111 protein-coding genes and 3 tRNA genes (2 of these 114 running past the window's edge) are annotated in these 110,919 nt (G+C 65.0%); 42 read left to right on the top strand and 72 right to left on the bottom strand.

The window, feature by feature from the left end; genetic code table 11:
* The 5 genes from D4754_RS12940 to D4754_RS12960 all read right to left on the bottom strand — a co-directional run.
* Positions 1-348, bottom strand: the 5' portion of a protein-coding gene (locus D4754_RS12940; RefSeq protein ID WP_121064210.1) for a Ppx/GppA family phosphatase. The gene continues 1,260 nt to the left of window position 1, outside the view; only the first 348 of its 1,608 coding nucleotides appear in the window; it begins with the start codon at positions 346-348; the stop codon falls past the left edge of the window.
* A 182-nt stretch (positions 349-530) separates the two neighbouring features.
* Positions 531-1,208 carry a P-loop NTPase family protein gene (locus D4754_RS12945; protein ID WP_121064212.1) on the bottom strand — a complete coding sequence of 226 codons (678 nt, stop codon included), beginning with the start codon at positions 1,206-1,208 and terminating at the stop codon, positions 531-533.
* A gap of 1 nt (position 1,209) precedes the next feature.
* Positions 1,210-2,277 (bottom strand): AI-2E family transporter, encoded by a 1,068-nt coding sequence (locus D4754_RS12950; protein ID WP_121064214.1) that lies wholly within the window; start codon positions 2,275-2,277, stop codon positions 1,210-1,212.
* Between the two features lie 92 nt (positions 2,278-2,369).
* On the bottom strand, positions 2,370-3,365 hold the full coding sequence (locus D4754_RS12955; protein WP_121064216.1) for a hypothetical protein: 996 nt from the start codon (positions 3,363-3,365) through the stop codon (positions 2,370-2,372).
* A 332-nt stretch (positions 3,366-3,697) separates the two neighbouring features.
* Positions 3,698-4,123: an organic hydroperoxide resistance protein gene (locus D4754_RS12960; RefSeq protein WP_121064218.1), complete on the bottom strand. Its 426-nt coding sequence runs from the start codon at positions 4,121-4,123 to the stop codon at positions 3,698-3,700.
* A 231-nt stretch (positions 4,124-4,354) separates the two neighbouring features.
* Here D4754_RS12960 and proS point away from each other — a divergent pair, with 231 nt between their 5' ends.
* The 3 genes from proS to D4754_RS12975 all read left to right on the top strand — a co-directional run bounded on the left by proS (position 4,355) and on the right by D4754_RS12975 (position 7,988).
* On the top strand, positions 4,355-5,695 hold the full coding sequence (gene proS / locus D4754_RS12965) for a proline--tRNA ligase (RefSeq protein WP_121064220.1): 1,341 nt from the start codon (positions 4,355-4,357) through the stop codon (positions 5,693-5,695).
* 327 nt (positions 5,696-6,022) lie between these two features.
* Complete coding sequence (locus D4754_RS12970; RefSeq protein ID WP_121064222.1) at positions 6,023-7,309, top strand: lipoprotein-releasing ABC transporter permease subunit; 1,287 nt, start codon at positions 6,023-6,025, stop codon at positions 7,307-7,309.
* A complete protein-coding gene (locus D4754_RS12975) occupies positions 7,302-7,988 on the top strand; it encodes an ABC transporter ATP-binding protein (RefSeq protein ID WP_121064224.1) in 687 nt (228 codons plus the stop codon). The genes D4754_RS12970 and D4754_RS12975 overlap by 8 nt, the downstream gene beginning before the upstream one ends.
* 152 nt (positions 7,989-8,140) lie before the next feature.
* On the opposite strand, the gene D4754_RS12980 is transcribed toward D4754_RS12975, so the two are convergent.
* Both D4754_RS12980 and D4754_RS12985 read right to left on the bottom strand, forming a co-directional pair.
* On the bottom strand, positions 8,141-8,827 hold the full coding sequence (locus D4754_RS12980) for a hypothetical protein (RefSeq protein ID WP_420837211.1): 687 nt from the start codon (positions 8,825-8,827) through the stop codon (positions 8,141-8,143).
* 200 nt (positions 8,828-9,027) lie between these two features.
* Positions 9,028-9,432: a PaaI family thioesterase gene (locus D4754_RS12985; RefSeq protein WP_121064227.1), complete on the bottom strand. Its 405-nt coding sequence runs from the start codon at positions 9,430-9,432 to the stop codon at positions 9,028-9,030.
* A gap of 172 nt (positions 9,433-9,604) precedes the next feature.
* Between D4754_RS12985 and D4754_RS12990 the strand changes: the two genes are divergently transcribed.
* A complete protein-coding gene (locus D4754_RS12990; RefSeq protein WP_121064229.1) occupies positions 9,605-10,123 on the top strand; it encodes a DUF2478 domain-containing protein in 519 nt (172 codons plus the stop codon).
* Here the strand turns inward: D4754_RS12990 and D4754_RS12995 are convergent.
* The 3 genes from D4754_RS12995 to D4754_RS23980 all read right to left on the bottom strand — a co-directional run bounded on the left by D4754_RS12995 (position 10,120) and on the right by D4754_RS23980 (position 11,170).
* Positions 10,120-10,446, bottom strand: coding sequence for a polysaccharide deacetylase family protein (locus tag D4754_RS12995; protein WP_121064231.1), 327 nt, complete (start codon positions 10,444-10,446; stop codon positions 10,120-10,122). The genes D4754_RS12990 and D4754_RS12995 overlap by 4 nt on opposite strands.
* Positions 10,447-10,476: 30 nt before the next feature.
* Complete coding sequence (locus D4754_RS23975) at positions 10,477-10,983, bottom strand: polysaccharide deacetylase family protein (RefSeq protein ID WP_163025899.1); 507 nt, start codon at positions 10,981-10,983, stop codon at positions 10,477-10,479.
* Positions 10,984-11,086: 103 nt separating this feature from the next.
* Positions 11,087-11,170 (bottom strand) — tRNA-Tyr (locus tag D4754_RS23980).
* Between the two features lie 143 nt (positions 11,171-11,313).
* On the opposite strand from D4754_RS23980, the gene rlmB reads away from it, so the two are divergent.
* From rlmB to D4754_RS13015, 3 genes are all read left to right on the top strand, one after another.
* Complete coding sequence (gene rlmB / locus D4754_RS13005) at positions 11,314-12,087, top strand: 23S rRNA (guanosine(2251)-2'-O)-methyltransferase RlmB (RefSeq protein WP_121064777.1); 774 nt, start codon at positions 11,314-11,316, stop codon at positions 12,085-12,087.
* Between the two features lie 172 nt (positions 12,088-12,259).
* A complete protein-coding gene (locus D4754_RS13010) occupies positions 12,260-12,718 on the top strand; it encodes a YHS domain-containing (seleno)protein (protein WP_240453877.1) in 459 nt (152 codons plus the stop codon).
* A gap of 239 nt (positions 12,719-12,957) precedes the next feature.
* On the top strand, positions 12,958-13,431 hold the full coding sequence (locus D4754_RS13015) for a CoA-binding protein (RefSeq protein ID WP_121064780.1): 474 nt from the start codon (positions 12,958-12,960) through the stop codon (positions 13,429-13,431).
* A gap of 174 nt (positions 13,432-13,605) precedes the next feature.
* On the opposite strand, the gene D4754_RS13020 is transcribed toward D4754_RS13015, so the two are convergent.
* Genes D4754_RS13020 through hisB form a run of 6 tightly spaced genes read right to left on the bottom strand, consistent with a single transcriptional unit; the run spans position 13,606 to position 16,948 of the window.
* Entirely contained in the window at positions 13,606-13,917 is a 312-nt protein-coding gene (locus D4754_RS13020; protein ID WP_121064235.1) for a phosphoribosyl-ATP diphosphatase, read from the bottom strand.
* Positions 13,914-14,675 carry an imidazole glycerol phosphate synthase subunit HisF gene (gene hisF / locus D4754_RS13025; RefSeq protein ID WP_121064237.1) on the bottom strand — a complete coding sequence of 254 codons (762 nt, stop codon included), beginning with the start codon at positions 14,673-14,675 and terminating at the stop codon, positions 13,914-13,916. The genes D4754_RS13020 and hisF overlap by 4 nt, the downstream gene beginning before the upstream one ends.
* Positions 14,676-14,966 carry a hypothetical protein gene (locus D4754_RS13030; protein WP_240453878.1) on the bottom strand — a complete coding sequence of 97 codons (291 nt, stop codon included), beginning with the start codon at positions 14,964-14,966 and terminating at the stop codon, positions 14,676-14,678.
* Between the two features lie 3 nt (positions 14,967-14,969).
* The gene (hisA, locus tag D4754_RS13035; RefSeq protein ID WP_121064239.1) at positions 14,970-15,689 is read right to left on the bottom strand and encodes a 1-(5-phosphoribosyl)-5-[(5-phosphoribosylamino)methylideneamino]imidazole-4-carboxamide isomerase; all 720 of its coding nucleotides are present in this window, start codon (positions 15,687-15,689) and stop codon (positions 14,970-14,972) included.
* 27 nt (positions 15,690-15,716) lie between these two features.
* The gene (hisH, locus tag D4754_RS13040) at positions 15,717-16,355 is read right to left on the bottom strand and encodes an imidazole glycerol phosphate synthase subunit HisH (protein WP_121064241.1); all 639 of its coding nucleotides are present in this window, start codon (positions 16,353-16,355) and stop codon (positions 15,717-15,719) included.
* 5 nt (positions 16,356-16,360) lie between these two features.
* On the bottom strand, positions 16,361-16,948 hold the full coding sequence (hisB, locus tag D4754_RS13045) for an imidazoleglycerol-phosphate dehydratase HisB (RefSeq protein ID WP_121064243.1): 588 nt from the start codon (positions 16,946-16,948) through the stop codon (positions 16,361-16,363).
* A gap of 137 nt (positions 16,949-17,085) precedes the next feature.
* Between hisB and D4754_RS13050 the strand changes: the two genes are divergently transcribed.
* The 3 genes from D4754_RS13050 (at position 17,086) to D4754_RS13060 (ending at position 19,648) form a co-directional block, all read left to right on the top strand.
* Positions 17,086-17,325 carry an Lrp/AsnC family transcriptional regulator gene (locus tag D4754_RS13050; RefSeq protein WP_121064245.1) on the top strand — a complete coding sequence of 80 codons (240 nt, stop codon included), beginning with the start codon at positions 17,086-17,088 and terminating at the stop codon, positions 17,323-17,325.
* Between the two features lie 450 nt (positions 17,326-17,775).
* Complete coding sequence (locus D4754_RS13055) at positions 17,776-18,762, top strand: fatty acid desaturase (RefSeq protein WP_121064247.1); 987 nt, start codon at positions 17,776-17,778, stop codon at positions 18,760-18,762.
* A gap of 190 nt (positions 18,763-18,952) precedes the next feature.
* Entirely contained in the window at positions 18,953-19,648 is a 696-nt protein-coding gene (locus D4754_RS13060) for a helix-hairpin-helix domain-containing protein (protein ID WP_121064249.1), read from the top strand.
* Between the two features lie 34 nt (positions 19,649-19,682).
* Here D4754_RS13060 and serS read toward each other — a convergent pair whose 3' ends face one another.
* The 3 genes from serS to D4754_RS13075 all read right to left on the bottom strand — a co-directional run bounded on the left by serS (position 19,683) and on the right by D4754_RS13075 (position 23,034).
* Complete coding sequence (gene serS, locus D4754_RS13065) at positions 19,683-20,972, bottom strand: serine--tRNA ligase (protein ID WP_121064250.1); 1,290 nt, start codon at positions 20,970-20,972, stop codon at positions 19,683-19,685.
* A 74-nt stretch (positions 20,973-21,046) separates the two neighbouring features.
* A complete protein-coding gene (locus D4754_RS13070) occupies positions 21,047-21,691 on the bottom strand; it encodes a DUF4276 family protein (RefSeq protein ID WP_121064252.1) in 645 nt (214 codons plus the stop codon).
* The gene (locus tag D4754_RS13075; protein ID WP_121064254.1) at positions 21,691-23,034 is read right to left on the bottom strand and encodes an AAA family ATPase; all 1,344 of its coding nucleotides are present in this window, start codon (positions 23,032-23,034) and stop codon (positions 21,691-21,693) included. The genes D4754_RS13070 and D4754_RS13075 overlap by 1 nt, the downstream gene beginning before the upstream one ends.
* 271 nt (positions 23,035-23,305) lie before the next feature.
* Here D4754_RS13075 and yajC point away from each other — a divergent pair, with 271 nt between their 5' ends.
* The 9 genes from yajC to D4754_RS13120 all read left to right on the top strand — a co-directional run bounded on the left by yajC (position 23,306) and on the right by D4754_RS13120 (position 29,537).
* Positions 23,306-23,590: a preprotein translocase subunit YajC gene (yajC, locus tag D4754_RS13080; protein ID WP_121064256.1), complete on the top strand. Its 285-nt coding sequence runs from the start codon at positions 23,306-23,308 to the stop codon at positions 23,588-23,590.
* A gap of 26 nt (positions 23,591-23,616) precedes the next feature.
* The gene (secD, locus tag D4754_RS13085) at positions 23,617-25,278 is read left to right on the top strand and encodes a protein translocase subunit SecD (RefSeq protein ID WP_121064258.1); all 1,662 of its coding nucleotides are present in this window, start codon (positions 23,617-23,619) and stop codon (positions 25,276-25,278) included.
* A 1-nt stretch (position 25,279) separates the two neighbouring features.
* Positions 25,280-26,248, top strand: coding sequence for a protein translocase subunit SecF (gene secF / locus D4754_RS13090; protein ID WP_121064260.1), 969 nt, complete (start codon positions 25,280-25,282; stop codon positions 26,246-26,248).
* 1 nt (position 26,249) lies between these two features.
* A complete protein-coding gene (locus tag D4754_RS13095) occupies positions 26,250-26,603 on the top strand; it encodes an Mth938-like domain-containing protein (protein ID WP_121064262.1) in 354 nt (117 codons plus the stop codon).
* A 156-nt stretch (positions 26,604-26,759) separates the two neighbouring features.
* Complete coding sequence (gene ccmA, locus D4754_RS13100; protein WP_121064264.1) at positions 26,760-27,380, top strand: heme ABC exporter ATP-binding protein CcmA; 621 nt, start codon at positions 26,760-26,762, stop codon at positions 27,378-27,380.
* Positions 27,377-28,033, top strand: coding sequence for a heme exporter protein CcmB (gene ccmB / locus D4754_RS13105; protein ID WP_121064266.1), 657 nt, complete (start codon positions 27,377-27,379; stop codon positions 28,031-28,033). The genes ccmA and ccmB overlap by 4 nt, the downstream gene beginning before the upstream one ends.
* A gap of 43 nt (positions 28,034-28,076) precedes the next feature.
* Positions 28,077-28,808 (top strand): heme ABC transporter permease, encoded by a 732-nt coding sequence (locus D4754_RS13110; protein ID WP_121064268.1) that lies wholly within the window; start codon positions 28,077-28,079, stop codon positions 28,806-28,808.
* Positions 28,805-28,975 carry a heme exporter protein CcmD gene (ccmD, locus tag D4754_RS13115; RefSeq protein WP_121064270.1) on the top strand — a complete coding sequence of 57 codons (171 nt, stop codon included), beginning with the start codon at positions 28,805-28,807 and terminating at the stop codon, positions 28,973-28,975. The genes D4754_RS13110 and ccmD overlap by 4 nt, the downstream gene beginning before the upstream one ends.
* Positions 28,968-29,537, top strand: coding sequence for a DsbE family thiol:disulfide interchange protein (locus tag D4754_RS13120; RefSeq protein WP_121064272.1), 570 nt, complete (start codon positions 28,968-28,970; stop codon positions 29,535-29,537). Before ccmD ends, D4754_RS13120 begins: the two co-directional genes overlap by 8 nt.
* A gap of 223 nt (positions 29,538-29,760) precedes the next feature.
* On the opposite strand, the gene D4754_RS13125 is transcribed toward D4754_RS13120, so the two are convergent.
* The 3 genes from D4754_RS13125 to acnA all read right to left on the bottom strand — a co-directional run bounded on the left by D4754_RS13125 (position 29,761) and on the right by acnA (position 33,530).
* Positions 29,761-29,979 carry a tautomerase family protein gene (locus D4754_RS13125; protein WP_121064274.1) on the bottom strand — a complete coding sequence of 73 codons (219 nt, stop codon included), beginning with the start codon at positions 29,977-29,979 and terminating at the stop codon, positions 29,761-29,763.
* Positions 29,980-29,994: 15 nt separating this feature from the next.
* Entirely contained in the window at positions 29,995-30,687 is a 693-nt protein-coding gene (locus D4754_RS13130) for an SDR family NAD(P)-dependent oxidoreductase (protein ID WP_121064276.1), read from the bottom strand.
* A 68-nt stretch (positions 30,688-30,755) separates the two neighbouring features.
* The gene (gene acnA, locus D4754_RS13135) at positions 30,756-33,530 is read right to left on the bottom strand and encodes an aconitate hydratase AcnA (RefSeq protein ID WP_121064278.1); all 2,775 of its coding nucleotides are present in this window, start codon (positions 33,528-33,530) and stop codon (positions 30,756-30,758) included.
* A gap of 271 nt (positions 33,531-33,801) precedes the next feature.
* Between acnA and D4754_RS13140 the strand changes: the two genes are divergently transcribed.
* The gene (locus tag D4754_RS13140; RefSeq protein WP_121064280.1) at positions 33,802-34,533 is read left to right on the top strand and encodes a DUF1223 domain-containing protein; all 732 of its coding nucleotides are present in this window, start codon (positions 33,802-33,804) and stop codon (positions 34,531-34,533) included.
* Positions 34,534-34,650: 117 nt separating this feature from the next.
* On the opposite strand, the gene D4754_RS13145 is transcribed toward D4754_RS13140, so the two are convergent.
* The 6 genes from D4754_RS13145 to purB all read right to left on the bottom strand — a co-directional run bounded on the left by D4754_RS13145 (position 34,651) and on the right by purB (position 40,266).
* Positions 34,651-35,574, bottom strand: coding sequence for a lysophospholipid acyltransferase family protein (locus D4754_RS13145; protein WP_121064282.1), 924 nt, complete (start codon positions 35,572-35,574; stop codon positions 34,651-34,653).
* Positions 35,575-35,595: 21 nt separating this feature from the next.
* Positions 35,596-36,462, bottom strand: coding sequence for a DMT family transporter (locus tag D4754_RS13150; protein ID WP_121064284.1), 867 nt, complete (start codon positions 36,460-36,462; stop codon positions 35,596-35,598).
* A 138-nt stretch (positions 36,463-36,600) separates the two neighbouring features.
* Positions 36,601-37,818: a flagellar motor switch protein FliG gene (locus D4754_RS13155; RefSeq protein WP_240453879.1), complete on the bottom strand. Its 1,218-nt coding sequence runs from the start codon at positions 37,816-37,818 to the stop codon at positions 36,601-36,603.
* A gap of 130 nt (positions 37,819-37,948) precedes the next feature.
* A complete protein-coding gene (locus tag D4754_RS13160; RefSeq protein WP_121064286.1) occupies positions 37,949-38,476 on the bottom strand; it encodes a tetratricopeptide repeat protein in 528 nt (175 codons plus the stop codon).
* Between the two features lie 195 nt (positions 38,477-38,671).
* Positions 38,672-38,830, bottom strand: coding sequence for a chitin-binding domain-containing protein (locus tag D4754_RS13165; protein WP_121064288.1), 159 nt, complete (start codon positions 38,828-38,830; stop codon positions 38,672-38,674).
* Positions 38,831-38,961: 131 nt separating this feature from the next.
* Entirely contained in the window at positions 38,962-40,266 is a 1,305-nt protein-coding gene (gene purB, locus D4754_RS13170; protein WP_121064290.1) for an adenylosuccinate lyase, read from the bottom strand.
* 129 nt (positions 40,267-40,395) lie between these two features.
* Here purB and D4754_RS13175 point away from each other — a divergent pair, with 129 nt between their 5' ends.
* Entirely contained in the window at positions 40,396-40,812 is a 417-nt protein-coding gene (locus tag D4754_RS13175) for a DUF6314 family protein (protein WP_121064292.1), read from the top strand.
* 123 nt (positions 40,813-40,935) lie between these two features.
* On the opposite strand, the gene D4754_RS13180 is transcribed toward D4754_RS13175, so the two are convergent.
* Positions 40,936-42,159, bottom strand: a complete 1,224-nt coding sequence (locus D4754_RS13180) for a bifunctional alpha/beta hydrolase/OsmC family protein (RefSeq protein WP_121064294.1) — start codon at positions 42,157-42,159, stop codon at positions 40,936-40,938.
* Positions 42,160-42,330: 171 nt separating this feature from the next.
* On the opposite strand from D4754_RS13180, the gene D4754_RS13185 reads away from it, so the two are divergent.
* Positions 42,331-43,080, top strand: a complete 750-nt coding sequence (locus D4754_RS13185; protein WP_240453880.1) for a heme-dependent oxidative N-demethylase family protein — start codon at positions 42,331-42,333, stop codon at positions 43,078-43,080.
* A gap of 182 nt (positions 43,081-43,262) precedes the next feature.
* On the opposite strand, the gene D4754_RS13190 is transcribed toward D4754_RS13185, so the two are convergent.
* Together D4754_RS13190 and D4754_RS13195 are read right to left on the bottom strand one after the other, a co-directional pair.
* The gene (locus D4754_RS13190; RefSeq protein ID WP_121064296.1) at positions 43,263-43,811 is read right to left on the bottom strand and encodes a LemA family protein; all 549 of its coding nucleotides are present in this window, start codon (positions 43,809-43,811) and stop codon (positions 43,263-43,265) included.
* Positions 43,812-43,905: 94 nt separating this feature from the next.
* Positions 43,906-44,325, bottom strand: a complete 420-nt coding sequence (locus D4754_RS13195; RefSeq protein WP_121064298.1) for a VOC family protein — start codon at positions 44,323-44,325, stop codon at positions 43,906-43,908.
* A 756-nt stretch (positions 44,326-45,081) separates the two neighbouring features.
* Between D4754_RS13195 and D4754_RS13200 the strand changes: the two genes are divergently transcribed.
* Positions 45,082-46,209, top strand: a complete 1,128-nt coding sequence (locus tag D4754_RS13200) for a porin (protein WP_121064300.1) — start codon at positions 45,082-45,084, stop codon at positions 46,207-46,209.
* Positions 46,210-46,383: 174 nt separating this feature from the next.
* Positions 46,384-47,718 carry a trigger factor gene (tig, locus tag D4754_RS13205; RefSeq protein WP_121064302.1) on the top strand — a complete coding sequence of 445 codons (1,335 nt, stop codon included), beginning with the start codon at positions 46,384-46,386 and terminating at the stop codon, positions 47,716-47,718.
* Between the two features lie 133 nt (positions 47,719-47,851).
* Here the strand turns inward: tig and D4754_RS13210 are convergent, their stop codons facing one another.
* The 7 genes from D4754_RS13210 to D4754_RS13240 form a co-directional block, all read right to left on the bottom strand.
* Entirely contained in the window at positions 47,852-49,129 is a 1,278-nt protein-coding gene (locus tag D4754_RS13210; protein WP_121064304.1) for a c-type cytochrome, read from the bottom strand.
* A gap of 3 nt (positions 49,130-49,132) precedes the next feature.
* Positions 49,133-49,660 carry a (2Fe-2S)-binding protein gene (locus D4754_RS13215; RefSeq protein ID WP_121064306.1) on the bottom strand — a complete coding sequence of 176 codons (528 nt, stop codon included), beginning with the start codon at positions 49,658-49,660 and terminating at the stop codon, positions 49,133-49,135.
* A 1-nt stretch (position 49,661) separates the two neighbouring features.
* The gene (locus D4754_RS13220) at positions 49,662-52,442 is read right to left on the bottom strand and encodes a xanthine dehydrogenase family protein molybdopterin-binding subunit (RefSeq protein ID WP_205589631.1); all 2,781 of its coding nucleotides are present in this window, start codon (positions 52,440-52,442) and stop codon (positions 49,662-49,664) included.
* A gap of 496 nt (positions 52,443-52,938) precedes the next feature.
* Entirely contained in the window at positions 52,939-53,493 is a 555-nt protein-coding gene (locus D4754_RS13225; RefSeq protein WP_121064310.1) for a chemotaxis protein CheD, read from the bottom strand.
* Positions 53,494-53,695: 202 nt separating this feature from the next.
* On the bottom strand, positions 53,696-55,489 hold the full coding sequence (locus D4754_RS13230) for a methyl-accepting chemotaxis protein (protein ID WP_163025900.1): 1,794 nt from the start codon (positions 55,487-55,489) through the stop codon (positions 53,696-53,698).
* A gap of 83 nt (positions 55,490-55,572) precedes the next feature.
* Positions 55,573-56,160 (bottom strand): PDC sensor domain-containing protein, encoded by a 588-nt coding sequence (locus D4754_RS13235; RefSeq protein ID WP_121064314.1) that lies wholly within the window; start codon positions 56,158-56,160, stop codon positions 55,573-55,575.
* Positions 56,161-56,268: 108 nt separating this feature from the next.
* Positions 56,269-57,531 carry a PAS domain-containing protein gene (locus tag D4754_RS13240; RefSeq protein ID WP_121064316.1) on the bottom strand — a complete coding sequence of 421 codons (1,263 nt, stop codon included), beginning with the start codon at positions 57,529-57,531 and terminating at the stop codon, positions 56,269-56,271.
* Positions 57,532-57,696: 165 nt separating this feature from the next.
* On the opposite strand from D4754_RS13240, the gene D4754_RS13245 reads away from it, so the two are divergent.
* The gene (locus tag D4754_RS13245; protein ID WP_121064319.1) at positions 57,697-59,085 is read left to right on the top strand and encodes an amidase family protein; all 1,389 of its coding nucleotides are present in this window, start codon (positions 57,697-57,699) and stop codon (positions 59,083-59,085) included.
* A gap of 41 nt (positions 59,086-59,126) precedes the next feature.
* A complete protein-coding gene (locus D4754_RS13250; protein ID WP_121064321.1) occupies positions 59,127-60,290 on the top strand; it encodes a THUMP domain-containing class I SAM-dependent RNA methyltransferase in 1,164 nt (387 codons plus the stop codon).
* 3 nt (positions 60,291-60,293) lie between these two features.
* Here D4754_RS13250 and D4754_RS13255 read toward each other — a convergent pair whose 3' ends face one another.
* The 6 genes from D4754_RS13255 to D4754_RS13280 all read right to left on the bottom strand — a co-directional run bounded on the left by D4754_RS13255 (position 60,294) and on the right by D4754_RS13280 (position 65,862).
* Positions 60,294-61,268 carry a glucokinase gene (locus D4754_RS13255; RefSeq protein ID WP_163025901.1) on the bottom strand — a complete coding sequence of 325 codons (975 nt, stop codon included), beginning with the start codon at positions 61,266-61,268 and terminating at the stop codon, positions 60,294-60,296.
* A gap of 31 nt (positions 61,269-61,299) precedes the next feature.
* Positions 61,300-61,539: a di-heme oxidoredictase family protein gene (locus D4754_RS24565; protein ID WP_121064325.1), complete on the bottom strand. Its 240-nt coding sequence runs from the start codon at positions 61,537-61,539 to the stop codon at positions 61,300-61,302.
* A gap of 89 nt (positions 61,540-61,628) precedes the next feature.
* The gene (locus D4754_RS13265; RefSeq protein ID WP_121064788.1) at positions 61,629-62,477 is read right to left on the bottom strand and encodes a lytic murein transglycosylase; all 849 of its coding nucleotides are present in this window, start codon (positions 62,475-62,477) and stop codon (positions 61,629-61,631) included.
* A 512-nt stretch (positions 62,478-62,989) separates the two neighbouring features.
* Positions 62,990-63,880 (bottom strand): endonuclease/exonuclease/phosphatase family protein, encoded by an 891-nt coding sequence (locus D4754_RS13270; RefSeq protein WP_240453882.1) that lies wholly within the window; start codon positions 63,878-63,880, stop codon positions 62,990-62,992.
* Between the two features lie 184 nt (positions 63,881-64,064).
* On the bottom strand, positions 64,065-65,480 hold the full coding sequence (glnA, locus tag D4754_RS13275) for a type I glutamate--ammonia ligase (RefSeq protein WP_121064329.1): 1,416 nt from the start codon (positions 65,478-65,480) through the stop codon (positions 64,065-64,067).
* A gap of 43 nt (positions 65,481-65,523) precedes the next feature.
* A complete protein-coding gene (locus D4754_RS13280) occupies positions 65,524-65,862 on the bottom strand; it encodes a P-II family nitrogen regulator (protein WP_121064331.1) in 339 nt (112 codons plus the stop codon).
* Positions 65,863-66,038: 176 nt separating this feature from the next.
* Here D4754_RS13280 and D4754_RS13285 point away from each other — a divergent pair, with 176 nt between their 5' ends.
* Positions 66,039-67,739 carry an NAD(P)H-hydrate dehydratase gene (locus tag D4754_RS13285; protein WP_121064333.1) on the top strand — a complete coding sequence of 567 codons (1,701 nt, stop codon included), beginning with the start codon at positions 66,039-66,041 and terminating at the stop codon, positions 67,737-67,739.
* Positions 67,740-67,818: 79 nt separating this feature from the next.
* Positions 67,819-67,902: transfer RNA gene (locus D4754_RS13290), tRNA-Leu, on the top strand.
* 190 nt (positions 67,903-68,092) lie between these two features.
* On the opposite strand, the gene D4754_RS13295 is transcribed toward D4754_RS13290, so the two are convergent.
* The 3 genes from D4754_RS13295 to D4754_RS13305 form a co-directional block, all read right to left on the bottom strand.
* Positions 68,093-68,953: a TauD/TfdA dioxygenase family protein gene (locus D4754_RS13295; protein ID WP_121064335.1), complete on the bottom strand. Its 861-nt coding sequence runs from the start codon at positions 68,951-68,953 to the stop codon at positions 68,093-68,095.
* Between the two features lie 63 nt (positions 68,954-69,016).
* The gene (locus D4754_RS13300) at positions 69,017-70,105 is read right to left on the bottom strand and encodes a methylglyoxal synthase (protein ID WP_121064337.1); all 1,089 of its coding nucleotides are present in this window, start codon (positions 70,103-70,105) and stop codon (positions 69,017-69,019) included.
* Positions 70,106-70,108: 3 nt separating this feature from the next.
* A complete protein-coding gene (locus D4754_RS13305; RefSeq protein WP_163025902.1) occupies positions 70,109-70,927 on the bottom strand; it encodes a PfkB family carbohydrate kinase in 819 nt (272 codons plus the stop codon).
* Positions 70,928-71,146: 219 nt separating this feature from the next.
* Between D4754_RS13305 and D4754_RS13310 the strand changes: the two genes are divergently transcribed.
* Positions 71,147-71,220 (top strand) — tRNA-Gly (locus D4754_RS13310).
* Between the two features lie 71 nt (positions 71,221-71,291).
* Here D4754_RS13310 and D4754_RS13315 read toward each other — a convergent pair.
* Both D4754_RS13315 and D4754_RS13320 read right to left on the bottom strand, forming a co-directional pair.
* Positions 71,292-72,719 carry an amidase gene (locus D4754_RS13315; RefSeq protein WP_121064341.1) on the bottom strand — a complete coding sequence of 476 codons (1,428 nt, stop codon included), beginning with the start codon at positions 72,717-72,719 and terminating at the stop codon, positions 71,292-71,294.
* A 91-nt stretch (positions 72,720-72,810) separates the two neighbouring features.
* Complete coding sequence (locus tag D4754_RS13320) at positions 72,811-73,434, bottom strand: helix-turn-helix domain-containing protein (protein ID WP_121064343.1); 624 nt, start codon at positions 73,432-73,434, stop codon at positions 72,811-72,813.
* Positions 73,435-73,525: 91 nt separating this feature from the next.
* Between D4754_RS13320 and D4754_RS13325 the strand changes: the two genes are divergently transcribed.
* Genes D4754_RS13325 through D4754_RS13340 form a run of 4 tightly spaced genes read left to right on the top strand, consistent with a single transcriptional unit; the run spans position 73,526 to position 77,296 of the window.
* Entirely contained in the window at positions 73,526-74,845 is a 1,320-nt protein-coding gene (locus D4754_RS13325; RefSeq protein WP_121064345.1) for a TRAP transporter large permease, read from the top strand.
* Between the two features lie 23 nt (positions 74,846-74,868).
* Positions 74,869-75,861 (top strand): TRAP transporter substrate-binding protein, encoded by a 993-nt coding sequence (locus tag D4754_RS13330; protein WP_121064347.1) that lies wholly within the window; start codon positions 74,869-74,871, stop codon positions 75,859-75,861.
* Positions 75,858-76,367 (top strand): TRAP transporter small permease, encoded by a 510-nt coding sequence (locus D4754_RS13335; RefSeq protein ID WP_121064349.1) that lies wholly within the window; start codon positions 75,858-75,860, stop codon positions 76,365-76,367. Before D4754_RS13330 ends, D4754_RS13335 begins: the two co-directional genes overlap by 4 nt.
* Entirely contained in the window at positions 76,364-77,296 is a 933-nt protein-coding gene (locus tag D4754_RS13340; protein ID WP_121064351.1) for an ornithine cyclodeaminase family protein, read from the top strand. The genes D4754_RS13335 and D4754_RS13340 overlap by 4 nt, the downstream gene beginning before the upstream one ends.
* 53 nt (positions 77,297-77,349) lie before the next feature.
* On the opposite strand, the gene D4754_RS23985 is transcribed toward D4754_RS13340, so the two are convergent.
* The 9 genes from D4754_RS23985 to D4754_RS13380 all read right to left on the bottom strand — a co-directional run bounded on the left by D4754_RS23985 (position 77,350) and on the right by D4754_RS13380 (position 87,036).
* A complete protein-coding gene (locus D4754_RS23985; RefSeq protein ID WP_163025903.1) occupies positions 77,350-78,243 on the bottom strand; it encodes a DUF7946 domain-containing protein in 894 nt (297 codons plus the stop codon).
* Between the two features lie 360 nt (positions 78,244-78,603).
* Positions 78,604-79,005 (bottom strand): RidA family protein, encoded by a 402-nt coding sequence (locus tag D4754_RS13345; protein ID WP_121064353.1) that lies wholly within the window; start codon positions 79,003-79,005, stop codon positions 78,604-78,606.
* A gap of 44 nt (positions 79,006-79,049) precedes the next feature.
* A complete protein-coding gene (gene kynU / locus D4754_RS13350; protein ID WP_121064355.1) occupies positions 79,050-80,237 on the bottom strand; it encodes a kynureninase in 1,188 nt (395 codons plus the stop codon).
* Positions 80,234-81,070: a tryptophan 2,3-dioxygenase gene (locus D4754_RS13355; RefSeq protein ID WP_121064357.1), complete on the bottom strand. Its 837-nt coding sequence runs from the start codon at positions 81,068-81,070 to the stop codon at positions 80,234-80,236. Before D4754_RS13355 ends, kynU begins: the two co-directional genes overlap by 4 nt.
* On the bottom strand, positions 81,067-82,686 hold the full coding sequence (locus D4754_RS13360) for an AMP-binding protein (RefSeq protein ID WP_121064359.1): 1,620 nt from the start codon (positions 82,684-82,686) through the stop codon (positions 81,067-81,069). The genes D4754_RS13355 and D4754_RS13360 overlap by 4 nt, the downstream gene beginning before the upstream one ends.
* A 38-nt stretch (positions 82,687-82,724) precedes the next feature.
* Complete coding sequence (locus D4754_RS13365) at positions 82,725-83,522, bottom strand: enoyl-CoA hydratase family protein (protein WP_121064361.1); 798 nt, start codon at positions 83,520-83,522, stop codon at positions 82,725-82,727.
* Positions 83,523-83,525: 3 nt separating this feature from the next.
* The gene (locus tag D4754_RS13370; protein WP_121064363.1) at positions 83,526-84,005 is read right to left on the bottom strand and encodes a MarR family winged helix-turn-helix transcriptional regulator; all 480 of its coding nucleotides are present in this window, start codon (positions 84,003-84,005) and stop codon (positions 83,526-83,528) included.
* The gene (locus D4754_RS13375) at positions 84,002-84,745 is read right to left on the bottom strand and encodes an SDR family NAD(P)-dependent oxidoreductase (RefSeq protein ID WP_121064365.1); all 744 of its coding nucleotides are present in this window, start codon (positions 84,743-84,745) and stop codon (positions 84,002-84,004) included. The genes D4754_RS13370 and D4754_RS13375 overlap by 4 nt, the downstream gene beginning before the upstream one ends.
* Entirely contained in the window at positions 84,742-87,036 is a 2,295-nt protein-coding gene (locus D4754_RS13380; protein WP_121064367.1) for a bifunctional salicylyl-CoA 5-hydroxylase/oxidoreductase, read from the bottom strand. Before D4754_RS13380 ends, D4754_RS13375 begins: the two co-directional genes overlap by 4 nt.
* Before the next feature lie 304 nt (positions 87,037-87,340).
* On the opposite strand from D4754_RS13380, the gene D4754_RS13385 reads away from it, so the two are divergent.
* The 4 genes from D4754_RS13385 to D4754_RS13400 all read left to right on the top strand — a co-directional run bounded on the left by D4754_RS13385 (position 87,341) and on the right by D4754_RS13400 (position 92,901).
* Complete coding sequence (locus D4754_RS13385) at positions 87,341-89,158, top strand: ABC transporter transmembrane domain-containing protein (RefSeq protein ID WP_121064369.1); 1,818 nt, start codon at positions 87,341-87,343, stop codon at positions 89,156-89,158.
* Positions 89,159-89,432: 274 nt separating this feature from the next.
* Positions 89,433-91,355, top strand: a complete 1,923-nt coding sequence (locus D4754_RS13390) for an acyl-CoA synthetase (RefSeq protein WP_121064371.1) — start codon at positions 89,433-89,435, stop codon at positions 91,353-91,355.
* On the top strand, positions 91,356-92,294 hold the full coding sequence (locus tag D4754_RS13395; protein WP_121064373.1) for an alpha/beta hydrolase: 939 nt from the start codon (positions 91,356-91,358) through the stop codon (positions 92,292-92,294).
* Positions 92,295-92,541: 247 nt separating this feature from the next.
* Positions 92,542-92,901 carry a DUF4168 domain-containing protein gene (locus tag D4754_RS13400; RefSeq protein ID WP_121064375.1) on the top strand — a complete coding sequence of 120 codons (360 nt, stop codon included), beginning with the start codon at positions 92,542-92,544 and terminating at the stop codon, positions 92,899-92,901.
* A gap of 87 nt (positions 92,902-92,988) precedes the next feature.
* On the opposite strand, the gene D4754_RS13405 is transcribed toward D4754_RS13400, so the two are convergent.
* The 13 genes from D4754_RS13405 to D4754_RS13465 all read right to left on the bottom strand — a co-directional run bounded on the left by D4754_RS13405 (position 92,989) and on the right by D4754_RS13465 (position 106,695).
* Positions 92,989-93,321, bottom strand: a complete 333-nt coding sequence (locus D4754_RS13405; protein ID WP_121064378.1) for a hypothetical protein — start codon at positions 93,319-93,321, stop codon at positions 92,989-92,991.
* Positions 93,322-93,485: 164 nt separating this feature from the next.
* Complete coding sequence (locus D4754_RS13410) at positions 93,486-95,120, bottom strand: ABC transporter ATP-binding protein (protein WP_121064380.1); 1,635 nt, start codon at positions 95,118-95,120, stop codon at positions 93,486-93,488.
* Positions 95,117-95,932, bottom strand: a complete 816-nt coding sequence (locus tag D4754_RS13415) for an ABC transporter permease (protein ID WP_121064382.1) — start codon at positions 95,930-95,932, stop codon at positions 95,117-95,119. Before D4754_RS13415 ends, D4754_RS13410 begins: the two co-directional genes overlap by 4 nt.
* Positions 95,933-96,071: 139 nt before the next feature.
* A complete protein-coding gene (locus tag D4754_RS13420) occupies positions 96,072-97,028 on the bottom strand; it encodes an ABC transporter permease (protein WP_121064384.1) in 957 nt (318 codons plus the stop codon).
* Positions 97,029-98,612 (bottom strand): ABC transporter substrate-binding protein, encoded by a 1,584-nt coding sequence (locus D4754_RS13425; protein WP_121064386.1) that lies wholly within the window; start codon positions 98,610-98,612, stop codon positions 97,029-97,031.
* A gap of 158 nt (positions 98,613-98,770) precedes the next feature.
* Positions 98,771-99,214, bottom strand: coding sequence for a D-aminoacyl-tRNA deacylase (gene dtd / locus D4754_RS13430; RefSeq protein ID WP_121064388.1), 444 nt, complete (start codon positions 99,212-99,214; stop codon positions 98,771-98,773).
* A gap of 2 nt (positions 99,215-99,216) precedes the next feature.
* Entirely contained in the window at positions 99,217-99,891 is a 675-nt protein-coding gene (locus tag D4754_RS13435) for a nitroreductase (protein ID WP_121064390.1), read from the bottom strand.
* A 214-nt stretch (positions 99,892-100,105) separates the two neighbouring features.
* Positions 100,106-101,239 (bottom strand): TFIIB-type zinc ribbon-containing protein, encoded by a 1,134-nt coding sequence (locus D4754_RS13440; RefSeq protein ID WP_121064392.1) that lies wholly within the window; start codon positions 101,237-101,239, stop codon positions 100,106-100,108.
* Between the two features lie 85 nt (positions 101,240-101,324).
* Entirely contained in the window at positions 101,325-102,467 is a 1,143-nt protein-coding gene (locus tag D4754_RS13445) for an SPFH domain-containing protein (protein ID WP_121064394.1), read from the bottom strand.
* Between the two features lie 23 nt (positions 102,468-102,490).
* Positions 102,491-103,438, bottom strand: coding sequence for a DUF2927 domain-containing protein (locus D4754_RS13450; protein ID WP_240453883.1), 948 nt, complete (start codon positions 103,436-103,438; stop codon positions 102,491-102,493).
* Positions 103,439-103,458: 20 nt separating this feature from the next.
* Entirely contained in the window at positions 103,459-104,655 is a 1,197-nt protein-coding gene (locus D4754_RS13455; protein WP_121064396.1) for a toxic anion resistance protein, read from the bottom strand.
* Positions 104,656-104,681: 26 nt separating this feature from the next.
* Positions 104,682-105,569 (bottom strand): 5-bromo-4-chloroindolyl phosphate hydrolysis family protein, encoded by an 888-nt coding sequence (locus tag D4754_RS13460; protein WP_121064398.1) that lies wholly within the window; start codon positions 105,567-105,569, stop codon positions 104,682-104,684.
* A 199-nt stretch (positions 105,570-105,768) separates the two neighbouring features.
* Positions 105,769-106,695: a pseudouridine synthase gene (locus D4754_RS13465; protein ID WP_121064400.1), complete on the bottom strand. Its 927-nt coding sequence runs from the start codon at positions 106,693-106,695 to the stop codon at positions 105,769-105,771.
* Positions 106,696-106,756: 61 nt separating this feature from the next.
* On the opposite strand from D4754_RS13465, the gene D4754_RS13470 reads away from it, so the two are divergent.
* Complete coding sequence (locus D4754_RS13470) at positions 106,757-107,209, top strand: nucleoside deaminase (RefSeq protein ID WP_121064402.1); 453 nt, start codon at positions 106,757-106,759, stop codon at positions 107,207-107,209.
* Positions 107,210-107,426: 217 nt separating this feature from the next.
* Here D4754_RS13470 and D4754_RS13475 read toward each other — a convergent pair whose 3' ends face one another.
* Entirely contained in the window at positions 107,427-108,119 is a 693-nt protein-coding gene (locus D4754_RS13475; RefSeq protein ID WP_121064404.1) for a metal-dependent hydrolase, read from the bottom strand.
* A gap of 66 nt (positions 108,120-108,185) precedes the next feature.
* Here D4754_RS13475 and D4754_RS13480 point away from each other — a divergent pair, with 66 nt between their 5' ends.
* The 4 genes in view from D4754_RS13480 to D4754_RS13495 are tightly spaced (at most 41 nt apart) and all read left to right on the top strand, a layout consistent with a single transcriptional unit that may run on beyond the window.
* Positions 108,186-108,872: a ceramidase domain-containing protein gene (locus D4754_RS13480; protein WP_121064406.1), complete on the top strand. Its 687-nt coding sequence runs from the start codon at positions 108,186-108,188 to the stop codon at positions 108,870-108,872.
* Between the two features lie 39 nt (positions 108,873-108,911).
* The gene (gatC, locus tag D4754_RS13485) at positions 108,912-109,199 is read left to right on the top strand and encodes an Asp-tRNA(Asn)/Glu-tRNA(Gln) amidotransferase subunit GatC (RefSeq protein WP_121064408.1); all 288 of its coding nucleotides are present in this window, start codon (positions 108,912-108,914) and stop codon (positions 109,197-109,199) included.
* On the top strand, positions 109,199-110,686 hold the full coding sequence (gene gatA, locus D4754_RS13490) for an Asp-tRNA(Asn)/Glu-tRNA(Gln) amidotransferase subunit GatA (protein WP_121064410.1): 1,488 nt from the start codon (positions 109,199-109,201) through the stop codon (positions 110,684-110,686). The genes gatC and gatA overlap by 1 nt, the downstream gene beginning before the upstream one ends.
* A gap of 41 nt (positions 110,687-110,727) precedes the next feature.
* A protein-coding gene (locus tag D4754_RS13495) for a hypothetical protein (RefSeq protein WP_240453884.1) crosses the window boundary here: on the top strand, positions 110,728-110,919 show its beginning. Its footprint extends 486 nt past the window's final position; the window shows 192 of its 678 coding nt (coding positions 1-192); the start codon lies at positions 110,728-110,730; its stop codon lies off the right edge, out of view.

Below are 110,919 nucleotides of genomic sequence, written 5' to 3' on the forward strand. Positions count from 1 at the left end.
CTGCGCCAGCAACTGGAACCGCTGCAGCGCGGCCAGCGCGCGTTCGCGGCCAAGAGCGTTCAGGCGGCCGGTTTCGGCCATGCCGGCGCCAAGCGCGCACATGACCTTTTCATTGTAGAAATAGGCAGGCGACCGCGCCGCGCCGTCGAACACCACGAGCCGGACCGAGTTCGAGCCGATGTCCACGACGCCCACCCGCGACAGGTTCCGTGCGCGCGGGTCCTCGAACAGGGGACGGTCGAAAAAGGCGGGATCGCTTCCAGCCGCGCCCGGTCCGGCCGTGCCGTCCGCAGCGCTTGCATGTCTGGTCGGCAGTCGGCCGCCGGCTCCGCTCCGCGATGTCTCCATGGGTCTTCAACTCCCGCCATGGTGCCCGGTTCCTGAGCTCGGCCCAGCTATCTGCCAGTGCCTTGTGGGGTCAAGTTGTGCAGATGCGTCATATTGGGACAAGCCCCTGATTGGGGTCGGGGCGTTTCGGCGGCAAATCGCTTGGGGCGCCCGCCGGGGCGCTGGGGCGGCACCGGGAAAGCTCAGGCCGCGCCGTTCGCCTCCTCGGCCAGCACTTCCGAGGCCAGCTTCACCGTCACCCCGCGCGCCTTGTCCAGCGCGATCTGGTCCATCCGGGCGACGATGCGGGCGGCGGCCTCGAACGTGCGCTCCATATGGCGGACAAGATAGGGGATCACCGCGCCCTTCGGCATGATCTGGCGGTCGCGGAACAGCTTCTGCAGCACCGCCGCCAGCAGGGCATCGTCGGGCGGATCGAGGCTGGCGACCGTGGCGCCTTCGCAACGGCTTTGCAGATCCGGCAGGACCAGGGCCCAACGCCGCGGCACCGTGCGGCCGCTTATCAGCAGGCGGTTGCCGTTCGCGGCCAGCATGTTGTGCAGGTGGAAAAGCGCGGTCTCGTCGTCGCGGTGGCCTGCGATGCGGGGCACGTCCTCGACCGCGACGGGGCCTTCCGCCAGCGCGGGCAGATCCCGTTCGGCCAGACCACTGGCGGGAACGATCACGGCGCCGCTGTCGGCCGCCCAGACATGGGCAAGGTGGGTCTTTCCCGATCCCGCCGGGCCGATCAGCGCCAGCTTGCCATCGGGCCAGTCGCCATCCAGCGCGGTGACGGCCAGCGCATTGGCGGGAGACAGGAAGAAATCCTCCCGCCCCAGCGCCGTGCGCACGGGCAGATCGAAGCTGAGCTGTTCTTCCATGTCAGTCGACGTCCGGTCCCGACAAACCCGTGTAAAGCTTGCTTTGCAGATATTGCCGCACCCCGAAACGTGCAAGCACCCCCAGTGCCGCCGTGACCGGAACCGCGATCAAGAGACCCACGAAGCCGAACAGCGCCCCGAAGACGGACAGGGCCAGCAGGAGCCACACCGGATGCAGGCCCACGGAATTGCCCACCAGCCGTGGCGTCAGGAAATTGCCCTCGACCACCTGGCCCACGATGAAGATCCCGGCCACCAGCCCGACCTGTGTCCACTCGCCCCAGAACTGGAACAGCGCCAGCCCGATTGCCAGCACCCCGCCGATCAGCGCGCCGAGATAGGGAATGAAGGTGACCATGCCGGCCACGAAACCCACCACCAGGCCGAATTGCAGTCCCACCAGCATCAGCGCACCGGCATAGTAGATGCCAAGGATCAGGCAGACCGTGCCCATCCCGCGCACGAAGGAGGACAGCGTCCGGTCGATCTCGCTTGCCAGCTGGCGGACCACCGGGGCGTGGTCGCGCGGCAGAAGCTCGTCGATATTGGCGATCATCCGGTCCCAGTCGAGCAGCAGGTACACCGACACGACCGGCACGATCACCACCAGCATCAGCATGTTCACGAACGACATGGCCGATCCCAGCGCCGCCCCGGCGATAGTGGTGGCCGCGTTCTTCAACGTCTCGTCGACGGTGGCCAGCGCGTTGCGCAGGGTCGAATCGGGTTCCAGAAGATCCGGGTACCGCTCGGTCAGGAAATCGCGGGCATCGCGGAAGATCTGCGGGGCGATCTGGATCAGTTCGGTCGTCTGGGTGATCAGCGTCGGCACGACCAGCAGGAAGACGGTCACGAACAGAAGTATGCCCAGCACGGTGATCAGCGCCGTGGCAGCCGTGCGCGACAGGCCCCAGCGTTCCAGCCGGTCGGCGATGGGATCGATGAAATAGGCGATCGCGCCGCCGATCACGAAGGGCAGCAGCACGTTGCCCAGGTACCAGAACACGACGGCCAGCACCACCAGGGCGATGCCCCAGTAGCGAAACTGCGTACCTACCGGAAGTGCCATGCAAACCCTCGTTGACAGACGCCGCCGCAGCGGACCTCACCCGTGACCAGACATCGCGCAAAGCGGCCGGCGGCGCAACAGGCTCGCGGGACTTACCGCTTGATGTACCAGGTTATCGCGGTCGCGTATCCCGCGTCTTCCAGCAACCGCCGTTTCGACGTCCATGCCGCGGGACAGACAACGATGACAGCGTCGTTCTGCCGGTCCGCCAGCGCACCTTCGGCGGCGCCAAGCAGCGCCCGGGCCTCGTCCAGGCCGGGGCCGTCGCGCGCCGGATCGCGGGTTGCGACATGGTAGAAATCGTCGATGACCCCCGTCGCGCCGATGTCATGGGCGGGCGGGAAATGGAGCGGCGTGGCGGGTTGCGAGATCGCGTAACCTGTCAGCCCGCCTCCGCGGCCCGACACGAACATGTCCCGGTCGGTCAGTGTCAGGCTTTTGCCCATCCAGTTGCCGAAGCGGGTATCGGCCTCGGCATGGGGTTTCCAGAAGGTGTTCAGATCGAAAAGGATCTGCCGGTGTTCGGCGCTGAGCGTCACGATCCCGGGCAGGTCGTCAGTTCTAGCCTTGCGCACCGAAGCGTGCGACTCGGCGCGCGCCAGCCCGGATTTGGCAAGGTAGAGCGTAAGCGGATCGTAGGCATGATCGGCCACGACCGCCTCCCAAGCACCGCCAGTCGCCGAGGAGATCAGCAGGATCTCCGCACCTGCACCGATCAGGTCCTCCTCTGCCGCGGCGAGCAGCGCGGCGGCCGTGCCGTCGGGGGCGTCAGGCGCGACATGGCTGTCTTCCATGATCAGGCCTGGCGCACCCTGCTCCCCGGCATAGATCGGCGGCACAGGCAGCAGGATCGTATGCACCACGCCCACCGCTGCGCCGTCAGCCTCGGCCACCAGCCATTGCTGGCGGAACGGCGGTGCGGTGGCTTCGATGGCGGACCGGAGCGCTGTTTCGATCTTCTCGGCCGCATCGGCGTCGATCTTCCACAGAACTGGATCGGCCGATTGCCGGGCCGCTGCATCGCTCAGCAGAAGGCCGGTCAGAACCTCTACATCGTCCGGTGTTGCAGGTTGGATTGAGACAGGCATGGGGCAGCTCCCATAACGCTTGAGGTCAGCGCATGCCTATGCCCCTTCGCGGGACCGCGAAAGAGGATTCGAGGCACGTGCCCTGACAACCATGAAAGGTTCGGCTTCGCAGCCCCGACACTCTCGATCACGGACGGCGCCTGCCGTTCCTGCCGGATGCCTCCGGTGGGAGTATTTGGAGGAGAAGACGGCGCGCGTCCCCTTCTTCTTTTCCCCAAATACTCCGGGGGAGTCCTCGCCGCAGGCGAGGGCGGGGGCAGAGCCCCCGTGCAACAGATGCCATCCTTGACCGGGCGCATGCCCGGTCTGTCCGGCTTCCGTTGCCTCCGTCGTCACGTCGTGCTTACCTTGATGTCGACGTCGACATTGCCTTTGACGGCATTGGAGTACGGGCAGACCGAGTGCGCCGCCGCGACGATCTTTTCCGCCGTGGGCTGGTCCACACCAGTGATCGAAACATCCATGCCGACATTCAGCGCAAACCCGCCCGCATCGTTCTGGTTCATGCCGACGGTCGCCGTGACCTCGATATCCTTGTCGCGGACCTTGGTGTCCATCGAGCGGCTGACATGGATAACCGCGTTTTCGAAACAGGCCGCGTAGCCTGCCGCGAACAGTTGTTCGGGATTGGTTGCGCCGCCCTGGCCGCCCATTTCCTTCGGGATCGCAAGGCTCAGGTCCAGAAGCCCGTCCGAGGTTTTCACCGTGCCGTGGCGCCCGCCGATGGCGGTGGCCTGGGTGCTGTAGAGATCGCTCATGGTACTCTCCTTCAATTCGCTGCCGGACGGTGTCGTCCGCTCCCTATCTAAATAGGGAGCAATTAAATTGTGTCAAATATAATTGTGTGAACTTTATGTGCTGCGATCCCATCGCCATAGGGTGCGTGCTCTGCACGCACCCTACGCCATCTGCCGGTTTGCCGGATTGCTCTTGATCCGCCTATGGCCTACACCGCTCGCCGGAGCCTGACCCTGTCTGCGAGAGACCAAATGCGCCTGAGCCGCTATTTTCTGCCCGTCCTGAAGGAAACCCCTTCCGAAGCCGCCATCGTCAGCCACCGCCTGATGCTGCGGGCCGGCATGATCAAGCAGGAGCAGGCGGGGATCTATTCCTGGCTGCCGCTGGGCTACAAGGTGCTGCAGCGCCTGCAGCAGATCGTGCATGAAGAACAACAGCGCGCGGGCCATATCCCGCTTCTGATGCCCACGCTCCAACCGGCCGACCTGTGGCGCGAAAGCGGCCGCTACGATGCCTATGGCGAGGAGATGCTGCGCATCACCGACCGGCACGAGCGCGACATGCTCTACGGCCCCACGAACGAGGAGATGATCACCGACATCTTCCGCAAGAACGTCTCCAGCTACCGCGATCTGCCGCTGACGCTCTATCACATCCAGTGGAAGTTCCGGGACGAGGTCCGCCCCCGCTTCGGCGTGATGCGCGGGCGCGAGTTCCTGATGAAGGACGGCTACAATTTCGACGTCGACAAGGACGCGGCGCTTCACGCCTACAACCGCCATCTTGTGACCTACCTGCGCACCTACGAACGCATGGGCCTGCAGGCGATCCCGATGCGCGCCGATGGTGGTCCGATCGGCGGCGATTACACCCATGAATTCCTGGTGCTGGCCGACACGGGCGAATCCGAGGTCTTCTATGACAGCGCCATCACCGACCTGAAATTCGGCGACCGGGAGATCGACTACGACGATGTCGCGGAATGCCAGTCGGTGCTGGAAGAGTTCACCTCGCGCTATGCCCGCACGGACGAGACGCATGACGAGGCGTTGTTCAACGAGGTGCCCGAAGACCGCCGCCGCACGGCACGCGGGATCGAGGTGGGGCAGATTTTCTATTTCGGCACCAAGTATTCCGAAGCGATGGGCGCCACCGTCCAAAACGCCGATGGCGAGGCCGTGCCGGTTCACATGGGGTCGCACGGGATCGGCGTGTCGCGCCTGCTGGGCGCGATCATCGAGGCCAGCCACGACGACAACGGCATCATCTGGCCCGAGGGCGTGACGCCGTTCCATGCCGGCATCGTGAACTTGCGGCAGGGCGATGCGGAAACCGATGGCGCGTGCGACGGTCTCTACAAGGCTTTGAAAGCCAAGGGGCTGGATCCGCTGTATGACGACCGGGACGAAAGGGCCGGGGCGAAGTTCGCCACAATGGACCTGATCGGTCTGCCATGGCGGATCACGGTGGGCCCGCGCGGTCTGAAGAACGGTGTGGTCGAGCTGACCTCGCGCAAGACCGGCGAGAGTACCGAGATGACGCCCGAAGCGGCGGTGGACGAGATCGTGAAGATCTATCAGGGCGTTCTCTGAGCAGATCCGGGGAAATTGTGGCCGGGGATGGTGCGTGCGAAGCACGCACCCTACGGCTGTGTGAACCGGGGTGCCCTGTTGCCGTAGGGTGCGTGGTTTCCACGCACCGTTCCCGGGTACCGATTTTGATGGTGCGTGCAGAGCACGCATCCTACGGATCCGGCGGCGGTTTGGGCCCGGGCACTTTGGCCGGTTTGCGCTCCGGGGGCTGAGATCGGCTGCCAGTGCAGGCGGCCATCCCCCGCGCATCTTTGATCTTCCCCAGCTTGACGCGAGCAGGGCAAACGCACAGGGTCCGCCCGACCCTACCCAACCCGAGGTGCCTGCATGGCCGACGGACCGGCGCCTTTTGCCGCCTTCGAATGGATGATCGCCTGGCGCTACCTGCGCGCCCGCCGCGCCGAGGGCGGGGTGTCGGTGATGACATGGATCAGCCTGATCGGCATCACGCTGGCCGTGGCCGCGCTGATCGCCACGCTCGCCGTGCGGTCGGGCTTCCGCGCCGAATTCGTCGACACGATCCTTGGCGCCAATGCCCATGCCACGATCTATTCGGCCGGGCAGGTGAACGAGCAGGGAACAGTGGACCGCACCATCGCCGACTACGCCGACCTTGCCGAACGGCTGGGCGCCGTGCCCGGTGTCACCGGCGTTGCCCCCCTCGTGAAGGGGCAGGTCATGGCCACCAACCAGGGCTACAATGGCGGGGCCGAGGTATTCGGCATCTCGGCCAGTGATCTTGCGGCCATCCCCGGCATCGCCGAAAGCGAACGCACGCAAGGCGATCTCGCACGGTTCGACGAAGGCATCGCCATAGGCTCGGCGCTGGCGCGCGAACTGGGGGTGACGGCGGGGGACGGCATCCGCCTGATCTCGCCCGAAGGAGTGAAAACGGCCTTCGGCACCAGCCCCCGGGTCAAGGGGTACGAGGTCGTCTACGTCTTCTCGGCCGGGCGCTACGACATCGACCGCACCCGCATCTACATGCCCTTCGCCGAGGCGCAGAGCTATTTCAACCGCGAAGGCGTGGCCGACCAGGTCGAGGTCATGCTGGAAGACCCCGAACATGTGAAACGCATGACCCCGGCCTTGCTGCAGGCCGCGGGGCCCGCGGCGCTTGTCTGGACATGGCAGGACATGCAGGGCGGCTTCCTGCGCGCGCTGCAGATGGAAGACAACGTGATGTTCGTCATCCTCTCGATCCTCGTGCTGATCGCCACGATGAACATCGTGTCGGGCCTGATCATGCTGGTAAAGAACAAGGGCCGCGATATCGGTATCCTGCGAACGATGGGGCTGAGCGAAGGGTCGATCCTGCGCATCTTCTTCCTGTGCGGCTCGGCCACCGGCGTGGCGGGCACCGTGCTGGGCGTGACGCTGGGCTGTCTCTTCGCGATCTACATCGATCCGATCTTCGCGGCGGTGGACTTCATCGCCGGCGGCGGCGTCTGGGACCCGCAGATCCGCGGTATCTATGCGCTGCCCGCCGAACTGCACCTGGACGACGTGCTGTCGGCGGTGGGGCTGTCGATGGGCCTGTCCTTCCTTGTCACGATCTTCCCGGCCCGCCGCGCGGCCCGAATGAACCCGGTCGAGGCGCTGCGTTATGAGTGAGGGTGAAACGGTCCTGCGGCTGGCGGGTGTGACCAAGACCTACAATGCCGGTCTGCCGAACGAGGTCGCCGTCCTGCGGGGTACCGACCTGAACCTGCGCGCGGGAGAGGCGGTGGCGCTGGTGGCCCCCTCGGGCGCGGGCAAGTCGACGCTTCTGCATATCGCGGGGCTTCTGGACACGCCCGACGACGGCACCGTCGAAATCGGCGGCCAGGATCTGAGCGGCGCCCCGGATGCCGCGCGCACCGGCGTGCGGCGGCGCGACGTGGGATTCGTCTACCAGTTCCACCACCTGCTGCCGGAATTCTCGGCGGCCGAAAACGTGATCCTGCCCCAACTGGCCAATGGCATCGCGCGGGCCGCGGCGGGCGCCCGGGCCCGCGACCTTCTGGACAGTGTAGGCGTTGCCTCCCGCGCCGATCACCGGCCCGCGGCCCTGTCGGGCGGCGAACAGCAGCGCGTCGCCTTCTGCCGCGCGCTGGCCAACCGGCCGCGGATCCTGCTGGCGGACGAGCCGACGGGGAACCTCGATCCCGCCACGTCGGACCGCGTGTTCGAAGCGCTGATGGCACTGGTGCGTGGTGAGGGGCTGGCAGCACTGGTCGCGACCCATAACACGGACCTTGCCGCCCGGATGGACCGGGTGCTGCGGATGGAAGAGGGCCGCCTCGTCGGGTGATCTCCGGTTACCTGCCGGTTTGAACGCATCGACGATGGTCTGCCTCCGGCGGGAGTATTTGGGAAAAGAAGAAACAGGGGACCATCCTTGCTCCTCTGGTCTTCAAATACTTCAGGGGTGTGGGCACAGCGTCCCCACGCGACGGGGACGCGTCAGTCGCAGATGCCGTCGAGCTCGGCCCCGTCCCACGGCAGGAACACGTCGGACGTGCGCGATTGGGGCAGGGCGGCCACGTCGAAGACTTCCGCCAGCATGGCGTGCAGCCGCTTCGTGCGCGCGCCCTTGGGGGCCAGCGCGCGGCAGCAGACGAATTCCTCGACGATGGCGCCCTGCTGTTCATAGCCGAAGGACAGGAATTCGGCGTCCTTGTCGACGTCGAACAGGTAGGGGTCGTCCGACGCGGTGTGTTCCAGCGCGGCGCGCAGGGGGTGGTAGCCCGTCACGTCGCGGTTCTTCCATTGCCAGACATGGGTCATCTCGTGGCCCAGCAGCATCGCCTCGATCAGGTAGAGACGGTCGGGATAGCCGGGCAGGTAATCGGGCAGGTACCAGTCCTTGACGAAATAGACCTTGTTGAAGAGCGCCACCGCGGCCGGTTTCGTCGTCACGATCTCGTCCCTGGGCGGCGGCAGGATGCGTTCGCGGCAGGCGACGCGGGGGCGCGGCTGGCGGCGGAAGGTGACGCTGCCGACCGGCGCGCCTTCCACCACCCTTATGCGGGATTGCGCGAAGTCCGGCCCCTGAAGCGAGGAAACGAAGGCCTTCTCCGTCTCCGTCAGGGGACGGCCGCAGGCAGCAAGCGAGAGGGCGAGAAGCGCGAGCACGGTCGCGCGAAGGATCGTCATGGCGCGCACGCTAGCCCGGTTTTCTGCGGAGGGGTAGGGGCGCTCACCAGGCAGTTACAGGCCGCGCGCGGGGGGCCGCGGATCGCGGTCAGCGAGCGGCCGGACTGGTCCATCCAACTGTTGACTGCGCTGGGTGGCGTTCTCCCCGGGCGTCCCACGGACGTTGGCGGTTTGTTCACGCCCTCGAAACGGCCTCACGGCGCGAAGAATGTGGCCGTGGCGGTGGCGACCATCTTGCCGCTGTCCTCTTCCGTCATCTCGGCGCGGGCGAAGATCAGGGCCTTGCCTGCCCGCACCACCATTGCCCGGCACAGGATCGCCGTGCCGACGCCTGGGCGCAGGAACTGGGTGTGCAGGTCGGTGGTGGCTAGCGGTTTGAATACGCCGGCATGCGCGACGGCGGCCAGCACCATCGATGTATCGGCCAGCGCCGCCAGTGCCTGTCCCGAGACGATGCCGCCCACGCGGGACAGGTGCGGACCCAGCGGCATCCGCACCAGGACGTGATCCGGTTCGGCCTCGCGCACGTCGGGTTCCAGCGCGCGGACCCAGTCGGCGAAGTTGTCTTGCAGGATCGTCTGCAGGTCGTCCGGTGTCATGCGTGCCTCCCGCCTTCAGGGGCACGTTAGCGGGACGTTTCCGTGCCGTCGAGCGGGCAGATGTGTGGACGCAGTGCTTCGTTCGGGCGCCGTGTTGCTGTCCCGCGTACGCCGCTTGAAGCTCGACCCAGGATGCGCGAAGATCGCGCGGTCTTCAGGAAAGGCGGACACGATGAGTCTGGGCTATATCACGGGTGCAGGACGGGGGGCGGCAGATCGCTGCCTGGCGGCCTTTGCCGAGGAGGCGAAGGCGAAGGGCGTTCGGCTGGCCGGGATCGTGCAGGACAACGTCGAATGCGCCGACAGTGAGCTGTGCGACATGGACGCGGTGGTGCTGCCCGACGGGCCGGTGATCCGGATCTCGCAATCGCTGGGCGAAGGCTCGCGCGGGTGCCGGCTGGACCCTGAGGCGCTGGAAACATCCGTTGCGGCGGTGGAAGCGCGGCTGCGCCAGGCGCCACGTCCGGATCTTCTGATCGTCAACAAGTTCGGCAAGCATGAAGCGGGCGGCCGCGGCTATCGCCCCGTGATCGCCGAGGCGCTGGCGGCCGGCATCCCGGTGCTGACCGCCGTGAACCCCACCAACCACGATGCCTTTCTCGACTTCGCCGGTGATTTGGCCGAGCCCGTGGCGGCCCAACCCGACGCTCTGTGGCACTGGCTGCAGGCCGCGCGGGCCGATGCCGCCTAACCGCCTGCGCCCTTTGGCAGGCTCGGGGTCCGATGCTGTGTCCACGCGGCCGCGTAGTCCTGCAGCCTTACGAAGCGGACATCCGAATACGATTTGAAATGCCGGATCATCCGGTCGAGTGCGCGGATCCGGTGGCCGCGACCTATCACCTGCGGGTGCATTGTCAGCGTCATCAGGCCCGCGCCGACGTCCTCGCGCAGGTAGGCGAATTCCTCGGTCCAGATGAATTCCAGCCGCTCGGGGCTGGCATTGCCGGGCAGCACGCCGCCCTGCGCGTTGCGGACATATTCGAAGTACGGGAAATCGTCGAGATGCCAAGCCACGGGCAGTTCGACCAGTCCTGTCGGCTCTCCTCAGACATAGGGCCCGTCCTGCGTCCACCTGTCGCCCACCCGCGCCCAGTAGGGGGAAAAATCGTCTCCCATCAGGCTGCTGTCATACAGGAACCCGTGTTCGATCAGCAGGGGTATGGTCGCCGGGCTGATGTCCCACGCGGGGGAGCGGTAGCCGACAGGCCGCGTGCCGGTCGTTTCTTCCAGAACCGTCAGGCCCCTTTGCAGCACGTCACGCTCCTGTTCGGGCGTCAGGCGGACGGGGTTTTCGTGGACCCAGCCATGGTGCCCGATCTCGTGCCCGGCGGCGGCGATCTCGCGGCAGTGATCCGGGAAGGCCAGCGCGGTATGGCCGGGGACGAAGAACGTGCCGGGCAGGTCGTGGCGATCCAGCAGGTCGAGGATGCGCAGCAACCCGATGGGCCCGAATTCGCCCCGCGACACCATGCTGGGCGAAGTCGCGCCGTTGGCGATCCAGTTCGACATCCCGTCGAAATCGAAGGTGAGGGCTATGCAGATTTCCGACATGGGGCAAGTGTCCGCCAGCGCGGCGCGCTTGTCGATGCGGCATTGCCGTGGCAATCTGAAAGACAACGCTATGTCTTTGCTGACGTTCAACACGTGGGGGAGATGGTGGGCGACCCTGGAATCGAACCAGGCGTGCGTCTCCGCGAGGGAGTTACAGTCCCCTGCCACACCTTGCGGCCTGTCGCCCATCAGCCCTGCGAACGTTGCCGTTGCGCCGGACGTGGAGGCGTGATTACAAGCGCGCCAGATGAGCGTCAACAGGAAAATCCGGGCCGCGACATTGCCGGTTTCATACCGTGCACGGGGCCTGATCCGCAGCGGGGCAGAGCGATGAAAAAGCCGAAATGGGTCGTCGAAAAGGAACGCGCGCGCAAGACGTCGGCGTCCGAGACGGTGTGGCTGTTCGGTCTGCATGCCGTGCGGGACGCGCTGGAAAACCCGCGGCGCGAGAAACTGCAGCTGGTGGTGACCCGCAACGCCGCCGACAAGCTGACGGACGCCATCGCCGCCGCCGGCATCGAGCCCGAGATCGCCGATCCGCGGAAGTTTCCCGCACCGCTCGATCCCGGTTCGGTCCATCAGGGCGCGGCGATGGAAGTGCGGCCGCTGCAATGGGGATCCATCGAGGACGTTTGCATCGGGGCCGAGGCGCCGCGTGTGCTGTGCCTCGACCGGGTGACGGACCCGCATAACGTGGGGGCGATCCTGCGCACGGCCGAAGTGCTGGGCGCCAGCGCCGTCATCGCCCCGCGCCATCACGCGGCTCCCGAAACCGGCGCGCTGGCCAAGGCGGCCAGCGGGGCGCTGGAACGCCAACCCTACCTGCGGGTGCGCAATCTGGCCGAGGCCATCAGCACCCTGCGCGATCTGGGCTACCTGACGCTGGGGCTGGATGGTGAGGCGGATCTGACAGTCGAACAGGCGCTGGACGGCCGCCAAGGCGGCGCCGTGGCGCTGGTGCTGGGCGCGGAAGGCCCGGGCCTGCGCGAGAAGACGCGGGAAACCGTAGACCACCTGGTGCGAATCGTTCCGGCGGGGGCGTTCGGCTCCTTAAACGTGTCGAACGCTGCTGCGATCTCCCTTTACGCGTCCCGCCGCGGCTGAGCCTTGCGCCAAGCGCGGCGCATCGGTCACATCTGCGTGGTCAGGGGGGCGTAGACCGGTCACATCCCCGTCAGCCCCCTTTGCACGGGCGTCCGTCATGGGCAGTTTGGCACTCGGCGCAACGCTCGCGCCCCCTGCCCCTGTTCCAGATCCACGGACCCCGTCGCCAGGTATGACCAGCCGTCGCGCCTTTCTTTGTTCTGCCGCAGCACTTGCTGCGCTTGGCGTGGCGCGTCCGGCCCTGGCAGGGCACGCGTCAATCTACTACCTGGACGCCGGCGTGGCGATCGGGGGCTACGATCCGGTCGCCTACTTCACCCGCAAGCGTGCGGTGCCCGGATCGCCCGCCTATGCGCTGATGTGGAAAGGGGCGATCTGGCAGTTCGCCTCGCGCCGCAACCGCGATCTGTTCGAGGCCAATCCCTATGCCTTCGCGCCGCAATATGGCGGGCATTGTGCCTATGGGGTGGCTGTCGGCATGGTGGTCAGCGGCGATCCTACGGCCTGGGACATCCGCGACGGGCGGCTTTTCCTGACCCATTCGCAGGTGATCCACCGGGCCTGGAAGATGGATGCCGATGCCCATATCGAAGAAGCCGACGCGAACTGGCCGGCGGTTTTGCACCGATAGCTTTCGTTCAAGAGGGCCGTTTCGGCAGGACCTTGCCGTTTTCAGCCCGTCATGACGCTCACACCGATTTGCATGCTCTTTGCAAGGCGCGTTCCGTGGTTATCTGTAGGGAGAGCCGAACGCAGTGGAACCGCGTTCGGTGTTCACTGTCCCTCGTTCCGCACTGGCGCTCAAGGCATTATGCCTTGGGCGCTTTTTTCTGATGCGGGGGACAGGCGTTCGGTTCTATGCTGCGGCCCATGCCCGATTATTCCGATGCCCATCTGAAACAGATCCTGACCGGCACACGGTCGATTGCCGTGGTGGGCGTGTCCACCAATCCGGTGCGGCCGTCGAACTACGTCGCGCGCTACCTGGGCCTGAAGGGGTTCCGCGTGCACCCGGTGAACCCGGCATCGGCGGGCGACATGCTCTACGGCGCAAAGGTGGTGGGGTCGCTGGCCGATGTGAACGAGCCGGTCGACATGGTCGATATCTTCCGCCGCCCAGAATTCGTGCCTGCCATCGTGGACGAGGCGATTGACGTGTTCCCCGACCTGAAGGCGATCTGGATGCAGATCGGGATCGAGCACCCGGAGGCCGCGGCTAAGGCCGAGGCGCGGGGCATCACGGTGATCCAGAACCGCTGCCCGAAGATCGAGTACCAGCGTCTGTTCGGCGAGCTTCGGATGGGCGGGTTCGCGACCGGGGTGATTTCTTCGAAACTGAAGTGATCGTGTCTGGACGGGCAGGGGGCTCTGCCCCCGCCGCGCCTGCGGCGCGACTTCCCCGAGGTATTTGAAGACCAAAGAAGTCCAAGGCGATGGCGCCAAGGTTCCCACACCGGCGATCACCTTCCGACCGTCGGTAGGGTGCGTGGTCCCCACGCACCGCACCGCGCGCCGCGTTTACTCCCGGCTGGCCTTCTCAGCGATGCCGCTGGTGCCGGCGCGACGGTCGAGTTCGGCCAGGACATCACCCAAGCTCACATCGCGCGCGGCGAGCATCACAAGCAGGTGGTAGAGCACGTCGGCGGCTTCCGAGGTCAGGCGGTCACGGTCGCCCTTTACCGCTTCGATGATCGCCTCGATCGCTTCTTCCCCGAACTTCTCGGCGCACTTCTCGGGGCCCTTCGACAGCAGCTTTGCCGTCCAGCTGCTTTCGGGATCGGCGCCGCGGCGGGCTTCGATGGTCCGGGCCAGATCGTCGAGCGCGCTCATGTCAGCCTCATGGGAATGCCGGCATCGGCCATGTGGGCCTTGGCCTGCGAGATGGAATAGGTGCCGAAATGGAAGATCGACGCGGCCAGCACCGCCGAGGCGCCGCCCTCCGTCACCCCTTCGACCAGGTGGTCGAGCGTGCCGACCCCGCCCGAGGCGATCACCGGCACGTCTACCGCATCGGATATGGCGCGGGTCAGCGGCAGGTTGAACCCGGCGCGGGTGCCGTCGCGATCCATGGAGGTGAGCAGGATTTCCCCGGCGCCCTTCGCCGCCACGGTCTTCGCGAACTTTACCGCGTCGATACCGGTGGGTTTGCGGCCGCCATGGGTGAAGATCTCCCACCCGCCGCCTTCGACCGTCTTGGCATCGATGGCCACGACGATGCACTGGCTGCCGAACCGGTCGGCGGCGCGCGCCACGACATCGGGGTCGGCCACGGCGGCCGAATTGAAGGATACCTTGTCGGCGCCCGCCAGCAGCAGGTTTCTCACGTCGTCAAGCGTGCGGACGCCGCCGCCCACGGTCAGTGGGATGAAGCACTGTTCTGCCGTGCGGCGCACCAGATCGAACATCGTGCCGCGGTTTTCGTGGGTGGCGTGGATGTCGAGGAAACAGATCTCGTCCGCGCCGGCCGCGTCATAGGCCCGGGCGGCTTCGACGGGGTCGCCCGCATCGATCAGATCGACGAAATTCACGCCCTTGACCACGCGGCCGTCGGCGACGTCGAGGCAGGGGATCAGGCGGGTTTTCAGCATTCAGGCTCTCCGGCGGCGGATGGTGCGGATAATGCCCACAACGAGCCAGAGAAGGCCAGCGGGCGCGACGACAGGCATCAGGAAGAGCGGACCCCAGGCGGCGAACATTCCCAGGGCATAGGCGGTGTCGGCGATATCGCGGCCAAGGAACGGGCAGGGGTTGGCATAGCCTTCATGGATCGTGCAGCCTTGCACCTGGCCGAGATAGAGCGTGGCGGCGACGGCCCCGAGCCAGAGCGCGACCGGGGCCAGCGTCAGGATCGCCAGCAGGGTGGTCAGCCAGCGTCCCATGGATCAGGCCAGCGCCTCCAGCGCCGCGGCGAGGTCGAGCGCGCCGTCATAGAGCGCACGGCCCGAGATCGCGCCATCGAGATCCGCGCCGCAATCGCGCAGCGCGACGAGGTCGTCGAGCGACGAGACACCGCCCGAGGCGATGACCGGGATCGAGACAGCGCGGGCCAGCGCGGCGGTGGCGGGCACGTTCGGACCCTGCATGGCGCCGTCACGGTCGATGTCGGTGTAGATGATCGCCGCGACGCCTGCGTCCTCGAAGCTGCGGGCAAGGTCGGTGGCCATGACGTCCGTCTCTTCGGCCCAGCCCTTGGTGGCGACGCGGCCCTTGCGCGCATCGATGCCGACGGCGACCTTGCCGGGGAAGGCGCGGGCGGCCTCGCGCACGAGATCGGGGTTTTCCACCGCAACGGTGCCCAGGATTACCCGCGCGAGGCCCTTCGACAGCCACATCTCGATCGTGTCGAGATCGCGGATGCCACCGCCCAGCTGGGCGGGGACGGGGCAGGCCTTCAGGATCGCCTCGACCGGTGCGGCGTTGACCGGCTTGCCTTCGAAGGCGCCGTTCAGGTCGACAAGGTGAAGCCACTGGCACCCGGCCTCGACAAAGGCCTTGGCTTGCGCCGCGGGATCGGTGTTGAAGACGGTCGCCTTCTCCATGTCTCCGCGCAGGAGGCGGACGGCCTGGCCGTCCTTCAGGTCGATGGCGGGGTAGAGGATCATGGGAGGTGTCCTTGGTCGCGGGGCGCGTCAGGGCGCCCAGGTCAGGAAATTGGCGATCATGCGCAGGCCGGTGGACGCGCTCTTTTCCGGGTGGAATTGCAGGCCCAGCCGCGTGCCGTGGCCGACGACGGCGGTGACATCGCTGCCGTAATCGACATGGGCCATCAGGTCGGCCGGGTTGGCCGGGCGCAGGTGATAGGAATGCACGAAATAGACATGATCGCCCGTCGCGATCCCGTCGAACAGCGGGTGGGGCCGGTCGATCACCAGGTCGTTCCAGCCCATATGCGGGACCTTCAGCTTCGGGTCTTCGGGCGTGATCTTTACCACGTCGCCGTCGATCCAGCGCAGGCCTTCGGTCTCTTCATATTCGTGGCCGGTGGTGGCCATCAGCTGCATGCCGACGCAGATGCCCATGAAGGGGCGGGCCTTGATTTCGACGGCCTCGCGCAGTGCATCCATCAGGCCGGAGTGGCCCCGAAGTTCGGCGGCGCAATGCGGGAAAGCGCCATCGCCCGGCAGGACGACGCGGTCGGCCCGGGCCACGACATCTGGATCGGCCGTGACTACGGCCGTGCCCGCGCCAGTTTCGGCGGCCATGCGCTGGAACGCTTTTTCCGCGGAATGCAGGTTGCCGCTTTCGTAATCGATGATCGCCGTCAGCATCGCCGTTACAATGCGCCCTTGGTGGAAGGCACCGCGCCCGCGGCGCGCGGATCGGCCTCCAGCGCGTCGCGCAATGCGCGGGCGACGGATTTGAAGGCGGCCTCGGCAATGTGGTGGCTGTTCAGCCCGTGCAGCGCATCGACATGGAGCGTGATGCCGCCATGGGTCGAAAACGCCTGGAAGAATTCGCGCACCAGCTCGGTATCGAAAGTGCCGATCTTCTGCGTGGGCATGTCGACGTTCCACACCAGGTAGGGGCGACCCGACAGGTCCAGCGCACAGCGCACCAGCGCGTCGTCCATCGGCAACAGGCACGACCCGTAGCGCGTGATGCCCCGCTTGTCGCCCAGTGCCTGCGTCAGTGCCTGACCCAGCGCGATGCCCGTGTCCTCGACGGTGTGGTGATCGTCGATATGCAGATCGCCCGTGGCGCGGATGGTCAGGTTCAGCATGGCGTGGCGGGCCAGCTGGTCGAGCATGTGATCGAAGAAGCCCACGCCGGTGGCATTGTCATAGGTGCCGGTCCCGTCGAGATCGAGCGTGATCTCGATATCCGTCTCCGACGTCTTGCGTGTGATCTGGGCGGTGCGCATGGGGCATATCCTTGGTTCGCCGCGCTTATAGGGCGGCGCGGCACAGGTTCCAAGGGGCTGGCGCTGCGGTCTTGCCCTTGGCCCGCGCCCGTGTCAGCGTCGCATCGCGTGATCAGCCGGCCGGGAGCCCCATCGACATGACAACATGCGTCTTCATCCAGATCCGCTGCAAGCCGGGCACGACCTACAAGGTGGCCGAACGCATCGCCCTGCGCGAGATCCATTCCGAACTGTATTCGACAAGCGGGGAATACGATCTGCTGATGAAGGCCTACGTGCCGACGGGCGACGATGTGGGCAAGTACATCAACGACAACCTGCTGGATATCGACGGGATCGAACGGTCGCTCACGACGATGACGTTCAAGGTGTTCTGACAAAGACTTCTGACCACCCCCGGAATCGCCCGCGCCCCGTCCCCCGGCCTTGCCGGGCCCACCCGCCCGCCCCGCCGGATCCCTTCGGGCACCGGCGGCCCGGCGCGGCCGGGATACGGGGCGCGGGCTGACCCATCGAGAGGCTTGCGGGGAACCGTGGCGTCTACTTTGGTCCGGAAATACCTCGGAAGTACGGGGGGAAGAGCCCCCGTTCCGGGTGTAACATCCGGGGGCAGGTGGCGACGTCATGTCCCCCACGCCACGCGCACCGCGTGTCGCCGCAGCGCCGCAATCGCCTCGTGACGTCCGAATAATAAAGCGTTAAGATCGGCCGAGCCGGGGAGGGTCGCCGCGCGGGATCCGCGCATGCCTTGCCCCAGGGGCGCGACCATGCGGGCCGCGTCCGACCGGCTTAAGGAACCTGGCGCACGCGAAGAAGGAGAGTGGGCGATGGATCTGAGAGCACATACACGCGCCTATGCCGAGAAAGACAACCGGCTGGCGTTTGCGAACTACCTGGGCACGTTCGCGGCCTATTTCGGATCGCTCTACTTCGCGATCGTCTACGTCAACCTGTGGTACGTGCTGGTGCCTGCGGCAGTGGTTCACGCCTTTTCGGCCGTGCGCCTATACGTCCTGCAGCACGACATGGGCCACCATTCGCTGTTCAAGACCCGCCGCCAGAACGAGATCGGCGGCCATATCGTGTCACCCTTCACCTTCGCGCCGCACGAGGTGATGAAGCAGAACCACAACGCGCACCATTCCTATGTCGGCAATCTGGATCATCGCGAAACGACCGAGATCCACACCATGACCCTGCGCGAATGGAACGAGGCGGGGACATGGGACCGGCTGGTCTACCGGCTGTATCGCAACCCCTTCGTGCTGATTCCGGCCGGCGCGCTCTTTACCTATTTCATCCGCTACCGTTGGCCCAAGAACACGATGAAGTTCGGGCCCGTTGGCGTGATCCTGCATAACGTCTCGATCGTCTGCGTGATGGGGATCCTCTACATGCTCGCAGGCTGGACGGGGATCCTGGTCTGGTTCGGGGCCTCGATGCTGGGCGGCATGATCGGCGTGTTTCTTGTCTACCTTCAGCACAATTTCGAAGACACCTACTGGGACCGGCGCCCCGACCTCGACCCGCAGATCGCGGCGCTGCAGGGGTCGTCTTGCCTCGACTTCGGGTGGTTCTTCGACATGGCGGTGGCGTGGATCACGCTCCATGACATCCACCATTTCAACGCGCGCATCCCCTGCTACAAGTTGCGCCGCTGCCATTACAGCCTGCCCGAAGAGGTCGCGCTGCGCCGGATCAAGTTCCCCGAAGCGGTGGCCGCCCTGCGCCTGAAGCTGTGGGACGAGGAGCACAACCGCCTCGTGCCATTCCCGAAGAACCGGCCCGACATGTCGGCGGCCGCCGCGGTCTGACCCTGACCCTGACCCTGACCATGGCCGCGAAACGCGACAGCAAACGCAAGGCGAAGGCCTTGCGTTTTTTCGTCGTGGGGTTGCGAAATCCGGATATGTATATACATTTGCCGACTAGGAACCAAAGGCCCGGATCCCAGGTCGGACAGGACCGGCCGACAGGGGAAACGGTGTCAGAACAGGAGCATACATGATCCCGATCCAACGCGTCCGCGGTGTGGGGCCCGCCCTGGCGAAGGCGCTGAACGACGCCGGCATTTCCAGTGCCGAGAAACTGGCCGCCGCAACTCCGGCCACGCTGACATCCATCGACGGGATCAGCGAAAACCGCGCCACGACCCTGATCGCCGCGGCGAAGGAGGTCATCGCCTCCGACGTCAAGCCGGCCGTGACGCCTGCCGCAACGACCTCACGCCGCAAACCCGCGACGCGGACCACGGCCAAGCCCGCCGCAGCGAAAAAAGCATCCCCGGCACGGCGCACGACCACGGCGGCCAAGCCCACGGCCAAGCCGCGCGCGCCCACCAAGACTGCCGCAAAACCGGCCGCGACCCGGGCGCCGGCTGCCACGGCCCCGGCGACGCCAGCGCCCACCGCCAAGGACAAGGCGCAGGACGAAGCCGCGGCGAAGAAGGAGGCCAAGAAGGCTGCCAGGAAAGCTGAAGAGGCGGCGAAGAAGGCCAAGAAGAAGGCCGCCGACAAGAAGAAGAAAGACGCGGACAAGGCCAAGAAAGACGCGAAAAAAGCCGCCGAGAAGGCCAAGAAAGAAGCCAAGAAGGCCGAGAAGAAGATCAAGGCCGCCGCGAAGAAGGCCGCCAAGGCCGCGCGCGAAAAAGCGAAGAAGGCCGCAAAGGCGCTGCGCGACAAGGCCAGGAAGAAGAAATGACCGGACCCCGCCGCACAAGACGGCGGGGCAGGGCTCAGACCAGCTTTCCCTCCGCGGACAGGATGGTCTTGCCGCCAAGATAGGGCGCCAGAACGGCAGGCAGGGTGACCGATCCGTCCTCTTCCTGCCCGTTCTCCAGCACCGCGATCAGGCAGCGCCCCACGGCCAGGCCCGAGCCGTTCAGCGTATGCACGAACCGGGGCTTGCCGCCAACCTCGCGGAAGCGCGCATTCATCCGCCGCGCCTGGAATTCGCCCGTGGTGGAGACCGACGAGATCTCGCGATACGCATCCTGCCCCGGCAGCCAGGCCTCGATGTCGAAGGTCCGCCGCGCGCCGAAGCCCATGTCGCCCGTGCACAGCACCATCGTCCGGTAGGGCACGCCCAGCTTCTCAAGGATGCCTTCCGCGCATTTCAGCATCCGCTGCTGCTCGGCATCGCTTTCGTCAGGATGGGTGATCGACACCATCTCGACCTTCTCGAACTGGTGCTGCCGCAACATCCCCGCCGTGTCCCGCCCGGCCGAACCCGCCTCGGACCGGAAGCACAGCGTGTGCGACGTCAGCCGGATCGGCAGGTCCTTCGCATCCAGGATATCGCCCGCCACCGAATAGGTCAGCGTCACTTCCGAAGTCGGGATCAGCCACCAGCCATTGGTGGTCTGGTAACTGTCCTCGCCGAACTTCGGCAGCTTGTCGGTGCCGTACATCGCCTCGTCGCGGACCAGCACCGGGCTTTGCACCTCGGTCAGGCCGTTCTCCTCCGTGTGCGTGTCCAGCATGAACTGTGCGAGCGCGCGGTGGATCTTGGCCACGCCGCCTTTCAGCATCACGAACCGCGCGCCCGAGGTCTTGGCCGCCGTCTCGAAATCCATCGCACCGGCGACGCCCGCGATCTCGTAATGCTCCCGCGGTTTGAACGCGAAGCTGCGCGGCTCGCCCCAGCGCTTCTGTTCGACATTGTCGTCCTCGCCCCCGCCATCGGGCACGTCATTGGCGGGCAGGTTCGCGATCCGCGCCAGCTGGTCGGTCAGCTTCTCGTCCAGTGCCCGCGCCTCGGCCTGCAGGCCTGCCACCTCGTCCTTCTTGGCAGAGACGAGCGCGCGCAGCCGTTCGAACTCGGCCTCGTCCCCGCGCCCCTTGGCGGCGCCGACTTCCTTCGAGGCCTTGTTCTGTTCGGCCTGCGCCGTCTCGGCGGCCAGGATTTTCGCGCGGCGCTCCTCGTCGAGCGTCAGGAGAGCGGCCGAAACGGGCGCATCCCCCCGCCGGGCAAGGGCTGCATCAAAGGCCTCCGGGGCCTCGCGAATGGCGCGGATATCGTGCATCTGAACTGTCCTTCGCGGTCCGAGTCGTTGTGACGGTGCTTATGCCGTGGGATGGGGCGGAGGGGAAGGCTACGTTATTTTATGCAGCCTACATGCTCCAGCGCTAGTTTTAAGCTTTCCTCGAACTCTAGAAATGAAGCAGCATTTCGTAGAACTTCGATATTCTGTTCTTGTGCTATTCGCACCATTATCCCAGCATCCGAATTTTTGCGTTTCGAAAAAGATCGAGAAAAATCGCGTAGAGTTGCCTTGGGGTCTAGTAATGCCTCCGCTTCTTTGGGTGTCGTAGGCAAAATGCCTTCGGGATCTGATTTTGCTCCAAAGGCAGCCAGCACAGCCTCAAAATCGGCAATGGCCCACGCTTCAAGCTCTTTTATTGGTGTAAGAAAAGCAGTGGTGGAAGGTTCGAATCCGCATTTCTCGACCGCTTTCTCAACCAAAGCTTCGCGGCGGAACGCTATGTTTTTCTGAAGATTTCGTCCGCCTGAGTCAGCGTGAACTATTAGAATGTGAAATTCTTCTCGGCGGGCACATATTTGATCCGCAGCAGTATCAAAATCCCTCACCGGGATGCCAAAAGTAACAGAGGGCGTGAGAGCCACATCATATGGGCGCACGCCGTCGTTTAACAAAATATTGTCAATTAATCGAGGGATGAGTACATTAAAATATTTCTCATCACTGCTTCCTTCATAGTACGCGGCCCACGACAGATACATTACACGCCGCTCGCCATTTTCTTAAGCAACTCCTCTACTTTGGCGGGGTAGAGGTGATGTTCATCATCAAATAGGGTTTTATCCGGCGCAATCCTTCGCATCCGTGTGCGGACTTCCGATGAACTACTTTCATCTCTTGCTGATAGAATCATATCCGCAAATAGAACTTCCTGAAACTCAAGGGATCGCATCACTGCAGGGGAATGTGTGTTCATCAATATCTGGAAAAAATCTCCTTCTTCACTTTGTTGAGTGGTAGCGCCTCTTAAGATCTCAATAAGGTCAGGGATGCGTCCCTCATGAACGCCGTTCTCAGGCTCCTCGAAGCAAAGGATTCCTTCTCTGTCGGGGTCATCAATTAGTGCCAGAAGCGCAAGCAGCCTAATCGTTCCGTCGCTAATAACTCTGGAGCTAAATGATGTTTCGTCGCGCAGCTCAATCTCGAATGCATACTCTCCGGAACGAGAGTCATCTAGCATTTTGACATTTCTCACTTGAGGGATTAGCATCGCAAGGTCGGCCGAAATGTCCGAAAGAGATCCATTTTCCCTAGCGTCAGTCTGGGATCGCCTCTTAATGTCCGACAAGCAGGCCGCAAGATTTGATGCATCACTGCGAAGTTTCTTATCCTCGTATTTGTCGCTGGCTTTTCTGGCGGACGTAGGATTGATTTCGAGAAATCTAGTACCAGAAATCAGTTTTTTCAGCGCAAAAAGATGACGGAACTCAGACGTCGCAATTGTAGATAGCGCACTTCGGGCAGCTTCCGCGGCGGGAAGCTGAAGGGGGCTGCCGCGTTTTGAGGTCCCACTTTCGGCTAAACCGTCCTGACGAATTCTAAAGACCCTGGCGTTGCCTTGAGCGTCCCTCTCCGTTTCTAGAAATGGGGTTTTCCGGCTGGATCGACTGATCTTCTCGTTTATTCCAAAAGAGATTCTATCTTGTTCGCCTTTAATCACGCGGCAGTCTTCGTGGCTGACGAATACTCCCTGAAGGTCTTCTTTGAGCTCCAATTGGATCTCGTATCTAAGGCGTTGAGCGGCAGTTTCATATTGAGTTCCGAAGTCATCGAAACCTTCGCGGGGAAGAAGGACTTCCAAGCTGAACGTCATTTTTGTTGAGGCGCCAGAAGGCGTTCGCCGAAATAGCTCGTCTGGTTCGCCGCGAAGATCCTGCATTGCCTGCCTAACATCAGTCTCCGCCAGTCTAGCGAGAAACTTGATTGCGTCAAAGAGGTTCGACTTCCCGCTTGCGTTAGGTCCTACAACCGCAACGAAAGGTCGCAAGTCAGCACTAAAATTGCTGAAAGTTTTAAAACCGTCAATTTCAATCCGTGTGATCAAATTGGATGCTTTCTTCTTCCTGTTTCGTTAGATGCGGCTTGAGCTCACGTAGCGGTGAATGCGGGGCTGCATGTGTTACGATATACGTGCTCGTTATTCTCGGGAAGCACTTTGTACAAACCGGACTCCACCCCTCCCAGCCTTGTACAAACCCTACCAAACCCTGCCGACAGGCTCGCTCCACCGCCTTGCATCCCTGCGCCGCCCGGACTAGGGTCCGCGCGAATTTGAGGGGGGTCGGCCCCCGCTTCAACGCTAAAGGGACCTCTCCATGGACGGCGCACTAGCCCAGTTTCTGCCTCTGATCCTGATCTTCGTGATCATGTACTTCCTGCTCATCCGCCCACAGCAGCAGAAGGTCAAAAAGCATCAGGCCATGGTCGAAGCCCTGCGTCGCGGCGATCATGTGATCACCCAAGGCGGGCTTCACGGCAAGGTCACCAAGGTGCGCGAAGACGGCGATATCGATGTCGAGATCGCCGAGGGCGTGAAGGTTCGCGTGGTCAAGTCGACCGTCGCGCAAGTGGTCTCGAAGACCGAACCGGCCAGCGAGTAAGCCGGTAACAAAGGCGTTTCCCGCCAATGCTTTACATCGAAACCTGGAAACGCGTCCTGATCATTCTGGCCTGCGCGGCCGGTCTGCTTCTGGCGGCGCCGAACCTGTTCTACGACCGCGTCGAGACCCATAACGACGCGGTCAAGGCCATCGAGGCCCGCGGCGCCACGCCCGAGCTTGAGGCCGATCTGGCCGAATGGCCCAGCTGGCTGCCGTCGGGTCTTGTGAACCTCGGGCTCGACCTGCGGGGGGGGGCGCATCTGCTGGCCGAAGTCCAGACGGGCGACGTCTACGCCGCCCGCATGGACGCGCTGTGGCCCGAAGTCCGCGACACGCTGCGGGCCGAGCGCGACACAATCGGCACCATCCGCCGCCAGCCGTCGGCGTCGGATACGCTGCGCATCCGAATCTCCCAGCCCGAGAACATGGCCCAGGCGCTGGACGCCGTCCGCGCCCTCGCTCAGCCGATCCAGACACTGTCCGGCGTGGGCGAAAGCGACATCGACGTGACCGCGTCGGGCGACGAGATCGTCGTTACCCTGTCGGACGCCGAAAAACTTGCATCGGACGACCGCACGGTGCGGCAGGCGCTGGAAATCATCCGCCGCCGGATCGACGAGGCCGGCACGCGCGAACCCACGATCCAGCGCCAGGGCTCGGACCGGATCCTGATCCAGGTGCCCGGCGTGGGGTCGGCCGCGGAACTGAAGGAAATCATCGGCACCACGGCGCAGCTGACCTTCAGCCGCGTGATCAACCGCACGACCGACCCCGACACCCGCGCGGGCACCGGCAACAAGCTGGTCCCGGCGCTGGACGAGGAGGGCACGTATTACGTCATCGAATCCGCCCCCGTCGTGACGGGCGAGGATCTGGTGGATGCCCAGCCCGCCTTCGACCAGAACGGCAGCCCGGCGGTGAACTTCCGCTTCAACCCCCACGGCGCGCGGCGCTTCGGGGAGTACACGGCGCTGAACATCGGGTCCCCCTTCGCCATTGTGCTGGATGACGAAGTCATCAGCGCGCCGGTGATCCAGTCCCATATCCCGGGCGGATCGGGCATCATCACCGGCAACTTCACGGTCGAGGAATCGACCGACCTGGCGGTGCTGCTGCGCGCCGGTGCCCTGCCGGCCGAGCTGACCTTCCTGGAAGAACGGACCATCGGACCGGAACTGGGGCAGGATTCGATAGAGGCCGGCAAGATCGCCACCATGGTCGCCTTTGCCGCCGTGCTGGTCTTCATGTTCCTCAGCTACGGGATGTTCGGGATCTTCGCCAACATCGCGCTGATCATCAACGTGGGCCTGATCTTCGGCCTGCTGTCGATGATCGGGGCCACGCTGACCCTGCCGGGGATCGCGGGGATCGTGCTGACCGTCGGCATGGCGGTCGACGCCAACGTGCTGGTGTTCGAACGGATCCGCGAGGAGCTGAAGACGGCCAAGGGCCCCAGCCGGGCGATCCAACTGGGATACGAAAAGGCGCTGTCGGCCATCCTCGATGCCAACATCACCACCTTCATTACGGCCGTGATCCTGTTCGCCATCGGCTCGGGCCCGGTGCGGGGGTTCTCGATCACGCTTGGCCTTGGTATCATCACCTCGGTCTTCACGGCGATCTTCGTCACGCGGCTGATGATCGTCATGTGGTTCGAACGCCGCCGCCCCAAGACGTTAGAGGTCTGAGATGCGACTGCGACTGGTTCCCGAAATAACTTCGCTGGATTTCTTCAGCCGTTCCAAGCTGTGGCTGGGATTGTCGTCGATCCTCATCGTGGCCTCGCTGGTGTCGTTCTTTTCGATGGGGCTGAATTTCGGGATCGACTTCCGGGGTGGCACCACGATCCGGACGGAAAGCGCCCAGACGGTCGATATCGGCGTCTACCGTGGCGCGATCGACGCGCTTGGGCTGGGCGACGTGACCATTACCGAGGTCTTCGATCCTACCTTCGGGCCGGATCAGAACGTGGCGATGATCCGTATCCAGGCCCAGGAGGGCGAGGAAAGCGCCAGCGCCGAAATGGTGGCGCTTGTGGAAGGCGCGCTGGCGGAGGCCATTCCGGATATCCAGTTCGTGTCGGTTGAAAGCGTGGGGCCCAAGGTCTCGGGCGAGCTTGTGCAGACCGCGATCACGGCCGTGGCGCTCGCCATCGGGGCCGTGCTGATCTACATCTGGCTGCGCTTCGAATGGCAGTTCGCGCTGGGGGCCGTGGTGGCGCTGGTGCATGACGTGGTGCTGACCATCGGGATCTTTTCCATCGTGCAGATCCGGTTCGACCTGGCGATCATCGCGGCGCTGCTGACCATCGTGGGCTATTCGCTGAACGATACCGTGGTCGTGTTCGACCGGGTGCGCGAGAACCTGCGCAAGTTCAAGCAGATGACGCTGAAGGAAGTGCTGAACCTGTCGATCAACGAGACGCTCAGCCGGACGCTCATGACCTCGGTCACGACGCTGCTGGCGCTGATCTCGCTGTTCGTGCTGGGCGGCGACGTGATCCGCGGCTTTGTCTTCGCGATGATCTGGGGCGTGGTCGTAGGCACCTATTCTTCGGTCTTCGTGGCGTCGACAATCCTGCTGTACCTTGGCGTGAAGCGCGACTGGTCGAAGCCCGACAAGGGCGCAGGCACGCAATTCGCGAACGTGGACGCCTGACATGCAGCTGAACGAGGCCCCATTCCCCGACGTGAAGCCGGTGGACGGATATGGCCCCGGGTTCTTCCGCGTGGGCGGCGAGGTTTATTACGGTGCCGTCATCACGGGGCCTGAAGGAACCGTTGCCTGGGGCGGGTTCGAGGACACGGCCGCGCTGACCCGTCTGGCCGCGAAGGTCGACGTTGTTCTGGTGGGCACGGGGCCGGAGATCGCGCATCTGCCCGGGCCGTTCCGCGCGGCGATCGAAGCGGAAGGCATGGGCGTGGAATCCATGGCATCCCCCGCCGCGTGCCGCAGCTTCAACGTGCTGGCCTCCGAAGGCCGCCGCGTGGCGCTTGCGGTTCTGCCGGTCTGAGCACGCGTGGAGCTTGAGGGGGCGCGGCCCCCTCCGCCCGTTCCGGGCTCCTCCCCCGGAGTATTTCCGGAAAGAAGAGAAAACAGGCGGGCCAACCCGGGCCGCGAACGAGAGAGCGGCTTTTGGATTGCCGCAAGCTCGGATAAGTCCTGAGGGATGACACTGACCGTAACCGATCTGACCGTCGCGCGAGCCGGGATGCCCGTTCTGGAAGGGGTGTCCTTTGTCGTGGCGCCGGGCCAGGCGCTGGTGCTGCGGGGCCCGAACGGGATCGGCAAGACGACGCTGCTGCGCACGCTGGCGGGGCTGCAGGCACCGGTGGCGGGCCGGGTCGACGGCGCAGGCGAGGCTGTGGCCTATGCCGGGCACGCCGACGGGATCAAGGCAACGCTGACGGTGGCCGAGAACCTGACCTTCTGGGCGCGGATCTTCGGGACCCAAGGGATCGGCACGGCGCTCGCGGCTTATGCGCTGGAGCCTCTGGCGGACCGCATTTCAGGCGAGTTGTCCGCCGGGCAGAAGCGGCGGCTGGGGCTGGCGCGGATGCTGGTCACCGGGCGGCTCGTCTGGGTGATGGACGAACCGACAGTTTCGCTGGATGCCGGTGCGGTGGAGATGTTTGCAAGCGCAATCCGGGCCCATCTGGGGCAGGGAGGCAGCGCCGTTATCGCCACGCATGTCGCGCTGGGGCTGGAGGGCGCGGCGCTCGATGTCTCGCCCTTTCGCGCGGTGCTGCCGGCGCCGGGGTCGGATGCCTTCGACGAGGCCTTCCTGTGATCGCGCTGTTCCTGCGGGATCTGAAGCTGGCCATCCGGGCGGGGGGCGGGTTCGGTCTGGGGCTGGCGTTTTTCCTGATCGTGACCGTCCTGGTGCCGTTTTCCATTGGTCCGCAGACCGATCTGCTGACGCGTATCGCCCCGGGTGTCTTGTGGCTGGGGGCGTTGCTGGCCTGCCTGTTGTCGCTCGACCGGCTGCTGGCGCTGGACTGGGAGGACGGGACGCTCGACCTGCTGGCCACGGCGCCGATCCCGCTCGAGGCCGTCGTGACGGTGAAGGCCCTGTCGCACTGGGTCGTGACCGGTCTGCCCTTGGTCTTGGCCGCACCGGTGCTGGGGGTCATGCTGAACCTGCCGTTGGAGGGCTTCGTGCCGCTGGTCCTGTCGCTGCTTCTGGGAACGCCGGCGCTTTCGGTGATCGGGACCTTCGGCGCGGCGCTGACCGTGGGGCTGAAGCGGGGCGGGCTTTTGTTGTCGCTGCTGGTGCTGCCGCTGTATGTGCCAACACTGATTTTCGGGGCCGAGGCGGCGCGGCGCGGGGCGCAAGGGCTGGAGGCCGGCACGCCGCTTTTGCTGGTGGCTGGCATCACCGCTTTCGCCGCAGGGTTGCTGCCATTGGCCAGTGCCGCCGTCCTGCGCGTCAATCTGCGCTGAGATGTGAATTGCAGGGCCAACGGGTGCGGACTAGATACGTCATATGTCGCTGTGGAAATATTCAAACCCCTCGAAGTTCCTGACGACGTCGGAACGGATCCTGCCGTGGGTCTGGACGCTGGCCGCGATCTGCCTGATCGGCGGGCTGGTTTGGGGGTTCTTCTTCACGCCTGACGATTACCGCATGGGATCGACGGTCAAGATCTTCTACCTGCACGTGCCCGCCGCCCTGATGGCCATCAACGCGTGGCTGATGATGCTGATCGCCTCGCTGATCTGGCTGATCCGGCGGCACCACGTGAGCGCGCTGGCCGCACGGGCCGCAGCCCCGGTGGGTGCCGCGATGACGGTCATCGCACTGGTGACCGGCGCGATCTGGGGCCAGCCGATGTGGGGCACGTGGTGGGTCTGGGATCCGCGATTGACCTCGTTCCTGATCCTGTTCCTGTTTTACCTGGGCTACATCGCGCTCTGGTCCGCGATCGAGGATCCGGACACGGCGGCCGACCTGACATCGATCACGTGCCTCGTGGGCTCTGTCTTTGCGCTGCTGTCGCGCTATGCCGTGAACTTCTGGAACCAGGGGCTGCACCAGGGCGCGTCGATGAGCCTCGACAAGGAGCAGAACGTGGCCAACGTGTTCTGGTTTCCGGCGGTGACCTGCATCGCGGGCTTCGTGTTGCTGTTCGTGGCGCTGGTGCTTTACCGCACGGGGACGGAGATCCGCGCCCGTCGCATGCGCGCGCTGCTGGCGCGGGAGAGGGCGGTCGCATGATGCCGGATCTTGGGAAATACGCGGACACGGTGCTTTGGTCCTATGTCGCGGCGGTGGTTGTGCTGGGGGCGGTAGTGGCGATGACCTTCTGGCGGGGGCGGCGCGTACGAGCCGAACTGGCCGAGGTCGAAGCGCGTGTCGCGGGAAAGGCTGGGACCAATGGCTAGGCTTTCTCCCCTTATGATCGTGCCTCCGCTTCTGTTCGCCGGGTTCGTCGGGCTGGCGGCCGTGGGCATGTACAGCGGCGGGGACGATTCCCTGCCATCGACCTTCATCGGCCAGCCTGCGCCGGCGGTGCCCGACAAGGGCCTGCCCGGATACGCCGTGCTGACCGATGCGGACCTGGCGCAGGGCGAGGTGAGCCTTGTCAACTTCTGGGCCAGTTGGTGCCCGCCCTGCCGCGCCGAACATCCGGTGCTGCAGGAACTGGCCGATACGGGCATCCCGCTTTACGGCGTGAACTTCAAGGACGATATTGGCCCGGCGACGCGCTACCTGCAGGATGACGGAAACCCGTTCCGCGCCGTGGGCTTCGACCCGCAGGGGCGCAAGGCCATCGACTGGGGCGTGACCGGCCCGCCGGAGACCTTCATCATCGGGGGCGATGGCCAGGTGCTTTACAAGTTCGTGGGGCCCCTGGTGGGAAGCGACTACCAGCAGCGATTCCTGCCCGAGCTGAAGAAGGCCATGGGCACGCTTCCGCCCGGATTGGCAACCGGCGGCTCCTGAGGGGCCTGTGGAAGGGCTTCGGACTCACCAAAGCAGCAAGGCTTCGCATCCATCCACGCGCGCATCCTGCCTGACAGACCACCCGCCCGGCCCCAAGTGAAATGGCCGCATCCACGCCTGCGGCGCGGAGCCTCGGCAATTTCGCTTGGCCCCGGTCGGGCGGTCCGTCTGTCCGGAGGCACGCGAGGACGGCTCCGAAGCAGCAGGTTTGATGGGGCGGGGCCTAGCCGCGGGCGCGCATGGCAAGGGCGTCGTCAGTTGTGAGGGCGTTGCCTGCATAGCCCCAGGCGCCGCTTTTCACTTCGTGGATCCGGACCGAGGTTTTGGCTTGCAGCGTCTGGCCCGCGACCTCGCCGAAGGCGGCGGTGACGTTTTCGATGATCCGGCGTTTCTCGTTGTCCGAGAAGACGCCTTCGAGAACCTGGATGTCGATGGCTGGCATTGTGGTCTCCTTCTGTCAGAGGCGATAGCCTCCGGAGACGGTCAGCACCTCTCCGGTGATGAAGCGGGCCGCGTCGGAGGCAAGAAAACGGACCGCCGGGGCGATGTCGCCGGGTGTGCCGATGCGGCCGAGGGCCGTCATGTCCACGAATTTCTCGGTCAGGTCGTCCGGGCGCGGTGCTTCGGGCAGGTTGATGGCGCCGGGAGCCACCGCGTTGATGCGGATGCCGCGGGGGCCGAGTTCCTTCGCCATGCCGCGCGTCCACGTGTTGAGCGCGGCCTTGCTGGCGCCGTAGGCCACCGCGCCCATGGGCGGCAGCACGGCATTGACCGAAGAGATACTGACCACTGCCGCGCCGGGCTGCAAATGGGGCAGGGCGGCGGCCAGAAGGGCCGCGGGCGCGGTGACGTTCAGCGCGTAATGGCGGGCGTGGGCCGCGGCGTCGAACGCATCGTGCGGCGTGGGCTGGATTTCGGCGGCGTTGTTCACGATCAGGTCGAGCTGGCCGAAGCGGTCGATGATCTGCGCCACGATCCGTTCCGCGGCGCCGTCTTCCGTAAGGTCGGCGCGGATGGCCAGCAGGTCCGGCGCGGGCTCCGGTTCGGTGGAATGCCACGTGAAGGCCAGGTCGTGGTCCTGCGACAGGTCGGCGACGATGGCGCGGCCGATGCCGCGGGCGCCGCCGGTGACGAGAGCTGTCTTGCGCATCGGTGTCCCCCTCAAATGAAAAGAGCGCCCGCATGGGGCGCTCTTCGCTGTCTCGCTGCCGCCTTGCCTCAGGCCGCGCGGGCGAGGTTCCGCAGCACGTAGTGCAGGACGCCACCGTTTTCGATGTACTCGATTTCGACCGCGGTATCGATCCGGCATTTCAGCGTGATCGTCTTCTCGGACCCGTCGGCGAACTTGATCGTGCAGGGCACCTCGGCCAGCGGGCTGATCGTGTCGAGTCCGTGGATCGAGACCTCTTCCTCCCCCGTCAGGCCCAGCGACTTGCGCGTGTCGCCACCCGTGAATTCGAACGGAATCACGCCCATGCCGACGAGGTTCGACCTGTGGATCCGCTCGAAGCTTTCCGCGATCACGGCCTTCACGCCCAGAAGCGCGGTGCCCTTGGCCGCCCAGTCGCGCGAGGAGCCTGCGCCGTACTGTTCGCCACCGAAGATCACAAGCGGCACGCCCTTGTCCTCCCACGCCATCGCGGCATCGTAGATCGAGGTCTGCTCGCCATCGGGACCCTTGGTGTAGCCGCCTTCGACACCGTCCAGCATCTCGTTCTTGATGCGGATATTGGCGAAGGTGCCGCGCATCATGACCTCGTGGTTGCCACGGCGGGACCCGTACGAGTTGAACTCCCGCACCGGCACCTGGTGTTCGGTCAGGTATTTCCCGGCGGGCGTGGTTTCCTTGAAGGACCCGGCGGGCGAGATGTGGTCGGTCGTGATCATGTCGCCCAGAACCGCCAGCACATGCGCGCCGTCGATGTTCTCGATCTTCTTGGTCTCCATCGTCATCCCCTCGAAGTAGGGGGGATTGCGGACGTAGGTGGAGCTCGGCGGCCAGTCGTAGGTCTCACTGTCGGTGACCTCGACACCCTGCCACTTGTCGTCGCCCTTGAAGACGTCGGCGTACTTCTCCTGGAAGGCTTCGCGCGTGACGGTCTGCTGCACAAGATCCGCGACCTCTTTCGTGGTCGGCCAGATGTCCTTCAGGTAGACGTCGTTGCCGTCCTTGTCCTGGCCCAGCGGTTCCGTCGTGATGTCGACGTTCATGTCGCCGACCAGCGCATAGGCCACCACCAGCGGCGGCGAGGCGAGATAGTTCGCGCGCACGTCGGGGCTGATGCGGCCCTCGAAGTTGCGGTTGCCCGACAGCACCGACACGCCGATCAGGTCGTTGTCGTTGATGCACTGGGAAATCTCGGGCGCCAGCGGGCCGGAGTTGCCGATGCAGGTGGTGCAGCCGTAGCCCACCAGGTTGAACCCGATCGCGTCCAGGTCCTTCTGCAGGTCGGCCGCTTCCAGGTAGGCCGAAACCACCTGGGAGCCGGGGGCGAGCGAAGTCTTGACCCAGGGCTTGCGGTTCAGGCCAAGTGCGGCGGCCTTGCGCGCCACGAGGCCCGCGCCGATCATGACATAGGGGTTCGACGTGTTGGTGCACGAGGTGATCGAGGCGATCACGATCGAGCCGTCGTGCATCTGGTAATTGCCGTCGTCGGACTGGACATAGCCCTTCTTGTGATGGCCTTCGTTGCCGGGGATATCGCGCGGTTCGGGCTGGCCGCCTTCCCCTTCCCAGCGGCCCTCGGCGCGGTCCGAGGCGTCCTTGCCCTCGCGGATGCCCTTCACGTACTGGTGGAAGGCGGTCGCCGCGCCGTCGAGCGCGATGTAGTCCTGCGGGCGTTTCGGGCCCGAGATCGCCGGCACGATGGTGCCCATGTCGAGATGCAGCGTGTCGGTATAGACGGGCGCATAATCCGCGTCCCGCCAGAAGCCGTTTTCCTTCGCATAGGCTTCGACCAGCGCGATGCGGTCCTTGTCGCGGCCGGTCTGCGTCAGGTAGCGGATCGTCTCGTCGTCGATCGGGAAGAAGCCGCAGGTTGCGCCGTATTCGGGGGCCATGTTGGCGATGGTCGCGCGGTCCGCCAGCGGCAGGGTGTCGAGCCCTTCGCCGTAGAATTCCACGAACTTGCCCACCACGCCCTTCTCGCGCAGCATCTCGACGACCTTCAGCACCAGGTCGGTGCCGGTGGTGCCTTCCATCATCCGGCCGGTCAGCTCGAAGCCCACGACCTCGGGGATCAGCATGGAGATCGGCTGGCCCAGCATCGCGGCCTCGGCCTCGATCCCGCCGACGCCCCAGCCCAGGACGGCGGCGCCGTTGACCATGGTGGTGTGGCTGTCGGTGCCGACCAGCGTATCGGGATAGGCCACTTCGTCACCGTTCTGGTCGGTGTCGGTCCAGACGGTCTGGGCCAGGTATTCCAGGTTCACCTGGTGGCAGATGCCGGTGCCCGGCGGCACGACGCGGAAGTTGTTGAACGCTTTCTGGCCCCACTTGAGGAAGACATAGCGTTCCATGTTGCGTTCGTATTCGCGGTCGACGTTCATCTGGAACGCGCGCGGGTTGCCGAATTCGTCGATCATGACCGAATGGTCGATGACCAGGTCGACCGGGTTCAGCGGGTTGATCTTCTGCGCGTCGCCGCCGAGGGCCACGATCCCGTCACGCATCGCGGCCAGGTCGACCACGGCCGGAACGCCAGTGAAATCCTGCATCAGCACGCGGGCGGGACGATAGGCGATCTCGCGCGGGTTCTTGCCGCCCTTGGTTGCCCATTCGGCGAAGGCCTTGATGTCGTCGGTGCTGACGGTCTTGCCGTCTTCGAAACGGAGCATGTTTTCCAGCACCACCTTCAGTGCCGCCGGAAGCTTGGAGAAATCGCCGAGGCCTGCCGCGGTGGCGGCCGGGATGGAGTAATAGGCGACGGTCTGGCTGCCGACCGTCAATGTCTTGCGGGTCTGGCTGGTGTCCTGTCCAACGGTAATCGGCATGAATGCCTCCATGGGTGTGGATGGGGAAATGGCTCCCAGTCTCTGTGCCCGAAGGCCGGGCGGCGATCAATAGCTTTGGGGCAGGATCGGCCATTTTTTGTATACCATTGCACACAGTGGCGGCTCCTGGCCCGAGTGATGGGCGTATGTGGGGATTGGGGTCACGGTGTGATCACGCAACACAGGGCCGTGTCTCAACAAACATTGATTGGCGATTCGGACCGGCCCGGCGTACCACCGCCGTCACCGAAATCACGAAAGGCCCCACTCAATGCATGTTCGCCCGCTGCTTCGCTCCGCCTTTCTGTCCTGTGTTGCCCTTGGCTGGCTTGCAGGTCCGGGCCAGGCCGAAAGCGCAGCGGGGAAGGGGCCGGTGGTGGTCGAGCTTTATACCTCGCAGGGGTGTTCATCCTGCCCGAAGGCCGACCGTCTGTTGCAGACGATGACGGACCGGGCGGATGTGCTGCCTCTGGCGCTGCACGTGGATTACTGGGATTACCTCGGCTGGCGGGACGAATTCGGCGATCCGCGTTATTCGAAACGGCAGAAGGCCTATGCGCGTTTTGCCGGGCGCGACATGATCTACACGCCGCAGATGGTGGTGATGGGTGAGGAGGACGTGGTCGGCGCCCATGCGGACGAGCTGTCGCAGCTGATCCGCGCGCACCACGGCGCGGCAGCGGAGGCCGTGGTATCGGCGGTGCGGACCGGCGACGGGCTGACGGTCGACATCGCGCCGCTGGACGGGATGCGGGCCGGGGCCGGGTTCGACGTGCAATTCGTGGCCTACGAGCCCTTGCGCCAGGTTGCGATCCGCAGCGGCGAGAACGCCGGACAGGTGATCGACTACGTCAACATCGTGACAGAATGGCGCCGGATCGGCGAATGGGACGGCCGCGTGCCCTTGCGGATCGACGCCGAAGCCACCGGCGATCTGCCGGGGGCCGTGATCGTCCAGGCCCGCGGGCCGGGCCGGATCGTCGCCGCGACGCGGGTCGACTGATCGGCACGGAGTGAACGCCGCGCCGCCGGATCGCGCCGGCTGCGCCCGCCCGCCCAGCCCCCGGTCGGGGCCGGTCCGGCCCCTCCCTCGCGCAGCCGGCGCGATCCGGCTTTGACGTCAGGGTCTTTGCGGCATCGGAGGCGGACTGCCGTCGGGGCGTTTCCAGCGGCGGTGAATCCAGAACCACTGGTCCATGTTCGCGCGAACCATCGCCTCCAGATCGTCATTGATCGCCTGGGTCATCGTCACGGCATCCGAATGTGGGATCGGCGCGCGGACGTCGATGGTGAAACTCAGACCGTCCTCTGCCCGGATCGCGTAGGCGGGTATCAGCAGGGCGCCGTATTTCAGCGCCATTTCCGCCGTGGCCGTCGACGTGATGGCGGGCACGCCGAAGAAGCTCAGATCCTCGCCGCCCTGTACGAACAGATCGGTGACCACCGCGATTCTGCCGCCCGCCTTCAGGTGGCGGATCATCTCGGTCATGCCACGGCGGCCCTGTTCGAACATCGGGCTGCCGTTTGCGGCCAGCGCTTCCGCGTAAAATTCGTTGAAATAGGGATTGGCCATGCGCCGGTAGAGCGCGCCCATCGGGAAGCCCATGTCGCGCACGGCTACACGGGCGGCATCGTAGTTGCCCAGATGGCCCGTCACGAAGATGACAGGCTGGCCATTGGCCTTGGCCTCGACCATCGCTTGAAACCCGTCGCCGGACACCGGCGAATGCCTTGTGCGCTCGCGGAACGCGTCGCCGGCGAACAGTTCGGCCATGGATCGCGCGGCGTTGTCGGGGACGACGCGGACCAGGCGTTCGACCTCGGCCGCGGGCAGGTCGGGGCAGGTCAGGGCGAGGTTCTTGCGGATCCGGCGGCGGAACCCGGCGGGGCCTGCGAACACCCGCGAGACAAGCCAGCCTATCCCGGGAATGCGCCAGCGATACGGCACCAGCCGGGCAAGCCCCAGCGCGCCCCGAATTGCCAGGGCGGACAGGTAGTAGCCGGCGCGCTCGGCCGTGGACAATCGGGACGGATCAACAGGCATGGTGAGGTATTTGGCGTAAGGTCAACGGGCGTGGGTCTCGCGGTACCAGACATATGTCCCGGCCCCGGCGATCACAAGCGCGCCCGTGATCGTGTGGATTCCCGGCCATTCGGCATAGAAGACCATGCCCCAGAGCATCGAGAACATGACGCCGCAATAGGCGAAGGGGGCGAGCATCGCGGCCTCTCCGATGGTGAAGGCGCGGATCAGCAGCATCTGGCCGCAGGTGCCGAACAGGATGCACGCGCCCATCAGCAGGATCGCCGTCCGGTCCGGTGTCACCCAGAAGAAGGGAACGATGATGCTGAGGATCACGGTGCCGACAAGGCCGGTATAGAACAGCGAGGTCCACGGGCTTTCCGACGATCCGACATGGCGGGTCAGCAGCACGTAGGACGCATAGCAGACCGCCGCACAGAGCGCGAAGATGGACTCGGCCGTGATGATCCCGGCGCCCGGCCGGATCACGATCATGGTGCCGACCATCGCCACGGCAATGCCGCCGATCCGGCGGGGGCCCAGCTTTTCGCCAAGAAACAGCGCCGCGCCGAGCGTGACAAGGACGGGGTTGATCGACATCAGCGCCGCCGCGTCCGAGATCGGGATCAGGCTGAGCGCGGTGAAGAAGAAGGCCGTGGCCCCCATCAGAAGGACAGAGCGTGCGAACTGGAGGCCCGGCATCGTCGTCCGGGCGACCTGCCGCAACCGCGGCGCCACGAGCAGCACCACGAGAAGCATCTGCCCGGCATAGCGCACCCACAGCGCCGGGACGACGCCGGTGCGCGGGGCAAGGCCCTTCACGCTGGCGTCCATCAGCGAGAAGCACAGGATCGCGGCGATCATCAAAAGGATCGCGCGACCGCGCAGGGCGGTTTCGGCAGCGGTCATCGGGGGCTGGACGGGAGGCATGCCCGACCCGTAGGGGGCGGGCCGGGGAATGTCTATCGCGCACCGGCCGGCGCCGCGATTCTGCCGCGGCGTCACGTGATCATGGCGCCGCGACGATCACGGCCCGAAAGGCCGGTATCAGTCGTCCTCGTCATCCTGCGGGGTGATGAGCGTCATCGTCCCGGCGCGGGCCTGTTCGCGGATGGACAGGACAACGGCGGCCATCGCGGCTTCGCCTTCCTTCCGGCGGGGCGTGCCGATTTCCAGCAGTTCCTCGCGAATGTTGTCGGCCATGCGGGACGAGATATTGGACAGGATGAAATCGGCCGCGGGCTTGTTGTCTTCGTCCGTGGCGTAGGCGAGCGCCACGCGCAGCTGGGCCGGGTCGGCCGCGCGCAACACGGTGGCGACATCGCGCGGACGCACGCGGGCGGGGATATGGGCGAAGGTGAAGATCGACTTGCGGACGCTGGTGGCGAACAGTTCGTCCTGTTCGTCGAGCGAGACCAGCATGTCGTCGCGGGTGGATGCCGCGGCTTCGTTCAGGATTGCGCCCAGCCGTTCACCCGGCGCCTCGTTGAAGGCCATCATCGGGCGCATGTCGACCTGGGAGGCGAGGGCGAGCCCGATCCGGTCGACCGCTTCGGGTGTGACCTTGCTGGTCTGCGACACGGCATAGGCCACGCGCCGGGCCAGCGGCCCGGGCAGGCGGCTGAGCAGATCGGCGGCCTTGGGCGTGTCGAGCTTCGACAGGAGCACGGCCGCGACTTCGGTGCTTTCCTGTTCGATCAGGGGCTGCAATTCATCCGCCGAAAGGCTGCGCAGCCGCGCCCAGGGATCGCCCGCCTGCTTAACGCCGGCTTCCTTGCGAAGGCGTGCGGCGGTCAGCGGGCTGATCTTGCCTTCGAGCAGTTGCAGCGCCCCGGCCAGACCTTCGGGGAAGGTCAGCCCCACGCCTTCCAGCGCGCGGGTGAATTCGTTGACCACGTTAAGCAGTGTGCGCCGGTCCACCAGCCCCATCGCGCCCATCCGCTGCGCCAGGCGCGTTTGCAGATCGACGGGCAGTTCTTCCAGCGGAAGATCTTCTCCCGAACTGAGCAAAAGGCGCACCACGATCGCGGCCTTCGACGCCATGTCGAGTTCCGGTTCGGGTTCCGGCTGGGGCATGGGCCAGGCGGGCCCGTCGTCATAGTCCTGTTCGCCGCCGAATCCGTTCGGATCGTAATCGTCCAGCGGTTCAAGACCGGGGGCAAATCCCTGATCATCGCCGCCGCCCATGGGTGCGGGATCGAAGCCGCCGGGTTCCGGCAGCCCCGGCAAAGGCGCCATGGGAAGTTGGGGAAGCGAATCTTGCATGAGCGGTCCTGCGACTGGGTCGGATCAGAATCGACCTCAATCTACCCGCCACAGCGTTAAGGATCGCTGAAACCAAATGGCCCCGGCGCTATGAAAACCGCACCGGGGCCGGGATTCGAAGGCGTGACCGTCAGTAGCTGTAGGTCATGCCCGTCTGGATCGCGTCGCGCAGCGAAGCTTCGGCCCAGGTGCCTTCGCCGCCGCGCGCCTTGATCTCGCGCCATTGCACGATGGCATCGTCCACCCGGCCTTCGGTGACAAAGCCCTGACCCATGTAGGACCGTGCCAGGATGTTGTCGGGATTGGTCGCGATGGCCTTTTCGTAATAGGCGTTGGCAAGCTCGGTCTCGCCCATCTTGCGGTAGGTGAAGCCCCAGTATGTCAGCGTACGGTCGCTTTCCTCCATCACGCGCAGGACGTTCTGGGCCTCGTCATAGTGGCCGGCATAGGCCATCCGGCGAACCGCTTCGTAAAGCGTGTCCTGATCCAGCCCCTTGTAGCTGGGATCGACACATTTCTCGCTCGCCTTGTCCCAGACCTGGCCGTTGGCACAGGTCGGAGTGGTCCCTGAACTGGTGGGTGCGCTGCCGCTGCCGCTTCCGGCGGCAAAGGCCAGGCCCGGCAGGGCGACGATGACGAGAGGAAGAAGAAAACGCATGGTGTACCTCGATTGGCTATGGACCGTTGGGGAGAGTGTAGCGTGTTGTATCCCTTTGTCGCATCGCGAGGTCGTGAGGTTCAAAAAATTCTCCACGTGACCGAAATTTTTCGAAGCACGGTCTCGGGACGTGGCGCACAGGAAAACATCCGGGCACGGCCATCGGCCCGGATGACTGACGGTCCGATGCGTCGTTCAGCTTGTGGCGGTGCTTACGCAGGCTTGCTCTTCGGCATCCCACAGGGTGCCCGCTGCGCAGGACATGGCCTGGTGTTCCTTGCCGAAACAGGTGGCAAACGACACCGCCGGTGCGGCGATCAGGGCAAGCGCGGTCAGTGCGGTCTTCACAATCATCGTGGCCTCCGTTGCTTGGATGTGTCTAGCCTACCAGAGTTACCGGGAATCGCGAAATTCTTCCCCGTCACGCCCCGGCGGTGAAGCCGGAACGCGCGAATTCTCGCCCAAGGGTTGTGCGGATTGCAGGATCAGTCGCCGAAGACGCGGGCGAAGATCGTGTCGACATGCTTGGTATGATAGCCCAGATCGAACTTTTCCTCGATCTCGGCCGCGGGCAGGGCGGCGGTGACCTCCGGGTCGGCCAGAAGTTCCGTCTTGAAGTCGGCGCCCTGTTCCCAGACCTTCATCGCATTGCGCTGCACCAGCTTGTAGGCGTCTTCGCGGCTGACACCGGCCTGGGTCAGCGCCAGCAGCACGCGCTGCGACATGACAAGGCCCGACAGGCTGTTCATGTTGGCCAGCATGCGATCAGGATACACCACCAGCTTGTCGATCACGCCGGTCAGACGCGCCAGCGCGAAATCCAGCGTCACGGTCGCGTCCGGCCCGATGTTCCGTTCGACCGAGGAATGTGAGATATCGCGTTCATGCCAGAGCGCCACGTTCTCCATCGCCGGGATCACCATGGAGCGCACCATGCGCGACAGGCCGGTCAGGTTTTCCGTCAGCACCGGGTTGCGCTTGTGCGGCATGGCCGAAGAGCCCTTCTGGCCGGGAGAGAAGAATTCCTCGGCCTCCAGCACCTCGGTCCGCTGCATGTGGCGGATCTCGGTCGAGACGTTCTCGATCGACGAGGCGATCACGCCCAGCGTGGCGAAGAAGGCGGCGTGGCGGTCGCGAGGGATGACCTGGGTGGAGATCGGTTCGGGGACGAGGCCCAGCTTGTCGCAGACATGCTCTTCGATGCTGGGATCGATATTTGCGAAGGTGCCGACAGCGCCCGACAACGCGCCGGTTGCGATCTCGGACCGGGCGTCGCGCATGCGGGACAGGTTGCGGTCCATCTCGGCATAGAAGCGCGCGAAGGTCAGGCCCATCGTGGTGGGTTCGGCATGGATGCCGTGGGACCGGCCGATGCGGACGGTATCCTTGTGCTCGTAGGCGCGGCGTTTCAGGGCGGCCAGGAGCCCTTCCAGGTCGGCGATCAGGATGTCGGCGGCGCGGGTCAGCTGGACGTTGAAACAGGTGTCGAGCACGTCCGAAGACGTCATGCCCTGATGGACAAAGCGGGCTTCGTCAGCGCCCACGATCTCGGACAGGTGGGTCAGGAAGGCGATCACGTCATGCTTGGTGACGGCCTCGATCTCGTCGATGCGGGCGACGTCGAACTCCACGTCCTTGGCCTTCCAGACAGCCTCGGCATTCGCCTTCGGGATCACGCCGAGCTCTGCCATCGCATCGCAGGCATGGGCCTCGATCTCGAACCAGATGCGGAACTTGGTCTCTGGGCTCCAGATGGCGACCATGTCGGGACGGGAATAACGAGGGATCATGCGCCGGGGCTTTCCTGATTGTCGGAGAGATTGCGCGGTCATAGACTGAAAGACCCCGCGATCTCAAGAGAAGCCGGCGGGGTTGAGACGGTTTGCCCCCCGGCGCAGGGGGTGCGCAGAGGAGGCGTGATGGCACCGGTGACAGCGCGCGGGCGCGTTCTGGCGGATTTCGAAGGGGCTTGGGTACTGTCACGGCGGATGGTGCATGGTGATGGGACGCGGGCCACGTTCGAAGGGGTCGCGGACTGGGAGCGAGGGCCGGACGGCCTGAGGCTGACCGAACGCGGAGAGCTGCGGATCGACGACCGCCCCGGATTTCAGGGCGAGCGCACGTATCTGTGGGCGGAGGGGCTGGTCGTGTCCTTCGGCGACGGGCGGTATTTTCACACGGTGCCGCCGGAGGGGGGACGGGCCCGGCATTTCTGCACGCCGGACATGTACGTGGTGGACTACGACTTTTCGCAGTGGCCCGTGTTCACGACGGTCTGGCACGTGGAGGGACCGAGGAAGTCCTACCGGATGGACAGCACCTATACCAAGCTGTGACGGGAATGGCGTGCCGTGGGCTGAGGTGGCCCGCGCCGCTCGCCAGGGCCGGCCCACCCACCCGGCCCTCGCCGGATCCCTGCGGGATCCGGCAGCCGTCCCGGGCGCGCGGTGCTTGTGGCGTTAGTCCGGCTCCCACTCGCGGGTGACGACGCGTGCGCCGGCTTCCAGCGTCTTGTGGACGGGGCACTTGTCGGCGATCTCCATCAGCCTCGCGCGCTGATCGGCATCCAGATCGCCCTCCAGCCGGATGCGCCGGTCGAAATGGTCGATCTTCGTGCCCGGCGTCTCGCCATCGGCGTCCTGCGCGTGAGCCTTGTCGTGGCAGATGTCGACGCTGACATGGGTCAGCGGCCAGCCCTTGCGCCGCGCATACATTCGGATCGTCATCGAGGTGCAGGCACCCAGCCCCGCCGCCACCAACCCGTAGGGCGTGAGCCCCTTGTCGGTGCCGCCATAGGCCTCGGGCTCGTCCGCCGTGATGTGGTGATCGGGACCTGACTGGACATCCTGCAGGAAACCGCCCGGATCGGCCTCGGACACGCGGACCACGCCTTCGGGCGCGCCGGGCGGCGGGGCGGGGCGGTCCATCGGGACATAGCGCGACACCCAGGCTGCGATGATCTCGGCCGCGTATTCGGCGTCTTTCGCAGTGTCGATCAGGTGGGTCGCGTCATCCAGCGTGATGAAGCTTTTCGGATGCCGCGCCGCACCGAAGATCTCGGCCGCGTTCGATATGCCGACCGTGTCGTCCAGCGGCGCGTGCAGGACCAACAGCGCGGCGTCGAGATCCTTGATCGCGGGCGCAAGCGAAGCCGCGGAAATATCCTCGACAAAGCGCTGACCGATGGTGAAGGGGCGCCCGGCCAGCTGCACCTCGGCCGAGCCGTTCGCCTCGATCCTGGGCAGCGCATCGCGGAAACTCTGCGTGACATGGCCGGGATCAAAGGGCGCGCCGATGGTGACGACAGCCTGTGCCGACGCGATCCGCGCGCGTGCTTTCAGAACCGCCGCGCCGCCAAGCGAATGGCCGATCAGCAGCCCGGGCGCCATGCCGCGGCCCGCCAGGTAATCCGCCGCTGCCACCAGATCGCCCACGTTCGAGGTGAAGCTGGTATTGGCGAACTCGCCATCCGAATGGCCGAGCCCGGTGAAATCGAATCGGAGCACGGCGATCCCCATCGACGCCAGCCGCTGCGCAATGCGCCGCGCGGCGACGATGTCCTTCGAACAGGTGAAGCAATGCGCAAACAGTGCCGTGGCCAGATGCGGGCCGTCCGGCAGATCCAGCCTTGCGGCAAGATCGTCCCCCGCATGGCCGGGGAAAGTGACACGTTCGGTCGGCATTCTCGGATCTCCTCGTCTTTCCGGATACTTGGGGTGCTTTCGCGCAATGTCACGTGCCGGTGATGTCACCTTCGGGTGAAGACGGGGGCTGCGTGCCTCGCGCGCACCGCAACACATGCGCTTTACGGCGCGGCAGGGGTGACGCAGGATCAGCGGCGGGGAGGGCCAGACATGCGTGATGAAATGACCGAACCGATCCTGCAGGCGTCGACGCCCTATGACGTGGCCGACCAGAAGCCGCTTCCCGGTATCCGGCCCTTCGACATGGCCGACTGGCTGATCCGCGACGATGCCTTCGCCGCGCAGATGGCCCTGCGGGACCGGCTTCTGGCCGGGCGCCGGGAGGATGTCGTGCAACTCGACCAAGCCGCGCGGCCGGCTGCCGGCGAACTGCTGGAAACGGTCCTGCAGCACGCCTATCCTGATGCGTGCGATACGGTCGCGCGACCGGATGGCGTGACGGTCCCGATCGACCGCGACGATCCGCTGGGCACGGCCGGGCGGCTGATCCAGGAGGACCTCTGCCTGCTGGAAAAACGCGAAGGCGCGGCGGAACACGTGCTGACGGGCGCCGTCCTGTGCTTTCCCGCCAACTGGACGCTGCGCGAGAAATTCATGCGGCCGCTGATCTCGATCCACGTGCCGGTGCCCGAATACGGCGACATCGCCCGCAGGGTGCAGCGCCTCTTCGACGGGGTGCAGGTGGGCCGGCCGCTCTGGCGGTTCAACGCGCTCGACTATGCCGACCCGACGCTCCACGCACCGGAGCTTGAGAACCGGCCCCGCCCGGACAGAACGGTCCCGGGCCGCTATCTGCGATCCGAACGCCAATGCATCCTGCGCCTCCCCGAGACGCGGGCGGTGGTGTTTTCGATCCACACGTTCATGGTGGACAAGCAGACGGGCCACGCCGAACGCTGACAGGGCTGGCATCCGGTGAGCGCCGCCTCTCGCTCCCGGTGGGGGCGCTGCCCCCGTCCTCCTCTGCGAGGAGGCCTCCCCCGGAGTATTTGGCGAAGAGAAGAAAGGAGCAGATCCCTGTTTCTTCTTTCCCGAAATGCCTCCGGGTCGTATCGCGAGCGACCCTTTTCGGCGGGCGCGCCTCAGTGCGCGCTTCGCGCGGCGGCACCATCGATATCGAAGGAAAAGACCGCTTCCTGCCGGACGTGGAGCAGGCGCGCCAGAAGGTTCGTCGGGAAGCTCTCGATGGCGGCGTTCAGGCGCCGGACGCAGAGGTTGTAATACCGTCGTGCCAGCCGGATCCGCCTTGCCGTGTCATCCAGTTCATGCCGCACCGCGTTGAACCGTTCGGTGGTCCGCAGATCGGCCAGGTCTTCCGAAAGCGTCAGAGCGATGACCAGCGCGTCGCCAAGGCGGGCCTCGGCGCGGGCCTTTTCTGCCTGGCTGCCGGTCGATGACAGCGCCGCGTCGCGCGCGTGGACGACCCCGTCCAGTGCCGTCGGTCGGGCTGCCTCGCTGCCCTGCACGGCCTCGATCAGGCCGGGAACAAGATGGTGGCGACGCTTGATCTGGGCCGAGATGTCGGACCATGCCACGCCCACCTGCCGACGATACGTCACCAGCCGGCGGAACAGCCAGATCGTGTAGAGGGCCAGGACAACGAGTGCGGCGGTTGCGATCCACAGTCCCATGAGAGCTCTCCCCGTGCAGTCAGGCAAGCGGGCCGGGCGGCGCTGCGAAGGACACAATACCAGACATCGCAATCGGTGGCAAAGCGGGGTGCGGTCAGTCCGGGGGGCCGATCCAGAAATGCGGGTTGTGCGCGACCTCCCAGAAATGTCCTTCCGGGTCCTGGAAATAGCCCGAATAGCCGCCCCACGACGTGGGCGCGGGCCGTTTCGTCGCCGTGGCGCCGGCGGCCAGCGCCTCGGCGTAAAGCGCGTCGACCTCCCCGCGCGAGGCGAGGTTGTGGGCGAGCGTCACGCCGGGAAAGCCCGTGTCGCCTTTGTCCGCGTCATCGTCCACGGCTGCGTCCTGGGCCAGGGCCTTGCGGCCATAGAGCCCGAGCCACGTGCCTGTCAGGTCGAAGAAGGCGATATCGCCGGACGAGGGGAATTCCGGCAGGCCAAGCCCGTCGCGGTAGAAAACGCGCGCGCGCTCCAGATCGCTGACGCCAAGGGTGATCATGCTGATACGCGGTTTCATGGGGTCGCTTCCGCTGATGGTATCTTGACGCAGAGCTTACCCGGAACCTTTCGCGAACAACAGCCTGTTCCCTAGCGTCTGCCGCGAAATCGTATGGCGCGGCGCCCTGTTCCCGCACCTTGCGCCCGCTGCAGGGAAGCAGGCCGCGATGTCCCTGTGATCGACATTGCCCTGAGGTCCAGCGCATATTGGCCGCACGCCGACCGCACGTGGGAACGCCTGCACTTGGGGGAGAATGCCGTTGAAGTCCTTTGCAACCATGATTGCGGCGCTCCTGCTGCTGGCGTCCTGCGCGGGCAACCCGGGGCCCCAGAGGGGTGCGAGTGGCGGCCATCCGGTGGATGTCGGCGGCGGCAGCGCGCCGCGGATTGAACCGGCGTCGCGCACGGGACGGCGCGATGGGTCAGGTGGGTCGAGTGCCGTGTCTTCGGGCACGAACCAGACCGCGGGGCCCTGGTACCCGGGCAACCCGTCGTCGCGCGTGACGGTCAGCGGATCGGCCCGGATCGGTGTGGACTGGACCAGCGGCGGGGCGGATTGCGGGCCGTGCCCCACGCCAGGCCCGTGCGGTTGCGGGACCGACTAGTCTTCGGGTGACGCCCTCCCTGGGGCCGGCCGTTGCTTCACCGTTACTCCCATGTCACCCGATGAGAATTCTTCCGGAATTGCCGCTAGGTAAGCTTGTGCGTTTCGCATTCTCGACATTCACTGGTCGTATCCAAGCCAAGTCAATGCAATGTTTCCGCAAGGTGACCCATGACCAGTTCCCTGTTTGCCAACTCCCTCCCCCGTGCTGCCGCGGCCCTGATCGTGATCGGTGCCGCAGCCCCGGCCAGCGCACAGAACGACCTGACATATGACACGGGCGATGGCAGCTCGATCGAATTTTACGGCCATTTCAGCCCGACATGGGTCAGGACCGATGACGGGCAGGTGTCGCGGACCGTCTTTGCCGACAACGACGCCTCGCCCAGCCGGATCGGCCTGCGCTACCATCTGCCCTTTTCCGACGGGCTGAGCTTCGGTGTGCGTCTTGAAACCGGGCTCGGCCTCGTCTCGACAAGCGAATACGACCAATTCAACGATCCCAAGAAACTGGACTGGCAAAGGACCAGCATCCGCTGGGCCGACCTGTCGTTGAAGGGCCCTTGGGGGAGGGTCTATGCCGGGCAGGGCTCGATGGCGGCCGATGGCGTGACGGAGTACAATTTCGAAGGCGTCCAGATGGCGATCCTGAACGAGCTTCAGGACGAAGACGGCGGTTATCTTCTGCGGCAGGCCAATGGGGCCCTGGGATCCGCGACGCTGGGTCAAAGCTTCAACGGGCTGGATCCGACCCGCCGCGGCCGGATCCGGTACGACACGCCCTTCTTCCGCGGCTTCCAGTTCCGCATCGCCACCGGCAAGGACATCCTGACGCCCGGATCGGAAGACAAGTTCAGCGACGCCCAGATCCACTACAAGCAGACCTTCGGCCAGACGAAGATCACCGGCGGGGTGGGGTACGAGGTGCGCCAGCGTCCCGGTACGCCCGACCGCAAGCGGCTGCTGTCCTCCGTCGCGGTGGAATTCGGCAACGGCGTGAACTTTGCCGTGGCGTCTTCACGCCAGACGGACGGGCCGCGCTACGATTACGCCTCGCTTGGCTACAACGCGCATTTCTGGTCGGTCGGCCAGACCTCGTTCGTCGTCGATTACTTCGACGGCGAAGATTACAACGTGTCCGGCTCGACCTCGCAGTCCTGGGGCATCGGGGCGGCGCAATATTTCCATGACGGGGATTTCCAGGTCTACTTCGGCTACCGCCGCTACGACTACCAGGAGATCCAGACCGCCTTTTACGAGGCCGAAAGCTGGACGCTTGGCGGGCGCTGGAACTTCTGACGCGCCGCAGTGCAGCGTTTCAGGCCATGTGCATCTGCCCTTGAACCTCTCTGCCCGGATCACTAGAAGGCAGCAAATTCGCGCGGCCCGGCGGAGGTTCCATCGGGCCATTTTGCCATCCGTGGCCGTTGCCCAACGCGGCGGTCATCCGAACATGCGCCAGGAAGTTACGGAATGCAGGTCACCGAGACGCTCAACGACGGACTGAAACGCGGCTATGCCATCACCGTGACGGCCGCCGAGATCGACGACAAGGTCAACGAAAAGCTGGTCGAAGCCCAGCCCGACATCGAGATGAAGGGCTTCCGCAAGGGCAAGGTCCCGATGGCGCTGCTGAAAAAGCAGTTCGGCCCGCGCATCATGGGCGAGGTCATGCAGGAGACCATCGACGGCGCGATGTCGAAGCATTTCGAAGACAGCGGCGATCGTCCCGCAGGCCAGCCCGAGGTCAAGATGACCAACGAGGACTGGAAAGAGGGCGACGATCTCGAGGTCGAGATGTCCTACGAAGCCCTGCCCGAGATCCCCGAAGTCGACCTCTCGGGTCTGGAATTCACCCGCTTGGTCGCCAAGGCCGATGACGAGTCGATCAACGAGGCGCTGGAAAGCCTTGCGTCGTCGACGCAGGATTTCGCGCCCCGCGAAGAGGGTGCGGCCGCGGAAGACGGCGACCAGATCGTGATCGACTTCGTCGGCAGCGTCGACGGTGAGGAATTCGAAGGCGGCTCGGCCGAAGATTACCCGCTGGTGCTGGGCTCGAATTCGTTCATTCCCGGCTTTGAAGAGCAGCTGGTCGGTGCCAAGGCCGGTGAAGAGCGCGACGTGAACGTGTCCTTCCCCGAGGAATACGGCGCCGAGCATCTCGCCGGCAAGGACGCCGTCTTTGCCTGCACGGTGAAGGAAGTCAAAGCGCCCGCGCCGGTGGAAATCGACGACGAGCTGGCCAAGAAATTCGGCGCCGACGACCTGGAAGGCCTGAAGGCCCGCATCGCCGAGCAGCTGGAAGGCGAATACGTCTCGGCCGCCCGCAGCCTGATGAAGCGCGAAGTGCTCGACAAGCTGGACGATGCCGTTTCCTTCGAACTGCCGCCGTCGCTGGTGGAAGCCGAGGCGAACCAGATCGCGCACCAGCTGTGGCACGAGGAAAACCCCGACGTCGAAGGCCACGATCACCCCGAGATCACGCCCACGGACGAGCACAAGTCGCTGGCCGAACGCCGCGTGCGCCTGGGCCTGCTGCTGGCCCACCTGGGCGAGAAGGCCGAGATCACGGTCACCGACGCCGAGATGAGCCAGGCCGTCATGGCGCAGGCCCGCAACTACCCGGGTCAGGAACGCCAGTTCTTCGAATTCGTGCAGCAGAACCCGCAGATGCAACAGCAGCTGCGCGCGCCGATCTTCGAAGACAAGGTCGTCGACTACATCGCCGAGCTGGCGAAGGTGGAAGAGCGTGAAGTGACGAAGGACGAACTGAAAGCCGCCGTCGAGGAAATGGACGCGGAAGAGTAATCTTTCCGCCTATTAACGGTTCGAAAAGAAACCCCGTCGGCATTGCCGGCGGGGTTTTTCTTTTGTCTCGCCGGATCGCCCGGATGCAAAAAGGGCGGCGCGGGGGAAACCCGGCCGCCCGATTGGCTGACGCTTACTGGAGCGCCTTGACCTGATCCTGCGTCAGTTCCGGCAGGTTGGCACCATCCGGTGCGAAGTCCGCCCGGACGTAGTTCGCCAGATCGGTCATCTGTGCGACGGTCAGACGGTTTCCGAACGATGGCATCTGCCCGTAATCGTTTGTGTCCGGCCCGGCCTCCTGCGGTTCGATCCCGTGGGTCACGACCGAGATCAGGTTGCGGCCATCCGGCTGGCCAAGGGTCGAGTTGCCCTTCAGCGCCGGCACGGCCCCCTTGATCCCTTCGCCCTTGTCGCCATGACAGATCGAGCAATGCGACAGGAAGATGCCCTGACCTTCCTTGTTGGGATGCGCCGCATCGCCAAGGGCTGCCACGGCCTTTTCGCCCTTGGTCGGCGAATCCGCCGGTTCGTCCATCAGGAAGGTGGCTACGGCCTGCAGGTCGTCATGGGTCATGTGACGGAAGGAGTTCTTCACGGCCAGGAACATCTCGCCAAAGGCGGACCCCTGCGGGCTGGCGCCGGTCTGCAGGAAGATAACGAGGTCTTCCCGCGTCCAGCCACGTTCCTTCAGCGGTCCGGGGCGGATGTCGGGGGCTTCCAGTTCGCCCAGGATACCGCCCGACAGGAAGTCGCCTTCGCCGGTCTTCATCGCGCCTAGGGCGTTCCGCGGGGTGTGGCATTCGCCGCAATGGCCGAGGCCTTCGACGATCCACTTGCCGCGGTTCCACGCGTCATCCTTGCCTTCGGTCGGCTGGAACGGCGCGCGGTCGGCGAACATGAAATCCCAGCCGAACATGGCGGGTCGGATGTTGAAGGGAAAGCCCATCTCGTTCGGGGTCTTGGGCCGTTTCACCGGATCCAGGCTTTGCAGGTAGGCAAAGATCTTGTCGCTGTCGTCGCGGCTGACATTGTGGAACGAGGTATAGGGCATCGCCGGGTACAGGGGCGCCCAGACCGAATCCGCGCCGTAGGCGATCAGCTGGTAGAACTCGGCCGAGGTCATGTTGCCGATGCCGGTTTCCTTGTCGGGGGTGATGTTGGGCGAATAGATCGTGCCGAAGGGCGTGGCCATCGGGTAGCCGCCTGCCAGTTCCGGCGCCTTGCCTTCGGCCGTGTGGCACGACACGCAATCGCCCAGCTGGACGTAGTATTCGCCTTCCTTGATATCTGACGCCGCGGTCAGCGTGGCGCGTTCTTCTGCCTTGGGAACCCCCCAGATGAAGATGAAGGCGCCGAAGCCTATCAGGCCCACGATGCCCAGAAAGATCAGCCCGCCTATGAGTCTCAGCATCGATTAGCTCTCCTTGGTAAGGCGCGGATCCTGTTCGATCAGGGCGCGCATGGCTTCATAATAGCGAACATATCCCGAGCATCGGCAAATATGTTCGCCAAGTGCTGTTTCGATGGTCGCTTCGATTTCGTTTTTCGGGATCGGAGCCTGCTTCAGCGTCTCGATCATGAGCGTGGCTTCGTTGACGAAGCCGGGGGTGCAATAGCCGCACTGAAAGGCAAAATGGTCGACGAAGGCCTGCTGCACGTCTGACAGGGTGGCCCCGTCGGCGTGGCCTTCGACGGTGGTGATTTTCAGGCCGTCGAAACTGGCGGCCCCGTTGATGCAGGTGCGTTCGGTGTCCCGGGTGCCGTCGCCGCGTTCCACGATCACGACGCAGGCATGGCAGATCCCCAGCCCGCAGCCGAACTTGGTGCCGGTCAGGCCAAGATGATCGTTCAGGTAGTCGATCATCGGCAGGGTGTCGGGCACCTCGTGCGGGCCCACGGGGGCGCCGTTCACGGTCATGCTGATTGTCGTTGTCGGGATCATCTCACAGCGCCTTCCGGATGTCGTCCTGCGTCACCGGCAGCTTGGTAAACCGATGGCCCGTCGCCTCGCGCAGGCCGTTCAGGATCGCGGGCACGACGGGGATCATCACGACCTCTCCCATGCCCTTGGGCGGATCGGTTTCGCTGAGAGGGTCCAGCACCTCCAGCGTCATGTTCCAGACAGGCACATCCGCAGCCTTGGGCACGTGGTAGCGGTTCAGGTTCCATGTGCCGTTGCCGGGACCGTCCTCGTACAGCGGCAGATCCTCGTGCAGGGCATAACCGATCCCCATCGCGATCCCGCCTTCGGAGTTGCCGGAAACCAGCTCGGGAACCAGTTGCGATCCGCATTCCAGCACCTGGTGAACGCCCAGCACCTGGACCGAGCCGTCGTTCCGGCCCACGGCCAGCGCCACCACAGCCCCGCAGGCGGAATAGTAATTCACGCCCACCCGTTCCATCGCCGCAGACGGAAACGCGACCGATGTCCGGTCGAGCAGCTGCCAGTCGGCCGATCCCTTCTGCACCGCCAGTGCATCCACCGGCCCGCGCCATCGGGTGCCGTCGATGTCGAATTCCGCCGTGGCCCAGCTCCACCGGTTGAAGGCATGGAGCATCGCGCCGGTAACCAGCCCCATCTCGTGCGCCCTTGCGGCCAGTCGCGGCAGGGGGATCGGTTCCATCCCGGCCCCCGTCAGCGCGCCATCGCTCCAGCGCAGATCTGCGTAGGTTACGAATTCGCCCGCCTGCTGGCCGCCCAGCTGTCCTTCGGACCAGATCGCCTGCGCCGCGGGCCACAGGCCGAACCGCCGGATCACTTCGGCCGCCTGATCCACGGCGGCCGCGTTCACATGCGCCCCGATCGAGGCACTGGCGGGCGAAGAGATCTGCGGAACCCAGCGCGGGTTCTTCGAGGCTTCGTCCTGATCCGCCTGGCTGATCCCCCAGGGGTTGCCCGAACTCACCAGCTGCAGCGGATCCCAGTGGGCCGGTTCATCCGTGCGCACGGTCGTGGCCAGCTGCCCCAGCCGCCGCGCCGCGCGCGCGGCCAGCGCGGTGGTGATGCCGGTGCCCATCTCGATGACGTTGCCGGTGATCTCGATCACGCCATCCGTCGTCAGGCTGACCGATGACAGCACCCCGTCGGCGCCGGTCCCGAAATCCTTCATCACGCAGGCCATGCCGACAGCGTAGGTATAGCCGGAATTGGCCCATTCGAACACGGTCTTGTCCCTGTCGCGGTTCTGCCAAAGGGACGCCTGTTCCAGCCGGTCCAGCACCTCCTTCGTCCGTATCATGCCCGATGCGGGGTTGCCGGTCATGTTGAGCGCGCCGGTCTGCAACATGTTCCTGCGGCGCAGCGCGAACGGGTCGATCTTCAGCCCGCGGGCGATGTCGTCGACAAGGCATTCGGTGGCCGTCATGGTCTGCAGCGTGCCGTAGCCGCGCATCGACCCGGCACAGACACCGCGGGACGACTTGGCGACGGTGGTGACATCGGACTTCGGGAAATAGTAGATCGACGGCGCCCCGGTGGCGGCCACATCCGCAACCGAGGCAGAGAAGTTCGCCCGCCCGCCGCCGTTGCAGTCCAGATCGGCCGTGAAGGTCGTGAACATGCCGGTTTGCGGTTCGACACCGATCTGCATGTCCGCCGTGATGGCATGGCGTTTCAACCCGAACTGGAACTGCTCGAACCGGTTCAGCGCAAGGCGCACCGGCCGGCCGCCGGCAAAGAGCGCGGCCAGCGCCACGTAGAGCGGCACGATGGTGTGATCCTTGCCGCCGAACCCGCCGCCAAGGTAGCCGAAATGACCTTCGATATGGCGGACCTCGTGGGCGGTGTCGGCCTTGGCGACCATCCCGGCAATGCCTTCAAGGATCGCTTGGGGCGACTGCACCCCCAACACCGCGTTCAGGGTCTTCTTGGACGCGTCGTACCAGGCCAGCCCGCTTTCCGGTTCCATGAAGACCTGGTCGACGGATTGCGTTTCGAACGTGATCCCGAACACCTGACCGGCCGTGCCATCGGCGAGCGCCTTGCGCATCGCCTCGCCATAGGCCGTGGCCCGGCCCGGGCCCTGTCCGTCAGGCTTTGCGGGCGACCACACTGGCGCCTCGCCCTTCTGGTAGCGCGCCGGGCCCACCCAGCCATCCTTGACCGGCGAATAGACATCGGGGCCCTCCGGATTGCTCCCGGCGACCCGGGTGAACCGGTTGGCGCCATATGGCCCGCTTTGGGCCGGCGTGCCGGTGGCGCCGAAGCTGGCGATGCTGCCCGCGGACTGCATCCTGAGTCGGGCAGAGGTGAAGCGGTCGAAATCGTGCCAGATCAGGATGGCTGTGGGCTGTCCCAGGTAGGCAGGGGTCTGGCCTTCCGCACAGAGCAGGTCGGTTGCAAAGAAACCGGTGGCGGCGATGTCGGCGGCGTGAAGATCCTTGGCGGTGATGACGATATCCGGCACCAGATCCTCTCCCAACGCGGACAGGTCGAGCCCGGTGTAGATCTTCGCCGCTTCCTGCGCGAAGACGATTGCAGCGTGCGACGTCTCGTCGGGCCAGCTGTCCATGTCGGCGGCGCGGTAGTCGCGGGCATAGATCTTCCGGCCGGTGACTTTGGCGAATCCGTCGACGCGATAGCGGACGTTCCGGTCGCCGTCCTTGCGCCAGCCTTTTTCTTCGGGCTGGAGACTTGCCGTGAACGCGGAGAGTGCGGGCAGGGGGGACAATGCTATCGTGATCCCGCCGGCGACCGAGGCCTTCAGGACCTGCCTGCGGTTCATGCCAGCATGCGAACCCGTCCTTCGGGGCGCATCGCAGCCCGCGCCGTTTTCCGGCACGGCCGCCTGGCGCCGTTCACTATCCATGGGTACCCCCGCACTGCCTTGGCGACTTGAACCGAGCACTCGTTCACCGAAGACATTGCCCGGACCTCTCCCGACAATGCCTGTTCAGGCTGCACGAATTTGCCCAATGTTCCAAGCTTCTATTGCAAGGCGTGGCTGACAGCGGGTGTCTCCGTTGCACGACCGCTATTGCGGGCGGACCTCGGAAAGGGGCCTCCGACCCGGTAATCCAATGACGCTTTGAAACCGGGCCCTCGGATGAGTCCGCTACGGGTGAGGTCCGCGATCCGCTGCCGTACCTGGAACGGAAAAGCCGAACGGCAGCGGTATTTCAAACGTGGCTGTGGGAGAGCAGGATGTCCTCCAAGCGAAAACCGCGCGCAGTCGGATGACTGTGCGCGGCCTGCAATCAGTCCTCGCCGCGCATGCCTGCTCAGTCGAACAGGGTGATATCGCCTGCGCCCGGCGGCGGCGGCGGCGGTTTGACGGCCTTCGGTCGCGGCTGAAGTGTCGGCTCCGACGGGATCGCTTCCTGAAGGAACATGCGCTGCACCTGTCCGGTGCTGGGGCGGAACCTTATCTTCCGTCCCATGGTGCCGCCAATGCAGTGGGCCACGCAGGGAATGCCTTCTTCTCCCAGGAACCAGAAGGCGAATTCGCAGTTGTTCTTTCCGATCTCGTTATTGCCCTTGGTCATCTTTGCGCCGCCAAAGACCTTGGCGCGAAGGTCGCTCCGGCGCGCGCCCTTCTGCAACATCGCGTTGATCAGCAGCTCCATGGAGTTCACGCCGTAGCGCAGATTGCCGTTGCGGTCATCGGGATCGCCGGGGAGCAGAAAATGGTTCATGCCGCCGACACCTGCACCTTCGTCCCATAGGCACGTGGCAACGCACGAGCCGAGGATCGTGACCAGAACGGCCTGCGGATCGTTGGAGAGTTTGAACTCACCCTGGATGACCGTGATAGTTCTGAGGCCGTCTGCGTTCATCGCTGCGTTCGCTTCATTTTGCTTGCGGGACCCTGTTGCGAAGGTCGGGCCGTGTCGCGCTGGATGTCGTTTGTCTCGCACGTGGTCTGCGGGACGTGTGCAGGTCCCATGTCACCACGCGGTCGCCAAGGGGCTCAGTACGGGTCGGGTCGGCATCGGGCCAATAAGGCCCGACACCATTCGTACAAGGCGAGTTCCGGCCTCAGTAATCCTGCCATCCGGAATTGTCGGTCGCGGCGGCAGCGCTTGTTGCGGAGGATCCGAACGTGCCCGTCGCGGCGACCTTCGGCGTGGCCACTTCCGTCTTGACGGCACCGTCCCGGCCCGCCACCCGGAAGCGATCCAATGTCCCGCTCAGGCGTTCCGCTTCCTTCGACAGGGCCTGGCTTGCGGCAGAGGTTTCCTCGATCACGGCAGCATTCTGCTGGGTGACCTTGTCGAGTTCGTTGATGCCCGAGTTGATCTCCTCCAGCCCGGTGGACTGTTCGCGCATCGAGGCCGCGATGTTGGACACCAGTTCCGAGACCTTGCGGATGCGATTGATGATCTCGGCCAGCGCGTCACCGGTCTCGCTGACCAGCATGCCGCCCTCGTTCACCTGCTGTCCGCTCTTCGAAATCAGGTCCTTGATTTCGCGTGCCGATTCCGATGCCCGCTGGGCCAGGGCCCGGACCTCCGAAGCGACAACCGCAAAGCCACGTCCCGATTCCCCGGCGCGGGCCGCTTCCACGCCGGCGTTCAGCGCAAGCAGGTTGGTCTGGAACGCGATATCGTCGATCACACCGATGATCTGGGTGATCTGGCTCGACGATTCCTCGATCTGCTTCATCGCGGCGATTGCGTTCCGGACGATCTCGCCGCTGGCTTCCGCCTGGCGGCGGTTCTCGGCCACCGCGTTGTCGGCCTCTGCCGCATGTTCGGCTGCCGATTTCACGCTGTTCGTCAGCTCGTCCAGAGCGGCTGCAGATTCCTCGAGCGTTGAGGCCTGAGATTCAGAGCGCTGGGACTGGGCATCGGCGACTTGGCTGATCTCGGTCGCGCTGGCCCGGACGCTTTCGGCTGTGCCGACGACCGTCAGCATGACGTCGCTGAAGTTCTCGATCAGTTCGTTCAGATCGTCGCAGACCTTGCGGTAGCTTTCATCCAGCCCGTCCGCATAGCCGATATCGACCCGGGGTGTCAGATCACCGCCCGAAACCTGGCCGATACAGGTGCTGAGGTGGTCAAACAGCGTCGACTTGCGCTTTTCGCTTTCTTCGCGTTCCGCCTGCGCCTGTTCTTCCTGGGAAAGACGGTCGCGGAAGGCGCCAAGGTGGCCGGAGATGCTTCCGATCTCGTCGCGGCGACCGCGGTCCGGTATGTCGGATTCATAGTCGCCACCGGCGATCTGTTCCACCACATGGGTGAGACGCATGAGGGGGTTGCTGACCATCTTGCTGATCGCGATCATGATCGCAACAAGACCGGCTACCATTGCCACACTGGCCATCAGAAGCGCTGTGATGGAATTCTGGACGACCATGGCGCGGGGCTTGTCGAAGTTCCACAAGATTGCTACGGCGCCAACAGTGTCGCCTTCCTTGCCGACCCGGACAGGTTCCGCGACGACCATGCCCCCGCCTTGAGAAAAATGGACATAATCGTTTTCGCTCAGACTGTTCTGTGCGGCTTCGGTGAGCCAGTTGAGGTTCTCTCCCTCGACATCCGAGAACTGGTCCACCACGTTGCCGGACGCATCCACCACGATGATGGATTGAAGACGGATGTCTTCGTTTTCGGTCATCGATTGGTAGATCTGGTTCAGCCGTTCTGCGCGCTGAAACTTCAGCGACGCGCCCATTTGTTGCGAAAGCTGATCCGTCAGCGCCTGCGATGTTTCCAGGAAGAAATTGTTGTTCTGCCGTGTCTGGCTTGTCGCAATGGCGGCAAGCACGACACAGAAGGACAGAATGAAGCCCAGGACGACAATCGATGCCAGTTTGAAACGAAGTCCCATGTTCGGAATCCAATTCCGTTTGAGGAGCCGGCCCGATGCGCGGCCTTTTGCGTTCTGTTCCATGTCACGCTCCGCCATTTTGATTACTGAAGATCCGCCAGGATTTCGACGTTCACACCGACGACGAGGACGCCGATGATCTCTCCCATGTCGTTGCGGACCGGGTGGGCCACGTGGGCCACGTAGGACTGCGAGGAATCGTCGAATGCGATTTCATCGACGTTCAGGTTGCCGGTGTTGTAGGGGACGTCCCATTTCGGTTCGTCGCCCTGCCAGAAGTCGGAGGTGATGTTGCTTTGCCCGACGTTCAGGCCGATACGGTCGGTCACGATGATTTCCGAGAAGAGGCCGCCGTTATCGGACACGATCTGCGTCAAGTGCTGCGACAGGTCGTTGCCGAGGATTTCCTGCACCATTGGTCCGTTGCTGGCGGACTGCGCGGCCCACTGCCGGTCCAGCGCGCCGATCTTGTCGGGCGAATAGTTGTAGGTGACCATGTTCTGATCCTGGATCGCTTCGACAACGACGGGATCCTGGGACATTTCACGGATTGTACCGCGTCCGATTTCTTCGAGGATGCCCTGGAAGTCTTCGGCGACGGCGGGAGCGGCGAGAGAGACCGAAAAGACGGCGAGGGCGGCGGCCGACACCGCCGATTTCAGGTTGGTCATGAGTGATCCTTCATGTCTTGATGTGCGAACAGCCGCACGGCGCGATCTGCGGGGAACGTGACACAGGTGAATTAACAAACCATCTAGGCTGGCACGGTCCGGGCGGGCCTAGCGGCACGCCCGGACATTGCGGGTCATCCCGCCGGCGCAACGGCCGAGGCTGGCCAGGTTGCGGTCGATTTCCAGGTGGAACTTCGCCAACCGGTCGATAATGCCGCCAAGGGCGTCGTCGGCGTTCTTCCGGCGACCGCTTTCCACGCGGCACATCAGCTTGACGACGTCGAGCCCGTTGATCCGCCGCCGAAGCCGGCGGCAGGTTTCCGAAAGCCGTTCGGCATGTGCGCCGATCGTCTTCAGGGAATCGTTGGCGCGGTTGCGTGAGTGATTGGCAAACTGTTCGATGATCGCCAGTTCGCCGTCGGTATCGGCACCGATCGCTGTCAGTTCACCGCGCATCGAGACGAGCTCCCGGGCCGCCTCGGCCGCGAGATCGGCCGCCTGGAGGGAGAAGTGGCCGGCCGCCACCGTCTGGCGGATATGGCGGAACGCTTGACCGTCATCGGCATTGAGAGCGGCCAGTTCCTGGCCCATATCGGCGGCCATGACCTCGTAGTTCTGGGAGATCGAGCTGATCGCCGCGCCCCCGTCCTCCATCCGGTTGGACAGGATGCGCATGTTGATCGGCTCGGCCCGTACGTTGCGGAAACCCTCCGACATGCGGTTGACGTAACCGTCTGAATCTTCGGCCAGTTTCAGGATGGAATCCAGCGCCTCCTGCCGGGTCCGTTCCATCTTGCCGATCTCGCTGGCGCGCGCGTTCATTTCCATGTCGAGCGTGCAGCGCATGAAGGTTTCGTAATCGGAGTGCCCGATTTCCTTCAGTTTCTCGAGGAACAGCTCGGCGCTTCTTTCCGGCTTCAGGTTTTCCTTGGTTTCCCGCGCGCGCAGTTCGGAATAGATGCCGGCCATCTGGTCGCGGGAGCTGTCTTGCGGGCGGATCCGGATCGACAGGTATCCCCCCGGGCAGGGTGCGACGAGCGCTAGCGCCCAGTAGTGCTTTCCGACCTTGGTGCGGTTCTTGACGTAGGCGACAACGGGCAGGCCCTGTTTCAGGCGGTCCCAGAACAGCCAGAACACGCCCTTGGGCATGTCGGGATGCCGGATCAGCTTGTGTGGTGCGCCGATGAGGTCTTCCCAGCGGTATCCGGATATTTCGCGGAAGGTCGTGTTGCCGAAGATCACGATGCCGCGCTCGTCGGCCCGGGAATAAATGATCTGGTCGGGACGGAACGGCGCCGTCATTTCATCGTCTTGAGCTTCAGCCACGTCCACAGGATCGAAATCCTCCATCGCCAGCCTCCAGAATGGCATTCACAGGTGCATGCGCGCGTATTCGCCGCCACGAAGGGCCGCGGAACGCACCAGGCCCATTCGATCTAGCACCGAAGTCTTGACGGTCGGTGAAGGCCCGGCCGCTTGCGTGCCGCGTCGGCGCCGGGCTAACTGCACCGAAACGATGACATCAGGAGACCCACGATGAGTGACCTTGTTGGCCGTTCGGCGGCAGAATTGGCCGAAATGGTCCGGGATGGCGGTGTTACGGCGGTGGACGTGACCCGCGCGCACCTTGACCGGATCACCGCGACCAACGGGGCGATCAATTCAATTGTCGATGTTTTCCCGGAGGAGTCGCTGGAGGACGCCGAGAAGGTGGACCGAATCCGGGCCGAGGGCGGCGATCCGGGCCCGATGGCGGGGGTGCCAGTGACGATCAAGTGCCTGGCCGACCAGGTGGGCCATGCGACGACCAACGGGCTGAAACTGCAGAAAGACCTGATCGCGACCGAGGACACGCCCGTCGTGTCGAACCTCCGCAAGGCGGGGGCGGTGATCGTGGGGCGGACGAACACGCCCGCCTTTTCGCTGCGGTGGTTCACCCGGAACGACCTGCACGGGCAGACGCTGAACCCGCGCGACACGTCGCTGACGCCGGGCGGATCGTCGGGCGGTGCCTCGGCCTCCGTCGCCGCCGGGCAGTGCGCGGTGGGGCACGGGACGGATATTGCCGGATCGATCCGCTATCCGGCCTATGCCTGCGGGCTGCACGGGTTGCGGCCCACGATTGGCCGAGTGCCCGCGCACAACTTTTCGGCCCAGGATCGGTTCTTCGGGGCGCAGATGATGGCGTGCCACGGCCCCATCGCGCGCGAGATGAAGGACATCGCCCTGTCTTTCGCCGCCATGGCCGCGCCCGATGTGCGCGATCCGGTCTATAACCCTGTGCCTCTTGCGGGTCCGGACTATCCCAAGCGCGTGGCGCTGACCCATGCGCCGGGGGGCATGCCGGTGGTGCCGGGGGTGACCGCCGCGCTGGAAGACGCGGCCGCGCGGCTGCGCGATGCGGGGTGGGAGGTTGACGAGGTCGAAGGCCCGCCCGCGCGCGAGGCGGCCGAGATCAACAGCATCCTGTGGGCGGGCGACGGATCCATGATCCGCGAGATCTTCGAACGCGAAGGCGACGCCGATGCGCTTTTCATCATAAAGCAGTTGCACCGCCATGCAGGGCCGGTCGATTTCGACCGCCTCATGAAAGCCGGGCAGGCGCGGATGGGGATCCTGCGGGAATGGCAGATGTTCATGGACCGCTACCCGGTGATCCTGTGCCCAAGCTCAGGCCAGTTGCCGTTTCCGCAGCAGATGGATGTCGCGTCGGAGGATGCGTTCGACGAGGTGTTCGAAGCCCAGCTTTTGCAACGCGCGATCCCGGCTCTGGGGCTGCCGGGGCTGGCGGTGTCGACGGGGTTTGCAGGCTCTGCCCCTGTCGGGGTGCAACTGGTGGCACAACGGTTCCGCGAGGATATCCTGATCGCCGCCGGCACCGATATCGAGGCGCGCGGTCCGGTCCCTGCGATCTGCACGCCCTGATCCCCCTCGCGCTGGACGCGGGGCTGGGATAAAGCGGCGGGATGCAGAACGGACCCGAATTCGAGATCTTCCTGGCCACTGTGCCGGGCATGGAAGAAACCCTTCGCGCGGAGGCGCTTGCCGAAGGCTTCGACACGCCCAGGGCCGTGCCCGGCGGGGTGGAGACGCGGGGCACCTGGCCCGAAATCTGGCGTGCCAACCTTGTGCTGCGCGGCGCCTCGCGCGTGTTGGTGCGGGTGGCCGAATTCCGGGCGATGCATCCTGCGCAGCTGGACAAGCGGTCGCGCAAGGTGGACTGGGCCAGCGTGCTGACGCCCGAAGCGCCCGTCCGGGTGGATGCCAGTTGCCGCGCCTCGAAGATCTATCACGCGGGCGCCGCCGCCCAGCGGGTGGCCACGGCGATCCGCGAGACGGTGGGGGCGACGGTCACCGAAGGAACCAAGGGCAAGGCCGGGGGCGAGGACGACGCGCCGACGGTCGCGCAGATCCGTGTCTTCGTGCGGATCGAGGATGATCTGTGCACGATCAGCGTCGACAGTTCCGGGGAGCTTCTCCACCGCCGCGGCCACAAGCCCGCCGTGGGCAAGGCGCCGATGCGGGAGACGCTGGCGGCGCTGTTCCTAGCGCAATGCGGGTTCGATGGAACGCAGCCCGTGCTGGACCCGATGTGCGGCTCCGGCACCTTCGTGATCGAGGCGGCCGAGATCGCGATGGGGCTGGCCCCAGGCCGGTCGCGCAGCTTCGCCTTCGAACAGCTGGCCGGGTTCGATCCGGCGGCGTGGGAGGTTGTGAAGGCCGCCTGTACCCTGCGCGCCGTGCCCGAGGGTCTGCGCTTCTACGGGTCGGACCGGGATGCCGGCGCCATCGCCAATGCCACCGCCAACGCCGCGCGATCGGGGGTGGAGGCGGTGACGTCGTTCCGGCAGGCCTCGGTCAGCGAGATCGTCCGGCCCGAAGGACCGCCGGGGATCGTCATCGTCAACCCGCCCTACGGTGCGCGGATCGGGAACCGGAAGCTGCTGTTCGGGCTTTATGGTTCGCTGGGCGACGTGCTGAAGACCCGCTTCCGCGGCTGGCGCGTGGGGATTGTCACCAGCGACGGCGGGCTGGCCAAGGCCAGCGGTCTGTCCTTCGTGCCGCAAGGGCCGCCGATCCCGCATGGCGGGCTGAAGGTGAAACTCTACCGCACCGATCCGTTGCGATAGGTCTCAGACCTCCGCCATCTCCGAGGCAAGGAGCGCCAGTCCCGACAGCGGGGCAAGGTCATCCGTGATCAGCGACAGGGGCGGGTGCTGGGTCAGCGGGCGGTGGCCCAGTGTTTCATATTGCTGGATCAAGCCTTCGCCGGCAAGCGATTCCACCAGCGCCCGGAAGACCGAGCCGCCAAGATAGAACCCGTCGGCGGGGCGGTAATAGAAGTTAAGCTGGTGGATCAGCCAGGCCGTCAGCTCGGCCAGCAGGGCCACGGTACGGGCGGCGGGATCGGAGGTCTCGGTGCCCGGGGGCACCGCGCGGGCCATGATCTGGGGCGAGGTCAGATCCGCCGGCGCGCCGGTGACAAGGCTGTAGAGATGCGCCACGCCGCGGCCGCTCAGGATCTCCTCCACCGTGACGTTCGTATCAAACCGGCCTTCGGTCGCCTCGACGATCCGGCCCAGGACGGGGCTGGGTACGGCCGTGGGGCCGATATCGCATTCGCTGGCTACCACGACACGCCGGTTCAGGTGCACCGCCTGGCTGCCGTTGATGCCGGTTCCGCAGGCCAGCACGAAGCTTTGCCCGTTCCTGGCAAACCCCGATCCTGCGTGCAGCGGGCGGGTCTGGTCGGGATGCATCGCGTAGGTGGCGTAGCCAAGCGCCATCAGATCGTTCAGGAACGCCATCGGACCGTCAAAGCCATCCTGCAGGGTGGCCATGACGCCCGCGCGGTCGAAATGCCAGTCGCGGTTGGTCAGCCGGATGCTGTCAATCTCGGCCGGTCCCGCCATGGCCAATGCGCAGCCTTCGATATCGGGACGACCCAGCGCCCCAAGATAGGCGTCGAGCACGGCATAGCCGCTGTCGTAATCGTCGTTGCGGAAGGATTTCACCTCGATCGGCCGGCCGGATCCGGGCCAGAGCGCAAGCCGGGAATTGGTGCCGCCGATATCGGCAAGAAGATAGGCGTTGCCCTGGGCTGTCATGTGCTGTCGATCCCTGAGATGTGCCGAAGGTCTACAGGCTTTCAAGGAAGCGCAGCAAGGCCGCATGGTCGGCTTGTGGCATTGCGATCACGGCATCGGGTCGGGCTTGCGCGTCTTCGCCATGCCAACGGATCGCTTCGAGCAAATTTCGGGCACGTCCGTCATGCACGCGCCCGTGTGTCGGCCGTGCGATGCAGTCGCCATAGCCTGCGGGGGAGAGGGGCGTGGCGTTGGCGGTATCGCCGGGCTTCAGGCCGAAGCGGCCCGGCATCTGCAAGGATATCGGCGGCGGGCATCGCCTTCAGCAGGCCCGGCCCGATCATCCTCGAGGAAGCCCGGGGGCGGCGCCGCGCGTGCCGGTCAGCCGTCGATCTGGCTGGCGATCTGGGCGATGGCCTGCTGGTAGACGGTTGCCGCGTTCCATTGGCCGATGACGGCGAAGTTGGGCTGACCGGGCTGGTAACCCTGACCCGGGCGCCAACCCTTCTGGCGCAGGAAATTGGCCGTCGAGGCCAGCGCGTCGGACTGATTGTTCAGATCGACCCGGCCGTTGCCATCCGCATCGACCCCGTAGGCCAGCGCATTGCCCGGCAGGAACTGGGTGTGGCCCAACTCGCCATGCTTGGCGCCGCGGCTGTTGGGCGTGATCATGCCCAGGTCGACCATCTTCAGCGCGGCGATGGCGTGGGGCTTGAAGAAGTCCGACCGGCGGCAATCGTAGGTCAGCGTGACGATGGCCGAAACGACGGGCGTGTCGCCGGTGAAGCGGCCGAAGCCGGTTTCCATGCCGTGGATCGAGATGATCACGCCCGCCGGCACCCCGTAGATGCGTTCGAGCGCGTCGTAAAAGCTCTGGCTTTGGGCCTTCCGCTGTTTGCCCTGGGCGATGATCGTCGGGGCGCCGCGGACCTGCATGAACTTGGGCAGGGAGTATTTGAAGCTCTTCTGGTTGCGGTCGGCCGAGATGGTGGAAGAGGAATAGCTGGTCGCGGCCAGCGCCTGAAGGCCGCGGGCGCCCACGCCGTTGCGCTGGGCCTCCTGGGCGAACTGGGCTTTCCAGGCGTCGAACCCTGCACCGGTATTGCCGCAGCTTTGCGCGAGCGCGGTCACGGGCGCCAGAAGACCAAGGCCCACCAGGGCAGAGGCGAGCCATCGCCGGGGACCTGACAGCCGGGTCGGGGGTTCGGCGAGAGGGCGAGAGGAATGCATCGACATGGTCTGGGCGCCTTTGGTCAAACTGCGGAACCTGTCGACAGACTACACTCAGAACGGCAGCACCGCCAGTTCCGGCGCCGCTTCGGGGAAGTTTCCTGTCAAATGTAGTGAATGCGCCCCTGCGTGGGGGGCTATCTGGCCGTTCCAGCTTTGACCCGGCCGGGTGCACGGTGCGCCGATGAGGACGAATCGCGCCCGCGGACGGTCCTCCCGCCCACCCCGCCGGATCGCGTTCCGCGATCCGCCGCCGCCCTTGAGCGCGATGCGGCGCGTGCCGCGCCGCAGAGGTGGAGACGGTTGAACGGAACCGCGACGGAACGTGCACAGCCGGACCCAGGGAGACAGGAAAAGCAAAACCTTGATCGTCAGACCCGATCATGGACGAGCAGCGAACAAGGAGGGCAGTGAGCCAAAGCCGACATTCAGCCGCCGGGCTGTCAAGGTCTGGTGGGCGGGACGGAGTTGCGGTTCGAACCGTCAGCTTGAGTGTCCGCTATCGAAGCGAGCTAGATTTCCAGAACCAGCGGGCAGTGATCTGAAACTTCAGGATCGTGGATCACATGGAACCCACCCACTGCATTTTCTTTGTTGATTAGCATGTAGTCGGCAAAGCGACCCGGTTTCTTGTATTGCGAGTTGCGTGTGCTGTCGAAGCCGCGCCCCGTCACCAGTTCGGTCAATCCGGCACTGCTGAGGATCGAAAGCGTTTCGCTGTCCGGCTCGACGTTGAAGTCGCCGCAGATAACCCTCAGATCATTCGGCTCCGCCAGACTACGCGACATGTCGAGCAGTCTGCGCGCTTGCTTCGCCCGCTCTGGCGTATCCATCTTTCCATTCAGATCGCGCAGTCCGTGCATGTGCGTGACGCTGACGGCGCGGTCGGCCGCATAGTCCCAGACCCGCACACCGTGGGCACTGCGCGAGCGCGGATGATCGCCATAGCCGACCGGGGAGTAATCCTTGTGCACAAAGCCCTGCACCTGTCCGATGATCGGAAGAGAGCGATGCACGAAGGTTGCAAGACCCCATTGCGAAGGGTTTGGGGTATCGTCGTCCCAAAGCACTCCTTGCGCAGCCGGACAAAAAATCGCGACATGATCCGGCAGCGCAGCGCTGACATCGCGAAACAGATTGGCGCGTTGCGGCAGAATGTGATCGCCATCACGATAGGTCAGCCAGTCTTTTTTAGATGCAGGGCTGTGGATTACCTCCTGCAAACACAAAATACCGGGAGCCGTCCGCGCAAGGTATGGCAGCAGTGCCTCATGGAGTTTTCCGCCCCAGCCATTCAGACACATGATTTCCATTGCTTGCTCCCTGTTCTTGGAGCGGACATTCGCTACAACGAAGAAAAGAAGCAAGTCGGGCTCGATCCAGCTGTTCGCTGCTCGTCGCATGACCGGCCGCTTTGGCGGTGAAGGGGCCGAGGCTGTCGGCTTTCCTTTCGACCCGTGTCGATTTCTCTCTCGCCCATCGGTGTTCATTCAGGCGTCAGCAGCCGTAAGAAATTGGAAATCGAAAAAGAAAAGGGGCGCCCGAAACGGGCGCCCCCTGCTGCTGCGATCGGCCGGATAGGCCCGATCAGCAACTGTAGTACATGCCGTACTCGACCGGGTGCGGCGTGTGCTCGTAGGTCTGGATCTCTTCCATCTTGAGCTCGATGTAGCCTGCGATCTGGTCCTTGGTGAACACGTCGCCCTGCAGCAGGAAGTCGTGATCGGCTTCCAGGCATTCGATCGCTTCGCGGAGCGAACCGCAGACGGTCGGGATGCCGGCCAGCTCTTCCGCGGGCAGGTCATAGAGGTTCTTGTCCATCGCCTCGCCCGGATCGATCTTGTTGGTGATCCCGTCAAGACCGGCCATCAGCAGGGCGGCAAAGCACAGGTACGGGTTCGCCGACGGATCGGGGAAGCGGGCTTCGACGCGCTTGGCCTTCGGGCTTTCCGTCCATGGGATCCGGATGCAGCCCGACCGGTTGCGTGCCGAGTACGCGCGCAGGACCGGGGCCTCGAAGCCGGGGATCAGGCGCTTGTACGAATTGGTCGACGGGTTGGTGAAGGCGTTGAGCGTCTTGGCGTGCTTCAGGATGCCGCCGATGAACCACAGCGCCTCGTCCGACAGGTCTGCATACTTGTCGCCCGCGAAGAGCGGCTTGCCGTCCTTCCAGATCGACATGTTGCAGTGCATGCCGGTGCCGTTGTCGCCCGCGATGGGCTTGGGCATGAACGTGGCCGACTTGCCGTAGGAATGGGCCACGTTGTGAATGATGTACTTGTACTTCTGCAGCTCGTCGGCCTGCTTGGTCAGCGTGCCGAAGATGAGACCCAGCTCGTGCTGACAGGACGCCACTTCGTGGTGGTGCTTGTCGACCTTCATGCCGAGGTTCTTCATCGTGGTCAGCATTTCCGACCGCATGTCCTGCGCCGAGTCGATCGGGTTGACCGGGAAATAGCCGCCCTTGACACCCGGACGATGGCCCATGTTGCCCATCTCGTATTCGGTGTCGGTGTTCCAGGACGCGTCGATCGCGTCGACCTCGTAGGAGACCTTGTTGATCGTGTTCGAATAGCGGACGTCGTCGAAGATGAAGAATTCGGCTTCCGGCCCGAAATAGGACACGTCGCCAATGCCCGAGGACACGAGGTACGCTTCGGCCTTTTCAGCCACGGACCGCGGGTCGCGATCATAGCCTTCGCCGGTGTCCGGCTCGACGATCGAGCAGTGCAGGCACAGCGTCTTTTCGGCGTAGAACGGATCGATATAGGCGCTTTCGGTGTCCATCATCAGTTTCATGTCGGACGCTTCGATCGACTTCCAGCCGGCGATCGAGGAGCCATCGAACATGAAGCCTTCTTCGAGGAAGTCTTCGTCGACTTCGTCCGCGATGATGGTCACGTGTTGCAGCTTGCCGCGCGGATCGGTGAAACGCAGGTCGACATATTCGACCTTGCCGTCCGTTTCATCGTTGATCATGGCGATCACGTCTTTGGTGCTCATATACCCAGGTCCCCTTTGTTTCGTTGTGGGCAGAATTGGTTCTTCAGAGCGCGTCCGAACCGGATTCGCCGGTGCGGATGCGGATGGCCTGTTCGACCGTTGTCACGAAGATCTTGCCGTCGCCGATCTTGTCGGTCTTGGCGGCTTCGACGATCGCCTCGATGGCACTGTCGACCATGTCGTCGTCCAGAACGACCTCGATCTTCACCTTGGGCAGGAAATCGACGACGTACTCGGCGCCGCGATAGAGTTCGGTGTGACCTTTCTGACGACCGAAGCCCTTGACTTCGAGAACGCTGAGACCTTGCACTCCTACCTCTTGCAGGGCCTCCTTTACTTCATCCAGCTTGAACGGCTTGATGATGGCTTCGATCTTCTTCATCCGACGCTCCTTGAACCGGGCTTTTGAAGGGGTGAGACCATGTCTCCCGGAGGGCCACAATCGCAGAAGGCGGCGCATGGGCAAGCGCCGAAGTGGATTTCCCGAGGCAGTTCAAGTTTTGTGCGACGTGATCATTTGTTGTGCGATTCTGAATCGATAAGGAATTGGAGGGACCCATGGCCGAACTGTTGACCGCCGCAGAGATGCGGGCGCTGGAGCGTGCCGCCATCGACGGGGGCACAGTGACCGGGCTGGAGCTGATGGAGCGGGCCGGGCAGGGCGTGGTCGACGCGATCTTCGCCGAGTGGCCGGAGTTGGACGCGGCAGCGGCGGATGGAGGGGCCAGCCCCTCGCGCTCCCCGGAGTATTTGGAGAAAGAAGAGAAGGGGCGGCGCGCGCTTGTCCTCTGCGGGCCGGGCAACAATGGCGGCGATGGATTCGTGGTGGCGCGGCTGTTGCGGGAGAAGGGGTGGTCGGTGGATGTCTATCTCTTCGGCGATGCGGAGAAGCTGCCGCCCGATGCACGCAGCACCTACGAGCGCTGGATCGGCGTGGGAGCCGTACGACCCTATGTTGACGCGGAATTCCGGAAGGACGCCGCGGAAATTGGCGAGAGGTCACTGATTATCGACGCGCTTTTCGGGACCGGACTGTCACGCCCCGTCATGCAGGTGAGGGCGTTCGGATTGGCAACGCAGATGTCGCTGCCGCCCCGGGGAAGCGCACGCGGCGGGCCCGGTCAGCGGGCAGCCACGGTGGTGGCCATCGACATTCCAAGCGGGCTCGATGCGGATTCGGGCCGGCTCCTGTTGCCGGAGAATCCGCCGCGGGAACATGAAACGGTGCGCGCGGATCTGACGGTCACGTTTCACACGGCCAAGCCGGGGCATTACCTGGACGAAGGGCCGAACAGCTGCGGCGCGTTGCGGATCGTGGATATCGGGTTGCGTGAGGCGCTGGCCGGTCTGGATGTCGGCGATGTCCCGAAGCATGGCGGCGTTGCGCCTTGCCGGGGGATCGAGGCTCCGCAAGCCGCGCGACTGGGGAAGTCCCGGGGAAATCACAAGTTCTCGCATGGTCATGCACTGGTCCTGTCGGGCGGCCCCGGGCGCACCGGTGCGGCGCGGCTGGCGGCGCGTGGGGCGCTGCGGGTGGGGGCCGGGCTGGTGACGCTGGGCGTGCCGCCTGCGGCGATGCAGGAGGTGGCAGCGCAGGTGACGGCCGTGATGCAGATGCCGGTGCGGGATGCCGACGGGCTGGCCAGGAACCTGGAGGACCGGCGGATCAATGCGCTGTGTCTTGGCCCGGGGCTTGGGACGGGCGCGCGGGAGGCAGATCTGGTGCGCATTGCGCTGCGTGGGGACCACGCGGGACGCAGTGTCGTGCTGGATGCGGATGCGCTGACGCTCGTGGCCGGGGCGCCGGAGTTGTTCGAAGCGTTGAATCCGCGCTGTGTGCTGACGCCCCATGGCGGGGAGTTCGCGCGGCTCTTTCCCGACATCCACGAGAAGCTCGCGGCCCCGGCCGCAACCGGGCCGGCCTATTCCAAGGTGGATGCCGCGCGAGACGCCGCGGCGCGGGCCGGGTGCGTGGTTCTCTTCAAGGGGCCGGATACCGTGATCGCGGCGCCGGACGGGAAGGTGTCTGTTCACGCCGCCGTCTACGACCGGGCGGCGCCGTGGCTGGCGACGGCCGGGGCGGGCGACGTTCTGGCGGGCCTCATCACCGGCCTCCTGGCGCGGGGCTTCGACCCGATGCAGGCCGCGGAGACCGGGGCCTGGCTGCATGTCGAATGCGCGCGTCGCTTCGGTCCCGGGCTGATCGCCGAGGATCTGCCCGAGATGCTGCCCGGCGTTCTGGCCGCTCTGAAGCATTGAGCGGGCTTTTCCACTCGCATCCGCTGTACAGCTTTGCTATTTCGCTCGGCACCGAGCGGCCGTGCCGCGTCGGGCGCGTGCGGGTGTGGCGGAATTGGTAGACGCACCAGATTTAGGTTCTGGCGCCTTTGGCGTGGGGGTTCGAGTCCCTTCACCCGCACCACTATGTGTAGTTTCAGAAAATCACCGGCTGGCGCTCGTGTGGCCAGAACGTCCTTTCGGTGAGAGGCCGTTGAGACGCAAAGATTTCATCCCGGCATCGCTGTGATCTGCCCCGGGCGCAGCGGCGCCCGCAGGGCGGCGGGGGCAGAGCCCCGTTGCGATGCGGCCGATGCGCCCGACCGCGAGATCAATCAGGCCGCGGCGCGCCAGTCGGCGATGGGGCGGCCGGCGAAGGTCGTGCGCAAAAGCTCGCGGCGGTGGCCGGCATAATCGTTCACCGCGTAATGCAGCGTCGCGAAATTGTCCCAGACGACCACGGTGCCGGGGGTCCACCGCAGGCGCATGCAAAACTCGGGCCGGGTGGCGTGGGTGCGCAGCGCATCGATAAGCGGTCGGCTTTCGGCCTCGGTCATGCCGTCCAGGCGGGTGACGTAGATCGGGTTCAGGTAAAGCGACCGGCGGCCCGTGGCCGGATCCGTCAGCACGGCCGGGTGAAACCGCTCGCGATCGGCTTCCGGATCCAGCCGGGTCATCTTGATGGCGCCCTTGCTCTGCGTCTCCGCGGGCGGCGCCCATTTCACGCCGTAGGGCTTTCCGACGTGGATCGCGTCGCGTCCGTCCAGCAGCTCGCGCAGGCCGGGGGACAGGTGGTCCCACGCCAGGACCTGGTTGGCGAAGAGCGTGTCGCCTCCATATGGCGGCAGTTCCAGCGCGTTCAGAACCGATCCGGCGGGCGGTTCGGCGACGAAGCTCATGTCGGAATGCCAGTCGCCGCCGAAGGTGCCGGAGTGATCGTCGGCCTCCTTCAGGACGCGGACCACCTGCGGATCGTCATCGGTCGGCACGATGTAGGGCAGCTGCACGGGCGTGCCGAAGACGCCCGTCAGCCGTTTCTGCGCCGCGATGTCCAGGTGCTGGCCGCGAAAGACCAGAACCAACCGACGGGAGAGCGCATCGCGCAGGGTTGCGGCGAGGTCGTCGGAAATCGGGCCCTTCAGGTCGATGCCCGAGATCTCGGCCCCGATGGTGCCTGTGATTGGGTCTTCCTGCATGGTCTCGCTCCTTGGATTGTCGCGGACGCGATCCTTGCGCCGATCCGGACGGGGCGCAAGGCGTCAGCGGGGCAGGGGCCCGGTCGATGGCGGCAGCAGCGCGGCCGCGATCATGTCGGCGGCCGATGTCGACAGCGCCACCGGCGTGTCGTGGAGCGCGGCGAGCCGGGTGAGCGCCTGCAGGTCGGCATCGCCGCCATGGGGCTGCGTCGGGTCGATGAAGAAGATCACGGCGTCCAGTTCGCCCGTCGCGACAAGCGCGCCCAGTTGCTGGTCGCCGCCGCGCGCGCCGCGTTGGAGGCGCTGGACGGTGAGCGACGGCTCGGCCTCGACGATCATGCGGCCCGTGCCGCCGGTGCAGATCAGCCGATGCCCTTCCAGCGCGCGGGCATGGCGGTGAACCCAGGCCTTCAGGTGCGACTTGCGCATGTCATGGGCTGCCAGTGCGATCCGGCGGGGTGCGGTGGATTGCGCCCGCGCCCGCGCGGTGATCGACAGGATCGACCGGACCTGCGCCGCGAAGCCGTCACGGTCTGCCGGGAAGGCGCCCGCCAGCGCCGCCGTGCCCACGGTGAAACCTTCGGCGCCAGAGGCCGCGACCGTTGTCACGCGTTCTTCGCTGTCGATGCTGCCGGCCATCACCACGGGCTTGTCCACCGCCGCGCAGACCTGCGCCATAAGGTCCGCCACGTCGCCCTGGAACCGGTAGGCGAGAAGGTCGAGCCCGTGGACATGCTCCAGCTCCGCCAGCGCACGGGCGGAGGCGACGATGTCTTCGGCCGGGCCTTCCAGAACGCTGGGATGGCCGGTGATCCGGCCCGGGAACGGGTAGTAGCGCAGCGGGTGGTAGCGGGTCAGCTGGGTGACCGCCGCCGCGCGGGTGCCGCCCAGAAGGCAGTCGACATCCAGATCGATGGCCGCGCGGGCCGAGGCGAGTTCGCTTTTCTCGTCGAGGCTCACGACCTCGAGGTAGGATCGCCCACCAGCCGCGCGGATCGCATCGGCGAGGCCGCGAAGTTCGGAAAACGGCAGGCCCACATCCTTGAACCCGATATGGCGCACGCCGCCTTCCAGCGCTTCGTCCAGCCGGGCGCGGGCGTCGGGGATGGTGCGGTCATCGGCGGTGAGCATCAGGATGAAATCGAACGCCATTTCCTAGAACTCCTGTATCGGGTCGGGGGTGGCGGGGGCGGCGCCTGTCCACCCGGCGGCGGTTTCGGCGATGCGCAGGTGCGGCGCGCCAAGGCTGGCCGCGATCAGTGCCGACAGGTGGCCCAAGGCCTCGGCCACCGGCAGGCCCGACGCAATGAGCCCGGCAAACACATCGCCCACCCCGTGCGGCACGCCCTGCCCCAGCGGCAGCGTCCAGCGCTGGGCCGTGCGCGCCGTGACGGCCAGCGCTCCGGTGCGGCCGAAGGGCGACGGCGGCGAGGTCACGATCACCTGCGACCCGTAGGCCCGGGCCAGCCCGCGGGCGGCGTCGATGGCCTGCGGGCCGGTATCGGCGGGCAGCCCGGTCAGCCAGCCAAGCTCGAACCGGTTGGGCGTCAGCGTGTCGGCCAGCGGCACCAGACGGTCGCGCAGGGCAATCGCCGCGGGTTCGGGCAGGTAGAGCCCCTTGGGATCGTCGCCCAGCACCGGATCGACGGTGATCCGGGGGCGCCCGCCCGACGCGCGCAGCCTGTCGATGATGCGGACGGCAAGATCGACATGATCGGGGCTGGGCAGGTAGCCGGTGAAGAATGCATCGTGCCCGTCCAGCCAGCCGTTGTCGTCCAGCGCCCCGACCATCGCATCGAGCTGTTCCACCGGAACCTGCCGGCCCGAGACATGCGGCCAGCCGGGATGGTTGCTGAGCACGATGGTCGGAAGCTGGGTGACCGTATGCCCCAGCGCCTGCAGGGCAGGGCCGGCGGCGGACAGGCCCACATGGCCGTAGGACACCCAGCTTGACAGGGCGAGTACGCGGCTCATCCGAAAGCCCCGCATCTATCTGTCTGCACAAGAAATTTGCCGTCGGTTCCGACGCTTGCCAACATTCGCCCGACCCGTCAGCCACTATTGAAATCTGGCCGGACCCTAGAGGCAAACGACCAGCGGACCAAGCCCGGAAACACGCGGCCCGATGACCCGTTTGGCCGGACAACCCGCTTGACGCGTTTCGGGGGATGACTTAAGCCGTTACGGCCTTGAGCGGGTATAGCTTAATGGTAAAGCCCCTGCCTTCCAAGCAGGCTATGTCGGTTCGATTCCGTCTACCCGCTCCAGTTTTCCCCATGTTTCCAGATATTTGGCCCGGGCGTTGCCGCCCGGACCCTCGGGTATCAACACGTGCCGGTCACGCGGTAGGGGCGGGCGCGACGCCGGGCCAGGTACTGGCCGCTTCGATCTGCGCGGCGAGCTGCAGCAGCGTCGCGTCGTCGGCAAACCGCGCGACGAACTGCACGCCCACCGGCAGGCCGTCGTCCGATTGCGCCAACGGCAGGCTGATCGCGGGCTGGCCCGACGCGTTGAAGGCGGCCGAGAACGGGCTGATGGCGAACAGACCTTCAAGGAACTCGTCCAGCGTGCCCCTGTCCATCGGCAGGGCACCATGGATCGGTGCGGGGCCGTCGGTCGACGGTGTCACGAGGATATCGTACCGCTCCCAATATTGCGCCAGCGTGCGGACCTGTTCGTTGATGATCGCGGCGCGATGCAGATGTTCGCCCAGCGAGGTCGCCATCGCGAAGCGGATGGTTTCCTGCGTTATGTGCTGGAACCCGTCCAGCGCACCGTCCTTGTCCATGGGGACGCCCACGAACATGCCGGCGAGCGACGCCATCAGCAGGCGGATCATCGTCTGGGTCAGGAGGGTGCTGTCGAACTTCGGCATCTCCTCCGTCACCTCGTGGCCCAGATCGGCCAGCAGGCGGGCGGTGTCTTCCACCGCCTTGCGGCTGGCCGGATGGACGGGCAGGCCATCGAACCGCGTGGTGATGAAGCCGATCTTCAGGGGCTGCGGCGGGCGGGTGATCAGGGTTTCGAACCGTTCGTCCGGGGCCTTGGTGAAATAGGGGCAGCCCGCGTCCGGGCCTGCCGTGACATCCAGCAGGGCGGCCGTGTCGCGGATCGTGCGGGTGATCGCGTGCTCGTGGCTCATCCCGTGGTTCGGATCGCCGCGATGGGGGCCGAAGGCGTTCAGGCCCCGGGTGGGCTTCAGCCCGATTGCGCCGTTGAACGCGGCCGGAATCCGGATCGACCCCGCGCTGTCGGTTGCATGTGCCGCGGGCAGCATGCCCGACGCCACGGCCGAGCCCGCCCCGCCGCTGGACCCGCCCGCGCCATGGGCCGTGTTCCACGGGTTGCGGGTGGTGCCCCAGGCGATGCTTTCGGTGCAGAGCGACAGCCCGAATTCGGGCGAGGCCGAGCGTCCGAGAAACCCGAACCCGGCGCCGCGCAGGCGCGAGACGGTGGTGGAATCGAAGTCGAAGACCGTGCCCTTGAACCGCTCGCTGCCGTTGGACAGGGGCAGGCCTTTGACCGGCGCGTGCAGATCCTTGATCAGGTAGGGCATGCCGGAGAAGCGTTGATCGGCGGGGGAGGCATCGAAGGCGGCCAGCGCGGTTTCGAAATCCTGCAAGGTCACGGCGTTCAGCACGGGGTTCAGCCGCTCGATCTCGCGGATCGCGGTAAGCAGGATTTCGCGGCGCGAGATGTCTCCCGCCGCGGCGAGGTCGGCCAGGCCGACCAGGTCATGCGACTGCCATTCTTCCGTATTCAGCATTTGACGTTCTCACCTAATAGTCTGTTGTATTCATGAAACTTGCCCCCGGGCCGGGCGCGAACCTGGCGTGGTTCCGGGCTTTTGCCGCCGGTCATCCCTTGCCCGGTCGCCGCATGTTGTTTCCGGTCGCGATGTTCAGAATCCGCGCATCCTCGTCGCTTACAGTGACATACTGATGCGACATCGCCGCGTCGTAGTAGACGCTGTCGCCCGCGTTCAGGGTGATGGGTTCGTAAAGATCGGTGTGCAATTCCACGCTCCCCGAGATCACGACGACCAGTTCCTCGCCCTCGTGCCGGATCGGTTCGTCGAACGCATCGGCCGACCGCGCGGTCACGGTGACATAGGTGGCGTCGATCAGCCGGTTCTTCAGCTGCGTCGCCAGCGGTTCATAGATGTAAGGCCCGGAATCCATCGGCCGCAGGTCCTGCACGCGCGTCACCGCCATACGACCTGCCGCCACCGGACGGGGTTCGACCGCGTCGTCGCTGTCGAGCAAGTGCACAAGGTCCGTGCCCAGACCCCGGCTGAGCTTCAGCATCACGTCATAGGTCGGCGACAGGTGCGAGCGTTCGATCTTGGAAATCGTCGACATCGCCAGCCCGCTGGCATCCGACACCTGTTGCAGGGTCAGGTTCTGCGATTTCCGCAACCGCTGGACCCGGTTGCCGAAGGCCGCGCGCCGGGTTTCGACATTATCCTGAGCCCCTGTCACATGTTTTCCTATACGAAATTTATTGACATGTTTGCATTATTAGAAAAACCTTTTCCATCAGACAACTGTTTTGAGTGTCTCCGGGGGTTGAATGGAAATCGTCGTCATCTTTGCGCTGATTGCATTGGCGATCTGGTCCGGTGTGGCCGTCGCCTATGTGGCAGGTGCGGCGGCGGTTCTGGCCTTCGTCTTCACGGACAACGCGAATTACCTTGGCATCCTGCCGCAACGGATCTTCAGCCAGATCGACGTCTTCACGTTCCTTGCCATGCCGCTGTTCATTCTTGCGGGCGAGACGATGACAAAGGGCGGCATCACCCGCGTGCTGATCGACCTTGCCATGCTGGCAGTGGGCCGGCTGAAAGGCGGCCTGGGTTACGTCAACATCGCGTCGAGCGTGTTCCTGGCCGGCATCTCGGGGTCGGCCGTGGCGGATGCGGCGGCAACGACCAACACGCTGGTCCCCGCGATGACGGAAAAGGGCTATCGCGCCGATTTCGCGGCGGCGCTGACGGCGGCCAGCTGTGTGATCGGGCCAATCATCCCGCCGTCGATCGTGATGATCTTCTACGGCGCGCTGATGAATGTCTCCGTCGCCGCGCTCTTTGCGGGGGGCATCGTGCCGGGGCTGCTGATGGCCCTGTTCCTTGGCGCCTACAACTTCTGGACCGCGCGGCGTGAAAACCACCCCGGCGGGGCCGATACGATCCAGCCGCCGTTCTGGGCCACCATCGTGCGGGCCGTGCCTGCGCTGCTGATCCCGGTCACCATCGTGTCCGGCATCGTGTTCGGCGTCGTCACGCCCACCGAGGCGGCGGGATTGGCCGTCGTGATCACCCTAGTACTGGTTTTCGGCTACGCCCTGCTGGACCGCGCGCCCATGCGCGAAGCACTTGCCCGCACCGCCGCCCTGACCAACGCGGCCGGCGAACGCACGGTGATGCTGACGGGCTCGATCTTCATGATCCTCTTCGCCGCGGCGGTCTTCGGCTACCTGATGGGCCTGATGCGCGTGCCCGAGGAAATCGCCACGTGGGTGCATGGCGTGGGCCTGAACGCGACCGCCTATTTCCTACTGGCGTCGGCGATCCTGTTCTGCGCCGGCATGGTGCTGGACGTCTCGATGGCGCTGGTGCTGCTGGTCCCGGTCCTGATCCCCGCCGCCATCGCGGGCGGGGCGGATCCCGTCCATGTGGGCGTCGTCAGCTGCCTGAACCTGACGCTTGGCCTGATCTCGCCGCCCTTCGGCGGGTGCCTGATGATCATCTCGGCCGCCAGCGGCGTCCCCTACACCCGGCTCAGCCTTGCGATCCTGCCCTTCCTGCTGGTGCAGATCGCGCTGCTTCTGCTGCTGATCCTCGTACCCGAAATCACGCTTGCGCTGCCCCGTGCGCTGGGGCTCGCCCACTGAAACCAAAGGAGAAGGAGACGACCATGAAGCACTTTCTGACTGCCATCGCGGCCGCTGCAACCACGGGCCTTCTGACCGCCGCCCCCGCCTGGGCCGACGAGATCAAGATCGCCGTCGGCTGCCCGCCTGTCCCCGCCTGTTCCGACTGGGTCTATGCCGAAGACCTGGCCGCCAGCCTGCGCGAAGACGGGCTGGAGGCCACCGTCTTCACCGGCGGCTCTCTGGGCAAGGATCCGGAGCTTGTCGACCAGCTGTCCCAGGGCCTGCTGCAATTTGCGCTGACCAACTTCGTCATGATCAACGAGGTCGACAAGTCGATCCTGGGCTTCCTCGCCCCCTACATGTTCGACGACATGGACCACTTCTTCCGCGCCACGCAGGACACCGAAAGCGAGCTGATGGCCGGGATCGAGGAATCGATGGAAGCGCAGGGCATCGCCATCGCGGGCCTTCCCGGTCTGGGCGGCACGATGGGCATCTTCAACGACGAACGCCCCATCACCAAGGTATCCGATCTGGAAGGCATCCGCCTCCGCGCCATCGACGCCACCCAGAACGAGCTGTTCCAGTCCTGGGGCGTTCAGGGCGTCGTCGTGGACATGCCGGAATTCTCTGGCGCGCTCCAGCAGGGCATCGTCGACGGCTATTTCAATCCGCCGGTCGTGGCGCTGATCTTCCGCCATACGGAAATGATGCCCTACTACACCGATATCGGCGCGGGCACCCCGTTCCGCGCGGCCCTGATGTCGGCCGACTGGTACGCCGATCTGGATGACGCGACGAAGGCCAGCGTCGACAAGGCCGTCGAAACCGCCAACGCCAAGAACCGCATCTGGACGCTGGAAGCGGCGGCCAACGAGATCGAGGGCCTGAAGAAGGCCGGCGCCACCGTTTCCCAACTGGAAGACGGCGCGCTGGAAGACTTCAAGGCGCGCAGTGTCGAGGCATGGAATGTGCTGATGCCGCCCGAAGATATCGAGGCGTTCCAGGCCCTCGCCGCCGAGACGCGCGAATGACAGCAATTGAACGGGCAAGCGCGGGACTGGACCGCGCTTGCCTGATCCTTGCGAAACTGGCTCTGGGGGGCATGGTTCTGGCCGTGCTCCTCCAGATCGTCGCGCGCTATGTCTTCGACTACCCGTTCATCTGGACGGAGGAACTGGCGCGCTACCTGATGGTATGGGCCGGTCTTCTGGGCGCGACCTGCGCGTTCCGCCGCAACCTCGATCCCGTCATCCTGCGCGTGCCGGCAGATGCCGCGCGGGTGCGGATCGTGATCACGTCCATCGTGCTGGCGGCCACGGTCCTGATCTTCCTTGGGCCGATCCTCTACCATGCCTTCTACGGCTCGAACGGCACACTCGCGCGGGGCTTCCTGATGCGCGCGGCCAACAGGACATCGCCGGGGCTTGGCCTGAACATGGCGCTCGTCTCCTCGATCGTGCCGATCTGCTGCACCATCCTTCTGATCCACCTCGCGGCCCGTGTCGTGAAAGGCCCAACGGAGCAAGACCAGGAATGAAGATCTACACGGCCGAAGACGTTCTGGGCGCCCTCACTTATCCCGACCTGCTGGACCCGCTGGCCCGCGCGATGATCGGCGTGTCGGAGGCGACGGCCACCCATCCGCCCCGTACCGCGATGCCGATCAACCCGGCCGGACGGCTGGGCGTGATGTACGGCGCGCTGGCCGATCCGCCGGTGCACGGCGCCAAGATCCTCAGCCTCTTTCCCGATGCGCCCAAGCACGGGCTGTCGAGCCACCAGGGCTTCGTGCTGCTGTTCGAAAGCGAACTGGGCACGCCCATCGCCGCCCTGAACGCCGATGCCGTCACGGTCCTGCGGACGGCCGCGATGTCGATGCTGGCGACGCAGGTCCTGGCCAATCCCGACCCCCGCACCGTGACGATCTGCGGCGCCGGAGAGCAGGCAGACTCCCACGCCCGCGCCTCGCTGGCCTGTTTCCCCGACGCCCAAATCCGCCTCTGGGCGCGCCGCCCGGACGCGGCCGAAACGCTGCGCGACCACCTGAACGATAGCCGCGTCTGCGTCGAGCCGGACCTTGCCGAGGCGATCCGCGGTGCCGACGTCATCCACACGACCACCGCCTCGGTCGAGGCCTTCCTGACCGGCGCCCTATTGGAGCCCGGCCAGCACGTGAACCTCGTCGGCGCCAGCCTGGCCGCCTGGCGCGAGATCGACGACGAAGGCGTCGCCCGCGTGACGATGTTCACGGATTCGCTGGAGAGTTCGTCCCGCGAGTCGGGCGAGATCATCGACGCTAAGGCCGCGGGTGTGATCGGGGCGGATTACCCCGTGACCGAGATCGGAACCGTCCTGCAGAAGAAGACCCCGGGCCGGGTGAGCGCCGAGCAGATCACGGCCTACAAGTCACACGGGTTGATCGTGCAGGATCTGATGGCGGCGGCTGTGTTGTGTGGGTTGGTGTAACATAGATAACAAGTTAAAAAATTAACTGGAGATGCATGACACAGATTTTACCTTCAGATTCTTTGGCGTTCCCTTCGCGTTCTCATCGGATCAACGCCATCGATCCAGTCTTCTTTCGGGAGCTCTTCTGCAGAGCCTACGATGTACCTCACTAATCGTCCGGCTGCAGTTTCGACGCGCTCACCTACAATGCGAATCGTCCCCGACCGCCCTAGAGAATACTGCTCCATGCTAGATATTAATGCTGTGGTTGTGCCATGACGATAATTATCATTCAATCCAAACGGAATTGTCTTTTCAGACTCGGCGCTATATAGTCGCCCATTGCCTGTTAGAAGATTGAATGAAGTTACATTGCTGTCTAGAGTATCATATTCCCCTACTGGGCTAGCTTTTAGGTTGTCCTTCGTTTCTTGGTCCAATCGGATTATTTCGCTTCCAGAATGCCGCAAACTAATCTCATCTGCAGTTCGACCAATCGCGGTGTGGGCCCTAGTCAGGGGAGGTTCAATACGGCGGCTGATCGTTTTTAGATCTTCGCCGTTAAGTTTGTCTAAAAACTTTTGTGCCTCCCCAGCAAGTTCTCCGCCAAGCCCAATGCTTTGACTGAATACGTATCCAATTAGACCATTGATGTAAGGTGTTACGGTGTTGATTAAATACCTTCCGGCAATCAAGGAGAGGAATGGATTATTCTGAACCAAAATGTTTAGTTCATATAATATGCTTCCAGCTCTTGGAGGTGAAATAAAAATTTTAGCAGATTTAGTGAGGTCTCTGGAATAGCGTGTCTGCCCGGTGACCCCATAGTTGAGCGTTAGGGCCAATGCCCAAGACAAGCCTTCGATGCTGATTCCGGCTGGATGAGCTTCAAGCAAATGCCTGTCAGCGTCCCGCCCTTCAAACCGGAGCTTATAGTTTATCCAGATTGGTTCCGATTGATCCAATGAACTCCCCCCCCGAGTTTTCCACATTATTGACCTGCGAAGTCAGGATAAACAAGCTGCAAGTTCTGGTAGTGCTTGGCAATCGACTGTGAGATGCAGTAATCTACCTTAGCTCGGTTGGGAATTGCTTGGTGTAACCAAAGTTCCATTGAACCTCGGTTCCCCTTTTACCCTGATCGGAATGATTTGTCGATGTCCCGCTCCAAACTACCGGTTAGCGGGATGTCGGTGGCGGGCACCGGCTTGGATGTCGTCTGCGCCCACCCAGGGTCGGGCGCTGCCCTTCTTGCTTGCGACGAATATGGGTTACAGCCGTAGGGTGCGTGGTCTCCACGCACCATCCCCGGGCGAAACCCGGGCTCACCCCCGGCGGATGAAGGCCGTCGCCTCGATCTCCACAAGCGCCTCGTCCTCGACCAGGTCGTTGACGACGACCATCGACATCGCCGGGAAGTGCTTGCCGAAGATGCGGCGGTAGACCCGCCCCACCTCGCGCTGGTGGGCCATGTATTCGGCCTTGTCCTTCACGAACCATGTCAGCCGGCCCACGTCGGACACATCGCCGCCCGCGGCGCGGACGATGTCGGCTATGTTCTGCAAAGCCTGTTCCATCTGCGGGATGAAGCCCCCCGTGGCGAACACCTTGTTGCCGTCCCAGCCGATCTGGCCACCGACATGGAGCGTGCCGTCGGGCATCAGCATGCCGTTGGAATATCCCAGCGCCTGCTGCCAGCCGTCTGGCTGGATGACTTCCGGTTTCATTTCGTGGTCTCCATCAATTCCATCTTTCTATCTTTTGTCAGGCGTCACGTGACGCGGGACCGGGTCTGGTATTTCTCTTCGCGCCACAGCTCCTTGCCGATCACCTCTTCAATGATGTCGGCGGCGCGCAGCACGTCCTCGCGGCCCAGGTAGAGCGGCGTGAAGCCGAAGCGCATGATGTCGGGCGGGCGGAAATCGCCGATCACGCCGCGGTCGATCAGGGCCTGCATCGCGGCGTAGCCGTGTTCGAACGCGAAGGACACCTGGCTGCCGCGCTCCGCCAGATCGGCGGGCGAGGCGAGGGTCAGTTGCGGGCAGCGGGCCTCGACCTCGGCGATGAAGAGCTCCGACATGTCGACGGAGGCGGCGCGGATATCGGCCATGCGCACCCCGTCCCAGACATCGAGCGCGGCGTCGAGGATCGACAGCTGCACGATGGGCGGCGTGCCCACGCGCATCCGTTCGATGGACATGGCGGGGCTATAGGTCGGGTCCATCGCGAAGGGGGCATCGTGGCCCATCCAGCCTGCCAGCGCGGGTTCGACGTGCCCGATCAGGTCGGGGCGGACATAGATGAAGGCCGGCGCACCGGGGCCGCCGTTGAGGTACTTGTAGGTGCAGCCCACCGCGAATTCGGCGCCGGTCCGGGCCATTTCGACCTGCACGGCGCCTGCGCTGTGGGCCAGATCCCAGATCATCACCGCGCCATGGTCCTGGGCGACGGCGGTCATCCCCTCCATCGAATACATCTCGCCCGAGCGGTAATCGACATGGGTCAGCAGCACCGCCGCGACCTCGTCGGTGACGGCCTCGCACATCTCGTCATGGGAGACGAGGCGCAGTTCATAGTCCTTGCCGATCGTGTCGATCAGCCCCTGCGCCATGTAGAGATCGGTGGGGAAGTTGCCGGCATCCGACAGGATCACCTTCCGGTCGGGCCGCATCTTCAGCGCGGCAGCCAGCGCCTGGTAGACCTTGATCGACAGCGTGTCGCCGGTGGTCACGGTGCCCGCGGGCGCGCCGATCAGCGCGCCGATCCGGTCGCCCACGCGGGTGGGCAGGGAGATCCAGTCGGCCGAGTTCCAGGCGCGGATCAGTTCGCCGCCCCATTCCGCCTCGATGGTCGTCTGCGCCCGCGCCATCGCGCCCTTGGGCAGCGGCCCCAGCGAGTTACCGTCAAGGTAGATGACCCCGTCGGGCAGCTCGAACAGGTGTTTTCGTGGTAATGTCATAGGTCCCCCCGCAAATGCCAAAGTTCCGGGAACAGTTCGACATCCAGCATCCGGCGCAGATAGGCCACGCCGGACGTGCCGCCCGTTCCTCTCTTGAATCCGATCACCCGTTCGACCGTGGTGACGTGGTTGAACCGCCAGCGGCGGAAGTAGTCCTCAAGGTCGACCAGCTTTTCCGCCAGTTCGTAGAGCGTCCAGTACGTCTCGATATTCTCGTAGACCGTTTTCCACCGCGCCTGGATCTCGGGCACGGCGCGGTGCGGCGTGTCGAGCTGCGGGGGCGGGCAGTTGTCTTCATTCCCGTCCAGCGTCCGGAAGAGCAGGCGCACGACCTCGTCATAGAAGCTGAGCCGGGCGAGTTCGGCGCGCAGGATCGCGTTGGCTTCCGGCACGGTCTCGTGCGGGCGCATCATATTCGGGTTCCGGTTGCCCAGGATGTATTCGATCATCCGGTACTGGTGGGACTGGAAGCCCGACGATTTGCCCAGCGTGTCCCGGAACCGCGTGTAATCGGCCGGCGTCATGGTGCGCAGCACGTCCCATGCGCCGTTCAACTGTTCGAAGATCCGGCTGACGCGGGCCAGCATCTTGAACATGTTGGGCGTGTCGCCGGCTGTCAGCGCGTCGCGGGCGGCGGCCAGTTCGTGGATTGCCAGTTTCATCCAGAGTTCGGTCGTCTGGTGCTGGATGACGAACAGCATCTCGTCATGCACGTCCGAGATCGGGTGCTGTTGATCAAGGATGATGCCCAGCCGCAGGTAGTCGCTGTAGGACATCGCGTCGTCAAAGCTCATCTTGGCACCTTCCGTGCCGGGATCGTATGCGTCGGTCATTGGTCTTTCCTCAGCCGGAAGCGCTGGATCTTGCCGCTTTCGGTCTTGGGCAGGGCGTCAGTGAAGATGATCCTGCGGGGGTACTTGAAGGGCGCTATGGTTGCCTTGACGTGGTTCTGCAGCAGCCGGATCAGGGCCGAGGACGGTTCCTCCCCCGGCATCAGGACGACATGCGCCTCGACAATCGCGCCGCGGGCGTCGTCCGGCACGCCGATCACGGCGCATTCGGAGACGGAGTCGTGGGACAATAGCGCCGCCTCCACCTCCGGCCCCGCGATGTTGTAGCCCGACGACACGATCATGTCGTCGTTGCGGGCGGCGAAGTGGAACTGGCCATCCTCGCTTTGCGTGAATGCATCGCCCGAGATGTTCCAGCCGTACTGGACGTATTCGTCCTGCCGTTCGCCCCGCAGGTAGCGGCAGCCCGTGGGCCCGCGCACCGCAAGCCGGCCGACCGTACCCCGGGGGGCTTCCGCGCCTGACTCGTCCACCACCCTGGCCTCGTACCCCGTGACGGGCTTGCCGGTCGAGGCCGGGTTGTGATCGTCGAACCGGTTGGTGATGAAGATGTGGAGCAATTCCGTCGCCCCGATCCCATCGAGGATCGGCTTGCCGGTCTTCTTCTGCCAGTCCTCGTAGACCGGCGCGGGCAAGGTTTCCCCGGCGGATACGGCGACGCGCAGCGATGACAGGTCCGCGCCCTGGTCCATCGCCTGCATCATCGCGCGATAGGCGGTGGGGGCGGTGAAGCAGATCGTGGCCTTGTAGGTCTCGATGATCTCGATCATGTTGGGGGGGGAGGCGTTTTCCAGCAGCGTTGCGGCTGCGCCAAAGCGCAGCGGGAAGATCGCCAACCCGCCTAGCCCGAAGGTGAAGGCCAGCGGTGGGGAGCCCACGAACACGTCCTCCGGCACCACGTTCAGCACTTCTTTCGCGTAGCCGTCGGCGATGATCATCAGGTCGCGGTGAAAATGCATCGTGCCCTTGGGCTCGCCCGTGGACCCGGAGGTGAAGCCGATCAGGGCGACATCGTCCTGCGCGGTCTCGATCGGTTCGAACTGCACCGGTTTCTGCAGCGCCAGCCGGTCAAGCTCGGCATCGTGGTTGGCGGTGCCGTCGAAGCCCACGACCGTCTTCAGCGTGTCGCTCTGCTTTGCGCAGAGCGTCATCTCGTCCATCAACCGCGTATCGCACAGGGCATGGGTGATTTCGGCCTTGGCCACGTATTTCGCCAGTTCTGCCGCGCGCAGCATGGGCATCGTGTTCACGACCACCGCGCCCGCCTTCGTCGCTGCCAGCCAGCAGGCGACCATGGCCGGGTTGTTGGCCGACCGGATCAGCAGGCGGTTGCCGGGCTTCACGCCCAGATCCTCGACCAACACGTTGGCCAGCCGGTTGGTCCAGTCCGCCAGTTCCTTGTAGGTGCGCCGCCGGCCATTGCCGATCAGCGCGGTGCGGTCACCGAACCCCTTTGCCACCATCGCATCCGTCAGCTCGACGCCCGCATTCAGCCGGTCGGGATAGTCGAACCCGTCCAGCAGCAGATCGGGCCATCGGTCGGGCGGCGGAAGGTTGTCGCGACAGAAGCTGTCGGTATGGGCGGAAGGACTAAGCATGATCGTTACCCTGTTGTTGGACCGGTCTTGCGCCGGTTTCAGTTACCTTCGAAAACTGGGGTCTCGCGTGCGACGAACGCGTGATAGGCGCGGTGGAAATCCTGTCCCTGCATGCAGATCGCCTGGGCCTGCGCCTCGGCCTCGATCGCCTGATCCAGCGACATCGACCATTCCTGCGCCAGCATCGTCTTGGTCATCATGTTGGCAAAGTTCGGGCCGTCCGCGATCCGCCGCGCCATGTCGCCGGCGGTGGTCAGCAGATCGTCTGCCGGCACGACGCGGTTGAAATAGCCCCAAGACAGGCCTTCGTCGGCGGTCATCGACCGGCCCATGTACAGAAGTTCCGCCGCGCGGCCCTGACCGATGATCCGGGGCAGGATCGCGCAGGCGCCCATGTCGCATCCCGCAAGGCCCACGCGGTTGAACAGGAAGGCCGTCTTGGCTTCGGGCGTGGCGATCCGCAGGTCCGACGCCATGGCGATGATCGCGCCCGCGCCGGCCGAGATACCGTCGACCGCCGCGATGACGGGCGTGCCGCAGCCGATCATGTTCTTGACCAGATCGCCCGTCATCCGGGTGAAGGTCAGAAGCTCCTTCATCGACATCTTCGTCAGCGGCCCGATGATATCGTGCACATCCCCGCCCGAGCTGAAGTTGCCGCCGTTGGGCGCGAAGATCACCGCCTTGATGTCATCGGCATCGCGCAGATCCCGGAACCAGTCGCGCAGTTCGGCATAGCTGTCGAAGGTCAGCGGGTTCTTGCGGTCCGGGCGGCTGAGCGCGACGGTGGCGATCCCATCCGCGATGCTGCATTCGAAATGTTTCGGATTGTCCATGGATCAGTCCTTCACCACGATCTCGTCCAGATGCTTGGCCAGATGGTCCAGCCGCAGGTTCATGCCCTCGACATCGTCCTGGCTCAGCCCGCCCAGGATCTCGTCGATCCAAGTTTCGTGCACGGCGGCGTGATTGGCAAAGACCTCCTGTCCCTTGTCGGTCAGCCGCACGATGCTGGCGCGGCGGTCGCCCGGCACGGCTTCGCGCACGGCCAGGCCTTCCTCGACCAGTTTGTCGACGATAACCGTGACATTGCCGTTCGACACTTTCAGCATGCCGGAAATCCCGCTCATCCGCAGGCCTTCGGGCGCACGCGCGAGCGATGCCATGACATCGAACCGGGGCAGGGTGGAGTTGAACTCGCTGCGCATGCGGCGGCGGATCTCGCTTTCGACATGGCGCGAGGCTTTCAGAAGTTTAAGCCACAAACGGAGCCTCTCTTTCGATATCGGCATGGGTTGGGTCACTTGACTGGAACTCATATCTCACCTCCCGAAAGGGCCATCGCGTGCCCGTTCATCGATTGTGCCGCGTCCGAGCACAGCCACAAGGCCGCGCCCGCGACTTCGGCCGTCTGCACGAAACGTTTCTGCGGAGTGCCTGCAAGCAGTGTGGCGCGCGCCTCGGCCGCGGTCATTCCGGTCTTGTCCGTGATCTTCGCGATCGAACGGTCGAGCAGCGGGGTTTCGATGAAGCCCGGGCAGATCGCGTTGACGGTGATGCCGGTCGTCCCGAGTTCCTGCGCCAGCGCGCGAGTCAGGCCCACGACGGCGTGCTTGGCCGCGCAATAGGCCGACACGTAAGCGTAACCCTTCAGCCCGGCGGTGGAGGCGATGGCGATCATCCGTCCCCAGCCCGCCGCGCGCATGTCGGCAAGCGCGGCCTGCCACACGTTGACGACACCGGTCAGGTTGACCGACATCATCGCCTGCAGGTCGGCAGGTGTCATCTTGTCGAAGGGCACGCTTTCCGCCGCGCCCGCATTGGCGATCACCACGCTGATAGGCCCATGATCGGCCCGGATGGCATCGAAGGCCCGCGCCACCGCATCCGGGTCGGTCACGTCGCAGACCTGATAGGGCAGGCCCTGCGCCTTCAAGGGCTCTTCCCGCCGGCCCAGAATGGTGACGGTGGCGCCCGCGTCGGCCAGGACCTTCGCCGTCTCGGCCCCCACGCCGGAGCCGCCGCCGGTCACCACGATATTGCGTCCCATCAGTGTCATACCCGGATCGACTCTTGCTGTTGATCGCGCAGGCGGTAGGCCTGATCGCGGCCCGCGAGATAGGGGTTGGGCCAGGTGACACTCGTGTCACCCAGGTCGACGGCGGCGTGCAGCGTCCAGTAGGGATCGGCCAGATGCGGACGGGCAAGGCACACAAGGTCGGCGCGACCGGCCAGCAGGATCGAGTTGACGTGATCGGCCTCGAAGATGTTGCCGACGGCCATGGTGGGCATGTCGAGTTCGTTCCGGATCTGGTTCGAAAACGGGGTCTGGAACATCCGCCCATAGACCGGTTTGGCATCGATGCTGGTCTGCCCGGCGGAGACGTCGATGATATCGGCGCCGGCTTCGCGGAACATCGCGGCGATCTCAACCGCCTCGTCCGGGGTGACGCCGTCTTCCTCGACCCAGTCATTGGCCGAGATCCGGACCGACATCGGCTTGCCCTGCGGCCAGGCCGACCGCATCGCGCGGAAAACCTCCAGCGGGTAGCGCATCCGGTTTTTCAGCGACCCGCCGTATTCGTCGGTGCGCTTGTTCGAGACCGGAGAGATGAAGGACGAAATCAGGTAGCCGTGGGCAGCGTGCAGTTCGACCATGTCGAACCCGACTCGCGCGGCCATGTGGGTCGAGACGACGAACTGTGCCGCGACCTCGTCCATGTCCGATTGTGACATCTCCTGCGGGGTGGCGTTATTGTCCGACCACGGGATGGGCGAGGCCGACATCAGCTCCCAGTTGCCATGCTTCAGGGGTTCGTCCATGTCCTCCCAGCCGATCTGGGTCGATCCCTTGCGCCCGGAATGGCCGATCTGGCTGCAGATCTTGGCATCCGTCTCGGCATGGACGAAATCGACCAGCCGCTTCCACGCGGCCTCGTGTTCCGATGCATAGAGCCCGGGGCAGCCCGGCGTGATGCGCCCGGTGGGGGACACGCAGGTCATTTCCGTACAGACAAGCCCGGCGCCGCCCTTGGCGCGTTCGGCGTAGTGGGTGAAGTGCCAATCGGTGGGGCAACCGTTGACGGCCTTGTACTGCGCCATGGGGGAGACGACGACGCGGTTCTTCAGTTCCATCTCGCGCAGCTTGTAGGGGACGAACATGGGTGCGCGGACGGGGGCATCCGCGGGCAGGCCCGCGCGGGTCTGAAACCAGCGCTCGGCCTCTTCCACCCATTCGGGATCGCGCAGGCGCAGGTTCTCGTGGCTGATCCGCTGGGACCGGGTCAGCAGGTTGTAGGTGAACTGCAAGGGGCTTTGATCAAGGTAGCGTTCGACGTTTTCGAACCATTCAAGGCTGTTGCGCGCCGCCGACTGGATGCGCAGAACTTCCAGCCGCCGTTCCGCCTGGTAGCGTTCGAAGGCGCGTTCCATGTCGGGTTCGCTGTGCAGGTAATCGGCCAGGGCAATCGCGCTGTCGAAGGCCAGGCGCGAACCGGAGCCGATGGAGAAATGCCCCGTCGCTGCCGCATCGCCCATCAGCACGACGTTCTCGTGGTGCCATTTCTCGCAGATCACCCGGGGGAAGTTCATCCACACGGCCGAACCGCGCTGATGCGTGGCGTTCGAGATCAGGTCATGCCCGTCCAGATGTGATTCGAAGACCTTCCGGCAGGCTTCGACCGTCTCCTCCTTCGTCATGTCAGCGAATCCGAAGGCGTCCCATGTCGGCTCAAGGCACTCCACTATGAAGGTCGCGGTGTTGTCGTCGAACTGGTAGACATGCGCCCACATCCAGCCATGTTCCGTCTTTTCGAACAGGAAGGTGAAGGCGTCGTTGAACTTCTGGTGGGTGCCAAGCCAGACGAACTTGCACTTCCGGACGTCGACATCGGGCTGGAAGACGTCTGCATATTCGGCACGGATCTTCGAATTGATCCCGTCGCAGGCGACCACCAGATCGTAGTCGTTCTTGTAGGATTCCGCGCTGTCGAATTCGGCCTCGAACTGCAGGTTCACACCCAGTTCCACCGCTCTTTCCTGAAGTAACAGCAACATTTGCATCCGGCCGATGCCCGCGAAGCCGTGCCCGCCCGACACCGACCGCTGGCCGTTCACCTCGACCGCGATGTCATCCCAGTAGGTGAACTGCTCGCGGATCGCGCGGGTGCTCTGGGGGTCGTTGACCTCCATCTTCCCCAGCGCGTCGTCGGACAGGACCACGCCCCAGCCGAAGGTATCGTTCGCGCGGTTCCGCTCCAGCACCGTCACCTCGTGCGACGGGTCGCGCAGCTTCATCGAGATCGCAAAGTAAAGACCGGCAGGCCCCCCGCCAAGACACACAACTCGCATCGTCGTCCTCTCCTTCTGCCCCTGCAGTGCGGCCTTGCCGCCCCCTGATGGGAAAACCGTAGCGCGGTTAAAATATATTTCAAGTTAAAAATATCAAAACTAGAAATATATGAACTAGAAATATCCAAGCTTGATGCATTGGGGCCTGATGAGTTCGGGACGGGGAAGGAGCGGGAAGCGGGTGCGCAGCGCGCCGAGACCGGTCGCGGCTTGACCCTCTGTGCCCGGGCGGTCAAGTAGAGGGACTGCGTGGCAGTGCGGTGTGAACCCCCGTCACGCATGGATTGAGAACAAGGACAGGCGAATGGCGCGAAAGCCGAGATCAGCGGGCGGTGCGACCGCTCCGGTGGAAAGCGACGAACGGGAGCGGTCGAAAAAGGTGTCCAGCCTGCGGTCGCTCTGGCCCTTCATGGCGCCGTACCGGATGCTGATCTTGGCGGCCATTGGCGCGCTGATGCTGACGGCGGCCGTGTCGCTGACCCTGCCGCTGGCCGTGCGCCGCGTGGTCGACAATTTCCGCGGCACCAATGCCGAGATGCTGGACCAGTACGTGCTGGCCGCGCTGGGCATCGCGCTGGTGCTCGCCCTTGGCACGGGGCTGCGCTATGCGCTGGTGACCCGGCTGGGCGAACGGGTGGTGGCCGATATCCGCATGGCCGTCTTCAACCGCGTGCTGTCGATGAGCCCGGCCTTCTACGAAAAACTGATGACGGGCGAGGTGCTGAGCCGGATCACCACCGACACGACGCTGGTGCAGTCCGTTCTGGGCTCGTCGGCGTCCATCGCGCTTCGGAACATCCTGATCCTCGTGGGCGGGCTGGCGCTGATGATGGCGACCTCGATGAAGCTGTCGGGGCTGGTGCTGCTGCTTGTGCCCGCCGTGGTGGTGCCGATCCTTGTGCTGGGGCGGCGCCTGCGGAAGATCAGCCGCGAGAACCAGGACTGGATCGCGGCGTCCTCCGGCAATGCGTCCGAGGCGCTGAACGCCGTGCAGACGGTGCAGGCCTTCACCCATGAAGGCCTGAGCCGGGCCTCCTTCGGCGAGATGACCGAGACATCCTACCGCGTATCGCTCGACCGGATCCGGACGCGGGCGTGGATGACGGTGATCATCATCTTCCTCGTTTTTGCCGGGATCGTGGGCGTTCTGTGGATCGGTGCGAATGACGTGCGCACCGGCGTCATGACCGACGGGATGCTGATCCAGTTCGTGATCTATTCGGTGATGGTCGCGGGCTCGGTCGCGGCCCTTTCGGAAATCATGGGCGAATTGCAGCGTGCCGCGGGCGCGACCGAACGGCTGGTGGAACTGCTGGCGATCGCGGACAGCGTGAACGACCCCGCCGCCCCGCAAGCCCTGCCGCAGCCTGTGCGGGGAGAGATCGTGTTCGACGATGTCGTGTTTCGCTACCCCTCGCGGCCCGAAACCTCGGCGCTCGACCATGTCTCGCTGACCATCCGGCCGGGTGAGACGGTGGCGTTCGTGGGCCCGTCGGGCGCGGGCAAGACGACGATCCTGCAGATGATCCTGCGGTTCTACGATCCCGAAAGCGGCGCCGTGAAGCTGGACGGTGTTGCGCTGACCGACCTTGCCCGCGGCGATTTCCGGCAGTCGCTGGCGCTGGTGCCGCAGGACCCGATGATCTTCGCCGCCTCGGCGCGCGAAAACATCCGCTTCGGCCGCCCGGATGCCACCGATGCCGAGGTGGAGGAAGCCGCACGCACGGCGGCGGCGCATGATTTCATCGCGGCGCTGCCCGAAGGCTTCGATACGTATGTCGGCGAACGCGGCGTGATGCTGTCGGGCGGTCAGAAACAACGCATCGCGCTGGCCCGCGCGATCCTGCGGGACGCGCCGGTGCTGCTGCTGGACGAGGCGACGAGCGCGCTTGATGCCGAAAGCGAACGTGCGGTGCAGCAGGCCATCGACGAATTGCGCAAGGGGCGGACGATGCTGATCGTGGCGCACCGGCTGGCAACGGTGAAGAAGGCCGACCGGATCGTGGTGCTGGAGGCCGGTCGCATCGTGGCGCAGGGCAGCCATGACCAGCTTGTGGCCGAAGGCGGGCTTTATGCGCGGCTGGCCCGGTTGCAGTTCACGGACGGATCGGCAGCCGCCTGATCGGGGTTGCGCGGCCGGGGATCGCGCCCTCGCGCGGGCCCGCCCGCCCACCCGGCGGCCGCCTGCGGCCTCCGCCACCCGCACTCAGGCGCGCCCGGAATCGGCTCAGCCGGGATCCCGCTGCCGCTTCTTTCATCCTTTCCGGTGGCAGCCTTGCAGGCCTCTGCTTTACCCGCGGACATCCCGCGGCAACTCTTGCGCGCGGACCGCTTTGGCAGCATCCTGCCCGGCAACACGCCGCGTCACTGACGGGCCTCTTTGGGAGGAGAGAGAAATGCGCACCATCACCAGCCTGGCCGACGTCGAATCCATCGAGTCAGAGATGCCATGGAACGAGCGTCCCGTACCGAAGACGCTGTACCAGATGCTGAAGCGCACGGCCGACGCGTATCCGACCCACAAGGGCGTCACCTTCCAGTTGCTGTCCGGCCCCACCGACAAGGCCGAGACGCTGACCTGGAAGGAGATGCATGACCGGTCCGTGCAGGCCGCGAACCTCTTCCGGTCGCTGGGCGTAGGCGAGGGCGATACGGTGGCCTACGTCCTGCCCAACTGTAATGAGACGGTGATATCGCTTCTGGGCGGGGCCATTGCCGGCATCGTCAACCCGATCAACCCGCTGCTGGAACCGGAACAGATCGCCTCGATCCTGCGGGAGACGAAGGCCAAGGTCGTCGTCACCCTGCGGCCCTTCCCGAAAACCGACGTGGCCGAGAAAGTGGCCGAGGCCGTGCGCCACGCGCCGGGCGTCAACACGGTGCTGGAAGTCGACCTGAACCGCTACCTGACGCCGCCAAAAAGCTGGATCGTGCCGCTGATCCGGCCCAAGATCGAAACCAAGGCGACCCATGCCGATTACCTGAACTTCCGTGCCGAGCTGGCCAAGCAACCGACGGAACTGACATTCGCCGACGCGACCGAAGACCGGGTCGCCTGCTATTTCCACACCGGCGGCACGACAGGCATGCCCAAGGTGGCGCAGCATTCCTACAGCGGGATCGTCTACAACGGCTGGCTGGGCGGCGACCTGCTGTTCCGGGCGGGCGACAACGTGATGTGTCCGCTGCCCCTGTTCCATGTCTTTGCCTGTCACGTGATCCTGATGGCGGCCGTCTATTCCGGCGCGCACGTGATCTTCCCCACGCCGCAGGGCTACCGCGGCGAAGGCGTGTTCGACAATTTCTGGAAGCTGAACGAACGCTACCAGACGACGTTCATCATCACCGTTCCCACCGCCATTTCCGCCTGCATGCAGCGCCCTGTCGATGCCGATATCTCGTCGGTGAAGACGGCATTCTCGGGCTCGGCCCCCTTGCCGCTGGAACTCTTCAAGCGGTTCGAGGAGGCGACGGGCGTCACCATCATCGAAGGCTACGGGCTGACGGAAGCCACCTGCCTTGTCTGTGGCAACCCGCCGGAAGGCGAGAAGAAGGTGGGCTCGATCGGGCTGCGCTACCCCTATACGCAGGTCAAGATCATCAAGGGCACGGCCGACGGCCCCGTCGAATGCGGCGTGGACGAGGTGGGGGAGATCTGCATATCGAACCCCGGTGTCCGGGCCGGGGGGACCTATACCGAGCATGACAAGAACAAGGATCTCTACTACTTCGACACCTTCCTGCGCACGGGTGACCTGGGCCGGATCGACGCCGACAGCTATGTCTGGATCACCGGCCGCGCGAAGGACCTGATCATCCGGGGCGGCCACAACATCGACCCGGCCGAGATCGAAGAGGCGCTGCTGGGCCACAAGGCCGTGGCCTTCGCCGGTGCCATCGGCCAGCCCGATGCGCGGGCGGGCGAACTACCCTGTGCCTATGTCGAGCTTGTGGGCGGGGCGAGTGTCACGCCGGAAGAACTGATGGAGTATTGCAAGGTGCACGTCCACGAACGGGCGGCGCATCCGAAGCATATCGAGATCCTGGACGAACTGCCCAAAACTGCCGTCGGCAAGGTGTTCAAGCCAGACCTGCGCCGCAGCGCGATCACCCGCGTCTACAACGAAGCGCTCGAGGCCGCCGGGTGCGACGCGCGGGTCGTGTCGGTGGTCGAAAGCAAGAAGCTGGGTCTTACGGCGCAATTGGAGCGCAACGGCGCGGATCCGGAAAAGGTGAAGCATGTCCTGGGGGAATTCACCCGGCCGTGGGAGTGGGTCGACGACGCCCAGGCGAAGAAGGCCGCGCCCGAGGTCGCCTGAATGAAATACGACTCCCTCATCGATGCCGAGACCTGGGCCTACATCCGGGAGGTGGGAAGCCTCTACCCTGAAGATGCCGTGGAACGCGACATCGCCGGCCAGCGCGAGATCTACGACCGGATGGCGGCCCATTTCCACCAGGGCTATCCCGAGGGGGTCGAGACCGAGGACCTGACCGTCGACGGCGTGACGATGCGCGTCTACACCGCCGGCGCGCCGGTGGGCACGGTGCTGTTCTTCCACGGCGGCGGGTTCGTCGTGGGCGGGCTGGAAAGCCACGACGATGTCTGCGCCGAATTCTGCGCGCAGACCGGGAACCGGGTGATCTCGGTCGATTACCGGCTGGCCCCCGAACACAAGCACCCGGCCGCCTATGACGACGCGATGGCGGCGCTGACATGGGCGTGCAAGACCTTCCCCGACGACGACATCGTCCTGGTGGGCGACAGCGCGGGCGGCAATCTTGCCGCGGCGGTGGCGCATGGCACGCGGTGCAAGGGGTTCCGGATCGTGGGGCAGGTGCTGATCTATCCCGGCCTTGGCGGCGATCGCTCGCTCCCGTCCTATACCGACCATGCGCAGGCGCCGATGCTGACGCGGGACGAGGTTCAGTTCTACGAGAACATCCGCCTGTCCGACGGGCAGGATGTGCGGGGCGACCCGTCCTATGCGCCGCTCTGGGACACGAATTACAAGAGCCTGCCGCCGACGGCCATCTTCACCGCCGATTGCGATCCGCTGCGCGACGATGCGCTGCAATACCGCGATCGCCTGCGCGCGGCGGGCGTGCCGGTCTACTGGAAGAACGAGGACGGGCTGGTCCATTCCTTCCTGCGCGCCCGCAACATGTCGGCGCGCGCCCACGCGGCCTTCGAACGCATCGTCCTTGCCATCGAGGCGCTGGGGCAGGGCATCTGGCCCTACGACGAAGACGAGTAGTATCCGTGGGGCGCCGCCTGCGTGAACGGCAGGCGGTGGGGGCCTCGTTCCTTTCGCTGGCGTCTGCCCGGTCGCCACGGTCGCCCGGTGCCGGATGCAAGCCGACTGGTGGCATTCCGACCTGTAGGCAGCAAAATCTTGCTGATTTCCAAGCGCTTGGCGGCGCGGATCCGCTGCCCGGTTTGCACCGTCGGGCGCAAATACCTAGCTCTGTTTGCAGCGAAACAGATCAAGCGAAGGAAACCGCATGACCTTTACGACGACATTGAAAGCCGGCGCCGTGGCCACCGTTCTTGGGCTGGGCGGGACGGCCGCGCTGGCACAGGCGGCCGATTACAGCGACGCCAAGCTCGACGATTTCGTGACGGCCGCGCTTGAGGTCAGCCAGGTGACAGCGCAGGCGCAGCAGGATCTTCAGGCCGCCCAGACCGATGCGGAGCGTCAGCAGATCACGACCCAGGCCCAGGCCGAAGCGCAGGCCCATATCGAGGAGACGGACGGCATCACCGTCGAGGAATACGTATCGATCGGCCAGGCGCTGCAGAACGATCAGGATCTCGCGGACCGGATCAACCTGATGGTGGCCGAACGGACCAAGCAGGACTGACGCGCACCGCGATGCGTCACGTCCAGGGGCCCGGCATCATGGCAGATGTCGGGCCCTTCTTTTTGCCGGCCCGGCCGCCCGGCAAGTCTACTCGGTGACGTGGACCGCGATTTCCATGTGCGGCATCGCATGGCAGAGGATCTGGAAGTTGCCCGCGCTCGTCAGTTCGATATCGAAGTGATCGCCGTTCTCGAAGATGTGCTTCACGTCGAACTGGTGATCCTCGTCGGTCGAATAGAGCTGGTGCGCTTCGTCTTCGTCCATGTGGTAGAACGCGACGGTATAGCCGACCTTGGCGTTGATCTGGTAGGTGGACGCCTTGCCATCGGTGAACACGATCGGATGCACCGTCTGGGCGAGGGCGGGGAGGCTGCTGAACGCCGCGAAAGACGCCAAGGCGGCGATGAACGAAATATGCATGGGTGGGGTCTCCTCCTGAGTTTACGTAGCGGAAGCCTTAAAACGACCCGATCCGGATCACCCAAACGAAAAGTCCGCCCACCGGGGTCGTGGGTGTTTCCCCGCCCTTCCGGTGCCGGACATACACAAGACGCACCTGCCGACCGAAGCGGGAGGCGCGGAGATCAGTTCCCCGCGCTCTCCATCCGGCGGTGTTCGATGACGTCTTCCAGCCAGCCCAGCTCCATCTCGGGGACGGAGGACAACAGCAGGTCGGTATATGCGTCGAAGGGCGGGGACAGCACCTGCGTCTTGGGCCCATAGCGGACGACTTCGCCCTGGTACATCACCGCGATGCTGTCGGCGATGGCCTTCACCGTCGCCAGGTCGTGGGTGATGAACAGGTAGGCCACGTTCTCTTCGGCCTGCAATTCCAGCAGCAGCTTCAGGATCCCGTCCGCCACCAGCGGGTCGAGCGCCGATGTCACCTCGTCACACAGGATCAATTGCGGGTCGGCGGCCAGCGCGCGCGCGATGCACACCCGCTGCTTCTGCCCGCCCGACAGTTCCGCCGGATAGCGATCAAGAAAACCATCGCCCAGTTCGATCTTTTCCAGCAGCTCGGCCACGCGCTTGCGCTTCGCCGCGCCCTTCAGGCCGAAATAGAACTCCAGCGGCCGGCCGATGATCGTGCCCACGGTCTGGCGCGGGTTCATCGCGGTGTCGGCCATCTGGTAGATCATCTGGACCTGCCGCAGGTCATCCCGCGTGCGGCCCGGCATGGCGGGCGAAAGCGTGCGCCCGTCGAAGGTGATCTGCCCGTCCGAAGGCGTCAGCAGTCCGGTGATCACGCGCGCCAGCGTCGACTTGCCCGATCCGCTTTCGCCCACCACGGCCAGCGTCTGGCCGGGATAGACCTCGACATTGATGTCCTTCAGCACGTCGCGCGGCACACCGCGATAGCGCGCGGTGATGTTTTCGACCTTCAGGACAGGTTCGCCCTTGGGCGCCTTCTCCACGTGCTGGATCTTGCGGACCGAGACCAGCGCGCGGGTATATTCCTCGCGCGGGGAGTTGATGATCTGGTCGGTCTCGCCATATTCGACCGTCTCGCCATGGCGCAGGACCATGATGTGATCGCTGACCTGTGCGACGACCGCCAGGTCGTGGGTGATGTAGATCGCGGCCACGCCGGTTTCGCGGATGGCGGTCTTGATGGCGGCCAGAACCTCGATCTGGGTGGTCACGTCAAGTGCGGTGGTCGGCTCATCAAACACAACCAGATCCGGCGCGGGGCAGAGCGCCATGGCCGTCATCGCCCGCTGCAATTGCCCGCCCGAGACCTGATGGGGATAGCGCGATCCGAAGGTTTCGGGATCGGGCAGGCCCAGCACGCGAAACAGGTTCACGGCGCGCGCCTCGGCCTCCGACTTGGACATGCGGCCATGTTCCAGCGTCGCCTCGATCACCTGGTCCATCAGCTTGCGGGCCGGGTTGAAGGCGGCGGCGGCGGATTGGGCGACGTACGTCACCTCGCCCCCGCGGAGGCTGCGCAGATCCTTCTGGCGGCTCTGCAGGATATCCCGGTCGTTGACCAGCACCTCGCCGCCGGAGATCTCGACCCCGCCACGGCCATAGGCCAGCGCGGCCAGCCCGATGGTAGACTTGCCGGCGCCGCTTTCGCCGATCAGGCCCAGCACCTTGCCCTTTTCCAGCGTGACCGAAACACCCTTGACGATCTCCAGCCATTGCGGCGGTTCGCCCGGCGGATAGGCCGTGGCGCCGATCTTCAGGTCGCGGATGGTCAGAAGTTCGCTCATCCGCGGCCCCCTTTCAGAGATGTGGTCCGGTTCAGCACCCAGTCAGCCACAAGGTTGACCGAGATCGACAGCGCCGCGATGGCCACGGCCGGGTAGAGCGCGGCCGGAATGCCGTAGACGATGCCCTCCTTGTTCTCCTTCACGATCCCGCCCCAGTCGGCCAGCGGCGGTTGCACGCCAAGGCCAAGGAACGACAGGGTCGAGATGAAGAGCACCATGAAGATGAACCTGAGCCCCAGTTCCGAAACCAGCGGCGACAGGGCATTGGGCAGGATCTCGCGGAAGATGATCCAGTTGCGGCCCTCGCCGCGCAATTGTGCGGCCTCGACGAAGTCCATCACGGTGATGTCCACGGCGACGGCCCGCGACAGGCGGAAGACGCGGGTGGAATCGAGGAACCCCATGACAAGGATCAGCACGCCCACGGTGACGGGCATGACCGACAGGACAACCAGCGCGAAGATCAAGGACGGGATCGCCATCATCAGGTCGACGAAACGCGACAGCGCCTGATCGGCCCAGCCGCCCAGCACGGCGGCCAGGAAGCCCAAGATCGAGCCCGTCAGGAACGACAGCAGCGTCGCGGCGGCAGCGATGAAGATTGTCGTCCGCCCGCCATAGATCAGGCGCGTCAGCAGATCGCGCCCGATATTGTCGGTGCCCAGCAGAAACTTGTCGGAGGCCGGTTCCCACACGTCGCCCACCACTTCGGCCATGCCATAGGGGGCGATGAGGGGGGCGAATATGGCGGCCAGGAAGAACGCCACGGTGATGACCAGCCCAAGGCCTGCGGCGATTGGTACGCGCATCATGCTGCAGCCCTCCCGTTGCCGGTGATCAGGCGCCGCGCGCCCGGAAAGGTCGCCGGATGCGGAGCGGCCGGCGGGGTGGACGGGTGGGGCCCGATATGCGTGCTGACGGGAGCGCGGCCGTCACGCTGCGTGAGCCCGCTCATTTCGGGTGCCTCAGGCGCGGATTGGACAGGATCGCCACGATATCGGCCACCATGTTCAGCCCGATATAGACGGCGGCAAACAGAAGCCCGCATGCCTGCACCACCGGCACGTCCCGCTTCGACACGTGATCGACCATGTACTGGCCCATGCCGGGATAGACGAACACCACCTCGACCACGACGACGCCCACCACAAGGTAGGCCATGTTCAGCATCACAACGTTCACGACCGGCGCGATGGCATTCGGGAAGGCGTGTTTCCAGATGATGGTGAAGCGCATCAGGCCCTTCAGCTCGGCCGTTTCGATATAGGCCGATTGCATCACGTTCAGGATCGCGGCGCGGGTCATGCGCATCATGTGTGCCAGCACCACCAGCACCAGCACCAGAACGGGGATCGCGATCGCGTTCAGTTTCTGGCCCAGCGACATGCCGTCATAGATCATCGACATAGACGGGAACCACCGAAGCTTCACCGCGAAGATGAAGATCAGAAGATAGCCCACCAGGAATTCCGGCAGCGAGACAGAGGCGAGCGTGAATCCCGAAATCACCTTGTCGGGCCAGCGGTCGCGAAAGCGCACGGCGGTCAGGCCCAGGATGATGGCCAGCGGCACCGCGATGACGGCGGCCCAGAAGGCAAGGAACAGCGTGTTGGAAAGCCGGGATTTCACGGAGGTCGCGATATCCATCCCGTTGGTCAGGGCCGATCCAAAATCGCCCTGCACCGCGCCGCCCAGCCAGTTCAGGTAGCGTGTCAGGGCTGGCTCGTTCAACCCAAGCTCGGCTCGCAGATTGGCCAGCGCCTCGGGCGTGGCGCTTTGTCCCAGGATTTCCTGCGCGACATCGCCGGGCAGCATCGAGGTGCCCACGAAGATCAGGATCGAGGCGGCAAACAGAAGAAGCAGGCCCAGCGCAATGCGCTGGACCAGAAGTTTGACAACAAGCGCCATCTAGGCGGCGACCCACATTTTCGACGGGCCGTACATGTTCATCAGGTCATAGCCCCGCTGACCGTCGACCCAGCCGGCCACCCGGTCGGATGTGGCGCCCAGGAAGTCGTTGAACATCGGGCAGATCAGGCCGCCCGTCTCGTTCAGGATCAGGCCCATGTCGGCGTAGATCTCCTTGCGCTTGGCCTCGTCCAGCTCGGCGCGTGCGGCGATCAGCATCTGGTCGAATTTCGGATCGTCGAACCGTGTGTCGTTCCAGTCGGCCGTCGACAGGTACGCGGTCGAGAACATCTGGTCCTGCGTCGACCGTCCGCCCCAGTAGCTGGTGCAGAAGGGCTTGGCGTTCCAGACTTCCGACCAGTAGCCGTCATTGGGTTCGCGCTTGATCGTCAGGTCGATGCCCGCCTTGGCCAGCGATTGCTGGAACAAGGCCGCGGCATCGGGCGCACCGGGGAACGAGTTCTCCGACGTCCGCAGCAGGATCTCGCCATCGTAATCCGCCTTCTTGAAGTGGAAGGCTGCCTTGTCGGGATCGTATTCCCGCTGGGGCAGGGCGGTGTACAGCGGATAGCTGTCGTTGATCGGCGTGTCGTTCCCGATCGAGCCATAGCCCGCCAGCACCTTGTCGACCAGTTCCTGCCGGTCGATGCCGTATTTCAGCGCCATCCGCAGGTCGTTGTTGTCGAAGGGGGCGGTGTTGCAGTGGGCGATGAACACGTAGTGGCCCGGGCCCTTCGTCGAATGCACGGTCACGTTCGGCGCGCGGTCGACAAGGTTCGCGGTCTGCGGCGGCACGCGGTCGATCATGTCGACCTGGCCCGATTGCAGGGCCGCCACGCGGGCGGTGTTGTCGTTGATCACGATCAGTTCGACCGTGTCGGCATGGCCCAGATCGCCCCAGTAGTCCGGGTTCTTCTCGGCCACGAAGCGCACGCCCATGTCGGTGCTCTTCAAAACGTAAGGCCCGGTGCCGATGGCCGCATCGGGCGCGTCCTTGCCGCCATTGGGCTGGATGATCAGGTGGTAGTCCGTCATCAGGTAGGGCAGGTCGGCATTGGGCTGCTTCAGCTCGACGATGAAGTTGTCACCATCGACCGACATGCTCTCGATGCCGCGCATCACGCCCAGGGCGCCCGATTTCGTGTCCTCGCCGGAATGGCGTTCCATCGTGGCCAGCACGTCTTCGGCCGTCACGCTCTTGCCGTTCGAGAACGTCGCATCGGTGCGGATCTTGAAGGTCCAGGTCTTGGCGTCGGCGGACGCCTCGTAGCTCGTCGCCAGTTTCGGCTCGAGCCCGCCGAAGGGGGCCAGTTCCAGCAGCGGTTCGCCCCAGAGCCGGATCAGGGCCAGGGCAACGGTATTGGTGGCCAGCGCCGGATCCAGCGAATCCGAGGTCGATCCCCCCTGGATACCCATACGGATCGTGCCGCCTTTCTGCGGGCCGGCGGCGATGGCCGCGCTCGAAAGTGCGAAGTTCGCGGCAGCGGCGGTGATCCCCAGGGCGGCCGCGCGTCCAAAGAAGGCGCGCCGAGTCATCCGGCCGGCGGTGACGCGTGCGGCCAGGTAGTGTAGCTGATCGTTCATGAAATCCTCCTGCGACCCCCACAGGGGTCCGTCATTGTCAGTCCTGACGAATGCGCATGAGCATGCCGATTTCACCCCATCCCGCAAGGGGGGACGGCCCGTAAGCCCGCCAAAGCGGCCTTTTGTGTTGCGCCAAGCCGCGCTGCGGGCTGATTAATCTACTCTGAAGTGTCCATCCAGATCGTCACCGGCCCGTCATTGACCAGCGCGACCTGCATGTCGGCGCCGAACCGGCCGGTTTCGACCGCAATCCCCTGACCGGCAAGCGCGTCCGCGAAATAGGTATACAGGCGTCGCCCGTCCTCGGGCGCCGCGGCCGTGGAAAAGCCCGGCCGGTTGCCGCGTTTCGTGTCGGCGGCAAGGGTGAACTGGCTGACCACCAGTGCCCCGCCCCCGATGTCCAGAACCGACCGGTTCATCCGCCCGTCCTCGTCGGGGAAGATGCGCAGCTTGGCGATCTTTGTGGCCAGCCTGTCCGCCTCGGCCTCGCCGTCGCCCTGCATGGCGCAGATCAGCACCATGAGCCCGCGTCCCGTCTGCCCGATCACCTCGCCCTCGACGGTGACGGATGCACTGCTGACCCGCTGCAACAACGCCCGCATCGCTAGCCCCTCCAGTCGATGATATCGGCGACATCGGCCCGCGCGGTGCGAAAACCGTTGGCCGGATGGTCCGGATCCTCGTACCCGAACGAGATCGCGCACAGGATCAACCGGTCGTCCGGAATGTCGAAATACCCATGCAGGAACGGCCCGTAGGCCGCGACAGCCGCCTGCGCGATACTCGCCACCCCGCGCGCCTGCGCCGCCAGGGTGAAAGCCGCGACAAAGCCCCCGCAATCCACACCGCCATAGGGCCCCAGCTCCGCCGGGCTCGACAGGATCGCGCAATGCGGCGCGCCGAAGAGAGAGAAGTTCTCCATCGCCTGCCGGGCCGAAGCCTCGCGGTCGCCTTTCTCGATGCCCACCGCCTTGTACAATTGCCAGCCACAGGTCCGCCGCCGTTCCTGGTAGACACCGGAATACCCCGTCGGCGGGTCCATGTCCGGCTTCGGCGCGCCCGAGCCTACTTCGGCCATCAGCGCCGCGCGAAACGCATCCGTCTCGGCGCCCGAGGTGATCACCACCTGCCACGGCTGGGCATTGCACCACGATGGCACCTTGCGCGCGGTGTCCACGATCGCCTCGATATCCGCCCGCGGCACCGGATCGGGCCGGAACCCCCGGCAGGAATAGCGTGCAGCAAAAAGCGCATCGAGCGCCGCGGGATCGACCGACATGACAAACCTCCGACAAAACCGTCGCCAGACTGACCCTCCCCAGGGCCACTCGCAACCCGCAACGCCGCGTACTTTGGCGCTGTCTCCCTTGTTCTTCTTTCCGAAAATACTCCGGGGGGGAGCCCGGCACGGGCGACGGGGGCAGCGCCCCCACCACGCCGACAATCCGTCACCCGGCCCCGTAGGGTGCGTGGTCCCCACGCACCGCCCCCGGCTACTGGCTGTTGGCGATCACGAACCCGGCAATCCCGGCCACGATCAGCCCCAGGACAACCGCGATCATGATCTTCACCGTCGACCACGGCCGTTCGCCCTGCACCCGGCCGGTGCGCCCGTTCACGACGAAGCGATAGGTCTCGCCCCGATACTTGTAGGCGGCCAGCCAGACCGGCAGCAGGATGTGCTTGAAGGTCACATTGCGTACATCCGTCTGGATCGAATGGATCCGCTGCTGATCGCCGCCGATGTCGAAGCGCACGTCGCGTTCGATCACCCGGGCCATGTGGGCGCGCGCCTCGGTGTAGCCGGTCTCGATATCCACCGTGTAGCCTTCGGCGCGGAAGCCGGCCAGGAATTGCGGCTGGTAGGGCACCAGCGCGTGCAGGTCCCACGGCTCCAGCGCATCGGTGAATTTCTTGGGCAGGCTTTTCGAGGCCAGCACCAGCACGTCGTCGAAGAACCGCGACACGCGGCCCCGCCGGGGCGACCAGCGCACGCGGGCCACCTGGGTCTGCACCGGCTTCCCGTCACGCATGACGGTGCGGGTCTCGTAATAGACCACCCCCCGCTCGCCACGGTATTCCGAGGCAGTGTCGGCGTCGAAGGTCCAGTAGGGCACGTAGATCCCGTCCATCTTCCGACCCTTGCGCGCATAGGCCTGCAGGCCGTTGGGCGCGAACCACAACCGGCCCAGCCAGTCGTTCATCGCCTTGTGCGCGGTGCGTTCGTCCAGCGCGAAGGGCAGCACGCCGCGCGGCTTGATCAGGCGCTCGGTGCCCGTGTCCACAACGACGGGGGTCGCGCAGAACGGGCATTCGGCGGCGTGGGTCGCCGGGTCGAATTCGAAATGCGCGCCGCAATTGGGGCAGGCAACGCCGCGGGTCTCGGCCATCTCCGCGTCGGGCAGTTCGTGGGCGACCGCGCTGTTGAAATCCAACTCGCGCAGTTTCGCGCCGCCCCAGGGGCCCGCGCCCACATGTTCGGTATGGCCGCAATGGTCGCATTTCAGCTCGCCCGCGACGGGGTCGAACCGGTAGTCGGCGCCGCAGTTTTCACAGGGAAAGCGATGCTCGGCCTCGGGCCTTGCCGGGCCGGTCGACGGTGGGGGAGGCGGAGGGGTGTCCGGCATGAAGGTCGGGATCTCCTGTCGTCAGGTCCGCGGGGCAAACGTGTCCGCGCCGCCAGAGCCGGGCCGAGACCGAAAGGCGTTGCGCTTATGCCCCGGGGGGCGGGGGCGGCGGCATGACGGTGAAAAGCTGCGCCAGCGTGGTCACGTCCTCGGCCTTCATCCAGCCGTCCTGTCCCGCGGTCCAGACGAACGTCTCGCGCTTGAGCGCGCCTTCGGCCGCCATGCGGCCCAGGTCGGCGCGGGAAAAGGGCCCCTTGGTCGCGCCGTTCTCGGCTACGTGCCAGACCTGGTCCGGCGGCGGGGGAGGCGGTGGCGGAGGCGCGGCGGCAGCCGGTTGCGGGGCTTGCGCGGGTTGCGGGGCCGCGCCCCACGGTCCCACGGCGCCCGTCATCTGCTGCGCCATGCCCAGCCCGATCCCGGCGCCCATCCCCGCGGCCATGCCGCCGCCAGAGGGGTTCTGGGCCGCGGCGGTCATGGCTTCGGCGGCGGCGAACTGGGTGTACTTGCCCAGATCCCCGGCAATGCCCATCGACGTCCGCTGATCCAGCGTCTTTTCCACCGCCGGGGGCAGCGAGATGTTCTCGATGTAAAGTTCAGGCATCGACAGGCCGTAGCTTTCCAGCGTGGGCGCGATCTGGGCGGCCACCAGCTTGCCCAGGTCGGCGGTGTTGGCCGCCATATCCAGCACCGGGATGCCGGAAGACGCCACCGAGCGGCTGAACTCTTGCACGATGATGTTGCGGATCTGGTAGCTGATCTCGTCCATCGTGAATTCGCCGTCGGTGCCCACGATTTCGGTCATGAACTTCGCGGCGTCGGCCACGCGGATCGTGTAGGTGCCGTAGGCGCGGATGCGCACTGGGCCGAATTCGGGATCGCGGCAGATGATCGGGTTCTTGGTGCCCCATTTCAGGTCGTTGAACCGCGTCGTGGCGATGAAGTAGATCTCCGACTGGAACGGGCTGCGAAAGCCGTGATCCCAGTGCTGGAGCGTCGTCATGATCGGCATGTTGTTCGTTTCGAGCATGTAGAGCCCGGGCTTGAACACATCCGCCATCTGGCCTTCGTGGATGAACACGGCCACCTGGCCTTCGCGTACGGTCAGCTTGGCGCCGTACTTGATCGCGTGTCCTTCGCGTTCGAACCGCCAGACCATCGTGTCGCGCGTGCTGTCGGTCCAGCCGATGACGTCGATGAACTCGCCGCTCAGGAATCCGAATAGGCTCATGTCTCGCTCCTGTCGTTTGGCGCTCAGAACGCGGCCGGCGGTGCCAGCTCCAGCGCGATCTGTTCGACCATTGGCCGGGCCTCGTCCACGGTCATGCCGGGTTTCAGGCGCGGATCATAGAGTATTTTCAGCAACTGTTCGTCATGCGTTGTCAGCTGCGCGAATTCGTCGTCGTCATTGAAGATAGACGGACGCGCGCCGGGGCTGTCGTTGCGCAGGCCCAGCCCTTGGGCCAGTTCCTCGTGCAGGCAGGCGCGGCGCATCAGGTCGGGCTGTTCGGCCCGCACCAGCGACACGGCCGTCGCGGTGACATAGGGGGTGTCGGACGCCGGGTGCGTCACAACCTGGCAATGCCGGCTATCGGGCAGATCGCGGAACAGTGCCAGTTCCGTCTCGCTGATCCCGGGCATCAGCATCTTGAGCTGTTTCTGGACGTAGGCCTTGTCGTCCTCGGTGCCAACGAAGACAATGAAATTGCCGTCCCGCTGCACGGACGTGACGGGATGGCCGGTGACTCGGGCCAACCGTCGGACATAGGCATTGAATTGCGCGCGGTCGGTGGTGCGGACATCGTCGGGCACCATCGGGCCGAAGCGCAGTTCGACCTTCACCGGCAGTGCCCACCGGGACAGCCAGCCGTCGGCGCGCCGGGCAGACCCGCCGCGGGCATATTCGTCGTAGAAGGCGATGGCCTCGAAATTCGTGGCCAGGTCCCTGGCGGTGAAAGGCGTATCGGGCCCGCCGCCATCGACGCGCAGCAGGCCGCGGGCCAGAAGATCGCGCTGCATCTCGGCATAGCGCGCGCTCAGCACCTGGCTTTCCGCTGACGGGCTTGTACGGGCGGCGGGGGCTGCCGGGGCAGCAGGCGCCGGCGCGGCAGTGGTTTCGGGGGGTGTTTCCCCGGGCAGCAGATCGCAACCGACCGCCGACAGGCCGGACAAGGTGGCGAGAATCAGGCCGAACCGCTTCACGTTGAACCCTGCCTTCGTCCTCAGGAGGGGACGGACGTCGCCGCATTGTCGCCCACGCCGTCGCCCCGCGCCTTGGCCGATTTCAGCGTGTCGCGCAGGTCGTTCTCCATCTGCTGGAGATCCTTTTCGGCCGCCGCGCGCTTGGCCTTGCCTTCGTCCGCGATCTGCAGGCTTTCCTGGATCGTGCCGATCAGGTCGGCATTGGCCTGCTTGACCGCCTCGATGTCGAAGACGCCGCGCTCCATCTCCTTGCGGATCTGCTTGTTGCTTTCGCGCAGGTTGGCCGCGTTGGCCGTCAGCAGATCGTTGGTCAGGTCGTTGGCCTCGGACACGGCCTTCGACGCCTCGGCCGACCGCTGGATCGTGACGGCCTGCGCCAGCTGGGTTTCCCACAGCGGCACGGTGTTCACGAGGGTCGAGTTGATCTTCGTCACCAGCGACTTGTCGTTTTCCTGCACCAGCCGGATCGAGGGCAGGGACTGCATCGTCACCTGCCGCGTCAGCTTCAGATCGTGCACCCGGCGTTCCAGATCGTCGCGCGCGGCGCGCAGGTCGCGCAGCTCCTGCGCCTTCATCACCTGCTGGTCCTCGGGTGCGGCATCCACTTCCGCCGCGAGCCGGGGAATGTCCTGGTTGTCGAGTTCTTCCAGCTTCTCGGTCCCGGCCGCGATGTAGAGCGCGAGTTCGTCGTAGAAGGTCAGCGTCTTCTCGTAGAGCAGATCCAGCGACTTGATGTCCTTCAGCAGCGCATGTTCGTGGCCCAGAAGTTCATCGGTGATCTTGTCGATCTGCGCCTGCACGGTTTCGAACTGGGCGGTGAACTTGGCCATGCCCGAGGCCTTGCCCATCAGCCGCTGCCAGAAGCTGGGCTTGTTGTTGGGGTCCAGCTCGTCCACCGAAAAGCCCCGGATGGCCGACACGATCTCGCGCAAGCTGTCGCCGGCCGGGCCCACGTCCTTGTTGCGCACGCCGCTCAGCATGTCCTGGCTGATCTGCTGCAATTCCGCCTGGCTGCGCGACCCGAACGAGATGATCGAATTCGTGTCCCCCATGTCGATTTCGGCCATGCGCTTTTCGATTTCGGCGCCCACCGGCCCCTCGGCGTCCTTTTTCGACACGATGCTTTCCGGCTCGACCGGGACAGGCAGTTGCGCCTGGGTGACCTCTTCAACGGCGGCAACGGATTGCGCGGCCTTCTTCTGGATGGTCTCGGACATGGGACTTGCTCCTTTGGGGCAGAGTTCTATTCGGTGGCCACGCCTTCGCGTTGCAGGCGTTCCCGCAGCACGTCGATCTCGATGTTCAGATCGCTGCGGTCATCCAGCAGCAGGGTCTTGTTGCGGGCGGCGAAGTTCTTTTCCAGGTCGTCCAGAAGGGCGAGGTAACTGGCACGCGCGTCCGTGCTGCGGTTGCGGCGCCAGACATCGGCGAACTTGATCGTCGCGTCGCGCGCGCCCATCAGGTAGACGGTCAGGTACTTCCGGGCCGTGGCCAGATCGCGCGGATCGTCCTCGACCGTGCGGAACAGCTGGCGCGCGGTGGACTGGAACCGTTCGACCCGGGATACGAGCGCGCGGTCACCCGTCGTCTCGATGGCGGTTTTCATGGCTTTCAGGTACTCCTCGGCCTCGCCCACGGCGGTGGCGACGCGGGTCTTCTGAAAGCTGTCGGCGCCCTCCATCCCCTTGTCGCGCAGCGGGTCGATGCCAAAGGCCGCGGAATGCAGGATCGTGGCGATCACGCCGTAAAGCAGCGGCCCCGCAAGGCCCGGCTCGAACCGATAGGCCGCGATGGCGACGCCTGCGCCGGTCAGAAGGCTGGCAGCCATCTTGCGCGGAAAAGCCGGGCGGCGCGCGACGCGGCGGTCGTTGTAGGCGGCTTCGGCCCGCAGGCCCTCGCGCAGCAGCCAGTTGCCCAGCGTCAGGCTCGCCGCGGCGATGATGGCCAGAAACAGGCTGACGGCACTGCCCAGCGACATCAGAAGCAGCGGCAGCGCCGGGAGAAACAGGAAATTGGCCTTGAACCCGACAGGATCGACCCTTGCCCCGGCATAGGGATTGGCCGACGCCTCGTGCATCGCCGGATCGTCGTCGCCTTGCGGGGAATACTTGCCGCCGAAGCGCTGCGCCATGGTCAGAGGCCCCCGACCAGCCCGGTACACACGCCGAACATCACCACCACAAGCAGCGCGTAGGCTATTCCGCGAATCGCCGATCCCGACATGTTCGTGTCCCCTGAGCTTCCCTCGTTCCCGCCCGCACCGCCGCGTTTTCGCGTTCAGGTTGCGGGCGCGCCGTCAGGAGTTACGTAGGTGACGCAAGGCGTTCTGGCTAGGGGGCGCGCGGCTTTCGACCGGGTTTTGCCCCTGCCGGTCGATCACGTTTCTGCGGATCCTTGCCGATGCTGGCGCGATGCACCTTGCCCTTGGGGGCCGCGCCATCGCGTTTCACGGGCGCACCGCGGGCCGGCTTCCCGCCCGGGCGGGCCGGTTTCTTCTTGGCGGTTCCAGTGGGCTCGGGCTCTCCCTTGGCCACGCCCAGCTGGTCGCGCAGGATCTTGGTGCGCACTTCCTCGACCGCGCCCTGGGCCAGCTGGCCCAGCTGGAACGGTCCGTAGGACACCCGGATCAGCCGGTTCACGGCAAAGCCCAGGGCCTCCATCGCGCGGCGGATCTCGCGGTTCTTGCCTTCGCGCAGACCGATCGTCAGCCATGCATTGGCGCCCTGCTGGCGGTCCAGCGTCACCATCATCGGCAGGTATCTTTGCCCCGCCACGACCAGCCCCTTGCGCAGCGGTTCGAACGCGCTGTCGTCTGGCTGGCCCTTGATCCGCACGCGGTAGCGGCGCAACCATCCTGTCGACGGCAGTTCCAGCTTGCGCTTCAGCTCGCCATCGTTGGTCAGCAGCAACAGGCCTTCGGAGTTCAGGTCGAGCCGTCCGACCGTCATCACCCGCGGCATCTCGGGCGGGAGATCATCGAAGATCGTGGCGCGGCCCTGTTCGTCGCGCGCCGTGGTCACCCGGCCCGCGGGCTTGTGATACAACCAGACGCGCGCGGGCTCGGCCGCCTTCAGGGGCTTGCCGTCCACGGTGATCTTGTCGGCGGCCGTCACGTTCAGCGCGGGACTGTCGATCTTGGCCCCGTTCACGGTGACACGGCCGGCGGTGATCATGGCTTCGGCATCCCGGCGCGAGGCAACGCCTGCGCGGGCAAGAACCTTGGCGATACGGTCGCCGGGAGGAGGGAGCGTGGACATGGCCCGTCCCTACGCCAGTTCCGGCGATTGCGGAAGGGGGCAGGGCGGGGCTAGATGGGCCATGGGCTTCACATCCTACATGGACATCGCGCTGGACGAGGCTCGCGCGGCAGCAGCGCGCGGCGAAGTGCCCGTGGGCGCGGTGCTGGTCTCTCCGTCGGGCGAGGTGATCGCCCGCGACGGCAACCGCACCCGCGCCTTGTCGGATCCGACGGGCCACGCTGAAATCCTGGTCCTGCGCGCGGCCTGCGCCGCGGCGGGATCGGAACGTCTGCCGGATCACGACCTGTGGGTCACGCTGGAACCCTGCGCAATGTGCGCCGCCGCGATCGCCGCGGCGCGGATCCGCCGCGTGTACTACGCGGCCGCCGACCCGAAATCGGGCGGCGTGGCCCATGGCGCCAAGGTCTTTTCCCACCCGCAAAGCCACCACGCGCCTGAAATTTACGACGGGATCTCGGCGCGCGAGGCGGAAGCGTTGCTGAAGACCTTCTTTGCCACGCGCCGCGCCTGAGGCGTTCGCCTTGCCGGATCTCTCCTGATCGGCCGAACGCGCCGGCGTCTCCGTCGGATGCCTCCGGCGGGAGTATTTGGGAAAAGAAGAAACAGGGGACGCGCCCTGATTTCTTTGGTCTCGAAATACCTCGGGGGGAGTCCGGGCCGGAGGCCCGGGCGGGGGCAGAGCCCCCTTTCAACCGGTCAAACCCGTCCTGCGGTTGTCGTTTGGTGGATCAGAGCTCGATCGCTTCCAGAAGCACCGGTTCGATCACCTTCACGTCTGGCAGTTCCTCGATCAGGACCTCGGCCGATTGTTCGAGAAGCGGGAACGTCTTGTAGTGGCCCGGGATCACCGTATCGAAGTTGAAATAGCGCCGGGCGGCATAGGCGGCGGCCTTCATGCTCATGGTGAAATGGCCGCCCGCCGACAGGATGCCGATATCGGGTTTGTAGTAGTCGGCGAACCAGTCCATGTCGGCCATAACATCGGTATCGCCCGAGAAATAGATCATTCGGCCCTCGGCCCCGATCATGTAGCCAACTTCCGATCCGGCCGCCTTCAGCCCCTCGGGCGTGCCGAAGGTCGAGGAATGTTCGGCCTTGACCATCGACACGGTCACGTCGCCCAGATCGACCGTGCCGCCCTTGTTCATGCCGATGGTCTCGATGCCTTCGGCCTCGCCCCAATGGCTCATCAGGTCGAACTGGCCGATCACCGGCACGCTGTATTTCTTTGCCAGCGGCAGCACGTCGGCCACGTGGTCGAAATGCGCGTGCGTCAAAAGGATCATGGTGACGCCATCCGTCGCCTCGTCATGACGATCCTCGGGCATGACCGGGTTTCCCGTCAGCCAGGGGTCGATCAGCAACACCTTGTCGCCGGTCTCGAGCCGAAAACTGCCATGTCCAAGCCAGATGAGTTTCATGTAATTCTCTCCGAAGCGGTCCTAGTTCGTTCCGCGGCGACCCTAACATCGGTTCGGAAAATGTCTATGAATTGGACGCAGAGCATCGACGGCTATTGCGAACGGCTCGATCCCGGGTTCTGGGCCGAGCCTGTGAACGCGCTGACAAACGCCGCTTTTCTGCTGGCGGCGTTCATCATGTGGCGCCGGGTGCGGGGGCGGGGAATGCCGCTGGCGATGGGCATGGTCTGGGTGCTGACGGCCATCGGGATCGGCAGTTTCCTGTTTCATACCTTCGCCCAGCCCTGGGCCGGACTGGCGGACACGGCCCCGATTCTCTTCTTCATCCTGCTCTATATCTACGCCGCCAACCGGCACTTCTGGGGCTTGGGCGTTTGGTGGGCGCTGGCAGCCACGGTGGCCTTCCTGCCCTTTGCCGCGCTGACGGTGCCGATCTTCCAGATGATTCCCGGGATCGGAAGCTCGGCCGGGTACATGCCCGTGCCCCTTCTGATCGCCGCTTATGCCGTGGGTTTGCGCCACCGTGCGCCCGCAACGGCGCGCGGGCTGGCCATCGGTGCGGGCCTTCTGGTCCTGTCGCTCACCTTCCGGACGGTCGACGAACCGGTCTGCGATACCGTCCCCTTGGGCACTCATTTCCTGTGGCATCTGCTGAACGGTTTGCTTCTAGGCTGGATGATCGAGGTCTACCGGCGGCATTTGCTGCACCTCCGGGCGCCGGGCGGTCTTGCCGGCAGCGGCGGCGGGCGGTAAACGCGGCCTGTCCAGCGCAACCCATATCAGAGGACGCCCATGTCGATCGACGAAAGCACCGCCGCGAAAGTCGCCAGCCTGGCCCGTATCCGGGTCGAGGCGGAAGAGCTTCCCGCCCTGGCCGCCGATTTCAACCGCATCCTGGGGTTCATCGAGCAATTGGGCGAAGTGGATATCGATGGTGTCGAGCCCATGGTCTCGGTCACGCCGATGAAGCTGCGCCTGCGCGAGGATGTCGTGACCGACGGGGGCCAGCCCGAAAAGGTCCTGTCGAACGCGCCCGATGCGCGCGAAGGGTTCTTTGCCGTGCCGAAGGTGGTGGAATAATGTCCGATCTGACGAAGCTGGGCCTGGCCGATGCGCGCGATGCGCTGACAAAGGGCGAAACGACCTCCGTTGAACTGACCGAAGCGTTCCTGACCGCGATCGAGGCCGCGGACGGGCTGAACGCCTATGTCCACAAGACGCCCGAGATCGCGATGGACCGCGCGAAAGCCGCCGATGCGGCGCGTAGGACTGCCGAAGCCGGACCGCTCTGCGGTCTGCCCTTGGGTATCAAGGACCTGTTCTGCACGCAGGGCGTGGCCTCGCAGGCGGGATCCAGGATCCTCGAAGGCTTCAAGCCGGAATATGAAAGCACCGTGACGTCCAAGCTGTGGGACGCGGGCGCGGTGATGCTGGGCAAGCTCAACATGGACGAATTCGCCATGGGCTCGTCCAACGAAACCTCGACCTATGGCCCCGCGGTAAACCCGTGGCGGCAGACGGGCGACGACAAGAGCCTGACCCCCGGCGGATCGTCGGGCGGATCGTCGGCCGCGGTGGCGGCGGACCTGTGCCTTGCGGCGACCGCCACGGATACCGGCGGGTCCATCCGCCAACCCGCGGCCTTCACCGGCACGGTGGGGCTGAAGCCCACCTACGGCCGTTGTTCGCGCTGGGGCATCGTGGCATTTGCGTCCTCGCTGGATCAGGCGGGGCCGATCACAAAGTCGGTGCGCGATGCCGCGATCATGCTGGGCGCGATGGCGGGGCACGATGCGAAGGATTCGACCAGCGCCGAACTGGCCGTTCCGGATTTCGAGGCGATGCTGACCGGTGACATCAAGGGCCAGATCATCGGCATTCCGAAGGAATACCATGTCGACGGGATGCCCCCGGAGATCGACACGCTCTGGACCCGCGGCAAGGAAATGCTGGCGGATGCAGGTGCGAAGATCGTCGATATCTCGCTGCCCCATACGAAATACGCGCTGCCGACCTATTACGTGATCGCCCCGGCCGAAGCGTCGTCGAACCTCGCGCGGTATGATGGCGTGCGCTACGGCCGCCGCGCTGCGCTGGCGCAGGGGGACGGGATCACCGATCTGTACGAGAAAACCCGCGCCGAAGGCTTTGGGGACGAGGTGAAGCGGCGCGTGATGGTGGGCACCTACGTCCTGTCGGCCGGCTTCTACGACGCCTATTACAACCGCGCGCGGAAGGTGCGGACGCTGATCAAGAAGGATTTCGAGGATGCCTTTGCCCAAGGGGTCGATGCAATCCTGACGCCCGCGACGCCTTCGTCGGCTTTTCCCATCGGCGCTATGGAAGATGCCGATCCGGTGCAGATGTACCTGAACGACGTCTTCACTGTGACGGTGAATCTGGCCGGGCTGCCGGGGATCTCGGTTCCCGTCGGGTTGGACGCCAAGGGTCTGCCGCTGGGGCTGCAGCTGATCGGCCGTCCGTGGGAAGAGGGCGCCTTGCTGAACACCGCCTATGCGATGGAAAAGGCCGCAGGTTTCGTGGATAAGCCCGCCCGTTGGTGGTAACCTGCTGCGTATAACAAGAACCTGAGGCAGGAACCTTCAAGATGCAGTGCGCTTCCCTGATGCGCGTGGCCGGAGCTGTGGCGGTACTGACCGCGGCTGCGGCCTGTTCACCCTATGTGCCCGACAGCGGCGCCGAGTACGGCGCGGGGCCGATGACAGCCGTCTCCGATACGAGGTACCGGGCGCCCGTTGTTCCGGCCGCGGGGCCGGTCGCGACGCAGACCCTGGGCGCG

The sequence above is a fragment of the Chachezhania antarctica genome (assembly GCF_003646465.1).
Lineage (GTDB): Bacteria > Pseudomonadota > Alphaproteobacteria > Rhodobacterales > Rhodobacteraceae > Chachezhania > Chachezhania antarctica.

Bases quoted from the DNA above. Each gene is read 5' to 3' on its own strand.
- D4754_RS13405 (WP_121064378.1), bottom strand. From the start codon at position 93,321: ATGCATATTTCGTTCATCGCCGCCTTGGCGTCTTTCGCGGCGTTCAGC.
- rlmB (WP_121064777.1), top strand. From the start codon at position 11,314: ATGAAAAAGCCGAAATGGGTCGTCGAAAAGGAACGCGCGCGCAAGACG.
- D4754_RS13110 (WP_121064268.1), top strand. From the start codon at position 28,077: ATGTCGCTGTGGAAATATTCAAACCCCTCGAAGTTCCTGACGACGTCG.
- D4754_RS13480 (WP_121064406.1), top strand. From the start codon at position 108,186: ATGAATTGGACGCAGAGCATCGACGGCTATTGCGAACGGCTCGATCCC.
- secF (WP_121064260.1), top strand. From the start codon at position 25,280: ATGCGACTGCGACTGGTTCCCGAAATAACTTCGCTGGATTTCTTCAGC.
- D4754_RS13130 (WP_121064276.1), bottom strand. From the start codon at position 30,687: ATGCGCAAGACAGCTCTCGTCACCGGCGGCGCCCGCGGCATCGGCCGC.
- D4754_RS13265 (WP_121064788.1), bottom strand. From the start codon at position 62,477: ATGCATTCCTCTCGCCCTCTCGCCGAACCCCCGACCCGGCTGTCAGGT.
- D4754_RS13305 (WP_163025902.1), bottom strand. From the start codon at position 70,927: ATGAGCCGCGTACTCGCCCTGTCAAGCTGGGTGTCCTACGGCCATGTG.
- D4754_RS13030 (WP_240453878.1), bottom strand. From the start codon at position 14,966: ATGGGACGCTGGCTGACCACCCTGCTGGCGATCCTGACGCTGGCCCCG.
- D4754_RS13385 (WP_121064369.1), top strand. From the start codon at position 87,341: ATGGCGCGAAAGCCGAGATCAGCGGGCGGTGCGACCGCTCCGGTGGAA.
- D4754_RS13050 (WP_121064245.1), top strand. From the start codon at position 17,086: ATGACAACATGCGTCTTCATCCAGATCCGCTGCAAGCCGGGCACGACC.
- D4754_RS13375 (WP_121064365.1), bottom strand. From the start codon at position 84,745: ATGACACTGATGGGACGCAATATCGTGGTGACCGGCGGCGGCTCCGGC.
- D4754_RS13295 (WP_121064335.1), bottom strand. From the start codon at position 68,953: ATGCAGGAAGACCCAATCACAGGCACCATCGGGGCCGAGATCTCGGGC.
- D4754_RS13140 (WP_121064280.1), top strand. From the start codon at position 33,802: ATGCATGTTCGCCCGCTGCTTCGCTCCGCCTTTCTGTCCTGTGTTGCC.
- proS (WP_121064220.1), top strand. From the start codon at position 4,355: ATGCGCCTGAGCCGCTATTTTCTGCCCGTCCTGAAGGAAACCCCTTCC.
- D4754_RS12955 (WP_121064216.1), bottom strand. From the start codon at position 3,365: ATGCCTGTCTCAATCCAACCTGCAACACCGGACGATGTAGAGGTTCTG.
- glnA (WP_121064329.1), bottom strand. From the start codon at position 65,480: ATGAGCACCAAAGACGTGATCGCCATGATCAACGATGAAACGGACGGC.
- D4754_RS13280 (WP_121064331.1), bottom strand. From the start codon at position 65,862: ATGAAGAAGATCGAAGCCATCATCAAGCCGTTCAAGCTGGATGAAGTA.
- acnA (WP_121064278.1), bottom strand. From the start codon at position 33,530: ATGCCGATTACCGTTGGACAGGACACCAGCCAGACCCGCAAGACATTG.
- gatC (WP_121064408.1), top strand. From the start codon at position 108,912: ATGTCGATCGACGAAAGCACCGCCGCGAAAGTCGCCAGCCTGGCCCGT.
- D4754_RS12985 (WP_121064227.1), bottom strand. From the start codon at position 9,432: ATGACACCGGACGACCTGCAGACGATCCTGCAAGACAACTTCGCCGAC.
- D4754_RS13165 (WP_121064288.1), bottom strand. From the start codon at position 38,830: ATGATTGTGAAGACCGCACTGACCGCGCTTGCCCTGATCGCCGCACCG.
- D4754_RS13475 (WP_121064404.1), bottom strand. From the start codon at position 108,119: ATGAAACTCATCTGGCTTGGACATGGCAGTTTTCGGCTCGAGACCGGC.
- D4754_RS13415 (WP_121064382.1), bottom strand. From the start codon at position 95,932: ATGATGCGCGTACCAATCGCCGCAGGCCTTGGGCTGGTCATCACCGTG.
- D4754_RS13370 (WP_121064363.1), bottom strand. From the start codon at position 84,005: ATGAGTTCCAGTCAAGTGACCCAACCCATGCCGATATCGAAAGAGAGG.
- D4754_RS13440 (WP_121064392.1), bottom strand. From the start codon at position 101,239: ATGCCGGACACCCCTCCGCCTCCCCCACCGTCGACCGGCCCGGCAAGG.
- D4754_RS13020 (WP_121064235.1), bottom strand. From the start codon at position 13,917: ATGAGCGCGCTCGACGATCTGGCCCGGACCATCGAAGCCCGCCGCGGC.
- D4754_RS13315 (WP_121064341.1), bottom strand. From the start codon at position 72,719: ATGCTGAATACGGAAGAATGGCAGTCGCATGACCTGGTCGGCCTGGCC.
- D4754_RS13230 (WP_163025900.1), bottom strand. From the start codon at position 55,489: ATGGGACTTCGTTTCAAACTGGCATCGATTGTCGTCCTGGGCTTCATT.
- D4754_RS12960 (WP_121064218.1), bottom strand. From the start codon at position 4,123: ATGAGCGATCTCTACAGCACCCAGGCCACCGCCATCGGCGGGCGCCAC.
- D4754_RS13015 (WP_121064780.1), top strand. From the start codon at position 12,958: ATGCCCGATTATTCCGATGCCCATCTGAAACAGATCCTGACCGGCACA.
- D4754_RS13340 (WP_121064351.1), top strand. From the start codon at position 76,364: ATGAAGATCTACACGGCCGAAGACGTTCTGGGCGCCCTCACTTATCCC.
- yajC (WP_121064256.1), top strand. From the start codon at position 23,306: ATGGACGGCGCACTAGCCCAGTTTCTGCCTCTGATCCTGATCTTCGTG.
- D4754_RS13300 (WP_121064337.1), bottom strand. From the start codon at position 70,105: ATGGCGTTCGATTTCATCCTGATGCTCACCGCCGATGACCGCACCATC.
- D4754_RS13395 (WP_121064373.1), top strand. From the start codon at position 91,356: ATGAAATACGACTCCCTCATCGATGCCGAGACCTGGGCCTACATCCGG.
- D4754_RS13455 (WP_121064396.1), bottom strand. From the start codon at position 104,655: ATGTCCGAGACCATCCAGAAGAAGGCCGCGCAATCCGTTGCCGCCGTT.
- D4754_RS13220 (WP_205589631.1), bottom strand. From the start codon at position 52,442: ATGAACCGCAGGCAGGTCCTGAAGGCCTCGGTCGCCGGCGGGATCACG.
- gatA (WP_121064410.1), top strand. From the start codon at position 109,199: ATGTCCGATCTGACGAAGCTGGGCCTGGCCGATGCGCGCGATGCGCTG.
- D4754_RS13400 (WP_121064375.1), top strand. From the start codon at position 92,542: ATGACCTTTACGACGACATTGAAAGCCGGCGCCGTGGCCACCGTTCTT.
- D4754_RS13245 (WP_121064319.1), top strand. From the start codon at position 57,697: ATGAGTGACCTTGTTGGCCGTTCGGCGGCAGAATTGGCCGAAATGGTC.
- D4754_RS13185 (WP_240453880.1), top strand. From the start codon at position 42,331: ATGCGTGATGAAATGACCGAACCGATCCTGCAGGCGTCGACGCCCTAT.
- D4754_RS12975 (WP_121064224.1), top strand. From the start codon at position 7,302: ATGAGTGAGGGTGAAACGGTCCTGCGGCTGGCGGGTGTGACCAAGACC.
- D4754_RS13470 (WP_121064402.1), top strand. From the start codon at position 106,757: ATGGGCTTCACATCCTACATGGACATCGCGCTGGACGAGGCTCGCGCG.
- D4754_RS13070 (WP_121064252.1), bottom strand. From the start codon at position 21,691: ATGTATCTGTCGTGGGCCGCGTACTATGAAGGAAGCAGTGATGAGAAA.
- D4754_RS13180 (WP_121064294.1), bottom strand. From the start codon at position 42,159: ATGCCGACCGAACGTGTCACTTTCCCCGGCCATGCGGGGGACGATCTT.
- secD (WP_121064258.1), top strand. From the start codon at position 23,617: ATGCTTTACATCGAAACCTGGAAACGCGTCCTGATCATTCTGGCCTGC.
- D4754_RS13055 (WP_121064247.1), top strand. From the start codon at position 17,776: ATGGATCTGAGAGCACATACACGCGCCTATGCCGAGAAAGACAACCGG.
- D4754_RS13255 (WP_163025901.1), bottom strand. From the start codon at position 61,268: ATGACAGCCCAGGGCAACGCCTATCTTCTTGCCGATATCGGCGGCACC.
- D4754_RS13445 (WP_121064394.1), bottom strand. From the start codon at position 102,467: ATGAGCCTATTCGGATTCCTGAGCGGCGAGTTCATCGACGTCATCGGC.
- tig (WP_121064302.1), top strand. From the start codon at position 46,384: ATGCAGGTCACCGAGACGCTCAACGACGGACTGAAACGCGGCTATGCC.
- serS (WP_121064250.1), bottom strand. From the start codon at position 20,972: ATGCACGATATCCGCGCCATTCGCGAGGCCCCGGAGGCCTTTGATGCA.
- D4754_RS12990 (WP_121064229.1), top strand. From the start codon at position 9,605: ATGAGTCTGGGCTATATCACGGGTGCAGGACGGGGGGCGGCAGATCGC.
- D4754_RS13095 (WP_121064262.1), top strand. From the start codon at position 26,250: ATGCAGCTGAACGAGGCCCCATTCCCCGACGTGAAGCCGGTGGACGGA.
- D4754_RS13145 (WP_121064282.1), bottom strand. From the start codon at position 35,574: ATGCCTGTTGATCCGTCCCGATTGTCCACGGCCGAGCGCGCCGGCTAC.
- D4754_RS13215 (WP_121064306.1), bottom strand. From the start codon at position 49,660: ATGATCCCGACAACGACAATCAGCATGACCGTGAACGGCGCCCCCGTG.
- D4754_RS13425 (WP_121064386.1), bottom strand. From the start codon at position 98,612: ATGAACGATCAGCTACACTACCTGGCCGCACGCGTCACCGCCGGCCGG.
- D4754_RS13420 (WP_121064384.1), bottom strand. From the start codon at position 97,028: ATGGCGCTTGTTGTCAAACTTCTGGTCCAGCGCATTGCGCTGGGCCTG.
- D4754_RS24565 (WP_121064325.1), bottom strand. From the start codon at position 61,539: ATGCCGGGCCGCTTCGGCCTGAAGCCCGGCGATACCGCCAACGCCACG.
- D4754_RS13225 (WP_121064310.1), bottom strand. From the start codon at position 53,493: ATGAACGCAGACGGCCTCAGAACTATCACGGTCATCCAGGGTGAGTTC.
- D4754_RS13150 (WP_121064284.1), bottom strand. From the start codon at position 36,462: ATGACCGCTGCCGAAACCGCCCTGCGCGGTCGCGCGATCCTTTTGATG.
- D4754_RS13410 (WP_121064380.1), bottom strand. From the start codon at position 95,120: ATGAGCGAACTTCTGACCATCCGCGACCTGAAGATCGGCGCCACGGCC.
- D4754_RS13160 (WP_121064286.1), bottom strand. From the start codon at position 38,476: ATGCGTTTTCTTCTTCCTCTCGTCATCGTCGCCCTGCCGGGCCTGGCC.
- D4754_RS13195 (WP_121064298.1), bottom strand. From the start codon at position 44,325: ATGAAACCGCGTATCAGCATGATCACCCTTGGCGTCAGCGATCTGGAG.
- D4754_RS13390 (WP_121064371.1), top strand. From the start codon at position 89,433: ATGCGCACCATCACCAGCCTGGCCGACGTCGAATCCATCGAGTCAGAG.
- D4754_RS13010 (WP_240453877.1), top strand. From the start codon at position 12,260: ATGACCAGCCGTCGCGCCTTTCTTTGTTCTGCCGCAGCACTTGCTGCG.
- D4754_RS13270 (WP_240453882.1), bottom strand. From the start codon at position 63,880: ATGCGACGAGCAGCGAACAGCTGGATCGAGCCCGACTTGCTTCTTTTC.
- D4754_RS23975 (WP_163025899.1), bottom strand. From the start codon at position 10,983: ATGTCGGAAATCTGCATAGCCCTCACCTTCGATTTCGACGGGATGTCG.
- D4754_RS12950 (WP_121064214.1), bottom strand. From the start codon at position 2,277: ATGGCACTTCCGGTAGGTACGCAGTTTCGCTACTGGGGCATCGCCCTG.
- D4754_RS13325 (WP_121064345.1), top strand. From the start codon at position 73,526: ATGGAAATCGTCGTCATCTTTGCGCTGATTGCATTGGCGATCTGGTCC.
- D4754_RS13330 (WP_121064347.1), top strand. From the start codon at position 74,869: ATGAAGCACTTTCTGACTGCCATCGCGGCCGCTGCAACCACGGGCCTT.
- purB (WP_121064290.1), bottom strand. From the start codon at position 40,266: ATGATCCCTCGTTATTCCCGTCCCGACATGGTCGCCATCTGGAGCCCA.
- D4754_RS13250 (WP_121064321.1), top strand. From the start codon at position 59,127: ATGCAGAACGGACCCGAATTCGAGATCTTCCTGGCCACTGTGCCGGGC.
- D4754_RS13335 (WP_121064349.1), top strand. From the start codon at position 75,858: ATGACAGCAATTGAACGGGCAAGCGCGGGACTGGACCGCGCTTGCCTG.
- D4754_RS13380 (WP_121064367.1), bottom strand. From the start codon at position 87,036: ATGCGAGTTGTGTGTCTTGGCGGGGGGCCTGCCGGTCTTTACTTTGCG.
- D4754_RS13240 (WP_121064316.1), bottom strand. From the start codon at position 57,531: ATGCCATTCTGGAGGCTGGCGATGGAGGATTTCGATCCTGTGGACGTG.
- hisH (WP_121064241.1), bottom strand. From the start codon at position 16,355: ATGCTGACGGCGATCATCGATTACGAAAGCGGCAACCTGCATTCCGCG.
- D4754_RS13175 (WP_121064292.1), top strand. From the start codon at position 40,396: ATGGCACCGGTGACAGCGCGCGGGCGCGTTCTGGCGGATTTCGAAGGG.
- D4754_RS13355 (WP_121064357.1), bottom strand. From the start codon at position 81,070: ATGACCGACGCATACGATCCCGGCACGGAAGGTGCCAAGATGAGCTTT.
- D4754_RS13345 (WP_121064353.1), bottom strand. From the start codon at position 79,005: ATGAAACCGGAAGTCATCCAGCCAGACGGCTGGCAGCAGGCGCTGGGA.
- ccmD (WP_121064270.1), top strand. From the start codon at position 28,805: ATGATGCCGGATCTTGGGAAATACGCGGACACGGTGCTTTGGTCCTAT.
- D4754_RS13125 (WP_121064274.1), bottom strand. From the start codon at position 29,979: ATGCCAGCCATCGACATCCAGGTTCTCGAAGGCGTCTTCTCGGACAAC.
- ccmA (WP_121064264.1), top strand. From the start codon at position 26,760: ATGACACTGACCGTAACCGATCTGACCGTCGCGCGAGCCGGGATGCCC.
- D4754_RS12945 (WP_121064212.1), bottom strand. From the start codon at position 1,208: ATGGAAGAACAGCTCAGCTTCGATCTGCCCGTGCGCACGGCGCTGGGG.
- D4754_RS13435 (WP_121064390.1), bottom strand. From the start codon at position 99,891: ATGTCGGTCGATCCCGCGGCGCTCGATGCGCTTTTTGCTGCACGCTAT.
- D4754_RS13235 (WP_121064314.1), bottom strand. From the start codon at position 56,160: ATGACCAACCTGAAATCGGCGGTGTCGGCCGCCGCCCTCGCCGTCTTT.
- D4754_RS13210 (WP_121064304.1), bottom strand. From the start codon at position 49,129: ATGCTGAGACTCATAGGCGGGCTGATCTTTCTGGGCATCGTGGGCCTG.
- hisA (WP_121064239.1), bottom strand. From the start codon at position 15,689: ATGATCCTCTACCCCGCCATCGACCTGAAGGACGGCCAGGCCGTCCGC.
- hisF (WP_121064237.1), bottom strand. From the start codon at position 14,675: ATGCTGAAAACCCGCCTGATCCCCTGCCTCGACGTCGCCGACGGCCGC.
- kynU (WP_121064355.1), bottom strand. From the start codon at position 80,237: ATGACATTACCACGAAAACACCTGTTCGAGCTGCCCGACGGGGTCATC.
- D4754_RS13460 (WP_121064398.1), bottom strand. From the start codon at position 105,569: ATGGCGCAGCGCTTCGGCGGCAAGTATTCCCCGCAAGGCGACGACGAT.
- D4754_RS13285 (WP_121064333.1), top strand. From the start codon at position 66,039: ATGGCCGAACTGTTGACCGCCGCAGAGATGCGGGCGCTGGAGCGTGCC.
- D4754_RS13155 (WP_240453879.1), bottom strand. From the start codon at position 37,818: ATGCAAGATTCGCTTCCCCAACTTCCCATGGCGCCTTTGCCGGGGCTG.
- D4754_RS13360 (WP_121064359.1), bottom strand. From the start codon at position 82,686: ATGCTTAGTCCTTCCGCCCATACCGACAGCTTCTGTCGCGACAACCTT.
- D4754_RS12970 (WP_121064222.1), top strand. From the start codon at position 6,023: ATGGCCGACGGACCGGCGCCTTTTGCCGCCTTCGAATGGATGATCGCC.
- D4754_RS13120 (WP_121064272.1), top strand. From the start codon at position 28,968: ATGGCTAGGCTTTCTCCCCTTATGATCGTGCCTCCGCTTCTGTTCGCC.
- dtd (WP_121064388.1), bottom strand. From the start codon at position 99,214: ATGCGGGCGTTGTTGCAGCGGGTCAGCAGTGCATCCGTCACCGTCGAG.
- D4754_RS13060 (WP_121064249.1), top strand. From the start codon at position 18,953: ATGATCCCGATCCAACGCGTCCGCGGTGTGGGGCCCGCCCTGGCGAAG.
- D4754_RS13190 (WP_121064296.1), bottom strand. From the start codon at position 43,811: ATGGGACTGTGGATCGCAACCGCCGCACTCGTTGTCCTGGCCCTCTAC.
- D4754_RS13365 (WP_121064361.1), bottom strand. From the start codon at position 83,522: ATGGACAATCCGAAACATTTCGAATGCAGCATCGCGGATGGGATCGCC.
- D4754_RS13200 (WP_121064300.1), top strand. From the start codon at position 45,082: ATGACCAGTTCCCTGTTTGCCAACTCCCTCCCCCGTGCTGCCGCGGCC.
- hisB (WP_121064243.1), bottom strand. From the start codon at position 16,948: ATGCGCACCGCCCAGATCACACGCAAGACGTCGGAGACGGATATCGAG.
- D4754_RS13465 (WP_121064400.1), bottom strand. From the start codon at position 106,695: ATGTCCACGCTCCCTCCTCCCGGCGACCGTATCGCCAAGGTTCTTGCC.